The organism is Acinetobacter sp. Li1LvA2 (assembly GCF_056156705.1).
The window spans coordinates 57,672-173,014 of sequence record NZ_JBSICF010000004.1 but is presented as its reverse complement, the minus strand read 5'-3'; the positions used below and the strand labels follow the sequence as shown (position 1 = coordinate 173,014).

108 protein-coding genes (2 of these 108 cut by a window edge) are annotated in these 115,343 nt (G+C 39.9%); 64 read left to right on the top strand and 44 right to left on the bottom strand.

Going from position 1 to position 115,343, the window contains the following annotated elements; all coding sequences use genetic code 11:
- The 6 genes from ACS604_RS10345 to lgt all read right to left on the bottom strand — a co-directional run.
- On the bottom strand, positions 1-837 hold the 5' portion of the coding sequence (locus ACS604_RS10345; RefSeq protein ID WP_004794796.1) for an Lnb N-terminal periplasmic domain-containing protein. The gene continues 219 nt to the left of window position 1, outside the view; only the first 837 of its 1,056 coding nucleotides appear in the window; the start codon lies at positions 835-837; the stop codon falls past the left edge of the window.
- Positions 838-851: 14 nt separating this feature from the next.
- A complete protein-coding gene (locus tag ACS604_RS10340; RefSeq protein ID WP_004794794.1) occupies positions 852-1,361 on the bottom strand; it encodes a dihydrofolate reductase in 510 nt (169 codons plus the stop codon).
- Positions 1,362-1,405: 44 nt separating this feature from the next.
- Complete coding sequence (thyA, locus tag ACS604_RS10335; protein WP_004794791.1) at positions 1,406-2,248, bottom strand: thymidylate synthase; 843 nt, start codon at positions 2,246-2,248, stop codon at positions 1,406-1,408.
- Positions 2,249-2,413: 165 nt separating this feature from the next.
- Entirely contained in the window at positions 2,414-2,779 is a 366-nt protein-coding gene (locus tag ACS604_RS10330; RefSeq protein ID WP_474771665.1) for a hypothetical protein, read from the bottom strand.
- 11 nt (positions 2,780-2,790) lie between these two features.
- Positions 2,791-3,150, bottom strand: a complete 360-nt coding sequence (locus ACS604_RS10325) for a hypothetical protein (RefSeq protein WP_474771664.1) — start codon at positions 3,148-3,150, stop codon at positions 2,791-2,793.
- A 75-nt stretch (positions 3,151-3,225) separates the two neighbouring features.
- A complete protein-coding gene (gene lgt / locus ACS604_RS10320; protein WP_174727407.1) occupies positions 3,226-4,044 on the bottom strand; it encodes a prolipoprotein diacylglyceryl transferase in 819 nt (272 codons plus the stop codon).
- 93 nt (positions 4,045-4,137) lie between these two features.
- On the opposite strand from lgt, the gene ACS604_RS10315 reads away from it, so the two are divergent.
- Positions 4,138-4,917 carry an NRDE family protein gene (locus tag ACS604_RS10315; protein WP_174738919.1) on the top strand — a complete coding sequence of 260 codons (780 nt, stop codon included), beginning with the start codon at positions 4,138-4,140 and terminating at the stop codon, positions 4,915-4,917.
- Positions 4,918-4,964: 47 nt separating this feature from the next.
- Here ACS604_RS10315 and ACS604_RS10310 read toward each other — a convergent pair whose 3' ends face one another.
- The 5 genes from ACS604_RS10310 to ACS604_RS10290 form a co-directional block, all read right to left on the bottom strand.
- Entirely contained in the window at positions 4,965-7,157 is a 2,193-nt protein-coding gene (locus ACS604_RS10310; RefSeq protein ID WP_474771662.1) for a PhoX family protein, read from the bottom strand.
- A gap of 179 nt (positions 7,158-7,336) precedes the next feature.
- A complete protein-coding gene (locus ACS604_RS10305) occupies positions 7,337-9,517 on the bottom strand; it encodes a PhoX family protein (protein ID WP_353155574.1) in 2,181 nt (726 codons plus the stop codon).
- A 175-nt stretch (positions 9,518-9,692) separates the two neighbouring features.
- Positions 9,693-10,463 carry a twin-arginine translocase subunit TatC gene (gene tatC, locus ACS604_RS10300; protein ID WP_174738913.1) on the bottom strand — a complete coding sequence of 257 codons (771 nt, stop codon included), beginning with the start codon at positions 10,461-10,463 and terminating at the stop codon, positions 9,693-9,695.
- Positions 10,460-10,894, bottom strand: a complete 435-nt coding sequence (gene tatB, locus ACS604_RS10295) for a Sec-independent protein translocase protein TatB (protein ID WP_474771661.1) — start codon at positions 10,892-10,894, stop codon at positions 10,460-10,462. The genes tatC and tatB overlap by 4 nt, the downstream gene beginning before the upstream one ends.
- Positions 10,895-10,906: 12 nt before the next feature.
- The gene (locus ACS604_RS10290) at positions 10,907-11,125 is read right to left on the bottom strand and encodes a Sec-independent protein translocase subunit TatA (RefSeq protein WP_004794775.1); all 219 of its coding nucleotides are present in this window, start codon (positions 11,123-11,125) and stop codon (positions 10,907-10,909) included.
- Positions 11,126-11,377: 252 nt separating this feature from the next.
- Here ACS604_RS10290 and ACS604_RS10285 point away from each other — a divergent pair, with 252 nt between their 5' ends.
- A complete protein-coding gene (locus ACS604_RS10285; protein WP_199943593.1) occupies positions 11,378-12,253 on the top strand; it encodes an AEC family transporter in 876 nt (291 codons plus the stop codon).
- 190 nt (positions 12,254-12,443) lie between these two features.
- On the opposite strand, the gene rdgB is transcribed toward ACS604_RS10285, so the two are convergent.
- The 7 genes from rdgB to ACS604_RS10250 form a co-directional block, all read right to left on the bottom strand.
- Positions 12,444-13,067: an RdgB/HAM1 family non-canonical purine NTP pyrophosphatase gene (gene rdgB / locus ACS604_RS10280; RefSeq protein WP_004794770.1), complete on the bottom strand. Its 624-nt coding sequence runs from the start codon at positions 13,065-13,067 to the stop codon at positions 12,444-12,446.
- Between the two features lie 174 nt (positions 13,068-13,241).
- Positions 13,242-13,829: a tetratricopeptide repeat protein gene (locus tag ACS604_RS10275; protein ID WP_013198993.1), complete on the bottom strand. Its 588-nt coding sequence runs from the start codon at positions 13,827-13,829 to the stop codon at positions 13,242-13,244.
- Positions 13,826-14,419, bottom strand: coding sequence for a methionine biosynthesis protein MetW (gene metW, locus ACS604_RS10270; protein WP_001217230.1), 594 nt, complete (start codon positions 14,417-14,419; stop codon positions 13,826-13,828). The genes ACS604_RS10275 and metW overlap by 4 nt, the downstream gene beginning before the upstream one ends.
- A complete protein-coding gene (metX, locus tag ACS604_RS10265; RefSeq protein WP_049837917.1) occupies positions 14,419-15,579 on the bottom strand; it encodes a homoserine O-succinyltransferase MetX in 1,161 nt (386 codons plus the stop codon). The genes metW and metX overlap by 1 nt, the downstream gene beginning before the upstream one ends.
- A gap of 83 nt (positions 15,580-15,662) precedes the next feature.
- Positions 15,663-17,360, bottom strand: coding sequence for a 2-isopropylmalate synthase (gene leuA / locus ACS604_RS10260; protein WP_182003078.1), 1,698 nt, complete (start codon positions 17,358-17,360; stop codon positions 15,663-15,665).
- Between the two features lie 458 nt (positions 17,361-17,818).
- The gene (locus ACS604_RS10255) at positions 17,819-18,502 is read right to left on the bottom strand and encodes a Fe2+-dependent dioxygenase (protein WP_474771644.1); all 684 of its coding nucleotides are present in this window, start codon (positions 18,500-18,502) and stop codon (positions 17,819-17,821) included.
- Positions 18,503-18,609: 107 nt separating this feature from the next.
- Complete coding sequence (locus tag ACS604_RS10250) at positions 18,610-20,883, bottom strand: TonB-dependent receptor (RefSeq protein ID WP_474771643.1); 2,274 nt, start codon at positions 20,881-20,883, stop codon at positions 18,610-18,612.
- Positions 20,884-21,297: 414 nt separating this feature from the next.
- On the opposite strand from ACS604_RS10250, the gene tig reads away from it, so the two are divergent.
- The 4 genes from tig to ACS604_RS10230 all read left to right on the top strand — a co-directional run bounded on the left by tig (position 21,298) and on the right by ACS604_RS10230 (position 25,719).
- The gene (gene tig, locus ACS604_RS10245) at positions 21,298-22,632 is read left to right on the top strand and encodes a trigger factor (RefSeq protein WP_151821260.1); all 1,335 of its coding nucleotides are present in this window, start codon (positions 21,298-21,300) and stop codon (positions 22,630-22,632) included.
- Between the two features lie 193 nt (positions 22,633-22,825).
- On the top strand, positions 22,826-23,431 hold the full coding sequence (clpP, locus tag ACS604_RS10240; RefSeq protein ID WP_003654845.1) for an ATP-dependent Clp endopeptidase proteolytic subunit ClpP: 606 nt from the start codon (positions 22,826-22,828) through the stop codon (positions 23,429-23,431).
- Between the two features lie 105 nt (positions 23,432-23,536).
- The gene (gene clpX / locus ACS604_RS10235; RefSeq protein ID WP_474771641.1) at positions 23,537-24,850 is read left to right on the top strand and encodes an ATP-dependent Clp protease ATP-binding subunit ClpX; all 1,314 of its coding nucleotides are present in this window, start codon (positions 23,537-23,539) and stop codon (positions 24,848-24,850) included.
- Between the two features lie 152 nt (positions 24,851-25,002).
- Complete coding sequence (locus tag ACS604_RS10230; protein ID WP_174740232.1) at positions 25,003-25,719, top strand: DUF2846 domain-containing protein; 717 nt, start codon at positions 25,003-25,005, stop codon at positions 25,717-25,719.
- A gap of 24 nt (positions 25,720-25,743) precedes the next feature.
- Here the strand turns inward: ACS604_RS10230 and ACS604_RS10225 are convergent, their stop codons facing one another.
- The 5 genes from ACS604_RS10225 to ACS604_RS10205 form a co-directional block, all read right to left on the bottom strand.
- Positions 25,744-26,298 (bottom strand): DUF2059 domain-containing protein, encoded by a 555-nt coding sequence (locus tag ACS604_RS10225; protein ID WP_151964008.1) that lies wholly within the window; start codon positions 26,296-26,298, stop codon positions 25,744-25,746.
- A gap of 141 nt (positions 26,299-26,439) precedes the next feature.
- The gene (locus ACS604_RS10220; RefSeq protein WP_004794749.1) at positions 26,440-27,966 is read right to left on the bottom strand and encodes a fumarate hydratase; all 1,527 of its coding nucleotides are present in this window, start codon (positions 27,964-27,966) and stop codon (positions 26,440-26,442) included.
- A 228-nt stretch (positions 27,967-28,194) separates the two neighbouring features.
- Positions 28,195-30,339: a phosphate acetyltransferase gene (pta, locus tag ACS604_RS10215; RefSeq protein WP_474771638.1), complete on the bottom strand. Its 2,145-nt coding sequence runs from the start codon at positions 30,337-30,339 to the stop codon at positions 28,195-28,197.
- A gap of 45 nt (positions 30,340-30,384) precedes the next feature.
- Complete coding sequence (locus ACS604_RS10210; protein ID WP_174759169.1) at positions 30,385-31,587, bottom strand: acetate/propionate family kinase; 1,203 nt, start codon at positions 31,585-31,587, stop codon at positions 30,385-30,387.
- The gene (locus ACS604_RS10205) at positions 31,569-31,688 is read right to left on the bottom strand and encodes a hypothetical protein (RefSeq protein WP_353155589.1); all 120 of its coding nucleotides are present in this window, start codon (positions 31,686-31,688) and stop codon (positions 31,569-31,571) included. The genes ACS604_RS10210 and ACS604_RS10205 overlap by 19 nt, the downstream gene beginning before the upstream one ends.
- Before the next feature lie 659 nt (positions 31,689-32,347).
- Here ACS604_RS10205 and edd point away from each other — a divergent pair.
- From edd to ACS604_RS10180, 5 genes are all read left to right on the top strand, one after another.
- A complete protein-coding gene (gene edd, locus ACS604_RS10200) occupies positions 32,348-34,201 on the top strand; it encodes a phosphogluconate dehydratase (RefSeq protein ID WP_174726959.1) in 1,854 nt (617 codons plus the stop codon).
- 20 nt (positions 34,202-34,221) lie between these two features.
- A complete protein-coding gene (gene eda, locus ACS604_RS10195; protein WP_151964005.1) occupies positions 34,222-34,851 on the top strand; it encodes a bifunctional 4-hydroxy-2-oxoglutarate aldolase/2-dehydro-3-deoxy-phosphogluconate aldolase in 630 nt (209 codons plus the stop codon).
- 185 nt (positions 34,852-35,036) lie between these two features.
- Positions 35,037-36,395, top strand: a complete 1,359-nt coding sequence (locus ACS604_RS10190; protein ID WP_004794740.1) for a GntT/GntP/DsdX family permease — start codon at positions 35,037-35,039, stop codon at positions 36,393-36,395.
- A 17-nt stretch (positions 36,396-36,412) separates the two neighbouring features.
- Positions 36,413-36,925: a gluconokinase gene (locus ACS604_RS10185; RefSeq protein WP_004794739.1), complete on the top strand. Its 513-nt coding sequence runs from the start codon at positions 36,413-36,415 to the stop codon at positions 36,923-36,925.
- Between the two features lie 167 nt (positions 36,926-37,092).
- Positions 37,093-38,721, top strand: a complete 1,629-nt coding sequence (locus tag ACS604_RS10180; protein ID WP_004794737.1) for an NADP-dependent glyceraldehyde-3-phosphate dehydrogenase — start codon at positions 37,093-37,095, stop codon at positions 38,719-38,721.
- A 115-nt stretch (positions 38,722-38,836) separates the two neighbouring features.
- On the opposite strand, the gene ACS604_RS10175 is transcribed toward ACS604_RS10180, so the two are convergent.
- Positions 38,837-40,102: a glutamate-5-semialdehyde dehydrogenase gene (locus tag ACS604_RS10175; protein ID WP_004794736.1), complete on the bottom strand. Its 1,266-nt coding sequence runs from the start codon at positions 40,100-40,102 to the stop codon at positions 38,837-38,839.
- Between the two features lie 299 nt (positions 40,103-40,401).
- Between ACS604_RS10175 and ACS604_RS10170 the strand changes: the two genes are divergently transcribed.
- Complete coding sequence (locus tag ACS604_RS10170; protein ID WP_474771633.1) at positions 40,402-41,706, top strand: alpha/beta fold hydrolase; 1,305 nt, start codon at positions 40,402-40,404, stop codon at positions 41,704-41,706.
- 64 nt (positions 41,707-41,770) lie between these two features.
- On the opposite strand, the gene ACS604_RS10165 is transcribed toward ACS604_RS10170, so the two are convergent.
- Positions 41,771-42,613 (bottom strand): class I SAM-dependent methyltransferase, encoded by an 843-nt coding sequence (locus ACS604_RS10165; protein WP_474771631.1) that lies wholly within the window; start codon positions 42,611-42,613, stop codon positions 41,771-41,773.
- Between the two features lie 80 nt (positions 42,614-42,693).
- Positions 42,694-43,713, bottom strand: a complete 1,020-nt coding sequence (gene nagZ, locus ACS604_RS10160) for a beta-N-acetylhexosaminidase (protein WP_049837907.1) — start codon at positions 43,711-43,713, stop codon at positions 42,694-42,696.
- A 192-nt stretch (positions 43,714-43,905) separates the two neighbouring features.
- Between nagZ and ACS604_RS10155 the strand changes: the two genes are divergently transcribed.
- From ACS604_RS10155 to ACS604_RS09995, 33 genes are all read left to right on the top strand, one after another.
- Entirely contained in the window at positions 43,906-46,089 is a 2,184-nt protein-coding gene (locus ACS604_RS10155; RefSeq protein ID WP_004794726.1) for a carboxy terminal-processing peptidase, read from the top strand.
- 138 nt (positions 46,090-46,227) lie between these two features.
- Positions 46,228-47,517 carry a glycosyltransferase family 4 protein gene (locus ACS604_RS10150; RefSeq protein ID WP_474771818.1) on the top strand — a complete coding sequence of 430 codons (1,290 nt, stop codon included), beginning with the start codon at positions 46,228-46,230 and terminating at the stop codon, positions 47,515-47,517.
- Positions 47,518-47,541: 24 nt separating this feature from the next.
- Positions 47,542-48,093: a phosphatase PAP2 family protein gene (locus tag ACS604_RS10145; protein ID WP_289781517.1), complete on the top strand. Its 552-nt coding sequence runs from the start codon at positions 47,542-47,544 to the stop codon at positions 48,091-48,093.
- Between the two features lie 99 nt (positions 48,094-48,192).
- The gene (gene iscX / locus ACS604_RS10140) at positions 48,193-48,393 is read left to right on the top strand and encodes a Fe-S cluster assembly protein IscX (RefSeq protein ID WP_003654869.1); all 201 of its coding nucleotides are present in this window, start codon (positions 48,193-48,195) and stop codon (positions 48,391-48,393) included.
- A 113-nt stretch (positions 48,394-48,506) separates the two neighbouring features.
- The gene (ndk, locus tag ACS604_RS10135; protein ID WP_003654870.1) at positions 48,507-48,938 is read left to right on the top strand and encodes a nucleoside-diphosphate kinase; all 432 of its coding nucleotides are present in this window, start codon (positions 48,507-48,509) and stop codon (positions 48,936-48,938) included.
- Positions 48,939-49,061: 123 nt separating this feature from the next.
- Positions 49,062-50,297 (top strand): dual-specificity RNA methyltransferase RlmN, encoded by a 1,236-nt coding sequence (gene rlmN / locus ACS604_RS10130; protein WP_004794719.1) that lies wholly within the window; start codon positions 49,062-49,064, stop codon positions 50,295-50,297.
- A gap of 15 nt (positions 50,298-50,312) precedes the next feature.
- Positions 50,313-51,113 carry a type IV pilus biogenesis/stability protein PilW gene (pilW, locus tag ACS604_RS10125; RefSeq protein ID WP_312820853.1) on the top strand — a complete coding sequence of 267 codons (801 nt, stop codon included), beginning with the start codon at positions 50,313-50,315 and terminating at the stop codon, positions 51,111-51,113.
- Complete coding sequence (locus tag ACS604_RS10120) at positions 51,104-51,895, top strand: helix-turn-helix domain-containing protein (RefSeq protein ID WP_151964001.1); 792 nt, start codon at positions 51,104-51,106, stop codon at positions 51,893-51,895. Before pilW ends, ACS604_RS10120 begins: the two co-directional genes overlap by 10 nt.
- 21 nt (positions 51,896-51,916) lie before the next feature.
- Positions 51,917-53,032: a flavodoxin-dependent (E)-4-hydroxy-3-methylbut-2-enyl-diphosphate synthase gene (gene ispG, locus ACS604_RS10115; RefSeq protein ID WP_004698760.1), complete on the top strand. Its 1,116-nt coding sequence runs from the start codon at positions 51,917-51,919 to the stop codon at positions 53,030-53,032.
- Complete coding sequence (gene hisS / locus ACS604_RS10110) at positions 53,029-54,321, top strand: histidine--tRNA ligase (protein WP_004794714.1); 1,293 nt, start codon at positions 53,029-53,031, stop codon at positions 54,319-54,321. The genes ispG and hisS overlap by 4 nt, the downstream gene beginning before the upstream one ends.
- A 27-nt stretch (positions 54,322-54,348) precedes the next feature.
- Complete coding sequence (locus ACS604_RS10105; RefSeq protein WP_004794712.1) at positions 54,349-55,047, top strand: YfgM family protein; 699 nt, start codon at positions 54,349-54,351, stop codon at positions 55,045-55,047.
- Entirely contained in the window at positions 55,047-56,192 is a 1,146-nt protein-coding gene (bamB, locus tag ACS604_RS10100; RefSeq protein WP_049837905.1) for an outer membrane protein assembly factor BamB, read from the top strand. Before ACS604_RS10105 ends, bamB begins: the two co-directional genes overlap by 1 nt.
- Positions 56,193-56,379: 187 nt before the next feature.
- Complete coding sequence (der, locus tag ACS604_RS10095; protein ID WP_004794708.1) at positions 56,380-57,789, top strand: ribosome biogenesis GTPase Der; 1,410 nt, start codon at positions 56,380-56,382, stop codon at positions 57,787-57,789.
- A gap of 197 nt (positions 57,790-57,986) precedes the next feature.
- Positions 57,987-58,601 (top strand): beta-ketoacyl synthase chain length factor, encoded by a 615-nt coding sequence (locus ACS604_RS10090; protein ID WP_474771624.1) that lies wholly within the window; start codon positions 57,987-57,989, stop codon positions 58,599-58,601.
- A complete protein-coding gene (locus tag ACS604_RS10085; RefSeq protein ID WP_104075002.1) occupies positions 58,586-59,389 on the top strand; it encodes a lysophospholipid acyltransferase family protein in 804 nt (267 codons plus the stop codon). Before ACS604_RS10090 ends, ACS604_RS10085 begins: the two co-directional genes overlap by 16 nt.
- 1 nt (position 59,390) lies before the next feature.
- Positions 59,391-59,651, top strand: coding sequence for a phosphopantetheine-binding protein (locus ACS604_RS10080; protein ID WP_000067033.1), 261 nt, complete (start codon positions 59,391-59,393; stop codon positions 59,649-59,651).
- Positions 59,652-59,656: 5 nt separating this feature from the next.
- Positions 59,657-59,911 carry an acyl carrier protein gene (locus tag ACS604_RS10075; protein ID WP_080649511.1) on the top strand — a complete coding sequence of 85 codons (255 nt, stop codon included), beginning with the start codon at positions 59,657-59,659 and terminating at the stop codon, positions 59,909-59,911.
- Positions 59,908-60,462, top strand: coding sequence for a COG4648 family protein (locus tag ACS604_RS10070; protein WP_474771616.1), 555 nt, complete (start codon positions 59,908-59,910; stop codon positions 60,460-60,462). The genes ACS604_RS10075 and ACS604_RS10070 overlap by 4 nt, the downstream gene beginning before the upstream one ends.
- Positions 60,463-60,471: 9 nt before the next feature.
- Positions 60,472-62,130, top strand: coding sequence for an ApeI family dehydratase (locus ACS604_RS10065; protein ID WP_474771614.1), 1,659 nt, complete (start codon positions 60,472-60,474; stop codon positions 62,128-62,130).
- A 2-nt stretch (positions 62,131-62,132) separates the two neighbouring features.
- Complete coding sequence (locus ACS604_RS10060) at positions 62,133-62,873, top strand: glycosyltransferase family 2 protein (protein WP_474771612.1); 741 nt, start codon at positions 62,133-62,135, stop codon at positions 62,871-62,873.
- Positions 62,874-62,875: 2 nt separating this feature from the next.
- Entirely contained in the window at positions 62,876-63,802 is a 927-nt protein-coding gene (locus tag ACS604_RS10055) for an LpxL/LpxP family acyltransferase (RefSeq protein ID WP_474771610.1), read from the top strand.
- A 1-nt stretch (position 63,803) separates the two neighbouring features.
- Positions 63,804-65,339 (top strand): HAL/PAL/TAL family ammonia-lyase, encoded by a 1,536-nt coding sequence (locus ACS604_RS10050; RefSeq protein ID WP_474771608.1) that lies wholly within the window; start codon positions 63,804-63,806, stop codon positions 65,337-65,339.
- 9 nt (positions 65,340-65,348) lie between these two features.
- The gene (locus tag ACS604_RS10045) at positions 65,349-65,777 is read left to right on the top strand and encodes an acyl-CoA thioesterase (protein WP_174758247.1); all 429 of its coding nucleotides are present in this window, start codon (positions 65,349-65,351) and stop codon (positions 65,775-65,777) included.
- Positions 65,777-66,406 (top strand): LolA family protein, encoded by a 630-nt coding sequence (locus ACS604_RS10040; RefSeq protein WP_174758246.1) that lies wholly within the window; start codon positions 65,777-65,779, stop codon positions 66,404-66,406. The genes ACS604_RS10045 and ACS604_RS10040 overlap by 1 nt, the downstream gene beginning before the upstream one ends.
- Complete coding sequence (locus ACS604_RS10035; protein ID WP_474771605.1) at positions 66,381-68,696, top strand: MMPL family transporter; 2,316 nt, start codon at positions 66,381-66,383, stop codon at positions 68,694-68,696. Before ACS604_RS10040 ends, ACS604_RS10035 begins: the two co-directional genes overlap by 26 nt.
- A gap of 29 nt (positions 68,697-68,725) precedes the next feature.
- Positions 68,726-70,021, top strand: a complete 1,296-nt coding sequence (locus ACS604_RS10030; protein WP_474771603.1) for an NAD(P)/FAD-dependent oxidoreductase — start codon at positions 68,726-68,728, stop codon at positions 70,019-70,021.
- 2 nt (positions 70,022-70,023) lie between these two features.
- The gene (locus ACS604_RS10025) at positions 70,024-70,569 is read left to right on the top strand and encodes a DUF3261 domain-containing protein (protein WP_267531146.1); all 546 of its coding nucleotides are present in this window, start codon (positions 70,024-70,026) and stop codon (positions 70,567-70,569) included.
- Positions 70,566-71,768 carry a beta-ketoacyl-[acyl-carrier-protein] synthase family protein gene (locus ACS604_RS10020; protein ID WP_474771600.1) on the top strand — a complete coding sequence of 401 codons (1,203 nt, stop codon included), beginning with the start codon at positions 70,566-70,568 and terminating at the stop codon, positions 71,766-71,768. Before ACS604_RS10025 ends, ACS604_RS10020 begins: the two co-directional genes overlap by 4 nt.
- Complete coding sequence (locus tag ACS604_RS10015; RefSeq protein WP_004794678.1) at positions 71,768-72,193, top strand: hotdog family protein; 426 nt, start codon at positions 71,768-71,770, stop codon at positions 72,191-72,193. Before ACS604_RS10020 ends, ACS604_RS10015 begins: the two co-directional genes overlap by 1 nt.
- A 23-nt stretch (positions 72,194-72,216) precedes the next feature.
- Positions 72,217-72,942 (top strand): 3-ketoacyl-ACP reductase FabG2, encoded by a 726-nt coding sequence (locus ACS604_RS10010; RefSeq protein WP_004794677.1) that lies wholly within the window; start codon positions 72,217-72,219, stop codon positions 72,940-72,942.
- A complete protein-coding gene (locus ACS604_RS10005) occupies positions 72,942-74,168 on the top strand; it encodes a beta-ketoacyl-ACP synthase (RefSeq protein ID WP_474771598.1) in 1,227 nt (408 codons plus the stop codon). The genes ACS604_RS10010 and ACS604_RS10005 overlap by 1 nt, the downstream gene beginning before the upstream one ends.
- Positions 74,169-74,179: 11 nt before the next feature.
- Entirely contained in the window at positions 74,180-74,614 is a 435-nt protein-coding gene (locus ACS604_RS10000) for a hypothetical protein (protein ID WP_004794675.1), read from the top strand.
- Positions 74,615-74,638: 24 nt separating this feature from the next.
- Positions 74,639-75,295: a 4'-phosphopantetheinyl transferase family protein gene (locus tag ACS604_RS09995; protein WP_474771596.1), complete on the top strand. Its 657-nt coding sequence runs from the start codon at positions 74,639-74,641 to the stop codon at positions 75,293-75,295.
- A gap of 68 nt (positions 75,296-75,363) precedes the next feature.
- Here the strand turns inward: ACS604_RS09995 and secB are convergent, their stop codons facing one another.
- From secB to rsgA, 4 genes are all read right to left on the bottom strand, one after another.
- The gene (gene secB, locus ACS604_RS09990) at positions 75,364-75,816 is read right to left on the bottom strand and encodes a protein-export chaperone SecB (RefSeq protein ID WP_003654925.1); all 453 of its coding nucleotides are present in this window, start codon (positions 75,814-75,816) and stop codon (positions 75,364-75,366) included.
- Positions 75,817-75,843: 27 nt separating this feature from the next.
- The gene (gene grxC, locus ACS604_RS09985) at positions 75,844-76,101 is read right to left on the bottom strand and encodes a glutaredoxin 3 (protein WP_002114715.1); all 258 of its coding nucleotides are present in this window, start codon (positions 76,099-76,101) and stop codon (positions 75,844-75,846) included.
- A gap of 11 nt (positions 76,102-76,112) precedes the next feature.
- Positions 76,113-76,529 carry a rhodanese-like domain-containing protein gene (locus ACS604_RS09980; protein WP_004794673.1) on the bottom strand — a complete coding sequence of 139 codons (417 nt, stop codon included), beginning with the start codon at positions 76,527-76,529 and terminating at the stop codon, positions 76,113-76,115.
- Between the two features lie 97 nt (positions 76,530-76,626).
- Positions 76,627-77,688, bottom strand: a complete 1,062-nt coding sequence (gene rsgA, locus ACS604_RS09975; RefSeq protein ID WP_005302303.1) for a small ribosomal subunit biogenesis GTPase RsgA — start codon at positions 77,686-77,688, stop codon at positions 76,627-76,629.
- Between the two features lie 125 nt (positions 77,689-77,813).
- On the opposite strand from rsgA, the gene orn reads away from it, so the two are divergent.
- The 3 genes from orn (at position 77,814) to ACS604_RS09960 (ending at position 80,207) form a co-directional block, all read left to right on the top strand.
- Complete coding sequence (orn, locus tag ACS604_RS09970; protein ID WP_005302306.1) at positions 77,814-78,380, top strand: oligoribonuclease; 567 nt, start codon at positions 77,814-77,816, stop codon at positions 78,378-78,380.
- Between the two features lie 154 nt (positions 78,381-78,534).
- On the top strand, positions 78,535-79,266 hold the full coding sequence (locus tag ACS604_RS09965) for a Bax inhibitor-1/YccA family protein (protein ID WP_004794670.1): 732 nt from the start codon (positions 78,535-78,537) through the stop codon (positions 79,264-79,266).
- Between the two features lie 137 nt (positions 79,267-79,403).
- Positions 79,404-80,207 (top strand): enoyl-ACP reductase FabI, encoded by an 804-nt coding sequence (locus ACS604_RS09960; RefSeq protein WP_023274323.1) that lies wholly within the window; start codon positions 79,404-79,406, stop codon positions 80,205-80,207.
- 68 nt (positions 80,208-80,275) lie between these two features.
- Here ACS604_RS09960 and ACS604_RS09955 read toward each other — a convergent pair whose 3' ends face one another.
- The 7 genes from ACS604_RS09955 to ACS604_RS09925 all read right to left on the bottom strand — a co-directional run bounded on the left by ACS604_RS09955 (position 80,276) and on the right by ACS604_RS09925 (position 89,842).
- Positions 80,276-81,670: an efflux transporter outer membrane subunit gene (locus ACS604_RS09955; protein WP_174758629.1), complete on the bottom strand. Its 1,395-nt coding sequence runs from the start codon at positions 81,668-81,670 to the stop codon at positions 80,276-80,278.
- A 22-nt stretch (positions 81,671-81,692) separates the two neighbouring features.
- The gene (locus tag ACS604_RS09950; RefSeq protein WP_005302315.1) at positions 81,693-83,687 is read right to left on the bottom strand and encodes a MacB family efflux pump subunit; all 1,995 of its coding nucleotides are present in this window, start codon (positions 83,685-83,687) and stop codon (positions 81,693-81,695) included.
- Between the two features lie 2 nt (positions 83,688-83,689).
- Entirely contained in the window at positions 83,690-85,030 is a 1,341-nt protein-coding gene (locus ACS604_RS09945) for a MacA family efflux pump subunit (RefSeq protein ID WP_474771590.1), read from the bottom strand.
- A 107-nt stretch (positions 85,031-85,137) separates the two neighbouring features.
- Positions 85,138-86,127 (bottom strand): DNA polymerase III subunit delta, encoded by a 990-nt coding sequence (gene holA, locus ACS604_RS09940; protein ID WP_004794664.1) that lies wholly within the window; start codon positions 86,125-86,127, stop codon positions 85,138-85,140.
- Between the two features lie 18 nt (positions 86,128-86,145).
- On the bottom strand, positions 86,146-86,655 hold the full coding sequence (locus ACS604_RS09935; RefSeq protein WP_004794663.1) for an LPS-assembly lipoprotein LptE: 510 nt from the start codon (positions 86,653-86,655) through the stop codon (positions 86,146-86,148).
- 27 nt (positions 86,656-86,682) lie between these two features.
- Positions 86,683-89,307, bottom strand: coding sequence for a leucine--tRNA ligase (gene leuS / locus ACS604_RS09930; RefSeq protein WP_151826851.1), 2,625 nt, complete (start codon positions 89,305-89,307; stop codon positions 86,683-86,685).
- A gap of 187 nt (positions 89,308-89,494) precedes the next feature.
- Positions 89,495-89,842 carry a DUF4124 domain-containing protein gene (locus ACS604_RS09925; protein ID WP_353155635.1) on the bottom strand — a complete coding sequence of 116 codons (348 nt, stop codon included), beginning with the start codon at positions 89,840-89,842 and terminating at the stop codon, positions 89,495-89,497.
- A 504-nt stretch (positions 89,843-90,346) separates the two neighbouring features.
- Between ACS604_RS09925 and ACS604_RS09920 the strand changes: the two genes are divergently transcribed.
- The 4 genes from ACS604_RS09920 (at position 90,347) to ACS604_RS09905 (ending at position 96,001) form a co-directional block, all read left to right on the top strand.
- A complete protein-coding gene (locus ACS604_RS09920; protein WP_004794658.1) occupies positions 90,347-92,071 on the top strand; it encodes an acetolactate synthase 3 large subunit in 1,725 nt (574 codons plus the stop codon).
- Entirely contained in the window at positions 92,071-92,562 is a 492-nt protein-coding gene (ilvN, locus tag ACS604_RS09915; RefSeq protein ID WP_001215920.1) for an acetolactate synthase small subunit, read from the top strand. The genes ACS604_RS09920 and ilvN overlap by 1 nt, the downstream gene beginning before the upstream one ends.
- Before the next feature lie 32 nt (positions 92,563-92,594).
- Entirely contained in the window at positions 92,595-93,611 is a 1,017-nt protein-coding gene (ilvC, locus tag ACS604_RS09910) for a ketol-acid reductoisomerase (protein ID WP_004794656.1), read from the top strand.
- 335 nt (positions 93,612-93,946) lie between these two features.
- Positions 93,947-96,001 (top strand): bifunctional diguanylate cyclase/phosphodiesterase, encoded by a 2,055-nt coding sequence (locus tag ACS604_RS09905; RefSeq protein WP_443271180.1) that lies wholly within the window; start codon positions 93,947-93,949, stop codon positions 95,999-96,001.
- Between the two features lie 701 nt (positions 96,002-96,702).
- Here the strand turns inward: ACS604_RS09905 and ACS604_RS09900 are convergent.
- The gene (locus ACS604_RS09900) at positions 96,703-97,275 is read right to left on the bottom strand and encodes a TetR/AcrR family transcriptional regulator (protein ID WP_013198955.1); all 573 of its coding nucleotides are present in this window, start codon (positions 97,273-97,275) and stop codon (positions 96,703-96,705) included.
- Positions 97,276-97,604: 329 nt separating this feature from the next.
- Here ACS604_RS09900 and ACS604_RS09895 point away from each other — a divergent pair, with 329 nt between their 5' ends.
- The 8 genes from ACS604_RS09895 to ACS604_RS09860 all read left to right on the top strand — a co-directional run bounded on the left by ACS604_RS09895 (position 97,605) and on the right by ACS604_RS09860 (position 107,412).
- Complete coding sequence (locus ACS604_RS09895) at positions 97,605-98,468, top strand: hypothetical protein (protein WP_144734197.1); 864 nt, start codon at positions 97,605-97,607, stop codon at positions 98,466-98,468.
- A 233-nt stretch (positions 98,469-98,701) separates the two neighbouring features.
- Entirely contained in the window at positions 98,702-100,294 is a 1,593-nt protein-coding gene (locus ACS604_RS09890; RefSeq protein WP_004794650.1) for a peptide chain release factor 3, read from the top strand.
- Between the two features lie 69 nt (positions 100,295-100,363).
- Positions 100,364-101,206, top strand: coding sequence for a hypothetical protein (locus ACS604_RS09885; protein ID WP_004794647.1), 843 nt, complete (start codon positions 100,364-100,366; stop codon positions 101,204-101,206).
- A 91-nt stretch (positions 101,207-101,297) separates the two neighbouring features.
- Positions 101,298-102,239, top strand: a complete 942-nt coding sequence (locus ACS604_RS09880) for a DUF3298 and DUF4163 domain-containing protein (RefSeq protein WP_474771817.1) — start codon at positions 101,298-101,300, stop codon at positions 102,237-102,239.
- Positions 102,239-103,051 (top strand): TatD family hydrolase, encoded by an 813-nt coding sequence (locus tag ACS604_RS09875; protein WP_474771564.1) that lies wholly within the window; start codon positions 102,239-102,241, stop codon positions 103,049-103,051. The genes ACS604_RS09880 and ACS604_RS09875 overlap by 1 nt, the downstream gene beginning before the upstream one ends.
- A gap of 124 nt (positions 103,052-103,175) precedes the next feature.
- Positions 103,176-105,932, top strand: a complete 2,757-nt coding sequence (gene acnA / locus ACS604_RS09870; RefSeq protein ID WP_474771562.1) for an aconitate hydratase AcnA — start codon at positions 103,176-103,178, stop codon at positions 105,930-105,932.
- Between the two features lie 120 nt (positions 105,933-106,052).
- The gene (locus tag ACS604_RS09865) at positions 106,053-106,526 is read left to right on the top strand and encodes a RidA family protein (RefSeq protein WP_474771560.1); all 474 of its coding nucleotides are present in this window, start codon (positions 106,053-106,055) and stop codon (positions 106,524-106,526) included.
- A 124-nt stretch (positions 106,527-106,650) separates the two neighbouring features.
- Positions 106,651-107,412, top strand: coding sequence for a tRNA threonylcarbamoyladenosine dehydratase (locus ACS604_RS09860; protein WP_353155648.1), 762 nt, complete (start codon positions 106,651-106,653; stop codon positions 107,410-107,412).
- A gap of 71 nt (positions 107,413-107,483) precedes the next feature.
- Here ACS604_RS09860 and ACS604_RS09855 read toward each other — a convergent pair whose 3' ends face one another.
- Complete coding sequence (locus tag ACS604_RS09855) at positions 107,484-107,606, bottom strand: hypothetical protein (protein ID WP_353155650.1); 123 nt, start codon at positions 107,604-107,606, stop codon at positions 107,484-107,486.
- 96 nt (positions 107,607-107,702) lie between these two features.
- On the opposite strand from ACS604_RS09855, the gene ACS604_RS09850 reads away from it, so the two are divergent.
- Complete coding sequence (locus ACS604_RS09850; RefSeq protein WP_474771816.1) at positions 107,703-108,602, top strand: LysR family transcriptional regulator; 900 nt, start codon at positions 107,703-107,705, stop codon at positions 108,600-108,602.
- An 8-nt stretch (positions 108,603-108,610) separates the two neighbouring features.
- Here the strand turns inward: ACS604_RS09850 and ACS604_RS09845 are convergent, their stop codons facing one another.
- The 5 genes from ACS604_RS09845 to ACS604_RS09825 form a co-directional block, all read right to left on the bottom strand.
- On the bottom strand, positions 108,611-109,123 hold the full coding sequence (locus tag ACS604_RS09845) for a hypothetical protein (RefSeq protein ID WP_004794631.1): 513 nt from the start codon (positions 109,121-109,123) through the stop codon (positions 108,611-108,613).
- Positions 109,124-109,457: 334 nt separating this feature from the next.
- Entirely contained in the window at positions 109,458-110,462 is a 1,005-nt protein-coding gene (gene dusA / locus ACS604_RS09840) for a tRNA dihydrouridine(20/20a) synthase DusA (RefSeq protein ID WP_474771557.1), read from the bottom strand.
- Between the two features lie 141 nt (positions 110,463-110,603).
- Positions 110,604-111,794 carry an MFS transporter gene (locus ACS604_RS09835; protein ID WP_474771555.1) on the bottom strand — a complete coding sequence of 397 codons (1,191 nt, stop codon included), beginning with the start codon at positions 111,792-111,794 and terminating at the stop codon, positions 110,604-110,606.
- A 15-nt stretch (positions 111,795-111,809) separates the two neighbouring features.
- Positions 111,810-112,220 (bottom strand): RidA family protein, encoded by a 411-nt coding sequence (locus ACS604_RS09830; protein WP_474771553.1) that lies wholly within the window; start codon positions 112,218-112,220, stop codon positions 111,810-111,812.
- A gap of 67 nt (positions 112,221-112,287) precedes the next feature.
- Positions 112,288-113,214, bottom strand: coding sequence for a DMT family transporter (locus ACS604_RS09825; protein WP_004794596.1), 927 nt, complete (start codon positions 113,212-113,214; stop codon positions 112,288-112,290).
- Between the two features lie 238 nt (positions 113,215-113,452).
- Between ACS604_RS09825 and ACS604_RS09820 the strand changes: the two genes are divergently transcribed.
- The 3 genes in view from ACS604_RS09820 to ACS604_RS09810 are tightly spaced (at most 12 nt apart) and all read left to right on the top strand, a layout consistent with a single transcriptional unit that may run on beyond the window.
- Positions 113,453-114,580, top strand: a complete 1,128-nt coding sequence (locus ACS604_RS09820) for a Re/Si-specific NAD(P)(+) transhydrogenase subunit alpha (protein ID WP_004794594.1) — start codon at positions 113,453-113,455, stop codon at positions 114,578-114,580.
- A gap of 11 nt (positions 114,581-114,591) precedes the next feature.
- A complete protein-coding gene (locus tag ACS604_RS09815) occupies positions 114,592-114,906 on the top strand; it encodes a proton-translocating transhydrogenase family protein (RefSeq protein ID WP_003654992.1) in 315 nt (104 codons plus the stop codon).
- Positions 114,907-114,918: 12 nt separating this feature from the next.
- Positions 114,919-115,343: the beginning of an NAD(P)(+) transhydrogenase (Re/Si-specific) subunit beta gene (locus ACS604_RS09810; protein ID WP_004794591.1), read on the top strand. 1,030 nt of this gene lie beyond the right edge of the window; 425 of the gene's 1,455 nt are visible here — the first part of the coding sequence; it begins with the start codon at positions 114,919-114,921; the stop codon falls past the right edge of the window.

Here is a 115,343-nt window from a genome sequence, read left to right as displayed (position 1 = left end):
AATCGCTTGAACCATATCAAAAATTAGAGTTGTACAGTTACTCGTGAGCGTATTGTACCACTCTGGTTTTGTACGCAACTCATCTGATTTTTTTAGATATTCTAAAAATAAAGCTTTTTGCTCAGATCGTGGCATATTGATAGGAAAATTATAAACTTGCTCTTTGCGGATGTTGCTACGCGTATAGACAATATCTTTCTCATCAGAAGCAATTAAGCTCAGTTCATATTTTCTAAAAAAACCACCGATTGCCGAAAATTCTTCAGTTTTTTCTTTGCGAATCTCGATTGAGAAGACTAAAGGTTGTTGATGTGCAAATTCGAAGCTGACCAGTGTATGGGCAATTTGTGGTCCCATCCAGTAAGAGGCAATGATGTTTATTCCATTTAACTGGTTGAGGTCAAAAGTTCGGGTTTCCCAGCGAACATCATAGGTTCCATCAGGATGCCAATTAAAGTTACGGACATTATGCAAAGTGACTACATCGCCGTGCTTTTCATAGCTCAGCATATTGGCAACTTCAGGGTTCCAGTCACGATCTTGGCGTGCAGTAATTGAAAAATACCAAACGAGAGAGCAGGCAAATGCTAAAAGGTAAATCAGGATATCTGTACGGCGGCTAACAAGATGGCCTTCAACATATAAGCCAGCCATACTCAGCGCAAAAGCAATCCAGATGCCAATGAGTATGCGGCTGCCTAGCCAGCCAAAAGGCTGTTGAACCCAGAGCGCTACGCATACCCAAATACTAGAGAACACAATAAACAGCGTGAATAGACTATGTAACACCCCAAAAAGTAGAGCAATAATAAATTCACGTGTTCCGATATTGTGCATAGGCATCCATTGAATTATTTTTTATAAGTCGCAAACTCGAATGAAGTCCCTGATTTTTCATCAACTTGCTGTTCACTTGCAGTTTTATGAAATTCACTCGGTATTGTTGGATAATGTGCATCACCTTGCACATCTAAGTCAACATGAGTAAGTTCAAGACGGTCTGCAATTGACAGAGTTTGCTTGAATATCTCACCGCCGCCAATGATGAATAACGCTTGTTTTTCAGTATTTTTTACATCTTCTAAAGCTGCATTTAAAGCATCTTCAATTGAATAGGCAATTTTAACACCGTCAAATTGCCAGTTAATATCACGGGTAATGATCCAGTTCACACGGTTTGGTAGCGCACGGCCCATAGACTCAAGGGTTTTACGACCCATTACGACCACACCACCTTGTGTGATTTCTTTAAAATGTTTTAAGTCGGCAGAAATATGCCATGGCAACGCATTGCCTTTACCAATACAGTGGTTTTTGTCCATTGCCACAACGTGAACAACTTCTACATTTTGCCATGCCATAATCTTATTCTCTAAACCGTAACCTAATGAAATTTGAGTCGTCGTTATACTGCAACTGGTGCTTTAATTGCAGGATGCGACTCATAACCTACAATTTCAACATCTTCAAATTTGAAATCAAATAAGTCTTTTATTTCTGGATTTAGTTTCAATTGGCAGAGTGGTAAAGGCTCACGTGTCAATTGAAGTTGTGCTTGCTCAAAATGGTTGGCATACAGATGTGTATCACCACCAGTCCATACAAAATCACCGACTCCTAAACCGCACACTTGAGCAATCATATGGGTGAGTAGAGCATAGCTCGCAATGTTAAAAGGCACACCTAAGAACACGTCTGCACTACGTTGATAAAGCTGGCATGACAACTTGTTATCTTGTACGAAAAATTGAAAAAGCGTGTGGCAAGGTGGTAAGGCTACTTGTCCAGCTTCATTCGGGTTCCAACCAGAGATAATTAAACGACGTGAGTTTGGGTTGGTTTTAATTTCATTAATTAACCATTTAATCTGGTCAAAACCATCTTGGTTATAAGTGCCATCTGCCTTTTTTGTTGCGCCGAAATTACGCCATTGATGACCATAGACTGGACCAAGCTCATGCTCTGGGCGGCCAAAACGAGCAGTTTGTTCTGCTGTTGCCCATTCGTCCCAAATTGAAACTTTATTATCTTTTAGATATTGGACGTTGGTGTCGCCTTTTAAAAACCAAAGTAACTCAATCACAATAGAACGGAAGTGAACTTTTTTTGTGGTGAGTAAAGGAAAACCTTTAGAGAGATCAAAACGCATTTGATGACCAAATACCGAACGGGTTCCTGTGCCTGTACGGTCGCCTTTGTCACCGCCATTATCAAGGATATGTTGTAGTAGGTCTAAATATGCACGCATAACACTCTCGAGTTCGGATTAATTCCATAAAATAAAAGGGGGAGATAGCTCAATGATAAATAATTACGCAATAGAGCTGCTTCATCATGAACCATTGAAGATGATACCTGTTGTAGCTCAAGATGAAAATCTAAAAATAGTTCTATGACATTTCAATGAACGTAATTATTCAAATCGCTTGGCACGATTTTGATAAATTGAAACCAGAAAAAAACCAACCAGTACAAAGCCTAAAGCTTGTATCATTACGATCCAATTGTGCTGAGGTGGTAGCATCCACATCACAATACCAACAATAATAAGAGGGTAGATTCTAAGTAGAAACTGGAGTTTAGATTTAGATGAACCACGATCTGAAATTTTTGTTTGTAAATATTGCCCGAAATGAAGTCCGAAGCCTAACGCAAGGCTAAGAACAGTATAAGTCGGCGATAAAGGCTGGACTTGATTGGCTACATAAATTGCAGCACAAACCGCAATAATGAAAATGAGTTTGATATGGCGCGGAGCGTTGTACCAATAAGCCAACATGAAAACCCAACCTATTTTTTAACAAGCGATTGAGGTGAAAAAATAAAAGCAGCAAGTGCCATAAAAGCAATTCCTTGCACACCCCAGATCAGCAAGTTTGGCATCGCTTTAACAAAAATAAGGGCAAACAAAAGCGCGATAGGCACCCAAGTCAACAGACGATAAAGTAAACCAGTCGGATTTTTTTGAGCAAAATGCAATTTAAAGTAGCGGCATATTAAAAAGATAACGCCAGTTCCAGTAAACATTAAAATTGTTTCTAAGGGCAAAGGCTGGTACTGATATAGCACAATACAAATGGCCAAAGTAATAATTAAAATAACTAATTTTTTAAATGTCGGGACTTGTGTATCAAACCAGAATTCCAGCATGGCATATCTTCATTTTTGGGAGAGTAAAAACTGTAGCATAAAAAAGAGGAGCCGAAACTCCTCTGATTTATAATGTTAAGAGTTCTTTTGTGGACCCCAATCGAAAATTTTCTTTTGGTAGGCGTACCACATCATCCAAAGACCAATAAGCAACATTGGAACTGTGAGAATTTGTCCCTTGGTCATCCAGCCAAACAGAATAAAGCCTTGGTCGGCATCAGGTTGACGGAAGAATTCCATAACAAAGCGGGCAACACCATATCCCATTAAGAATAGAGCTGAAACGGCCATGCGCGGACGCGGTTTTGAACTAAACCACCATAAGATAATAAATAAGAGTAAACCTTCACAAATAGCTTGATAGATTTGTGATGGATGGCGAACTAGGTGTAATGGATCTGTTGGGAAGATCATACCGAATGGATAATTGGGGTCAGTTACCGCACGACCATATAACTCTCCACCGATAAAGTTACCAAAGCGTCCGAACATTAAGCCAGTCGGTACACAAGGGGCAATAAAGTCGAGCGTTTGAAACCATGTTTTTTGGTATTTTTTACACCAAAATAGCATAGCAACCATAACACCGAGAAAGCCGCCGTGGAAACTCATACCACCTGTCCAGACTTGAAATAGCCAAATCGGATTTTCAAGGAATTTATCAAATTCATAGAAAAAGACATAGCCGACACGACCGCCCAGAACAACACCTAGGGCACCATAAAACACTAGGTCGGAAACCATTTCTGATGTCCAGCCATCACGTTGTTTGGCACGGTAGGAAGCAAGCCCCCAAGCACATAAAAATGCCAATAAATACATGAGTCCATACCAATGAACTTGAAGAGGTCCTAGATGTATTGCGACCGGATCGATATTAGGATAGGTCAGCATTGCTGCTCCTTGATCTTACGTTTTGACAGATTGTAGCGGAATGATGTGAAAAATGTTGTACATTCAATGTGTAAAGATAGGGAATAAGAAAAGATGTGTATTGTCGCTTTAGCATGGCATGTTCTGGATAATATGCCCTTGTGTCTTATGTCAAATCGGGATGAGTTTTATCATCGGCCAACAGCTTTGTTGCATCAGTGGGAACATACTCCGATTGTTGCGGGGCAAGATTTACAGTCGGGTGGCACGTGGATGGGCATTACGCCTCAAGGTCGATGGGCTGTTTTGACTAACTTCCGTGATGGGCGGGATCAAAAGTCTTATGAGACTTCTCGGGGGCATTTGGTTCAGGCTTTTTTAGAATCTGATTTAATGCCGATTCGATTTGCTCAACAATTAGAACAGCAGCAACAGAATTTTGCTGGCTTTAACTTGTTTATGGGAAATGCTGATCAAGCGGTGTATATGAGTAACCGTGGTGAAGCTCCGCAAGTCTTGGCTAACGGTGTTTACGTGGTTTCAAATGGTTTGATGTCTGAACATTGGGAAAAAACTAAACATTTACGAACACGTTTTACGCAAGAGTTTTTGCCTATGCTTCAGCATCAGACAGAAGAGTTAACTTTGCAACATGCGGCGTGGGATATTCTGGAAGATGAGCGTAAAGTTACAACTGCTTTATTACCCAATACTGGCATTCAAGCAGAGATGGAAGAGTTGTTGTCATCTACCTTTATTCAAAGTCCTGTGTATGGTACACGCTGTTCGAATTTTCTAAGAATGACTAATAATGAATGGCTTTGGTTTGAAAAGACCCAACAAGGTGAGCACAGTGGTCAAATTGTTCAGCAGCAGATTCTTTTAAATCGATAGCAATAAAAATGCCGATCAATTGACCGGCATTTTTAATCATCTAAGAATTAACCCGCGATCACACCGCCATCTTTACGGGTAATCACCACAGTTGCTGAGCGTGGGCGTGCAGTTTTATTATTTGGATCTTTTTGAGTTGCAGGCCAGTTACTGTCTGGTGTTGCGTAACTTGCGGAATCTTCGCCAGGGTGTTGAACATTAATAAAAATAGCTTTGTGATCAGGTGTCATGGCAATGCCTGTAATTTCACATTGCTTTGGTCCAACCAAGAAACGGCGTAGTGTTGAGTCTGTAACTTTAGCACCGACTAGCGTTTGTTGGCCATTTGATGTAGTGGCAGTAGTACCATCACCAATTTGGCCCGGTAGTGCTGCGAGCATCATACAGTTAGTAACATCGGTGTAAGCACCATCATCTGTCTGAATCCAAAGTACACCACGTGGGTCAAACCACATCCCGTCTGGAGAGGACAAATCATTATTGTCGGTTAGGCCAGACAAGTTGATGTTTGAAGCCATCGATGCTTCTGCACCAAACAGATAAATATCCCACTTGAAGGTTTCGGCAGTGGTTTTGTCATCAGTTTCTTTAAAACGGATGATATGACCGTTAACGTTACCTTTCTGAGTGGTTTTTCCATCTTTAAGATCTGTGTAGTTACGCGGGTTTGCAGCATCGGTTGCGTAATCTTTACCACGGTTCGAGTTATTAGTTAGGGTGACATAGACTTCACCGTTTACTGGGTTAACCGTACACCATTCTGGGCGGTCCATTTTTGTAGCGCCGACTGCATCACCTGCCAAACGTGCAAATGTGACAACGTCTGCTTGAGATTTAAATGGGTAAGTCGAATTACTTTCATTTAAGCCATTTTTGCCATAAGCAAGCTCAATCCATTGACCTGTACCATCATTATTAAATTTGGCAACATACAATTTACCCGCATTCATATATTTGTCGCCAGCACCATAGCCACCGTTTACATCTTTGACATCCCACACTGCTCTTGAGACAAATTTATAGATGTATTCACCTTTAGAGTCATCACCCATATAAAATGCTAATGGCTGACCTGCAACTGCACGGCAAGCACTATCTTCATGTGCAAAACGGCCTAAAGATGTTCTTTTAACAGGATTCAGGCGGTTATCAAAAGGATCAATCTCGACCATCCAGCCGAATGTGTTTGGCCCATTACGGTAGTCCTGTGTCGGCTGTACGGCTTTTACATCGGCATTCCAGCGATCATACAAGTCTTGTGATTCAACTTGACCAATTGCTGTTTCCCAGCCGTAGCGTGAACCAGATCCTGCTTTTAAGCCATAGCGTTTCAGTGCAATAATTTCTTCTGGAGTACGTAACGCATCATCAGTCGTACTACGAGCAAAGTATCCAATAAAGTTTTCTTCGGTAGTTAAATATGTGCCCCAAGGCGTATAACCGTTACCGCAGTTATTATGAGTGCCCCGTGTTTGACGACCAGCAGGTGAGAAACGAGTTGCAAGCAAACTAGACCCAGCAGCAACACCTGCAAAATTCATCTCTGTTGAAGCTGTAATGCGTCGGTTAAAAATTGATTTTTTATCAATTATTACTTTTTGAGTTGCTGCATCTTTTTTGATGTGAACAATAGAAACGCCATGTGCATTAGTTTCACGAATGACTTCATCTTCAGGGCGGCGTCCATTAACTTTTGTTGGGCCTTTGGGGTGAAGGAATGTCTGGTTAATATATTCGTGATTCATGACTAACAAACCTTCAGCCGAAACACTTTCATCAAAGTTATTTTTTGACGTATTTAAACCAAAGAAATGCATACCGTCATGGCAGTCGCCTGAACGGAACTGGAAGCTTGGACCAGATGGAATATTATTGTCATCCCAGTCGCCAAAAGCAGGATTGATTGAATCACCTAAAGCGTAAATGACATTTGCTTCATAGCCTTCGGGTACAGTCACGATATCGTTGTGGTTTTTTGCAACTGCTGTAAAAGTTAATTTTTCTGGTTTTTTATTTGGATCTACAGGTGGGATTCCACCGTTGTTAGAACCTGAGTCATCATTACTATCATTACAGCCTGTTAAAGTAGAGGCTAAAGTTAAAGCTACAGCACCGCTTGCTGCTTTAGTAATTAAACTACGGCGACTTACATGTTGTTCTAAAATGTCGCGGAAGTGGATATTGTCAGAAGTATTATTGTCCAGTTCTTGATCTTCATGATATGGCGTCAGCTCTGTCATGGGAAATTCCTAAGTAAGTAAAGAAAGAAATAAAGAGATTGTTCTAAAAATCTTCATTAGCTTAGTTGGGCAATGTGACGAGGCTTTGACGTTTTGATGATAGGTTTATGAAATAATTGATCGTTTAGTCAAAAAAGAAACCTGCACAAGGCAGGTTTCTTCTATTTTGGTGAAAGAGATTATTTCTTCACAACAGATGGAGCAATTGGGTCGGCAGTGATATAGCCAACCGCCGCTGCAAATTTATTGCTGTAGTTTGTATTAATGGCTGTATCAATTTGCGAAAGTAAATCTGCACTGATACCAGTACGAACACCATTAGTTTCTTTATAGAAACGGTTCCATTCATCACCTGGATGTTGGAAGTTACTCATGATGTAAGTCCAACCGTTTACTTCATCGACTGCGTGTAGACCAGTTGATTCTGCACCTGCTGGTGTAGACAAGATACGGATGAGCTGTTTAGTGTCAACGTTGTAAGCCCATAAGAAGTTATTCAAATGGTTACCAGAGTCTTCACCGATAAATAACGTACGTAGTTTTTCAGAGAACTTCAAGTTGTCAGGGCTAGCAATCTGTTCTGGGTCAGCAGTGTTACCTAAGCTGTCAAAGCTAATGTCTTTACCTTTAATGAGAAGACTAGATTGGCTAGGTACCCATTCACTATTGATTGCGGCATTTGAGCTGTCTTTTTGGCCGCCTGTCAGTTTATGCTCCAAAATACCACCAGCCGTTATTTTCGGGAATTTAACGTTGTGCTCAGCAAGGTAACCGCTACCACCTTCAACCATTGAATCAACAATGTTAGCTAAAGCTGAATATGCGCGTTTATCTGCAATATTTACAGTTGTACCTTCATTCTTGGTCAATGCCATTGAAGCACCAACGTAAGCTGCATAGCGGTGTGTCTCAAGGAAAGCCGCTGCAAGTTTAGTTTTGTCGCTGTTATCTTTAAGCTTGAGATAAACACCAGTTTTGCTCAAATAAGTAAATTTAAAACCTTGAGCTTCTAATTCTGCTTTTTGAGTAGCTTGTTGTAGTTTTAAACGATCTTTCGCAGCTTTCGCTAAAGCTTGTTGTTCAGGCGTACCTTTATCTCCAGCATCAATAGCTTCAACTTCTGCTGTCGTTGCATCGCTTGGATATTTGGCAATTTGTAGAACCGATTCGAAAATATCAGTTCCTTTGATACCGCTCTTGATGAGGTTTTCAATCTCTACACTTGTTGCGTGACCAAGCTTGATCCATGAGATCTGACCAGTCGTTGTATCTGTAAGTACCGTTGTATATTTTGCAACGTAAAGTGTGCCGGCAGATAGGTCTTTCTCTTTATCTGCAACGAACATGAAGAGACCACCATTGGTATAGTCATCACCCATCAAAACTGTACGGTTGTCTGGGAAAACTTGTACAAGCTCATGTGAAATACGGCCTAAACAGTAGTGCTTTGTCACACGACCCGTACCATCTGCATTTACGGTAATTTCTGGTAAATGACCGTAGTTATATGGGTTAGCCGCATTTTCATCACCATACACATTTTTACTAAATGCTTTAAGTGTTGAAAGTGATTGACCTAACTTTTGGTTGAAAGCATCTGGCTCATATTCTTCACTCGATAAATGAGTTCCCCAGGGTGACAAGCTTGCACCACAAGTAATCCATAAACCATGCGCACTTGAAGTGTCTACATTGTGATATTTAATTAAAGTCAAATGACCAGTTTTCGGGTCTTGATCTAAAGTAAGCACTGCAATCGGAGATGATAATTTACCGTAAGTATCACCACCATTTTGGTCTTTTGATAAATATTCAAACTGAACCACATGGAACACTGGGTTACCAGTTACACCTAATGCTTTCTTATCTGCATCTGTGAAATCTTTGCCAGTCGCTTGTTTAAAGCTAATCAGAGAACTACCATCTGGACAGTCAGAGAAGAATTGACGTTCTTTACCTGCAACTGATTTATCAATAATGGGCTGATTATTAATATCAACATAACCGCCCGCAATAATCTTTCCGCCTTTACCATCAGGAACTTCTGTACCTGTTAAAAAGAATGGTTTGTAAGCAAGTTGATATTCAGTTTTGCTGCCATCTTCCCATGAAATAGCAAGCTTTGATGCACATGCAGTTGTTGCCATCTCTGCTACAGTAGAAGGCGCAGGCATTGACGTGAACGTTGCATTTTTAAAGTTAATTGGTTTTGATGGAGTGGTAACGTCTGAATCATCATTACTATCGTTACATCCTGCTAACGTTGCTGCCGTAGCCATCGCACCTAATGGAAGAAAAGGGATCCCCGTAAACCATTTTAAAATGTCGCGACGTGTTGGGTGGTTAGAAGCAGTTGTCATAATAAATCCGTAACTTTTGTGAGTATATTTGTTGAGTTGATTCTATGGACTGTAAATGACACTTTTCTTACATTTTTAAGTCACTTTGAAGACAGTTTATTGCTTTGTAGATTAAAAAGTGGTCTATATAAAAAAGCCTGAACTTAGAGGTTCAGGCTTTTTCTTAAATATTATTTTATTCAGCAGATTGAGTTTTTCTTTTCTCAAGAATTTTACCGAACAATAATCCAAGTTCGAAAAGCAACCACATCGGGATTGCCAACATCACCATAGAAATTGCATCTGGTGGGGTAATGAACATGGCTACAAAAAAACAGCCCACAATGATAAAACGTCTTTTTTCAGCAAGACTTTTTGTATTTACCACACCAATTAAAATCAGTAGAAGCGTCGCGATTGGAATTTCAAAAGTGACACCAAAAACTAAAAACAGCTTTAAGCAAAAGCTTAGGTAGCTATTAATATCGGTCATAGGTGCAACAGTTTCAGGCGATACACTAATAAAGAAATGTAAAATCGCAGGAAGTGTAATGTAGTATGCAAAGGCAACTCCGGCATAAAACAAAACGATACTACCGATGAGTAAGGGCAGTGCTAAATGACGTTCTTTTTGATATAACGCTGGGCGGACAAAAGTCCAGATTTCATAAAGAATAAATGGCATTGCCAGCACAAGCGCGACAAATAAATTGAGTTTAAAAGGCGCCATAAAGGTTGCTGTTACATCTGTTGCAATCATTGACGATGATGCAGGAAGTTGCAGCCTTAAAGGTTCAGATAATAGTTGGTAAGTATTATTTCGAAAGGGTAATAAGCAAAAAAATAAAAATAATGTTACCCCGACAATCCTAAATAAATGACGTCTTAAAACGACCAAATGATTCATGATTGGCATTTGGTCTAAATTTTCTTGCGTATTTATAGTCGTTGAAGGCAGTTGGTTCATACGGCAATCTTCAATTTAACGGGAGGTGTTTCTAAAGTGTCGCTTTCAGATACCAAAGGTGTAAATTTAGCAAGAAAGGGCACTTCATAATGACCCGATACAGGGGAGTACATCGTAGACTGAGATATAGTTTCAGCTACCTCAGTTTTTTCTGAGTTGTCTGAAGTAGACTGTTTTTGTATTTCTTCAAGTTGTTGTTGTACTTTGCGTTCTAGTGCTTCAATGCGGTTGAGTTCTTCTTGCATTTCTTTTCGAAATTCAGAAAGACGCAACTCTTGATCAATCTCATTTTGCAAATTGGTAATATAACGTTTTAGGCGAACATACCAGCGACCAGCAAAGCGTGCGGCTTCTGGTAGTTTATCTGGGCCTAAAACTAAAATTGCAATAATTGCAAAACAGAGTAGCTCTGTCATTCCTACATCAAGCATGGTGGAAAACCTTTAGCTTTTCACTGATGTGCTGTCAGGGGTTTTGACTTGGGCATCAATTGTACGTGGAGTATTAAGAGCAGCAGTTTCGTCTTCTTCACGAACTGATTTTTTAAAGTCTTTTACTGCACCGCCTACGTCTTTACCGATATTTTTTAATTTAGATGTACCGAATAATAAAATAACGACAATTGCAAAAATAACGACGTGCCAAATAGATAAACCGGCCATGATCTTATACCTCTTTTCAGTTTGCTTTATATCAACAGGTTGCCATGACAGGAATGTGACACTTATATGTCACTTTTAAGACAGTGAATGGGGGTAAAGCCTAAGAAGATAATTTTCATAGAGAAGTTATTTAATTATTTAATTTATAGGCAGGCCGATATCGGGCGCTTAAATTACTTGAAATGGAAAGTACATTTCACTTTGAAAAGGTGTAGCATAATAAACTGATTTTGATGGGTGAGAGGAGAAAACGTGGCGTTGTTATTGCCAATATTGGCGTTTATCACTGGACTTTTACTTGCTCAGACTTCTCTTTCAGAAACGATAAAACCTGTTCTTTCAGCTTGGCTTGCCCGCTTACTGATTCCAGTTGTGATTATTTACAACATGGTATTTTATCAGCCGGGTAGTTTGAGTTTGATGCTCTTTAGCTTCGGTTCAGCATTTCTTATTTTCTTTGCATATTTAGCTTTATTTAAAGACAGATTATTAGCGCTTTGCGTGAGTTATACCAACATGGGCTGGCTCGGTTTTCCTTTTGCCATGGCTTTATTTGGCCCTGATGCTACGGCTCCAATTGTTGCGCTATATATTGGTATGTCTCTTTTTGGAAATGCATGGGCTGTTACGGCAGTCACTACTGCGCCACAAAGTAAGCTCAGCATATTAAAAAAGGTTTTAACTTCTCCTCCGTGTATTTCAATCTTTTGCGCGCTTGTGCTCAGGTTGTTAGGTGCTCAGCATATCGAGCATCCTGCCATACATTGGGTATATGAGGTTGCCAAGTTCGCAATGACATTTGCTGGAATGTGTGTACTGGGAATGTGGTTACGTCGTACTCGAGTGCATTTAAAAGACTTAATCTACAGCACCAAAGCTCAAGCATTTAAGGTGGTGTGTGGACTTATTCTTTGTGGATTAACTTATAGATTTCTACCGATTCCAAATATAAGTCAGCAAATTGGAGTCATGTTTTTAATGTTCTGTTTGCCACCAGCAGCCAATATTGTAGCGCTAGAAACACATTATCAAGGAACAGGAAGATCTGCGGCTTATATCGCCTCAGGGACGATTGTGAGTTGTGTATGTATTGCGATTTATGCAGTGTTTTTGCATTTTCCACTATAATTTTTAAAGTTCTTTCCCCACATTTGCGTGTGAGAAGGCGGCATGGATGCCGCTAGTTAGACTGTGGCACAAGGACGTGCCATCAGTCTAACAAAAGATTTTTGCTTACTTTTCATCTTTGAAAAGTAAGGTTTGCCTATACAAAGTCGAATACTCTCTAACGTGGTATTCAAAGGCTATATGGAAAAAATTATACTAAACTTTCTCTAAATAACTGCATCGCTTGTCCACGATGACTAATCTTATTCTTGTCTTCTTTAGAAAGTTCAGCGCTAGAAACTTGTAGCTCAGGTAACCAGAACAGTGGGTCATAACCAAAGCCATTTTCACCGCGTGCAGCTTCTAAAATTTCGCCGTGCCAGATGCCTTGGAAAATTTGTGGTAAAGGGTCTTCGGCATGTGTCACTAAAGCAAGTACACATACAAACATACCTTCAATCACTTCACCATTTTTACGGTAGGGTAAAAGGTCATTTAATAATTTTGCATTATTCGCTGCATCGTCACCATGTTCTCCAGCATAGCGTGCTGAATAAATACCAGGTGCGCCGCCTAAGACTGGTACACAAATACCAGAGTCGTCAGCCATAGCAGGTTTACCTGAAATTTTAGAAGCATGACGCGCTTTAATAATAGCATTTTCAATAAAGCTTAAGCCGTCTTCGATTGCATCGGGAATATTAAGGCGACCTTGAGGAATAATTTCTACAGGTAACTTAAGCTGTTCAAAAAGTTTTTCAAACTCAGCGACTTTACCTTTGTTATTGCTGGCAAGAACTAAACTGCCCTGATCAAACCAATGTGGGGTAGACATAATAAAACCAAACTTTATAGCTAATATCGAACGTGAGTTATGTTACGTGTTTTTTAAGAGGGGATATAGAGGGAAATAAATAGAATATAAAATGGGACAACCTAAACTAAAGCCACCTTGTAGAGCATACAAGGTGGCTTTAGTCGAGTAAGGTTTTTTACGGATGAACCGTTATTATTGTGCTTGAATCCATTTATCTGCACGGTCACGCGCTGTACGGATTTGTTCTTGAGTTAAGTTCGCCGCTAGAGCAGTTTTCTTACCTTCAGATAGGCTGATCACTTTATTATCGAGCATGCCATCACGAGTTGAAAGCTCATACCACTGGTAAGCACCAACGTAGTTTTTCTTTTGCTCTTCCATCATCGCGAGGTTGTAGCTTGCACGGTTATCACCATTGCTTGCTGCTTTTTCAAAGTATTTACGAGCCATAGACTCATCTTTTCTAACACCAATACCGTCGGCGTACATACGACCCACGTTAAGTTGAGCTGGTGATAAACCTTGATCAGCTGCTGCTTTAAACCATGCGAAAGCTTGTTTTTCGTCTTTTTCTACATCTTTACCATATTGGTAGTGTGTACCAAGGTAAAATTGCGCGCCTGCTTGACCCGCTTTTGCAGCTTTCTGAAGGTCATTAACCCCCATTGTTGAAAAGCGTGCAGCCTGACTCGCAACCGATTGTGGCTGGGCGATATAATCTGCATGAGCCTGCATACTTAGCAGTCCTGCAAATAGTGTGCTAAATAATGTCTTTTTCATAGTGCACTCACTCGATAAATAGCGACTTCACCAAACAAATTAGGAACATGTTTGCTTAACAGGCTTCCCTGCTGATTTCCATTGACGGCGAGTCGATTAATAATTTGTATCTGATTTTCAGCACAGAGTGCTTCGAAATCTTTAAATGTACATAAATGAATATTGGGGGTGTTATACCACATATATGGTAAAGCATCCGATACAGGCATCATTCCTTTTAATGCAAGAAAAGAACGAGTCTTCCAATGCGCAAAGTTTGGAAAAGTAATAATTGCCTGTTTACCCACACGCACCATGTCTCTTAATAAAACATCCGGTGCATCTACGGCTTGCAAAGCCTGTGCCATAACCACATAGTCAAAAGACTGGTCGGCAAAACGGCTCAAACCGAGATTCAAATCTTGTTGAATAATATTTAACCCGCGACTGACGGCAATTGCAATCTTTTCTTGATCAATTTCTAAACCATAAGCACGAATTTGATGCTTTTGGCTCATATGAGCGAGTAATTCACCATCACCACACCCTAAATCGAGTACGCTTGAGCCGGGTTTAATCCACTTTTCTGCCAGTTGTTGATCAATACGCATTAACTTGCCTCCAGTGATGTCGATTTTAAGTGTTCTTCACCGCCTAAGAAAGCGCGCATGGTTTTGACATACAGTGGAATCGGGAATAAGAACGAGTCATGGCCTTGCTCAGCATCAATATCGAGATAACTTACAGGCTTATGATTGGTAATAAGTGCATCTACAATTTCTTGAGAGCGACTAGGGGCAAAACGCCAGTCTGTTGTAAAAGAGACAATCAAGAACTGACATTTGGTTTTACCCATCGCTTCTGTTAACGAATGATTGTATTCACGTGATGGGTCAAAATAATCTAAAGCTTTGGTCATGATGAGATAAGTATTGGCATCAAAGTTACGGCTAAACTGTTCGCCTTGATAACGGAGATAGCTTTCGACTTGAAACTCGACATCAAAACCATACATAAATTTGCCAGATTTTAAATCACGGCCAAATTTTTGTTTCATGGCTTCTTCTGAAAGATAGGTGATATGACCGACCATACGAGCCAAAATTAGGCCACGTTTCGGATAGCTATCATTTTCTAAATAACGACCATGGTGGAAGTCTGGATCAGATAAGATCGACTGACGTGCAACCTCGTTAAATGCAATATTTTGTGCTGAAAGCTTTGGTGCGCTAGCAATAATCACACACTTTTGTAAGCGGTCAGGATAATCGACAGACCATTGTAGTGCTTGCATGCCTCCTAATGATCCACCCACAACTGCATACCAAGCATCTACACCCAACAGGTCAGAAAGCATGGCTTGAGTTTTGACCCAGTCACGTACCGTTACTAACGGGAAATCTGGTCCATAAGGGCGATTATCATTTTCAGGATTTGGTGACGTTGGGCCAGTTGAGCCGCTACATCCACCAATATTATTGAGCGAAACTACAAAGAACTTATTCGTGTCGATTGCTTTACCCGGGCCAATACAGCTATCCCACCATCCAGCTTTTTTATCATCTTCATGGTGATAACCCGCTGCATGATGATGTCCGGAAAGAGCATGACAGATTAAAATGGCATTTGATTTATCTGCATTTAAAGTGCCGTAAGTTTCAACCATTAATTCAAAACGTGGCAAAACACGCCCACATTCAAGATGTAATGGTTCTTCAAATTGGAACTTTTGCGGAGTGACTAACCCCACTGAATCAGCTGGAAAAGACACGGGAACATTTCGCCTTTTAAATCTTTCAGGAATAAAAAGAAAGGATACCAAGCTAGGTATCCTTTCAAAAGAGTTTTTTTAAATTAAACAGCGGCGGCAACCACCTGATCTGTACTTAAAACACCTTGATCAATCAAACGGTTGGTACATGCGATAATTGCTTCAATGGATGAGGTGACTGTATTGTCATGAACACCGGCACCAAATGAACCTTTACCTGTACCTTTTACTTGAAGCTCAATTAAGGTTAATGCTTTCGCATTTGCACCTGAACTAATACTACGTTCTTCATAGTTCAATACGTCAATTGGTAATTGAAGTGCATTTAAGAACGCAGAGATTGGTCCATTACCTTCACCACGAAGTTGTTGTGTTTCACCTTCGACATCCACATCAAGTTCGATAATCTGAGTACCGTTAATATCAGATAACTTGTAGTTCTTGACTGTGTAATGATGGTTTTTCACATCAACATAAGTGTCTTTAAATAATGTCCAGATTTCTTTGGCATTAATTTCAGTACCGTTCTCATCAGCATATTGTTGAACAACTTGGCTGAATTCGATTTGTAAACGACGCGGCAATACAACGTTGTAGTTCGATTCTAATAAGTATGCAATACCACCTTTACCAGACTGGCTGTTTACACGAATTACAGCATCATAGTCGCGGCCCAAATCTTTCGGGTCGATTGGTAAGTAAGGCATATCCCAGACTTCTTCGTTTTTCTGATACTCGAAGCCTTTTTTGATTGCATCCTGATGTGAACCAGAGAATGCAGTAAATACCAAGTCACCTGCATATGGATGACGAGGGTGTACCGGTAAGCCAGTACATTCTTCAACCGTTGCAATTACTTCATTAATGTTAGAGAAATCTAACTCTGGCGCTACGCCTTGGGTGTACATGTTCAATGCAATCGCTGCAACGTCAACGTTACCTGTACGTTCACCATTACCGAACACACAACCTTCAACACGGTCAGCACCCGCCATAATCGCAAGTTCTGATGCAGCAATACCACAGCCGCGGTCATTGTGACAGTGAACAGAAATGATCACGCCATCGCGACGTGCCAAATTACGATGCATCCATTCAATTTGGTCTGCATAAACATTTGGTGTAGAAACTTCTACAGTCGCGGGTAAGTTTAAAATCACTTTATGGTCTGGACGTGCATCCCAAATTTCTGTGACGGCATCACAGACATCTTTAGCGACTTCTAATTCAGTTGCAGAGAAACACTCTGGGCTGTACTGGAAAATCCAGTCAGTTTGAGGATATTGTGCTGCATACTCTTTAACTTTTTGAGCAGCATTAATTGCTAATTGTTTTGCGCCATTAACATCTACATTCAACACCTTTTGACGGAAGGTTGGAGAGTTAGAGTTATAAATATGCACAATTGCGCGTTTAGCACCTGCCAAAGATTCAAAAGTACGTTCAATTAAATGATCACGTGCTTGAACTAAAACCTCAATGTATACGTCATCAGGAATATGATTTTCTTCGATCAACATGCGAGTAAAATCGAAGTCAATTTGAGACGCAGAAGGGAAGCCGATTTCAATATGTTTAAAACCGATTTTCACAAGCATTTTGAACATTTTGAATTTTTGTTCCATATTCATCGGTTCAAAAATTGCTTGGTTACCGTCACGTAAATCGGTACTCATCCAGATTGGCGCTTTTGTAATTTCTTTATTCGGCCATTGGCGATCTGGTAAATCCACACGTTGGTACATACGGCGGTATTTTTTGCTAGGGTCAGCCAACATCATGAGAAAACTCCTTGTCTCGTAGCGCGGTTGCTCTGGATATATTTAAAAGGCAACGTCTCTACTTAATATATGGTATCTAATTCAGAAAAATTAAAGGTAATTTTGAAGTGCTGCTTTAAAAAGCAGACAAAATTTTTATACGCGCGCGTGGCGCAGCATCAGGAGTTGCAGATGATGTCTTGCTTGAGTAGGCTGGGCAAACAAGTAATTCGTTTTCATCTCTAGACCGTAGAATAATAAGTTTGATGGTTTGCGGGTAATCTTGATATTTAGATATATCACATCTAAACAATGATTACACCTTGTGCAAAATTCTTATTATAATTTTAGTTAAGTTGTTTAGAAAATAATTTTCTAATTTTGCGCTGTTTTATTTTTTATGGAAAATTATTTTCATATTTTTGCCTTTTTAAGGTAAAAAAGATTATTAAGTCTTAAAAAGGCAAAAATAAATAGTGTTACAGTTCTGACCACATACGAATTAAATTATGATAAATGTTGGTGAGCTTCATGACTTCTGGGTAGTTATCGCCGTGTGATTTACGTAATTCTCGAATGCTCTCATCAAGATTAAATAAAAGATGGCGTTTACTATCGTCGCGTACCAAACTTTGTACCCAGAAAAAAGAAGCAAAACGAGTACCTGAAGTAATGCTACTGACTTCATGCAGGCTAGTAGACGGGTAGAGCACCACATCACCTGCTGGTAATTTGACTTCGTGATAACCATAAGTATCTTCAATAACAAGGTCACCACCTTCATATTCTTCGGGTTCACTTAAAAATAGCGTACAAGATAAATCGGTACGGAGCTGCTCAGAAGTGCCACGGATAAGACGAATTGAGTTGTCCACGTGAAAACCGAAGCTTTCATGTTTATCATAACGATTAAAAAGCGGTGGAATAATTTTGTGGGGTAGGGCCGCAGCCTGAAACACTGGATTTTGCCAAATTGCTTTGATGACAATATCACTCAAATGATGAGTAAGCGGGTCTTGTTCCGAGAGTTGCTGATTTCTTTTAACAGAAGCAGATAAGGTTCCAGCCGTCACTTTTCCACCTACCCAATTGGCTTCTTCCATAAGTTTCCGAAACTCGGCAACTTGCTCTTTGCTTAAAACATTGGGGATATGATGAATCACAGCAAACACCTTTTAATATAGATACTTCATTTGTAAAAATAGCCTCGTGACGAGGCTATTTTATATGAACTTTAATTAATTCCATAAATAAATTATGGAATTTAAACTTAGTACTTAAAGTTAATCGCTAAGACAGCATTACGGCCCATACCTTCAAACGCATAGTGAGCAGGGTGAGCACTTGTGAAATAACGTTTGTCAGAGATATTGTTAACATTAAGCTGTAAGTTTACGTTCTTGTTAACGTCGTATTTAGCCATAGCATTGTAAAGGGTATAGGTTGGTAAATACTTGTCTTCAAGCATAGTTGTGCCCGTATTTGTATTCGTAAATACTTTGTCACGGTACTCCGCACCTGCACCAACAGTTAATTTAGGCAAGATTCTATAAGTAGACCACAATGTTGCGCTATTTTTAGCTACGAAAGGAAGAGGCTTACCTTCTTGAGCAACTGCGTTATAAGCTGCTTTGGTAAGTTCACTGTCTAAGTAACTATAACCAGCTGAAACTTCCCATTTATCAGTTACCTTGCCGTTGAAACCAACTTCAAAGCCGTCAACTTTGCTTTCGCCCGCATTAGTTGAAGTGTTGGCGTCTATAGCGATACGAGTATTTTGCTTCTCTGTGCGGAAGATTGCAGCAGTTAAGTTTGCACGGTTATTAAATAGGTCCCATTTTGTGCCTATTTCGAAAGTACGTGCTTTTTCTGGGTCTAAATCATTTGCTTGTTGCGAAGATGTAGAGAGTGCATCTGCGCCGTCACCTTGGTCTACGCCAACTGGGTTAGCAGAAGTTGCAAAGCTTGCATAGATACTGCCATTTTCAGTTGGTTTATAGACTAGACCAGCTTGATAAGAGAAATAATCACTGTCGTTTTCAAATTTCTGACCAGCTGCAATGCTTACATCATTTGAGTAATTGCCGTTAGCTCCACCCACTGTTTTATAAATATTTTTATTATATTTACGTTCAGTTTCGAATTTATCCCAACGTATGCCCAAATTTAAAAGCCATTGAGGGTTAAATTCGATGCTATCCAACGCATATAAAGAAACGGTACGACTGCGGGTTGTATATTGATTGGTAATGCTACCTAAAGTATCGGTAAATGCTCCATTCATTGGATTATTTACTGATGTACACCAACCATTCGAAAGAGCACTGCTCGCAGGGCAGCTTGTATTATGTACAGTTGAGGTTGTACCAGAGTCATTTGTAAAAGTATAAACACCTTGGCTTGATTCCTGATAGCTCCACTCAGCACCTGTATTAAAAGAGTGCTTAAGTGCGCCAGTATTGAATTTCCCTTTTAATGCAAGCTGATCACTATAAGCATCAGTATCTACAATACGACTTAAAGCACGTCGAGAAATTGTCCCGTTTTTCGTTACATTACCTTTTGAGTCATCTGCATTTGTATAGATGTAATCTGATTTAGATTTTGTATACGACATCGTATTTGACAAAGTTAAATCATCAGCAAGATCTTGCTCTAATTTAAATGTACCAATATGGTTTTCACGTTTATCAAAATCACGCTCTTTCCAGCCGTAGTATGTCCCTTGTTTTACGTCAATTGGTTTTCCACCAACAGGAAGAAATGGAATACCTGCATCTGGTTCATCATTACTACGTAAATAGTAGTAGCTCAGTGTTCCACGAGTTGCAGTATCTAGGCCAAATGCAAGACTTGATGCAATACCGGCACGAGCATATTCAGCACCATTATTTGCACCAGCTTTTTCGTTTTCATGGCCCATAACCACAACACGACCAGCAACTCCGTTACCAAAATCTTTGTTAGCATCGAGCTGGATATGACGATAGTTGTCAGTACCACCTTGAACGCTACCTTGGTAAACGTCACCTTCATGAGCAACTTTAGGGATTAAATTAATACTTCCGCCTACACCGCCGCCGCCGCCAAGAGCAGAAGAAGAGCCTTTAATGACCTCAACTTGTTCGATGGCAAACATATCGCGATTTTGAGAAGTAGAATTACGAACACCATCAACGTAGACAGATGATTGAGCACTATAACCACGGATGTAGGGCATATCTGTAAACGGTGTACCACCTTCACCTGCACCTAACGTAATACCAGGTTCATAGCGTAAAGCTTCGAGTAGAGTATTAGAGTTTGTATCTTTAATTAATTTTTGAGAAAGAATAGAAACGGATTTTGGAGTATCTAAAAGGGGAGCAACTAATTTTGAATTTGCCGACTCATCTACTTTTAAAGATTCTTCGTGAGTTGCTTGAGTGTGAATGGTTGGTAATTGTGAAATTACTTCTTGTGCCATGGCTGTTGTTGCAATCATAGAAAGAGATGATGCGATTGCAGATGAAACAATTTTTTTACGTGTTCTAATCAATGACATGACATTCAGGACTTAAATATAAAACGTTATGCGAATAATAATAATTCTTATTTATATGTACAGTTTGTGTTAATTGGATTTGCCAATTGAATTGTGAAGACAAAGTGAATGATTAAATAGTAAAGTGTACTTTTATTTAGCTAATCTACTGATTCTTAGTAATTGTTTGTAAAAACGATTAAATTTAGATTTTGATTGTAATTTTAGATTTATGAAGAATAACTAAAAAATTAGTTTTACTTAAGGTCTTTTGAAAAATATTTAAAGAATCATAAAATTACTGTGAAATTTACGAGAATAATGACGCTAACTTAAATGAAGTGATCGGTTAATTTTGTATATCTTGAAAGTTGTCATATAATACAGCACTTTTAAAAAAACTGTTCCTACTCACTAATTTTTATCGAGGAAGCCATGCAAGTAACGACTGAAGCGGTTTCGGGCGTTGCCCGTCGTTTAAATGTGTCTGTACCGACGAGCCGTATTAACGAGCAATTTGAAGCTCGTTTGAAACGCACTGCCAAAACTGTGAAGATCAACGGCTTCCGTCCAGGTAAAGTACCTGAAAACGTTGTTCGCCGCGAATACGGTGCAAGCATTTATCAAGAAGTTGTAAATGACATCATTCGTGATAGCGTTTTTGAAGCAATTCAACAAGAAAAAATCAATGCGGTAGGTATGCCGAACATTGATAAAGTTGAACATAAAGAAGATGCTTTAGTTTTTGAAGCGACTGTAGAAGTTTATCCAGAAGTTGCAGTACAAGCATTCGACGGTTTAGAAGTTGAACGTAAAACAGCTGAAATTAAAGATGCTGACGTTGATGCTATGATCGAAAACTTGCAAAAACAACGTCAAACTTGGGCTGTTACCAAGGGTATGGCGAAAAAAGACATGCAAGTGACTTTTGACTTTGAAGGCACTATCGACGGTGAAAAGTTTGAAGGCGGTTCTGCTGAAGACTTTAAACTCGTATTAGGTTCAGGTCGTATGATTCCTGGGTTTGAAGACGGCATCGTTGGTATGAAAGCTGGTGAAGAGAAAGTAATTGATGTTACTTTCCCAGAAGACTACCAAGCTGAAAACTTGGCTGGTAAAGCAGCTCAGTTCAAAATCACTGTGAAGCAAGTTGAAAAATCAAAACTTCCAGAAATTGATGCTGAATTCTTGAAAATCTTCGGTGTAACTGAAGAAGAAGGCGTTGAGAAATTAAAAGCTGACGTTCGTAAGAATATGGAACGTGAAGTTCGCAATGGTTTACGTAACCAAGTTAAACAAGCTGCTTTTGATGCACTTGTTGCTGCGAACGAAGTTGAAGTTCCAACTGCAATGGTTGCTCAAGAAATTGATCGTCAACGTCAACAAATGGTTCAGCAGTTCACTCAACAGTTCGGTGGTGCAGGCGCGCAATCTTTTGACAAGAGCATGCTTCCTGACGAATTGTTCAAAGAACAAGCAGAGCGTTCTGTTAAGCTTGGCGTATTGGTAAGCAAAGTTTTAGCTGACGCTAAACTTGAAGTTGACCAAGCTCGCGTTGATGCTTACATCGACGACATGGCTTCTTCTTACGAAGATCCAACGGAAGTGATTGAATACTTCAAGAATGATGCTCAACAACGTGCTCAAATCGAAGCAGTTGTATTAGAAGATCAAGTTGTTGATCACATCTTAGCTGGTGCTAAAGTGACTGACAAAGCTGTATCTTATGATGACTTATTGAAAGAACAACAAGCTCGCCGTATGGGCTAATCTTTTAAGAAGTCAGAAAAAGGCGCTTTAGGCGCCTTTTTTGTTTTTCTTTATATGGTCAATTTGAGTGCGACATTAAGTACTTAGGTATAAATAATATAATATTTCAGTGCGAACCTTTTGCAATTTGAGAAATTATCCCGCATATTGTTGCCATAGGTTAAGTCACAAAAAATTTAGGAATAAATAACGTATGTATGTTCCAACAATTGAAAATGCTTTAGTTCCTGTTGTGGTTGAACAATCTTCTCGCGGCGAACGTTCTTTTGATATTTATTCACGACTTTTACGTGAGCGCGTCATTTTTTTAACAGGTGAAGTTGAAGACAACATGGCAAATCTAATTGTTGCCCAAATGTTGTTTTTAGAAGCTGAAAACCCTGATAAAGATATCCACCTTTATATCAACTCTCCAGGTGGATCTGTGACAGCGGGCATGGCTATTTATGACACGATGCAGTTTATTAAACCTGATGTCGTAACATATTGTATGGGCCAAGCTGCTTCAATGGGTGCATTCTTATTAAATGCTGGTGCTAAAGGCAAACGCTATTGCCTAGAAAATGCCCGTGTCATGATTCACCAACCATTAGGTGGTTTCCGCGGTCAAGCATCGGATATTGAAATTCATGCGCGTGAAATTCTATTTATTAAAGAACGTTTAAACCGCTTAATGGCAGAGCATAGTGGTCAAGACTACGAAACTGTTGCTCGTGATACTGACCGTGATAACTTTATGACAGCACAGTCTGCTAAAGAATATGGTTTGGTTGATCAGGTGTTAAGTAAGCGTCCATAAGGACCTTCTTATATAAATAACTTGAGATGTTGAAAAAGATCTCCATTTAGTTATTTATGCAGTGCATCTTGCCCTAATATTTAAGATTCTATTTGTGGAGTGAATATGTCCGAACATCCTCAAGGACAAAAACATTGTTCATTTTGCGGTAAAACGCAGTCTGAAGTCGGGAAACTGATTGCAGGTGAGGACGCATATATTTGTAATGAGTGTGTGGATGTCTGCTTAGACCTTGTACAAACCAGCCAGCAGGTTGAAGCAGGGGACTGGGCGAGTAAGGCATTGCCAAAACCACATGAAATACGTGCTGCGCTTGATCAATATGTAATTGGTCAAGATCTTGCCAAAAAGACATTATCTGTTGCGGTTTATAACCATTATAAACGCCTAAAAGTTGGTCATAATGGACATGTGTCTAAAGAAGTAGAAATTGCTAAAAGTAACATTCTATTAATTGGACCTACAGGTTCGGGTAAAACTTTACTTGCGCAAACATTGGCTCGCCTATTAGACGTTCCATTTGCAATGGCAGATGCAACGACATTAACCGAAGCTGGTTATGTCGGCGAAGATGTTGAAAATATTGTACAAAAGCTTTTGCAAAAAGCGGACTACGATGTAGAGAAAGCTCAGAAGGGCATTATCTATATTGACGAGATTGACAAGATTACTCGTAAATCTGAAAACCCGTCAATTACGCGTGATGTTTCTGGTGAAGGTGTACAACAAGCATTATTAAAAATGATTGAAGGTACAGTGGCTTCTATTCCTCCGCAAGGTGGACGTAAGCATCCGCAGCAAGAGTTTATCCAAATTGACACTTCGAATATCTTGTTTATTTGTGGTGGTGCATTTTCTGGTTTGGAAAAAATTGTACAGCAGCGTCAAGAGAAAGGCGGTATTGGTTTTACAGCTGATGTTAAAAACAAAGATGAAACCAAAAAACTTGCTGAATTGTTCCGTCAGGTTGAGCCAACCGACTTAGTGAAATTTGGTTTAATTCCAGAATTCATTGGTCGTTTACCAGTGATTGCGACACTTGAAGAGTTGGATGAAGAAGCATTAATGCAAATTTTGACTGAGCCAAAAAATGCATTAACTCGCCAGTATCAATATCTTTTCACTATGGAAAATGTTGATCTGATCTTTGAAGTTTCTGCATTGCGTGCTATCGCGAAGAAAGCACTTGAACGCAATACGGGTGCGCGTGGTTTACGTTCTATTATGGAGAACGTGCTGCTTGAAACCATGTACGATTTACCAAGTCGTACTGACGTTGGGACAGTCATTATTAATGAAGCAGTCATTAATGGTGAAGCAGAACCTGTTTATAAAGCAGAGCGTCAACCTAAAGAAGCTACAACACATGAAAGTGTTGTTAAGGCAGATTTAAAGGTTATTGATTCGAAGTCTGCATAGATTTCATTCATCTAAAAAGCATGAATCGCGTGAGTGATTCATGCTTTTTTTGTTTTCAATTTATGTGCGCGGTGTTAATCTTAAAAATACAAAATACGCATAGTTTTGCGTTGTAAAAAATAAATCAAAAACAAAACGCTTTGAGGGATGCCATGCGTTATTTAATCGTATCTTTGTGCTGTGCCGGATTGTTTGTGGGCTGTCAAAATTCATCTCATTTAGAAAAAAATACGGGTGAATTGACTGCAACCTTACCTAAAGTTGATGTTGAAAAAGAACCTGGTTTGTTTGATCAATATCATGTGGGTGGTTTTGCTGTAGGTGGTTGGGTTAACCAAAAGTTGGGTCAGACTTTTGCTCCAGTCAAACCACAAAATCAGCAAGCTGCTGTAGTTTATCTTTATCGACCAGACACGAAATGGAATCGTCAGGAAATTGCGGCGATAAATCTCTTTGTGAATGGCAAGCGTATTCCGAGTCTATTACATAATCATTATTACTGGATTGAATTGCCAGCAGGCACTTATCGTCTTTCTGCAAGCCGCCCTTTACTTGGTATTCATTTTCAAGAACCGAAATATATTGATATCACTGTTGAGGCGGGAACGTCTTATTATTTGAAATATGATGAAGAGAACAAAATGGACCGTGGTGAACACACTGGCCCATTTATGTTAATGCAAGACAATATAGGACGTAGAGAGATAGCATTTACCGAGCTTAAATCTTCTAGCTACAACTTTGTGGCTGAAGAAGCTTCAGGAAAGATTCGACATAAACCACAAGAATTAAAGCCAGCCAAATATGATGAAAAATCAGATGTACATCTGATTAAGCCATTTAAATTATGGAATCCTTTAACTTGGTAATGGACTGCAAAAGATAAAGAAAAATTAAGACTTTTCTTTATCTTTCATGAGTGGGGCAATAATTTTAAGCATCTCTTCTTGCATATGATCTCGTGCTTTAGGGTCATTAAATGTTTGCTGTCCCAACTCCATCATATATTCTGAAATTTGCCCCATAATCTGCACGTTCTTACGTGTAATTGATTGGCCTTCTGGGGTTTTTAAAAATTTCAGATTAGCCTGAATTTCTTCTTCAGTATAAGTCTTAAGATAAATATCTTGTAAGGCTTGAGTGGTTTTTGGATTGCTAATGAGCTGATTGCTCGAATCTTTCAAAAGTAAACCTAACTTTTTCGCGGCCTCTTTTTCTTTTGGACCTAAAGTTTTGATACCCGTGATATTACTAACGATCTGTTCTGCCTGTTGATCATAGTAAGGTGTTAATTCATTAATTGATTCTTTAAGTAGGTAATCAATTTGGCTCATTTGCATGAGTTCTTTGACTGAACTTAACTTAGCAGGAGACGCAAATAAGCTTGTTGTAATACAGCTTAAGCAGAGGCTGATTGAAAGGTTTTTAAGAATAGGGCGAATAGTCATGAAATGACCTATATTCAATATATGGCGAGAGAGTGCATTTATTAATAGCACAGATTGAAGAAGTAATTGTTACAATTCTTTTCAGATTTTAAAATAAAAAAAGAATGCAAAAAAAAGCACCGGATTCGGTGCTTTTCTTGATTAGCCAGCTGCTGCATCGACTACTGGAATTTTTCCAATTTTCGCTTGCCAGATTTTTGGAGCTACTGCGTGAATTGAAGTACCGTTTACATCAACTGCAACAGAAACAGGCATATCTTCAACGACGAATTTGTAGATGGCTTCCATACCTAAGTCTGCAAACGCAACAACTTCAGCTTCACGAACAGCTTTAGATACGAGATAAGCCGCACCACCAACTGCCATTAAGTAAGTTGCTTTGTTGTCTTTGATTGCTTCAATTGCTGTAGGACCACGTTCAGCTTTACCGATCATGCCGAACATGCCAGTGTGCTCAAGTACTTTACGTGTGAATTTGTCCATACGGGTTGCAGTTGTTGGACCTGCTGAACCGACTACTTCATCACGAACTGGATCGACTGGACCTACGTAGTAAATGAACTTACCTTTAAGATCAACTGGTAATTCTTCACCATTGTCGATCATTTCAACCATACGTTTGTGTGCAGCATCACGACCTGTGTACATTGTTCCGCTAAGAAGTAATGTGTCGCCTGGTTTCCAAGAATCCATTTCTTCTTGAGTAATGGTATCAAGGTTTACGCGTTTAGACTGTGAAGCATCCCAAGTTACTGAAGGGTAGTCTTCAAGTTTTGGTGCTTGAATATGAGCTACGCCTGTACCATCAAGCTGGAAGTGAGCATGACGAGTAGCAGCACAGTTAGGAATCATACCAACTGGTTTACCAGCAGCATGACATGGGTAATCTTTAATTTTAATATCAAGGACAGTCGTTAAACCACCAAGACCTTGAGCACCAATACCAAGTGCGTTTACTTTTTCAAAGATTTCGATACGAAGTTCTTCGATTTTGTTCTCTGGTCCACGGCGAAGTAATTCGTCCATGTTGATTTCTTCCATGAGCGCCTCTTTAGCAAGCATCATGGCTTTTTCAGCAGTACCACCAATACCAATACCGAGCATACCTGGAGGACACCAGCCTGCACCCATAGTTGGAACAGTTTTAAGTACCCAGTCAACAATCGAGTCAGATGGGTTAAGCATTGCAAGTTTAGATTTGTTTTCTGAACCGCCACCTTTAGCAGCAACAGTAATATCTACTTTATTACCCGGAACGAGTTTATAGTGAATTACAGCAGGGGTATTATCTTTTGTATTTTTACGACCAAATGCAGGATCAGCAAGTACAGATGCACGAAGAACATTGCTGTTTTCAAGGTAACCTTGGCGAACACCTTCGTTTACCGCATCGTCTAAGCTCATTGTTAAATCAAATTTAACATCTAAGCCCACTTCAAGGAAAACGTTAACAATACCAGTGTCTTGGCAAATTGGACGATGACCTTCCGCACACATGCGAGAGTTAATTAGAATCTGTGCAATTGCATCCTTTGCGGCTTTGTTTTCTTCGCGATCATAAGCACGGCTCATCGCTTGGATAAAGTCTTGCGGGTGATAGTACGAAATAAACTGTAGGGCGTCCTTGATCGATGTAATCAAGTCATCTTGTTTGATAATCGTTGTCATACCAGAAAATCTCTTGAGCGGGCTGTTAGCTAGCGGGCTAAATTATATGACAAAAAGATAGTGTTGTGGGAGATTGGTTGATCTTTTGACCGAAAGTCGCATAAGAAGATATTGAAGTGATTTAAATGCCAGGAATCGGAAAATTAATTATTTTTGAATGACTAAAATAAAAAAAGCCATTTGAGCGGACATCAAATGGCGAGAGGTAGTAAAGGTGAATTATATTAATTATTTGGCAGCGGCTTGCTGTTCTGCCTGAATTGCTGTTAATGCAATGGTAAAGACGATGTCATCTACCAATGCTCCACGAGACAAGTCATTAACAGGCTTGTTTAGGCCTTGCAGCATTGGTCCAACGCTCACAACATTTGCAGCACGCTGTACTGCTTTGTAAGTGGTATTACCCGTATTTAAATCTGGGAAAATAAATACATTTGCACGGCCAGCAACGCGTGAGTCTGGTGCCTTTTGACGGCCTACACTTTCAACTGAAGCTGCATCGTATTGAAGTGGACCATCAATCAGTAAATCAGGACGACGTTGCTGAGCAATTTGAGTTGCTTGCTGTACTTTTTCAACATCTGCGCCAGTTCCAGAAGTGCCTGTTGAGTAGCTGATCATGGCAATACGCGGGTCAATTCCAAATGCTTTCGCTGAGTCAGCAGACTGAATCGCAATTTCAGCCAATTGTTCTGCTGTAGGGTCTGGGTTAATCGCACAGTCACCGTAGACATAGACTTCATCTGGTAAAAGCATAAAGAATATTGATGAAACTAATGAATATTCAGGGGCTGTCTTGATGAGCTGGAATGCGGGGCGAACTGTATTTGCTGTGGTGTGTACCGCACCTGAAACCAAACCATCCACATGGTCTAGGGCCAACATCATAGTGCCAAGCACTACAGTGTCTTGTAATTGATCTTTAGCTTGTAATTCGTTGAGTTTACCTTTACGTAGCTCAACCATTGGTGCAACGTATTGGTTGCGAATACTATCAGGATCGACAATTGCCAATTCGGCAGGTAATTCAATACCACGTGCTTTTGCAACATCGTGCACAGCATCTGGTTTAGCTAACAAAATACAGTCAGCAATACCACGTGCCTGACAAATTGCTGCAGCTTGAATAGTGCGTGGTTCATCACCTTCAGGTAGTACAATCCGTTTTTTCGCTGCAATCGATTTTTGCACCAGTTCATGACGGAAAGCCGATGGCGATAGGCGAGGGGTAGCAGCATTGTTACTGTGCTGCTTAAGCCATTCAACATCAATATGACTTGAAACAAATCGGGTCACTTGCTCAGCACGTTCGATATCGTCTGTTGGAATTTCATTGCCAAAATTAGACAGGCGCTGTGCAGTTTCCAATGTATTTAAACGGGTATGTAAAATCGGCAATCCTTGTTTAATCGCACTTTGACAAAACTCTAAAAGCTCAGGTGCTGGCGCTTCTCGTTCTGTAAGTACTAAACCAGCCAGAGGAATACCATTGCTAGTTGCTAAACTGCTTGCAAGTAAAACATCTGTACGCTCAGATGCGCTAATGATTAATTCGCCTGCAATAAACTTATTCAGTTCATATTCAATGCTTGAAGCAATTAGACTCGAATGCAAAATACGACGTGTTTTGGCTTCCCCTTGATGTACCCATTGCCCATCAATGACATTTGCAATATCGAGAGTCCTTGGTACGCTCAGTGTATTACTAAAAGGAACAAGTCCAATAATTGGTAAGTCACTAGAGCCGAAATAACGATTATATTTTTGCAGTTCGCTCGTAAATTTTGTGATTTCTTCAGTCGGTCGTAATGATGGATCAAATGCAACAGGAATTTGTGCTGTTTCTTCAGTTAATCCACGAGTACGCATAAAGAGTACACCAGCAGTACGATTTGACGCTGCACCGCCAAATTGACGTAAATGAGCATCTACTTTTTCTGCTGTTTTTTTCGGATTTTGAATATCTGCTGTACTGACCAAGACAACTTCCGCATCAAGTGCTTGTGCAAGACTTGCATTGAGTTCACTGGCAAAGTGGTCTTGTCCGTTAGGTAATAAGCCTTCCACAATAATGACATCATGGTCTGCTGCAACGCTACGGTGGAGGCTAACCGCTTCTTCAAGTAATTCATCTACTTCTCCAGCGGCAATAAGCTGGGTTAATTTTTCATGCGAAATAGATTGAACAGTTTTACTTTGAAATAAATGACCAAATAATGAAGTGGTTCGGTCAAGAGGTTCTTGGTCTTCTTGAGAAAATGGTTTTAAAAAGCCTGCTTTAATCCCGTTACAATCAAGTGCGTAAATCATGCCTAAGCAGGCAGAGGTTAAACCAACCCCTTCGCCTGTAGGAATCAATAAAATTGTATTCATATAAACCTATAAATAAACGAATATCGAGTTTTCGCTGAGCTCTAATTAAGCCAGGCTTGCTACAGATGCTGTATTTTCTGCCGCTTCTACAACTTGACGAGTTTCTTTGGCAATACGACCTTCTTCATCTGTAGGAATGACCCAAATTTGAGGACCAGTTCCATTGTCGATTCGGCCTTCAGTACCACGTTTTAGGTTATTGTTTTGGTCTTTATTTAGCTGTAAACCAAAATGAGGTAAATAAGCTAAGGTTTTTTCACGAATATAAGCTGAGTTCTCACCAATACCACCTGTGAAAATTAAACCGTCTAAAGTTGGTAAACCACAGCTTAATGCAGCAAGTGATTTTGCAAGGCGATAGCTAAAGACTTCAATTGCAAGACAAGCATCTTCGTTGCCATTTTCAGCCGCTTCAATCACTGTGCGCATGTCATTAGAGAGTTGAGATAAGCCTAATAAGCCACTTTCGTTATTTAAAACTTTATCAATTTTTGCTAAGTCCCAACCGAGGTTTTTCGCAAGGAAGCTATGTAAGCTTGGATCAACATCACCACTACGCGTTCCCATCACTACGCCTTCAAGTGGAGTGAGACCCATAGAGGTATCAACACTTTGTCCATTCCATACTGCGCAAGTTGAACTGCCATTTCCTAGATGCGCTGTTAACCATCCACCTTTTTTCAGATTGCCTGCAAGCTCACTTGCTTTATCAGACACATAGGCGTGGCTTGTCCCATGGAAACCATAACGGCGGACGTTGTGGTCAGTATATAAAAATTTAGGAATTGCATAACGATATGCATGCGGTGGCATGGTTTGATGGAATGCAGTGTCGAATACGGCAACTTGAGGTAATTCAGGGAATAGGCGTACGGTTGCATCAATACCAATTAAATGTGCTGGGTTATGAAGTGGAGCTAAAGGCGTCGCAGCACGAATACGTTCAATAATTTCAGGAGTGAGTAATTCTGCTTTGGTAAGGCTTCCACCATGTACAACACGGTGACCGATCGCTTGCGGTTTGTAGTTGGCAAGACGTGCAAGTAAAGTTTCTAAAGCTTTGGCGTGGTCAGCATAAGGAATTGAAAGTTCAAGTGGTTCGCCACCTACTGTAACTCCCTTAATACGAGCGTCAGCTGCCCCCAAGTTTTCTGCTAAACCGTAAATACGGTCTTCACGACGCTCTGAAACCAGTGCGTATTTAATAGATGAAGAGCCGCAATTGATAACTAATACTGATATAGCCACGTTGAAATACCCAAGTCCTGATTTAAAGTAGTTTTCCTAACTTCCTGTTCAAGATGTATTATTTTCCGATACAAATTGAACGGGTTGTCATGTTTTATCATGTGTTGTTTTTCTGTCCAAGATAGACTTTAGCCCATTAGACTTAAGCACTATCGACCATCAAATTATTTCTAACTAATATCTGTCCAGTATAAAGCTTAACCACTGTATTCCTTGTTTTTTTATATGCCTAGAAAAGAGTTTTTTGTATATATTTATGAAAAAATAAAACTGAATGAAAAACGTATTTTAAATCTTAAAGATTGATTCTTTATTGAATAGGTATCTCATGTCTTTAAATTAAATTTTAAGCATATATTACAAATAATATACGTAAGTTAAATTAAGTTTTAATAGCATTCGAGAGAATTAAAAAGAACCAAATATAGTTTTATTAATACTAAAAATTAGAATGAAAAGAACATCATTTATATATTGTTAATTATATTTCATTACATTGATATTGCGATAATTTTACCGTATTTTTTAAGGTTTATTTTAGGTTTAAATATACCTCATTATTAATAAGAATTTTGTCTAAAATATAAACTTACTATGCCTTTAAAGCTTGTGCTGAGGCCATTACAGCAGCATTGACTGGGGTTGCATGTCGCTTTTTGCCTGAATAATATTGTTCATCCTTTTTCAAATGATTATAAGAAATATATCATTTGGTCTATTTTTATATTCCGGCTTATCCGGTTGTACAGGAGCGTCCAGCATGGACTTGCCGAACCCTATATTGGCAAAAGTTACCGAGCGTGTAATCGCACGTAGTCAAAAAACTCGTTCTGCATATTTACAACGTATTGAACATGCACAAGGCAAATTTCCTGCTCGTGGAGCACTTTCATGTGCCAATCTGGCTCATGGTTTCGCCAGCATGGAAGATAATGAAAAGTTAATTATTAAAGTAGGTCGTGAGCCAAATATTGGCATCGTATCTTCATATAACGAAATGCTTTCGGCCCATGCACCTTATAAAACATTTCCAGATTTAATTAAAACAGCCGCTCGTGAGAATGGTGGCGTAGCACAGTTTGCAGGTGGTGTTCCTGCGATGTGTGACGGTATTACCCAAGGTAATGCTGGCATGGAACTATCTTTGTTCTCTCGCGAAACCATTGCGATGAGCACAGCGATTGCATTGTCTCATAACATGTTTGACGCAGCTTTATGTCTGGGTGTTTGCGACAAGATTGTGCCAGGCTTACTGATTGGTGCTTTGCAGTTTGGTTATTTGCCTACTATTTTTGTGCCAGCTGGCCCAATGACCAGTGGGTTATCTAACGATGAGAAAGCTAAGATCCGTCAGCAATTTGCAACGGGTCAGGTTGGCCGAGATGCTTTGTTAGAAGCTGAGTCAGCTGCTTATCACGGACAAGGGACTTGTACTTTTTACGGTACAGCCAACAGTAACCAGATGCTGATGGAAGTTATGGGCTTGCATTTGCCAAGTGCGGCTTTTGTTCATCCTCACACACCATTACGTGATGCACTTACTGCAGAAGCGGCAATTCGTGTACTGGATTTAACAGTTGAGCGCGGAAACTACACGCCGATTGGTCATGTGATTGATGAAAAAGCCATTATCAATGGCATCGTGGCATTGCTCGCGACAGGTGGTTCAACCAATCATACTTTGCACCTTATTGCGATTGCTCGTGCCGCAGGCATCTTAATTGACTGGGATGACTTTGATGAGTTGTCTGCTGTCGTTCCATTGCTCGCAAAAATCTATCCAAATGGTAAAGCCGATGTAAACCATTTCCAAGCTGCGGGTGGGGTTGCTTTCCTCATTCGTAACTTACTTGAGGCTGGTTTATTGCATAACGACGTAATCACAGTGGCTGGTAAAGGCTTGCACCATTACACCAAAGAACCAAAACTGATTGATGGCAAACTGACTTGGGTTGATGGTGTGGTTCAGAGTCTTGATGACAAAGTTTTACGTAGTATTGATGCGCCGTTTCAACCAGATGGTGGCTTGCGTTTAATGCAGGGTCGCCTTGGCCGTGGTGTCATCAAGATTTCTGCTGTTGCACCAGAACATCGCAAAGTTAAAGCTCCGGCAATCGTGTTTGATTCTCAAGAAGCAGTGCAAGCTGCGTTTGATCGTGGTGAATTACACCGAGACTTTATTGCGGTTGTTCGTTTCCAAGGTGCTCGTGCTAACGGTATGCCTGAATTGCATCGTTTAACGCCTGTGTTGGGTGTTTTACAAGATCAAGGTTTCCACGTTGCTTTAGTGACTGATGGCCGTATGTCTGGTGCTTCAGGCAAAGTTCCTGCGGTGATTCACTTATCTCCAGAAGCCTTACTAAATGGGCCGATTGCTAAAGTGCAAACAGGCGATATGTTGATTATTGATGCTGAGGCAGGCGTACTCGATGTTGAAATAGATGAACAGACTTGGCAGTCGCGTCCCGTTGCACAGCCAGAACATCAGGCAGAAAACGAAGTTGGCTTTGGCCGCGAATTATTTGGTGTTTTCCGTGCTGCTGCTGCGCCAGCTGAACATGGAGCATCTGTATTTGGTGCATTAGTTGGTGAAACTTCACCAGAGCAGATTTGAGTCAAAGGAACTGAAAAATAATGATTAAAATTGAAGATATCGTCAAATTAGGTCCAGTCATTCCCGTATTGGCATTTGATTCTGCCGAGCAAGGTGAAGATGTATCACGTGCTTTACATGCTGGCGGTGTAAAAGTCCTTGAAATTACGTTGCGTACTGCTGCGGGTCTTGCTGCTATTGAGCGTGCTAGCCAATTGGCAGATGACATTGTGGTCGGTGTAGGTACGATTACCAAGCCAGAACATTGTGCTCAAGCTAAAAAAGCAGGTGCTCAATTTGGTGTATCTCCCGGTTTGACTAAAGATCTGCATTTGGCTGCACAAGATGCCGGCTTGCCTTTATTGCCTGGTGTGATGACACCAAGTGACCTGATTCAGGCAATTGAATTAGGTTATGACATTGTAAAGTTCTTCCCAGCTCAACAGGCAGGTGGAGTTGAGATGCTAAAAGCATTTTATGGTCCATTTCCAAACTTACGTTTTTGCCCGACTGGCGGAATTACGGCAGAGTCAGCACCGGATTTCTTAAAGCAACCTAACGTGGTTTGTGTAGGTGGTTCATGGTTAACACCTAAAGCTACTGTAGCTGCACAAGAATGGGCTGAAATTACTCGCTTGGCACAAATTGCGAGTCAGTTGAGAGCACCGTAGATGTAGTCGATATTTATAAAAAATGAAGTGCATTTTGTGTGCTTTAAAGGCTGTATTGATGTGACCAGTTTGTGCTGGTCACACCTAAATATAAAAATTTAATGTCTTAACAGTAGGAATTACTGTGGTTGAAGACCTTTGTTTAGGCAGTGTGCCTAAATAATTATTCCAAGGAGAAGTGTCCCATGGAGACGGTTCAGGGTGGCATGTTACTGATCTACACTGTAATCGCGATTATTGCTTTAGTGGTCATGATCGCGAAGTTTAGAATTTATCCATTTCTGGTTCTCATTATTGTTTCACTTGGTTTAGCTTTAGCTGTTGGCATGCCAATGGGCGATATTGTTAAGTCATATGAAGCTGGTACTGGTAAAACCCTAGGCCACCTTGCGATTGTAATCGCATTAGGAACAATGCTCGGCAAAATGATGGCTGAGTCGGGTGGCGCAGAGCGAATAGCAATTACTTTAATTAAGTGGTTTGGTGAGAAAAATATTCACTGGGCCATGATGTTTATTGCCCTTATTGTTGGGCTTCCCGTATTTTTCGAAGTAGGTTTCGTTCTACTCATTCCAATTGCGTTCAACATTGCGAAGCGAACAGGCAAATCCTTACTGGTTGTAGGCTTGCCAATGGTTGCTGGTTTGTCGGTTGTGCATGGCTTAATTCCACCACATCCAGCAGCGTTGTTAGCAGTACAGGCTTATCATGCTGATATTGGTAAAACAATTGCTTATAGTCTGATAGTGGGTGTGCCAACAGCTATTGTTGCTGGACCATTGTATGCACTTTGGATCAATAAATACGTCAAATTGCCTGAAAATAACCCGTTAGCGAAGCAGTTTATTGAAGCAGATACGAATAGAACTCGCGAGCTACCAAGCTTTGGGATTACCTTATTTACCATCATGCTGCCAGTTGTATTGATGTTAATCGGCAGTTGGGCAGATCTTTTCTTTGCACCACAAACTTTTGCAAACGACTTACTACGTTTTATTGGTACTTCTGATATCGCATTACTCATCGCAGTATTGGTCAGCTTTATTACTTTCGGTACGATGCAGGGCTTTAACCGTGAACAAATTGAAAAATTCTGTGGCGGATGTTTAGCTTCTATTGCTGGGATTATGTTGATTGTAGGTGCTGGCGGTGGTTTTGGTGGCATTTTGCGTGACACCGGTATTTCTAATGAGATTGTTTCTACAGCTTTAAAGGCAAATTTATCGCCGTTATTGTTGGGCTGGTTTGTTGCAGCATTAATTCGTTTGGCAACAGGATCGGCAACGGTTGCCATGGCTACAGCTTGTAGCATTGTGGCTCCAATTGCAGCCACAGCGGGAGTTGCGGTTAGACCAGAACTTTTGGTACTTGCCACAGGTTCAGGTTCATTAGTTTTCTCACATGTAAATGACGCAGGATTCTGGTTAATCAAAGAATATTTTGGTATGACAGTAGGACAGACACTCAAGACTTGGTCAGTATTAGAAACGATCATTTCGGTGTTGGGTTTATCTTTCACGCTACTGCTTAGCACTATTTTATAATTAAAGGTGAGTAATCCATGATTGTGATTGCAATGGGTGTCTGTGGAACAGGTAAAACCCTAATTGGTGAATTGTTATCAGAGCGTTTGGCTTGTGAGTTCCTTGATGGCGATACGCTTCATTCAGCTGCAAATAAAAGTAAGATGAGTCAGGGCATTCCCTTAACAGATGAAGACCGCTTGCCATGGTTGCAAGCAATTCGTCAGGTCATTGAAACCAAACAGAGAGATGGTGAAACGGCTGTATTTACATGCTCATCTTTAAAGCGCATGTATCGCGATATTTTAAGAGGGCAGGACCAGAATATTAAGTTTGTCTACTTAAAAGGTTCTTATGAATTATTGCAGCAACGACTTGCAGAAAGATCAGGTCATTTTTTTGACCCAGCGTTGCTACAAACACAGCTAGACACATTAGAGGAACCTGATGTGAATGAAGCAATTGCTATTGATATTGCTCTCACACCAGAACAGATCATTGAACAAGTCATCCAGAAGCTAGGGGTGACTGATAGTGTGTGTCGGGGGTAGATTCAGCTAGAAAGGTTATCAACGCTTTAAAATATTCACCTTGTGGTTAACGGTTCAAGCAAGGTGAGTACGGATAATAATAGTGATATTGACCCGAATAAATCCTAATTAGAATGGAAAGTTCGGGAATATATAAAAGACATACGAATAATAAGGTATTAAGAAGAATGAATCAGTTAAATAATCTACAACATAAATTCCCAGTAGTGGACAGTATTCCTGAAAGTGTGCGTTTACCCTCCCAAATTCATCAGCGTGTCTCACTGGTAGATGGTGAATTGAAGTTATGGGCTGGTGCAACCAAGAAAACATTATCTCCAATCTGGATTCAGCAGCCTGACGGTAGCCTACAGCAAGTTGAACTTGGTAGTTATCCAGTCATGGGTGAAAAAGAAAGCGATGAAGCACTAGAGGCAGCGGTACGGGCTTACAATAATGGTCGCGGCGAATGGCCAATGATGAAGGTGAGTGAGCGCATTGCCTGCATGCAAAAATTTATTCAGCGCATGGTGGAACAGCGAGATCTGATTATTAAGTTGATCATGTGGGAAATTGGCAAAAGCTTGGCGGATTCAGAAAAAGAGTTTGACCGTACAATTACCTACATGCGTCAAACGATTGATGCTCTGAAAGATTTGGATAATGCCAATTCCCGCTTTGTAATTGCCGAAGGTACGATTGGTCAAATCCGTCGTACTCCACTAGGTGTCGTGTTGTGTATGGGACCATACAACTACCCGCTGAACGAAACCTTTGCGACTCTGATCCCAGCCATGCTGATGGGTAATACCATTATTTTTAAACCACCTCAATTTGGTACCTTATTGTTTGAACCGTTACTAGAAGCGTTCCGTGATTCATTTCCAAAAGGTGTGATCAATACCATTTATGCACCAGGCTCTCTAGTGGTACCCCATCTACTGGCATCTGGGCAAATTAATGTATTGGCACTGATTGGTTCTAGTAAAGTAGCTGATCACTTGAAGAAGCAACATCCTAAATCTCACCGTCTGCGTGCGATTTTGGGGCTAGATGCGAAGAATGCAGCCATTATTCTGCCGGATGCCGACCTAGATCTAACAGTGAAAGAGTGCCTGCTGGGTGCATTGTCGTTTAATGGTCAGCGTTGTACAGCACTTAAAATGCTGATGGTACATAGCTCAATAGCCGATGAGTTCGTTAACCGCTTAACGGCTGAACTGGCCAAACTTAAAGTGGGGATGCCTTGGGAAAAAGGTGTGTTTATTACTCCGTTACCAGGTATGCACCGTACGACCTACATGACTGAAGTCATTGAGGATGCCATGGCTAAAGGGGCAAAAGTGGTTAATCTGGAAGGCGGTGAATTCTGCAAAACGATGTTCTATCCAGCTGTAGTTTATCCAGTGACTGAGGGGATGAGGCTGTATCGCGAAGAACAGTTTGGTCCAGTGATACCAGTCTCTGTTTATGATGACATTGAAACTGTGCTGGACTATGTCACTACTTCTGATCATGGTCAGCAGGTGAGTATTTTTGGTAGTGACCCTGAGCAAATTGGCCACTTGGTTGATCCGCTGGTTCATCAGGTCTGTCGTGTGAACATCAACTGTCAATGTCAGCGCGGCCCTGATGTGTTCCCATTTGGTGGACGTAAAGATTCTGCGGAAGGTACATTGTCTGTGCATGATGCGCTTCGTGCATTCTCGATCCGTTCTATGATTGCTGCTAAACAGACAGATGACAGCAAAGGCATGTTGGCCTCTATGGTGTCTGAACACTACTCTAAATTTGTGAATACCGACTTTATTTTCTAATAAATATACGATTAAGAAAAACCAGCCTTCGGGTTGGTTTTTTATAGTGACTCATAACTTGAGTAATAAAAAACGCCTGATATTGATCAGGCGTTTTTTTGAAGTGTTAAATCTGTTATTGGCGAATTTGTCCGTCACCTAACACAATCCATTTTTGTGAAGTTAAGCCTTCTAAACCCACTGGGCCGCGGGCATGGATTTTATCGGTGGAGATACCAATTTCAGCACCTAAGCCATATTCAAAACCATCAGCAAAACGAGTTGATGCATTAATTACGACTGAGCTTGAATCTACACGAGCCAAGAACTGACGAGCTAAAGTGTAGTTTTCAGTCACAATTGCATCGGTATGATGTGAACCATATTTGTTGATATGGTCAATTGCTTCATCAATCCCGCTCACCACTTTAACTGCGAGAATTGGCCCTAAATATTCGGTGTACCAATCTTCTTCTGTCGCTGGTTTTACGGAAGCACCCAAAATGCGACGTGTTTCTGGACAACCACGGAGCTCAACTTGTTTCTCAGCATAGAGTTCAGCAATGTGCGGTAAGAAAACATCTGCAATTTTTTCATCAACGAGCAGAGTTTCCATCGCATTACAAACGCCATAACGATGTGTTTTTGCATTTAATGTAATTGGTAAAGCTTTTTGCAAGTCGGCTTGTGCTTCAACAAATACATGGCAGTTACCATCAAGATGCTTAATGACAGGAATGCGCGCTTCGTTAGTTACACGCTCAATTAAGCTTTTGCCACCACGTGGAACAATTACATCTACATATTCAGCCATGGTAATAAGATGACCAACAGCCGCACGGTCAGAAGTGTTAATCACTTGAACTGAATCTTCAGGTAAGCCAGCAACTTTTAAGCCATGCTTAATCGCTTCAGCGATCGCTTTATTTGACTCGAGTGCTTCTGAACCACCACGTAAAATAATGGCATTGCCCGATTTAATCGCTAAAGATGCAGCTTCAAGGGTTACGTTTGGACGTGATTCGTAAATCATCCCAACAACACCTAAAGGCACACGCATTTTTCCAATTTGAATGCCTGTGGGGCGATATGCAAGATCAGTAATTTCCCCAATTGGATCGACAAGTGCTATCACATCTTTTAGACCTTGCAACATTCCTTTAAAGCGTGTGGGCGTAAGTTCAAGACGATCAAGCAATGCGCTGTCGAGCTGATTGCTACGACCTTTATCCATGTCGATTTGATTCGCTGCCAAGATTTCTGCCTGATTATTTTCTAAAGCAGTATAAATAGCAGAGAGTGCATGATTTTTTAGTGAGGTAGAAGCACTTGTTAGGACACGAGATGCCTGACGTGCTTGTTGCCCGACTTTTTGCATATATTGTTCAATTGAGTCTTGCATAGCATTTTTTAATCATTTACCAATGAGTAAGATAGTAGCAGTCAAATGCGGAACAATGAATGGCTTTTTTTGAAAAATGTGACTGCCATAAAAAAACATTTAAATATTTTGCAAACTATTAGCGACTTAAACAAGATGAGCGGTCATTTGAGCGATTGCGTATATTTCACACAATTGTTTAGAATGTTATTGTGCAATACAAACTAATACAAATTTAAAAGTTTTGTGCATAAAAGATTACGTGTTCAAGAAGGAACTCTTGCAGCATAAAAAAATTACAGCAAGGAGGAAGCAAGGATATGAATTCCATTATTCAAATGGATTCGGAGATCAACCAAGCTTATGCCGGTTTTGGCTTTTTCGATATCTACCATAGAGATAGTTTTAAACAACCTGCTCGTACAACATGGATTGACGGTTGGAAAATTGAATATATGGCAATTGCCGATCCAAAATCGATTCACAATACGCCAATTGTGATTGTGGGCGGTGCTTTCCAGAATTTTAATTCTTATAAATATTGTGTTGAACAATTGTTTGAAAGTGGTCCAGTCATTTTAATCGATTTGCCTTCTATGGGGGCAAATCAGCAAATTACTAATCGGGATACTGGCGTATCTGCGGGTACTTTAGAGTTGCCTGATTTATCAAAAATGTTGGGACGCTGGTTAGATATTGTGGGTCTACAAAAAGTTTCCGTTATGGGAATGTCTTTAGGGTCTGTAATCGCATCTTGCTTTGCTTATCATCGTCCAGAATTAATGGATCGCATGATTTTGATGGGGGTTATGCAAAAGACCCGAAAAAGTTGGCGAATGATTTTGGAAGAATCGCTCAAGCTCATGCAAGAAAACCGCATGGAAGAGTTTGGGCAAGCTGTAATTTTATATTTAGTTAATCATGCAAAATTAGATAAAACCCGCATGTCACCAACAGCCAAGAAGTTATTTTTTAGACAAATGGCTGAGTTTACGGGTACTGAGCGAGAGCGTTATGAAATTAACTGTAATCGTCTTTTGCGGTTAACGGATGTACCTATTCCAGAGTGCAAAACGTTGGTTGCAGCAGGGCAGTACGATAGTTTTACTCTGCCTCATGAAAATGCGAACTTTGCGTTGCAATGCCCAGATATGGAATTTGCATTGATCGCAAACGCAGATCATGTACCGCAGCTCCAGCGTCGTAAAGAAACCATGAGTTTGTTCACATCATTCTTAAAAGGTGAATCTATCCAAAATTTGGATGGCATTATTCCTATGACACGTGAACAAATGCAAAACATGGAACGCCGTGGTGAAGAGCGAGTTCGAGTTTTGCAATCAAAAACTCAACTTACTCACCGAGAGTCTGATGTGCAGGTTTCTGTAACGATCGTTGATGTCACTTTCTTCGGTATGTATTTAAAAATGGATGATGTTTCGCAGCTTGATTTTGTGAATGACCATCCACGTGACTTGGCACTGCATTTAGAAGATGAAGAGGGTAGCTTTGCAATTGAGTGCTTAATTTTTGAGAGTACAGAGCAGGGTATTCGAGCTTTATTTAAACATGGTAGTTTCGAACTTGCTGATCGTTTAAGCCGTTTTATTGCCCATCAAAAATAAGCAGTTTAATAATATAGTTATAGATGGAAGCTCGTTTATTTCGAGCTTCCATTTTTTATATTGGTTATTTTATTTGTGCGTGAATAGTCCAGACCAAGTCACCTAAATGTTGCTCATGACTGTCTTGAGAAGCTTGTCCAAAGAAAATTTGTGGTTGTTCCACGCGAACTTGACCGAACTCGGTATCTTTAAAAAAGTCTTCAACTTCTTTGGGACTTTTGAAGTGAAAACTAAACGAGCTTCGAGACATTAATTTCAATAATTTACTACTATTCCAGATAATACTGGCAAGTTTGTTTTTTACTGGTTCAGGGTAGAGGTCAGTTAAATAATGGAACTTTTTAAAAGAAGTGCCATAGTGAGCAATCGATTGAATCAGCTGTTTTAATAAATCTTTATCAAAGTAGTTAATTAAACCTTCACTAATCACAACTAGTGGGCGGTTCGGGTCAAATACTTCAAATGCTTGTGCAAAAGCTTCGGTAAATAAATCAACTGATAAAACTTCAGGTGCATTTTTTTCAATTTGTTGTAACGCATTTTGTTTGGTTTGTGCCATATCGGGTAAATCAAGCTCCCGATAGGTAATCGAAGGGTAATGCTGTCTAAACCACCAGCCACGTGGAGACAGGCCACATGCTATTTCTAGAACTTGTAAATCAGGACTTTCTTGAATGAGTTGTTCTAAGTGATGATCAAGCATGGTGTGGCGTTGTTTGAGCGTCGTGCGCATGCTACCGCCCACATATTTCTCAGCCCAAGATTCTATTGGATGAACCAAATATGCTAGTGATTTGCCTTTGGTTGTAGCAAGTGCTTCATGAGAGATCCCCATTTGATACCAGATATAGCCTGTATAGTGGGCTGTAAAAGAGATGTGGCGGTGTTTTGAAAGTTGTTGTGTCATTCGTCCTGAGCTCGATTTATTGTTTTTGTGTGGTTTGACTGATGATCGAGACCATCAGTCAAATATACGTTTAACTCAATTTAGATCGAATTTTTAAACTCTTCAATGGCTGTTTTGACAGCTTGCCACTCGTCGCCAAGCGATAAGGTTTCACCAATCTGAATTTGTGGAATTTGACCACGCATGCGTTCAAGGCGTTCTTGATTTGGTAGCTCTAGGTTTGCAATACCTTCAAGTGCTGTACATGCCGCACTACGGTCATTACACACGAGTCCCATATCACAACCAGCAGTTAAAGCAGCTTGAATACGTGCATCTGCGCCACCTGCTACACATGCGGCTTGCATGCTTAAGTCATCAGAGAAAAGTACACCATCAAACTTCAAACGGTTGCGTAGAACTTCTTGAATCCAGAAAGGTGAAAAACCGGCTGGATTTGGGTCGATCTGATCATAAATCACATGTGCTGGCATGAGCGCATCAAGCTGAGGCATAAGCTTAATGAAGCTTTGCATGTCATGGTTGTAAATTTCGTCATAGCTACGGCTATCGATTGCAGCTGCAACATGAGAGTCGGCTTTCACTGAACCGTGGCCCGGGAAGTGTTTGCCCGTGTTTGCCATTCCAGCTTTTTTCATGCCTTGCATAAATGCACCAGCAAGCGGGGCAATATCCTCAATATTTTTAGAGAAGCCACGATCACCGATCACATCACTAATTGCATTAAGGTCTAAAACGGGTGCAAAACTAAAATCGATACCTACAGCCAAGACTTCAGTTGCCATGAGCCAGCCGCACTGTTCCGCCAGTTCAAGTGCTTTTTGAGGTTGAGTAATATAGAGCTCACCGAAACGACCCATGGCCGGTAATAAGGTAAAACCTGATCTTAGGCGCTGAACTCGGCCGCCTTCTTGGTCGACAGCAATTAAAATATCTGGACGAATTTGACGCATATGGTCCGTTAAGGCACGGACTTGTTGTGGAGATTCAATATTTCGTGCAAATAAAATCATGCCACCGACTTGCGGAGCGCGTAATAGTTCAATATCTTCTTGAGTAAGTTCTGTGCCGGCGATGTCCAGCATCAATGCGCCAATCATATTGGTTCCATTTGAATTTTGATTGAAAAACAATAAGCGAATTTTGCAATGTTTTGCTACATTTTGTCAGTACAGAATATGATAAAACTACACGGTATAAACAATTTAGTTGGTTAAGATTTTGAATCTGCTTAGTTCATATCGAAAACAGAGCGTGTAAGATAGGAACACCCAAGGAAGTATTAAAAATTTATGAAACTTCAAACTATAGCTTGTGCAGTAGCGATCGCGACTGGCGGTTTATTCTTCACTCATACGATGAATGAAGCGAGAGCAGCAACCAATACTGCTGTGGTTTCTCAATCGATCCAGCCAACGCAAGAACAGGCTTTGGTGGCTCGCCAACTGGCAACTTTAGTTGATCGCCAACATTATTTAAATATGCGTCTGGATGCGACGACATCAAATCGTATTCTCGATATGTATTTAGATAGTCTTGATCCAGATCACTCACTATTTTTAGACGCTGAAGTTCAAAATTATAAAAAACTATATGGTTCAAATTTTGGTGCTTCTTTAAAAGCGGGGAATTTGACTGGACCATTTGCAATTCATCAGCAATATCGTGAACGCTTAAAACAATTTTATGAGTTCATGTTAGCCGAGCTGAAACAGCAGCAAAATTTGAAACAGCCAAATAGTTATATTGAAGTTGATCGTGAAAAAGCGCCGTATTTTAAAACATCGGCTGAGCAACAAAATCACTGGCGTAAAATGTTGGTTTCGCAGTTAATCAACTTAACGATTAGCCGTGAAGAAGAGCAGGCGAAACAAAAAGCGCTTAAAGAAAATCCATCACTTGCTGATGGTCAAGATTTAACTGGTCCAGAAGATTTAACACCAGCTCAGACCTTAACTAAACGTTATACGCGTCAGCTTGAAAGAATTAGTCGTGTGAAAAGCGATGATGTGTTGGATAAAACATTGAACGCCATGTTGGCGACTTATGATCCACACAGTAACTATTACCCGCCAATCGATGCGATAGAATTGAATCGCCAAACCACCTTGCAGCTTGAAGGTATTGGTGTATCGATTCGTCCAGAGCGTGGCAATGAAGATTACACCAAGATTGAAACCATTGTAGAAGGTGGTCCTGCAAGTAAGTCTGGTCAAGTGAAATCAGGAGATCGAATCGTTGGTGTCGCCCAAGAAGGCGAGAAAATGATTGATGTGGTTGGTTGGACAAGTTCTGAAATTGTTGGACTCATTCGTGGTAAGCGCGGAACTAAAGTTACGTTAAAACTTCTTGGTGCTGGCGCATCAATGAGTCAAGCACGTAATGTGACCTTAGTGCGTGATGTGATTCAAGAAGAAGATGCTGGTGTTCGTTCACGTACAGTTGAAGTGACACGTGATGGTAAAAAGCATGTGTTGGGCGTAATTGAAATTCCATCATTCTATTTTGACTATCGTTCACGTCGTGCGGGTCAACAATACCGTTCAGTTTCTGAAGATACTGCCAATGCTTTTGAAGCGTTAAAAGCGAAGAAAGTAGAAGGTATTATTATCGACTTGCGTAATGACCCAGGTGGTTCATTAGAAGAAGTTGCACGTATGCTGGGTCAAGTGATTAAGTCAGGTCCAGTGGTTCAAATTCGTGATGGCAATGGCAACGTAAGTGTTTTTGAAGACAACGATGGTGGTCAGCAAGTTTACACAGGTCCACTCGCTGTAATGGTGAACTTGGCATCGGCATCTGCAAGTGAGATTTACTCTGCTGCAATCCAAGACTATGAGCGCGGTATTATTATTGGTAGCACAACGACTGGTAAGGGTACAGCTCAGGTGCAACTTGATACTCTGGCATACGGTCAAGCGACTTTAACTCAGCGTAAGTTCTACCGTATTACAGGTGGTAGTACACAAAATAAAGGTGTAGTGCCAGACATTAAACTCGTCGATATCTATAACGAAGAGTTTGGTGAGCGTAAATCGAAGAATGCGTTGAAGTGGGACACAATTCCTACTGCACCATTTAAGCGCGAAGGCTCTGTTCAACCTTATGTGGCAAAGTTGTCTCAATTCTCTGAACAACGTGTTGCTAATGATGCCCAGTTTAAATATCTAAATAAACGTACCGCGATTGCCAAAGTTACGAGTGATCAGAAACAAGTGGTACTTGATATTGATAAACGCCGTGCAGAATTACTTGGTTTAGAGAAACAAACTTTAGATGCAGAAAATGAACGCCGTGCTGCAACTGGTCAAAAGCCTTTTGCAAACTGGGAAAGCTATCAAGCTTCATTAGATGCTCTAGCTGAATCTCGCGCTAAAATGAAAGCATCTCAACGCCCTGCATTGCCAGAAGAAGAAACTTTTGTGACTGAAGCTGCAAATGTACTCATGGATTATGCAAAATTGCAGAATCGCTAAATATTACTAGGTCTTAAGAGGAAAGCATGCTGTTATCAGCGTGCTTTTTTTATTTTTCATGTCAGTAAACTGTCACGCATTTATCATCAAAATGTCAAAAAAGCTGCTTAATATTTAAGCATGAAAATAAATACATTGATGGATGGCGCTATGCAAAGCTCATACGCGACAGCACTATTAAAACAACAGCAACTTCCTGAAAGCTTCCAATTCTTTTTTAAACAAAAGCAGCAGCTATCTAATACGCATTCATTGCATGATTTGGTGCGCCCACGTTTAAAAATTGCGATTGTTACCGAAACTTGGCCACCTGAAATTAATGGCGTGGCACTTTCATTATTACAACTATGCCAAGGTTTACAAAAACAGGGGCATAAGATTTTACTGATTCGTCCAGAGCAAAAGGCAAAATGCCATGACTTTACGCCAGAGCAAGAATGTCTGGTGATGTCGCAGGCGATTCCCAAATATCCGACTTTGCAGTTTGGTTGGCCACAATATCTAAAAGTATCGAAAGCTTTTGAAAAGTTTGTGCCCGATGTGGTCCATATTGTGACCGAAGGGCCGTTAGGTTTAACCGCCATGCAGGCTGCTAAGGCAAAAGCTATTCCAGTTTCTAGTGGCTTTCATTCGCCATTTCAAGACTTTAGTCGATTCTTCGATTTGGCTTTTTTGGTTAAACCGATTCAAAAATACCTGTGCTGGTTTCACAACAATACTCAAGTGACTTGTGTGCCAAGTAAAGATACCCAAGAAGCATTACGCGGTTTTGGTATTACTTGTCCGTTGGTTGTTGTTGGGCGTGGCGTAGACACAACAAGATTTTCACTAAAGCACCGCTCTGAAAATTTACGAAAGCAATGGGATGCCGATGAGAATACTCGCGTTATGCTTTATGTAGGGCGTTTGTCTCCTGAAAAAGAAGTGCAAGTGCTCATTGATAGTTATGCCAACTTACAAACTGTCCAGCCCCATAAAACGAAATTGGTTATTGTGGGAGATGGCCCAGATTTTGCTCGTTTAAAGTCATTACCTGAAGCGAAGGGTGTTATCTTTACCGGAAGTTTGAGAGGTCAAGATTTGGCGGCTGCCTACGCGAGTGCAGATGTATTCGTATTTGCGAGTCAAGTTGAAACGTTTGGTAACGTAGTTTTAGAGGCAATGGCAAGCGGTTTGCCAGTTATCGCGTATGATTATGCATGTGCACATCAATACTTAACACATGGTGTGAATGGCTGGTTAAGCCCACTTGGACAAAAAAGCCACTTTATACAACAAATTTATCAGCTTCCTTCAGTACAACAACTTAGAGAAATGGGCGTACAAGCCTGTCATAAAGTACAGCAAAGCGGTTGGCAACTTCCGGTTCAGCAATTGGAGCAGGCATTTTATCAGGTAGTGAAGGAGCCCTCGGTGGACTTCACCTAAGTATCCTAAAATAGGAGAATGACCATGAAATTTAAGAATGCAAAAATAAAAATACTCGATTTAGATTTAAGAGGCTGTTTATATCTTAACAATTTCTCTCACTCACAGCGTGTTGCCCTTTTCTTCAAAATCATCAGTCGTGTGGGTGACGGCCCATTTTGGTATCTAATGCTGGCAATCGTGTGGGGGATGCAAGGCATCACCTATAGCCTGCAAATCATCTACTTGTTATTAGGTGGTTCTATTGGAACCGCGATCTATAAATTTTTAAAACACAAGACAACACGACCCCGTCCTTATCAAGTGCATCAAGTGATTGTGCTCGGTGAAAGACCACTTGATCATTTTAGTTTTCCATCGGGTCATACACTTCATGCTGTGATGGTGACAATTGTGTTGGGTTATATCCAGCCAGCTTTACTTGCGGCGATGTTTCCTTTCATGGTGCTTGTAGCATTGTCTCGTATGGTACTTGGTCTTCATTACCCAAGTGATGTGATTGTCGGTGCACTCATTGGTGCAGCAGTCGCGAGTATGATTATCTTTATGGCTCCACTATTGAATATCGCTTTATAAGCATCGGTAATTTTTATCAGCTTAAGCTATCGATTAGGTTTGTGGATTTGCTAAAGTACACAGTTCGTGATTTAGCAGATTAAACAGATAGGAGCCGCTATGGGCTTACGTTGGACAGATACGATTGATATTGCCATTGAATTGTCAGAAGCACATCCAGAAGTTGATCCGCAATGGATTCGTTTTACCGATTTACATGCATGGGTGTGCGCATTGCCAGACTTCAATGATGACCCAAATAAATCGACAGAAGGATTGCTAGAAGGGATTCAAATGGCCTGGATAGACGAAGTTCGCTAAAAACAGTAGAAAAAATCGCAACTTTTACACATTCAAAGCTGATTATTGCCTATGACATCGGTATAATGCGGCAAATTTTTTAATGTTTAAATTTTAAAATAAAGGAGCCACTCATGGCTATTGAACGTACTTTGTCTATCGTAAAACCTGATGCAGTTTCTAAAAACCACATCGGTGATATTTTTGCTCGTTTTGAAAAAGCGGGTTTAAAAATTGTTGCGACTAAAATGAAACACCTTTCTCAAGCTGATGCTGAAGGTTTCTATGCTGAGCATAAAGAACGTGGTTTCTTTGGTGACTTAGTTGCATTCATGACTTCTGGTCCAGTTGTAGTATCTGTTCTTGAAGGCGAAAATGCAGTTCTTGCACACCGTGAAATCTTAGGCGCTACAAACCCTAAAGAAGCTGCTCCTGGCACTATCCGTGCTGACTTTGCTGTAAGCATCGACGAAAACGCTGCTCACGGTTCTGACTCAGTTGCTTCTGCAGAGCGTGAAATTGCTTACTTCTTTGCTGACAACGAGATCTGCCCACGCACTCGTTAATCGAAAGCATTCAAACCAGATAAGTGGTATACTACTTATCTGGTTTTTTTATTCTCTCAAGAGAATATTGTTTGATTCTTGAACAATATCTTCAGTTTTTTGACATGGTTTAGGTAAATACACATGAGTTCTGCAGAGGTCGTTTCATCTGAAAATCTTGATGGACAGCAGCAATCTTCGTCCACGCTGGTCATTCCTGCTGCCGAAAATAAAGTGAATTTACTCGGCATGTCTCGTACTGAATTAGAAAAATTCTTTGAAGATATTGGTGAGAAAAAGTTTCGTGCCGGTCAGGTGATGAAATGGATACATCAATACTTCATTACTGATTTTGCTGAAATGACCAATATTTCAGGGAAATTGCGTGCGAAGCTTGAACAGATTTGTGAAATCAAAGCTCCTGAAGTAGTTCACCGTCATTATTCAAAAGATGGTACACGTAAGTGGGTTTTTCGTGTGGGCGATGGTGCAGGTTCTTTAGTTGAAACTGTATTAATTCCTGCCGAAGATAAAACAGGCTTGCGTAAGACTTTGTGTATTTCGTCACAAGTCGGTTGTGCATTAGATTGCTCATTTTGTTCAACAGGAAAACAAGGTTTCCAACGTGATTTAACGCCAGATGAAATCATTGGACAACTTTGGATGGCAAACTATTCCTATATGGAAGAAGTGCCGGTTGCCGAGCGCGAGCGTTCAGTGACCAATGTCGTGATGATGGGTATGGGTGAACCATTGCTCAACTATGATGCCGTATTAAGCTCAATGCAGATTATGCTTGATGACTTTGCTTATGGCATGTCTAAGCGTCGTGTGACTTTATCAACATCAGGTGTTGTACCTAAAATTGATCAACTTGCAAAAGACATTGATGTTGCTTTAGCAATTTCTTTACATGCACCAAATGATGAATTACGTAATGAACTAGTGCCAATTAATAAAAAATATCCATTGGCTCAGTTGATTGCAGCATGTCAGCGTTATATTGCCAAAGATGGTAATGAAAGTACGCGTAAACATGTGACTATTGAATATGTGATGTTAGAGGGTGTAAATGATCAGCCTGAACATGCACAGCAAATGATTAAATTATTAAAAAACTTACCAAGTAAAATTAATTTAATTCCATTTAACCCGTTCCCACATGCACCATATGGCCGCTCAAGCCGAAATCGAATTATCTCGTTCCAAAAAACTTTGTCTGATGCTGGATTTGTGTGTACGATTCGTCAAACACGTGGTGATGATATTGATGCTGCATGTGGACAGTTAGTCGGTCAAGTGGCCGATAGAACTCGTCGTGCTGAACAGTGGCAGAAGAAAGTCACACAGCGTCAAGAGATTTTGCGTACACAGGGATAAAATTGAGGGCAGGCTTTGAGTACTCCAAAGTTAAAAACGGTATTATGGATGGGGGTTGCAGTTGCATTTCTGGTAAGTGGTTGCCAGACAACGCATATGCAAAAGAAAGACCCAGAAAAAGCGGTAAAAGTGCGTACACAACTTGCTGCTGAACATATCCGTTCTGGTGACTTGGATTCGGCAAAGCGAGTTCTTGATCAAGCTTTAAGTGTAGATAACCGCGATGCAATGGCAAATATGATGATGGGCATTTTGCTACAGCAAGAAGGTAGCAAGCCGAACTTAGAAAAAGCAGAACATTACTTTAAACGAGCAATTTCATCTGAACCAGATAATGCTCAAGCACATAATAACTATGGTACTTATTTATACCAAATGGAACGCTATAATGATGCGATCGAGCAATTTCGTATTGCTGGTACAACATTAGGTTATGACCAACGCTATCAGGCGTTAGAAAATCTAGGGCGTATTTATTTAAAATTGGGTGATGTTGCGAATGCTGAAAAAACATTCAAACAAGCACTCCTTGCTAACCGCGACTCTTATATTTCAATGTTAGAGTTAGCGGAAATTTTTTATTTGCAGCAGCAGATTCCGGCTGCTACACAAATGTATGAACAATACGTTCATACAGTGGGGCAGAAAAATCAGGGTGCAAGAGCACTTTGGATTGGTGTAAGAGTGGCTCGAGCCAATGCGGATAAAATGGGAATGCAAGTGTTAGTAAACCAGTTACGTGCTTTGTTCCCGGAAAGTCCAGAATATCAACGTTATTTGCAATTACAGTATAGTACTGAGGCCGTATGGAAATAAATCCTAATTCACAGCAGCCAACTGGCTCAAGCTTACCGACTTCTGCTTTAGGAAATATTCAACGTCCTGGTGAGTATTTACGTCAAATTCGAGTTGCTCAGAATAAAGAGTTAGGGCAAGTTTCTTCAGATTTAAACATGCCGGTTAAGACTCTAACAGCTTTAGAGCAAGATGATTACAAGTCATTGCCAGAAGCTACTTTTATCAAGGGCTATTACCGTTCATATGCAAAATATTTAAATACAGATGCGACGGCAATTATTCAGCGCTTTGATGAAATTTATGCAAATGATACCGGGCTTTTACCAAACCATGCCTTAAATAATTCACCGATTAAAATCATGGGTAAACTCCCTGGTTCTAATAGTGACCGTAATAAGAAATGGTTGAAGCGAGCACTTCTTGCAGTCGTGATTATTGCCGTTGTGTCATTGATTGTCATGGGTATTCAAAAATGGACTTCTAAGAAAGAAGATGCTGATTTACCTAAAGTAAATCAGTCTAGTGTTGAAGTTTTACCTATGAAAGGAAATGCCACATCAACAGTGGGTGATCAATTGGTGCTAAACTTTAACCGTCCAACGTCTGTTCATATTGTTGATGCAACAGGTAAAGTTTTGGCGACAGGCCGTCAGTCATCAACTTTAAACTTAAATGGCGAGTCTCCATTTCAGATTCGTCTTGATGATGCAACTGCCGTGTCATTAAGTTTAAACCAAGAACAGATTTCATTGTCTCCATATACGGTAAACGGTAAAGCTGAATTCCGTTTATCCCGCTAATACCATGAGTTGAGCGATACAATGATAGAGAACCCAATTAAACGTCGACCAACACGCAAAATTCGTGTTGGGTCGGTGTATGTCGGTGGCGATGCACCTATTAGTGTGCAAAGTATGACAAATACCGAAACTTGCGATGTGGATGCAACCGTTGCTCAGATTGAGCGTTGCGTTGATGCAGGTGCTGATATTATGCGTGTTTCGGTCCCATCTATGGAGGCTGCTGAGGCATTTGGCGCAATTCGTAAGCGCGTTTCAGTACCATTAGTTGCCGATATTCATTTTGACCATAGAATTGCCTTAGCAGTTGCAGATTATGGTGCAGACTGTTTGCGTATTAATCCAGGTAATATCGGGTCAGACCAGAAAGTTCGCGAGGTCGTTGCTGCGGCACGTCATCACGGTATTTCAATGCGTATTGGTGTGAATGCGGGTTCTCTAGAAAAAGATTTACAGAAAAAATATGGCGAGCCTACTGGGCAAGCACTTCTTGAATCAGCTTTACGTCACATTGATATTTTAGACCGCCTCGATTTCCATGAGTTTAAAGTTAGTGTAAAAGCCTCAAATGTGTTTTTAACCATGGATGCTTACCGCTTGCTTTCTCAGCAAATTGATAATCCATTACACCTTGGTGTTACCGAAGCGGGTATTTACCGTACGGGTACTGTGAAATCAGCGATTGCCCTTGGCGGATTATTGATGGAAGGTATTGGCGATACAATGCGTATTTCGCTTGCTGCCGAACCAGAAGATGAAATCAAGATTGGTTTTGATATCTTAAAATCGCTTGGTCTGCGCTCTAACGGGATTAACTTTATTGCTTGTCCGAGTTGTTCGCGCCAAGAATTTAACGTTATTCAAGTGATGCAAGCTTTGGAAGAACGTTTAGAAGATATTCGTACTCCAATGGATGTGTCAGTGATTGGTTGTAAGGTAAATGGCCCGGGTGAAGCAAAAGAAGCTGATATCGGGGTTGTTGGGGCTGCGCCTCGCTCACTGGTTTATCGTAATGGTGAGAAAAGCCATTTAATCGATACCGATCAATTGGTTGATGAAATCGAAACAATGGTTCGTCAACGTGTCCAAGAGCTTGAAGAAGCTAAATCTAAAGAAATTATTCGTAGTTCATCATGAGTTCAATTGTCGCAATCAAAGGTTTTAATGACGTCTTGCCAACGCAAACAGTAGCGTGGAGACGTCTTGAGCAACATTTAGCATCTTTAATGGATGCTTATGGGTATCAGCAAATTCGTTTACCAATCGTTGAGCAAACGGGCTTGTTTAAACGTGCTATTGGTGATGCCACTGATATTGTTGAAAAAGAAATGTACACCTTTTTCGACAAAGGTAACCCACCAGAGTCATTAACCTTACGTCCGGAAGGTACAGCTGGCTGTGTTCGTGCGTTGGTTGAACATAATTTGTTGCGCGGCGCTACGCCACGCGTGTGGTATATGGGACCTATGTTCCGTTATGAAAAACCACAAAAAGGGCGTTACCGTCAGTTCCATCAGTTTGGTGTGGAAACTTTTGGTGTTGCGACTCCTGACATTGATGCTGAATTGATTATGTTGACAGCTCGCTTATGGAAACGTATGGGCGTTGCTGATAAGGTTCAGCTTGAGTTGAATACTTTAGGCGAAACTGATGAGCGTACAGAGTATCGCAATGCATTAGTTGCTTTTTTAAATGAGCATAAAGATGCGTTGGATGAAGATTCGCAGCGTCGCTTAACAACAAATCCATTACGCATTTTAGATTCTAAAATTGAATCTACTCAGAAAATTCTGGAAAATGCGCCGAAATTGCATGATTTCTTAAAAGAAGATAGTTTGGATCATTTTAAGCAGTTACAAGATTATTTGACTGCTGCTGGTATCCAGTTTGTAATTAACCAGAAGTTGGTGCGTGGTCTAGACTATTACAACAAGACTGTTTTTGAATGGACGACTACAGCACTTGGTTCGCAAGGCACAGTATGTGCTGGTGGGCGCTACGACGGTTTAGTTGGCCAATTAAAAGGTAAGCCAGATCAATCTGTACCAGCTGTTGGTTTTGCAATGGGTATGGAGCGTTTATTGCTTCTGCTTGAGCAAGTTGAACAAGCTGAAGTTATTCGTGATTGTGAAGTTTTCTTGGTTGCAGAACCTGCTTATCAAACGAATGCTTTGATTTTAGCGGAACAATTACGTGACCAGTTAGAAGCTGCAAATAGCAGTATTCGCATCAAAACAGGTTCACAAGGCAGCATGAAGAGCCAGATGAAAAAAGCTGATCAGGCTGGAGCAATCTTTGCTTTGATTTTAGGGGAACGAGAGTGGGAAGCACAGCAGCTTGCTATTAAAGAGTTAGCAACAGCTGAACAGTCACAAGTCGCAATTGCTGACCTCGTACCATTTTTAATCCAAAAATTTACAAAATAAACTGAACATCTGGAAAAGGACAATCACATGAGCTTAAGTGATGAAGAACAATTCGACAGCTTAAAGTCGTTCGCCAAAAAATATGGTTCTGCCATGATTAGCGGAATTCTCATTGCGTTGATTGCCTTTTTTGGGTGGACATACTGGCAAAAAAAGAATTTGGCAACTAGTCAGGTAGAAACTGCAAAAGTACAGCAGTTAATGGATGAGGCAAATGCGAGTGCCGATAATCCAAATGCTTTAAGTTCAGTAACTGCATCAGCAGATAAAATTGTAAAAGATGATATCGACTCTGTTCAGGCCATACAGACTCAGTTTGTATTAGCAAAATTAGCCTATGAAAAACAGGATTATGCTGCTGCTGAAAAAGCCTTAAAGAAAGTTGAAAATTCAAAAGTTAAAGATGAAGGTTTGATTCAGGTTGTAAAATTGCGTTTAGCAGATGCACAATTGGCGCAAAACAAATATGATGAAGCACTAAAAACTCTGTCTGGTAACGTCGATCCTGCATTTAAAGCAACGGTAGAAGAGTTACGTGGTGATATCTTTGTTGCTAAGAAAGATGTTGATTCTGCTAAAAAAGCGTATCAGGCAGCTTGGAATTCGTTACTAGAACGTAAACAAGAGCGACAAATTTTACAAATTAAACTCGAAAGTGTTGGCGTTTTAGTTGAAGATCCACAGATTGAGCGCCCAATTTTGGAAACACAGGTGGAAGAGTCTTAATGAATCAGAAATTCAAACTGCCTTTGGCAATTGCAATCGCATCGGCTGTACTGGTGGGATGTTCTAGTAATAAAGTAAAAGAAGTTAAACCTAATCCTCTACCGAAATTGACCGAGTCGAAAAAGACCTTAACGCCAGTGTTTTCGCGTAGTGTTTCTTCTACTGATAAAGCTGATCCATTACGTTTGCAACTTGATGCAAATGATGGTGTGGTTTTCACTCTTGATCCAAAAGGTGAAGTAGCTGCATATCGTGGTAAACAACGCATTTGGGAAAAGAAAGTCAGCAAATTAGGCTTGAGTTCTGGTGTTGAAGCTGCTGAAGGAATTGTTGTTGTTGGTAACAGTAAAGGTCAACTCTTTGCACTAGATCAGGCAACAGGCGAACAGAAGTGGACTGCACAGTTATCTGGCGCATTGTTAAGCCCGTCATTGGTTCAATCTGGACGTGTTATTACCATTGCGAATGATGGTACTGTATTTGCGCATGATGCTACTTCAGGCCAACAAGTTTGGGCTTATAAGTTACCGAATGTCCAATTTAGTTTGCGTGGTCAGGCATCACCAGTGAGCCTTGATCCTCGTACTGTATTAATTGCTTCTGCGAATGCATATGTTTATGCAATTGATACCATTAGTGGTATTCCGCGTTTCCAACGTCGTGTTGCGGTAAGTGAAGGTCGTTCTGATATTCAACGTTTAATTGATATCGATGGTGATCCTACTGTAGCTGGACAGTTTATGGTAACGACCAGTTTCCAAGGTCAAGTGACTGTAACCGATCTTGCTTCTCAACGTGTCGTTTGGAGTGAAGATTCGAGCAGTACTAAACGTCCAGAAGTTTATGACAATAAAGTATTTGTCTCTTCAACAGATGGTAAGTTAACAGCTTACGATTTAGCATCTGGTGAAAAAATCTGGGAAAATGATAGTTTGTTAAACCGTCATTTAAGTAATCCAGTTGTGCTAGGACAAGATCTTGTTGTAGGTGATTTAGATGGCGTATTACATCTTGTTGAACCAACAACAGGTAAGTTAATTGGTCGTTCAAAAACAAGTGGTGAAGTTAATACATTACGTGTTATCGAAAACCAACTTTATGTTTCGACCCGAAAAGGCGATTTAAGTATTTGGCAGAATCGTTAATTTTGTTCGCTTGTGCTAAAATAAGCGCTTAACAAATTATGCTGTTAAAAATATCGGGGTGTTTGAATTAAATCAGTTCAAAGCCCCGTCTTTTATTATGGTCATCTCTGACCTTAAAATATATCTCCTGTACTGTTTTTAATGCTCATGCCATGAGATATGGCTGGTCTTGAATTAAGGTTATTGTATGAAACCCGTTATTGCGCTCATTGGTCGTCCGAATGTCGGAAAATCAACGTTATTTAACCAGATTACCAAGAGTCGTGATGCACTTGTAGCCGACTTCGCGGGCCTGACTCGTGACCGTAAATATGGTGATGCGACTTATCAGAATAAGTCTTTTATTGTCGTTGATACTGGCGGTATTGGTGAAAATGAGGGCGGTATTGATAACTACATGGCCGAGCAGTCAAAAACGGCAATTAATGAAGCAGACATCATTATTTTTGTGGTTGATGCTCGTGCTGGTTTATTGGCTTCAGATGAGCAAATTGCCCGTGAACTACGTACTTTGGGCAAGAAAATTTATCTTGTTGCAAACAAAGTAGATGGCGTTCATGCAGAAGCGGCTTTGGTTGAATTCTACAAGCTTGGTATGGGTGAACCTTTACAAGTTGCTGCCAGCCATGGTCGTGGTGTGCAGCAAATGCTTGAAGATGTTCTTGAGAATGTTCCTGAAGACGAAAGTGAAGAAGAACATGACAAAGCAACAGGTTTACGTTTAGCCATTATTGGCCGTCCAAACGTTGGTAAATCTACCTTGGTCAATCGATTACTTGGCGAAGATCGTGTAGTAGCATTTGACCAACCTGGTACAACCCGCGATTCGATTTATATTCCTTTTGAACGTGATGGTCGTCAATACACATTAATTGACACAGCTGGTGTGCGTCGTAAGGGTAAAGTAGAAGAAATGATTGAGAAATTCTCAATTGTGAAAACGCTACAAGCCATTAAAGATGCACATGTGGTTGTTGTGGTTCTCGATGCTCGTGAAGGAGTTGTTGAGCAAGATTTGCATTTAATTGGTTACGCACTTGAAGCTGGGCGTGCCATGATGATCGCTATTAATAAATGGGATAACATGACCGAATATGATCGCAAACAATGTAAATTGGATGTTGATCGTCGTTTTGACTTTATTCCATGGGCGAAAGTACACCTTATTTCTGCATTGCATGGTACGGGTGTAGGGGATATGTATCCAACTATTCACCGTGCTTATGATTCATCGCATTTAAAAGTTTCACCTGCGAAATTAACCCAAATCTTGAATGATGCTACAGATGCACATCAACCGCCAATGGTGAGTGGAAAACGTATTAAAATGCGTTACGCGCATATGGGTGGACAGAACCCACCAACGATTGTGATCCATGGTAATAAGGTTGATAAGACTCCTGCGGATTATCGTCGTTACTTAGAAAACGTGTTCCGTAAAGTATATAAACTTGAAGGTACACCAGTTCGTATTGACTTTAAAACTTCTGAAAACCCGTTTGAAGGTCGTAAGAGTCAAATTGATGAACGTACTGCTGCGCGTCGTCGTCGCTACATTCAGAAATTTAAAAAAGCAGAGAAAAAATTTAATCGTTAAGCTTTTTAACGTTCAAAAACCCAAAGTTTTCTTTGGGTTTTTTATTGCAAATAAATGAGCAAGTGCCAAGAGTTATGAAAAAGTGTGAGTAATAAACGTAATTTTTTGTAAATTTTATAACGAATGCTATAATCAGCATCTTTATAAAATAATTTATATTTCGACAGAATAACGTGGCTTAGGGTTCTTTTTTTAGCATGGTAACATTACATCTTGCTCAGCTTATATTTACACATGCTCAGCCCTCGTACGCAGCTCTCGACTGCATCCCTGCGATGCAGCGTAGACGGTTATCGGCCTTAGCTAAACTTGCTTTAAATAGCGCGATCGGTGCATTAGATGGTAATAAAGCCGATTATATTGTTTGGGTGTCAAAATATGGTGATGAGGCCAAAACTTTAAATATCTTAAAAGATGTTTTAAATGAGCAAACTCCATCGCCTACACAATTTTCAACGTCTGTTCATAATGCAATTTCCGGGCTTTATTCTATTTTATGTCAGGATGATACTCCCTCTACAAGCTTAAGCTGTTCATGGACTGAAAGTTTGATTGAGGCATATGCACTTTTAAAGTCAATGACTGATATCAAGCGGGTTCTAGTCGTTGCTTATGATGAGCCATTACCTAATATTTATGATGAGGCAGTCGATTTTTCTGCCTATGCGATGGCTGCTGTCGTTACTCTAGAGCAACCTAATTTACAAATTACTGCGTGGATGCATACAGATGAAGCAGATGCTCCTGCTTTTGCTCATTTTTGGCAGGATGCTGACCAGTTAACATCTGCATTTGGGTGGAACAAATGCTAAATCTTAAAAACCTCAAGCAAAAAAGTAATTATTGCTGGCGTGTGGCTGCTACTGGGTTTAGTTTTGCCAGCTTTGGGCTGGGTGGTATGGCAATTGCCTCAGTGATTGCACCAGTACTAAATGCGACAACCTCTGATTCTGAAGAGCGTCAGCAGCGTGCACAAAATGTGATTAAACATAGTTTTAAAGGCTTTACCGAAATGATGGTCAAACTTGGCATCATGACTTATTCGGTAGAAGGATTGGAAAAGCTACAAAATAGTCGTCAAGAGTTGGTGATTGCCAATCATCCGACTTTGATTGATGTTGTAGTACTAATTGGTATGATGCAGCAGGCTAATTGTGTCGTGAAGCAGTCTCTTTGGTCGAACCCATTTACTAAAGGACCCGTACAAAGCGCAGGCTATATTTTAAATGCAGGTTCTCAGCAGTTTGTTGAAGACTGTGTAAAGCGTCTAAAAGAAAACAATGCGGCTTCTCTTTTAATTTTTCCGGAAGGAACGCGCACTGAAAAAGGGATGACCCTCAACGAATTTCAGCGAGGCGCAGCCAATATTGCCATTCGCGCAAATGTACCAATTCGTCCAGTAATTATTACCTGCACACCATCTACATTAACCAAGAATGAAAAATGGTATCACGTACCATCTCAACCATTTCATATCGAGGTTAAGGTTTTAGATGCGGTACAGGTATCAGATTTGTTAGACGATTTAACCGTAGGGCCTAAACAAGTTCGTCAGTTAAGTCGTAGTTTTTATAAAATTTTTGATGAAGAGTTATCTTGAAATGAGCAATCTTGCTGATGAACTAAAGCAAATGATTATTGATGTTTTGGCACTTGAAGATATCACTATTGCGGATATTGATACAGAAGCGCCACTATTTGGAGAAGGTTTAGGATTAGACTCGATTGATGCACTTGAGTTGGGACTAGCTTTGAAAAAGCGTTACAACATTCATTTAAATGCAGAGTCGGATGAAACCAAACAGCATTTTAAATCAATCCAGAGTTTGGTTGCTTTAGTTGAAGCACAACAGAAGTCATAAGGAGCGTGATGATGTTATCTCAAGAGCAAGTATTAACTAAACTCCGTGAATGGATGGAAGATTTGTTTGAAATTGAACCGGAGTCTGTTCAACTCGATTCGAATCTTTATTCAGACCTTGATGTCGACAGTATTGACGCGGTTGATTTAGTTGTAAAAATTAAAGAGTTAACGGGCAAACAAGTAAAGCCTGAAGACTTTAAAAATGTGAGAACCGTACTGGATGTTGTGACGGTTATTCAGAACATGACTGCTGAATGAAGTTTATTCTTAAAGGGATAATAGCAGCACTTTTTGTGCTGTATCCCTTTATTGTGGGTTGGAGTTTGACACATGGTCAATTCATTTGGGTAAGCCTATTACTCATCGGGTTGGGTGTCGTCAGACTTTTTGGTAAAGGTAACTCTTTATTATGGCCTTTAACCGGTTTTGCTATTGTTTGTGGCAGTCTGAGCTTATTGTCACATAATCATGCGTGGTTAAAGTTATATCCAGTAGGTATGAGTTTAGGTGCATTAATTATTTTTGCCCTGACACTGATTAAGCCGCCATCTATGATTGAACGATTTGCCCGACTTGTTGAACCTGATTTACCTGATTCTGGGGTGCAGTGGACCAGACAGGTGACTAAAGTTTGGTGTGTTTTCTTTTTTTGTAATGCACTGATTGCTTTAAGCACTGTGCTTTTTACCTCAACTCAGGTTTGGGTCATTTATAATGGCTTTATTTCTTATGTGCTGATGGGCATTTTGTTCCTTGGTGAATTTATTTTGCGTAAGCGACATCAGCGTTTACATTCTTCAAATCATTAATTAAAAACTATGTATTGCCATTTTCAGAAATTCATCGATTCAGCTCAGCCACTTTGTATAGACGGTGCTCTGCACTCGACCAGTTTTAATTACTTTTGGCAGGATGTGGCCTTACAAGCTGCTGGAATTGCTCAAATGGAAAATCTAACTTGGGCTTTATGGGAAGCAGATAGCTATGAATTTCTGGTTTTATTCTTTGCTGCTTTGCTAGCAAAAAAACAAGTACTTTTACCACCAAATCGAGTACGTGAACTAGAGCAAGATTTTGCAGCACAGCAGATTTATTTTTTAAAGCGCCAAAATACTGAAAAAGTTGTTCCTTTACCTTTAACATTAGACGATGTTTTTTTAGAGCAGGCTCAACTCTATTTTTATACATCAGGTTCAACTGGTGAACCTAAAAAAATCCCAAGAACACTCAAACAATTACTCAATGAAGTTCAAGGGTTGAGTCAGAGCTTTAGTTTTGATGAAAATGCAATTGCGATTGCAACTGTTAGTCATCAACATATTTATGGATTACTGTTTAAATTACTGCTACCACTTGCTACTGGTCGAAGTTTTTATGCGCCTCAAATGGCATTCCCAGAAGATGTGGTACAAGCTCAAAAACAATTAGAAACGTTGGGATTAAGCAATTATTTGATCTCAAGTCCTGCATTATTAAAACGTTGGACAACTGATGTCATTTTGCAACATTGTCAAATGATCTTTAGTTCTGGTGGCAAGCTAGAAAGTGGTGTTCGCCCTTTCTTAAACCGTCCGATTATTGAAGTTTTGGGGAGTTCGGAAACGGGTGGTATTGCCCATCGTGCTAAAGATGAAGATGCTTGGACTGCGTTTAGTAATGTGGCTATTCGTATTGAAGACCAACAGCTCATCGTAAAAAGTAACCATGCCTTTGAGAATGACTGGATTATTACAGGTGATGGCGCCGCATGGACAGATGCAACATGTCAGACCTTTAAGTTGATGGGGCGTACAGATCGAATTGTAAAACTTGAAGAAAAGCGCTTGAGTCTAGACGCGATTGAGCAAAGTATTCAGGCTCTAGATGTCGTAAAACACTGTCATGTATTGGTACTTGAACATGAGCAACGTCAAATATTGGGTTGTATTGTTGTTCTGACAGAACAAACTCGTGAGCAGTTAGAACAGCAAGGTAAGTCCGCTTTTGTCAGCCATTTAAAACAACAATTAAAAGACAGCTTGGAAACGATCGCGATTCCTCGTCAATGGCGTTTCCTCAGTCAGCTACCACAAAACACTCAGTCCAAACTCAATAAAAACTATTTGAAAACTCTATTTAAGCCTATGTTACAACCCGTGGTGATGTCACAGTCTCAAAATTCAGATGACTACATTTGGGAGTTGGAATTTCCACCCGAGTTAGCTTGTTTTAAAGGGCATTTCCCAACACAACCGATTTATCCTGGAGTTGGGCAGATCGGTTTTTTACAACATTTTGCTAAATCAATTTGGTCTGATTTGAGCTGGTGTCAGGGGTATGAGCAGTTAAAATTTCAAAACCTGATTCGTCCGTATGCTGTGGTACAACTCAAGCTTGCTCGAAAAGAGCATAAAGTGAGTTTTGAACTACGTGATTCAGAACAGATTCTAGCTTCAGGGCGATTATTATTTGCTTTGCAAACGGAAGTAGAGGGTTAAAAATGCAGACCAATTACGGCTTTGTTGTTCCGGTTTATAACCATCCACATTATTTAGCAGATTTAATTTCTTATCTGGACAGATTTCATCTACCGATTGTGTTGGTCAATGATGGAAGTGATGATGCTTGTAGCCAAATTATAAAAGCATTGGCAGAGCAATATTCTCAAATTCATCTTATTGAGCATGATGTGAATAAGGGTAAGGGACAAGCCGTAATAACTGGTTTACGTGTAGCCTATGAGCTTGGTTTAAGCCATGCATTACAACTCGATTCAGATGGTCAACACTGCTGGGATGATATTCCAAAATTTATTGAGCAGTCTCGACAAAATCCAGATGCAATGGTAATTGGTCAGCCATATTTTGATGCCTCTATTCCTAAAAAGCGCTTATATGGTCGTTACATTACTCATTTTTGGGTGTGGTTAAATAGTTTATCTTTTGAAATTAAAGACAGCATGTGCGGATTTCGCGTGTATCCACTTGAGAGCACGATAAAGGTGTTAAATAGTGCTAAATTTCAACCACGTATGGGTTTTGATAGTGAGATTTTGGTACGTTTAAAATGGGAAAATACCCCTTTTATTAATGTTCCAACACCTGTGGTTTATCCAGAGCAGGGTATTTCTCATTTTCATGCTTGGCGAGATAACTTAGGTCTAAGCAAAGCGCATGCAACTTTGTTTATGGGCATGTTGATTCGCTTACCGAAGCTATTAAAACAAAAGCTGCAAGGTTAATTATGACAGATTCAGCTTCACCAAAATGGAATGACATTAAAGAGCGAGGTGGCATGTTGCCCCTTATGCTGATGTTGTGGTTTTACCGTTTTGGTGGACGTTGGTTATGCAAGTTGGTGATGTACTTCGTTATTATGTGGTACTGGTTATTTGCTACCACAGCAAGACAGGCTTCCTTACTTTATTTACAAAAACTGCATCATTTTGCTGGATCACAGTCGCCGTTTAACCACCAACCAAATTGGACAAATAGCTATGCGCATTTCATGCAATTTGGCGAATGTATTTTAGATAAGATTGAGGGCTGGTTAGGTAATATTCCCGAGCAGGAACTGCAAGTTTTTGGACATGAAAACTTCTCGCAGCATTATCAAAAAGGTACTCTGATTATTGTCTCTCATTTTGGCAATATTGAGTTGCTTCGCGCCATTAAGTCAGAGCATCCGCAGAAAATTAATGTGCTGGTTTACCAAAAGCACGCGACCAAATTTAATGAGTTTTTGAAAAAAATAAATGATAAGGCAGATGTCTGTCTTTTATCAGTTGATGAGCTGGGTATTGAAACTGCAATGTTGCTGCAAGACAAAATGCAGCAAGGCGAGTGGGTCATTGTGGCGGCAGATCGAGTGCCTGTGCAGTCAGATCGTGTACAGCATGTTGATTTTTTAGGGGAGTCAGCAGCTTTCCCACAAGGTGCATGGATTTTAGCAAATTTACTCAAAGTGCCTGTTATTGCAGTGTTTTGCTATCGAGTACAACAGCAGTTTCAAGTGCATATTCATTCAATTGCTGAACAGATCAATTTACCCCGTGCTAACCGTATTGAAAGTATGCAAACCATCACTAAAACGTACGTTGCCGTTCTAGAACAGCATTGTCTGCGTGCCCCTTATCAATGGTTTAATTTTTATAATTTTTGGACGAAATAACATGCGTGTGTTAACCGTAGGTGAACAACCACTGAGTATTGAAGATGTCGTTTCTGTAGCCAGAGGCGAATGTCAGGTTGCTTTACCTGAAACGTCTGAGTGGCGTGAACTGATTCAAAAAGGCGCTGATTTTCTCGATCAGCTTCTTGAAGAAGAAGGGGTTATCTACGGTGTGACTACGGGTTATGGCGACTCATGTTTGGTTGAAGTGCCGTTGCATCAGGTTAATGAACTACCGCTGCATCTTTCACGTTTTCATGGTTGTGGTTTAGGTGAAAATTTAGATGTCATCACCGCACGTGCAGTAGTTGTGACTCGGTTATGCTCATTAGCTCGCGGTTATTCAGGTGTATCGATAGCACTACTTGAGCGTCTGGTGTGGCTACTCAACGAAAATGTAATTCCAGTCATTCCATCTGAAGGTTCAGTCGGGGCAAGTGGTGACTTAACGCCGTTGTCTTACATTGCGGGAACATTAGTCGGTGAGCGTGATGTCTATGTTGATGGACAAATTGTTCCTGTTGCTCAAGTCTATGCTGAAAAGAGTATGCAGCCTTTAACGCTCAGACCTAAAGAAGGTTTGGCACTCATGAATGGCACAGCGGTGATGACAGCGATTGCTTGTTTGAACTATAAAAAAGCAGAGCAGATTGCACTGGCAAGTACTTTAATTACCGCCCTGAATGTATTGGCGCTAGAGGGCAATCCTAGTCATTTTGATGAAGTCTTGTTTGAACAAAAACCTCATCCAGGGCAGCAGCAAATTGCCAAGCAATTACGTGATTGGCTGAACAGTGAAGTACAAACAGCACATCAAAGTCCACGCTTGCAAGACCGTTATTCGTTGCGCTGTGCACCACACATCATTGGTGTTTTTGAAGACTCAAAAGTATGGTTGCGTCAGTTTATTGAAAATGAACTGAATTCAAGTAACGACAATCCATTGATTGATCCAGTCGGTATGCGTGTATTGCATGGCGGTCATTTTTACGGTGGACACATTGCACAGGCAATGGATAGCTTAAAAATTATGATTGCCAATATTGCTGACCTGATGGATAGACAGATTGCACAGCTAGTCGATCATAAAATGAATCATGGCTTACCACGTAATTTAACAGGTGCAACGGCTGAACGTTTACCATTGAATCATGGCTTTAAAGCGGTACAAATTGGAGTGTCGGCGTGGACGGCTGAAGCCTTAAAAAACACTTTGGCAGCTTCAATTTTTTCACGTTCAACCGAATGTCATAACCAAGACAAAGTCAGCATGGGAACCATTGCTGCACGTGATGCGAGCCGCGTAATTACCTTAACACAGCAAGTCATTGCAGCTCTTTGCTGTGCGAGTGTGCAGGCGATTCATCTGAAAGGTTTAACCACACAGTTAAGTCCAACATTGCAGGCATTTATGCAATGGACCTTACAAAGCTTTGCATTTGTCGAAGAAGACCGACCATTACAAACCGAATTACAACAGATTGTTGATCGTTTAGACCAACTTGAATTGTTTAATCAACCAGAATTTATGGGATAAGGTGAGCCAATGCATGCAGATGTAATCATTGAAATTCCATTTCATGATGTCGATACCATGAATGTGGTTTGGCATGGACACTATTTAAAATATTTTGAGATTGCGCGCTGTAAATTGCTCGATCAATTTCATTACAACTATATGCAGATGAAAGAATCAGGCTATGCATGGCCTGTGATTGAAAGCCATGTTCGCTATGCATACGGTATTGAGTTTGAACAAAAGATTCGGGTTCGGGCCATTTTGAGAGAATGGGAAAACCGCTTAAAAATTGATTATTTGATTTTTGATGCTGAGTCAGGGAAACGTTTAACCAAAGGTTATACCACACAGGTGGCGGTGAATATTGAAGCTCGTGAAATGTGTTTTCAATCGCCACAGGTTTTGTTTGATCGCTTGAATGCATGGTCTGAGTTTCAACCGAAGAGGAATGCGTGATGTCTCAATTCATCAAAACTTTAGGTTTAGGTGCTGCTGTTTGGATAAGCAGTTTAAGTGCGGTCTATGCAGCGCCAACACAGATCACTCAAATTTTTCAGCAACTATCACAGTCTCCTACGGTTCGTGCTGATTTCGAACAGCAAAAAAAATTGCCATCGTTGAATAAAACTTTTGTATCGAACGGCTCTTTGTTGTTCTCAAAATCTTATGGTGTAGCGTGGCAAATCAAGCGACCTGTGCAAGCAGATTTGATTGTTACCCCAACCAAATTGGTACAGAAAACTCAGCGTACATTTAGCCAAATACAAGTTGATCAATCGCCATATAGTTCGGTCGCGACTTTATTCTTACAGCTCATGTCTGGTAATGAACAGGCTTTGGCAAAGAATTTTAATGTAGTAAGTGCGAATTATAGTCCAGCGGGTTGGAGCATGAGCTTAACTCCGAAAAGTAGCTTGTTTAAAAAGTTATTTGTGCGTGTTGATGCTCAAGGGCAACAGTACGTCAACCAAATCGTGATTACCGAGAAAGCGAATAATTTAACGACCATCCGCTTTAGTCACCAGACTTCTCAACCGACGACTCTAACGGCTGCTGAGCATGCGATTTTCCAACTGGCAAAATAAGTTCACCGCGCTTTGGTTAATTGCTCTGCTACTGATTGCGGTGGGGCTTGGCGTGACTTGGCTGAATAAAGATATTCATATTCAAACTAATATTTTTGCGTTATTGCCTAAAGTGCAGCAAGACCCAGCACTTGCACGTACTCAGCAGTACATGAATGAGCAACTCAACAATAAAGTATTTGTGGTGGTAGATGCCAAAGATGAAGCTGCGATACAACAAGCGACTCATTTCTTAACAGCGCAGGCCAAGCAAAGCCAGTTGTGGCAACCGTTGAAGCCCCAACTCGATTTTGATCAATTTGCAAAACAGTTGTATCAACATCGCGCAGGCTTGTTGAGTGCTCAAGATCAAACCTTATTGCAAAAAAAGGACTATGCTGCGCTGACTGAACAAAGTCTGATGCAGATGATGAGTCCAGGCATGCCTGTCACTGCTGAGTCACTGAAGCAAGATCCGCTATTATTGTTCCCTCGTTATGCCATGCAGTTGGTAACCCCGTCACAACAAGATATTGAAATGGAGCAGGGCTTTGCAACGATTCATCATGAGCAAGGTATCTCTCGGCTTTTCGTATTACAGTTGACGCAAAGCCCATACAATATTGATTATCAAGAACAGACCTCTACTTGGATTGAGCAGACTAAGCAAAAGCTAGCGGCAATGGGATTAAAATCTCATTGGACTGGAACTATTTTATTTTCAAATTTTGGGACACAATCTGCTAAACAGGAAATTTCAACCATTGGTGTTGGCTCGACATTAGGCTTAATTTTTCTGGTTTGGTTCGGCTTTCGCTCACTGCGACCTTTGGCGACTGAGTTTATTGCGGTTTCGACCGGAAGCTTTGTAGCATTTGCGGTCACACATTGGGTGTTTGGTGAAATTCACCTGATGACATTGGTTTTTGGTGCGAGTCTAATTGGTGTCTGTGTCGACTTTTCATTTTATTTTATGGCGATGCAATCGCAGCATAGAAAGCTTGGTGGTTTTCAAATTTTAAAACCGCTATTACCAAGTTTGTTTATGGGCTTAATGACCACGTTGGTTGCTTACATCTTTTTGAGTTTTACTCCGTTTCCTGGGTTCAAGCAGATTGCAGTCTTTTCAATTGTAGGATTAACTGCGGCGTGGATCAGTAGTGTTCTACTATTACCAAGATTACCTGCACTCAATGCCCAGCCAGCTATACGAGCCCTGTCGTGGATTGGACAAGCACGGTTATGGTTTCAGCAACGAACCACAGTCCGTTATAGCTTGATTGCAATCATTTTAGCAGTAGGTACGGTGAGTCTTTTCTATCTTAAAAGTAACGATGATATTCGTAATTTACAAGGTATGGACGCGAGTTTAAAGCAGCAGGACCAAGCGGTTCGTGAGCAATTTGGCCAGCAACAAAGTAGTGATTATTTTGTGGTGCGTGCAGCATCGGCAAATGAAATGCAGCAACAAGAGCAGCAACTGATTGGACATTTGCAACAGTTACAATCACAAGGGAAAATTAGTGCATTTCAAGCTTTGGGACAATGGATTCCACCATTGGCAGAGCAGCAAAATAATCTACAACTTTTAAAAAATATTCCAAAAGCGACTTTGCAGCAATATGCTCAAAGTATGGGGCTAAATGTCACTGATGTTTTACAGTGGCAACAGCAACTGACAGCACAACCGTTATTAGATTTTACTGTATTTAAAGATCACCCGTTAGCTTTTCTACAACCTCAAGCCAATGAACGATTAGTGATGGTGACAGGGGCGAAACAGCCTGACGTGTTAAAGCAGCTTCAGAATAATCATATACATTTCCAACAACCGATTAGCGAAATGTCGCAAATGTTTGCTGAACATCGAGTGCAGGCTCAACATCTTCTGATTTATGCCTTAATTGGTTTGGCGGTTGGTTTAGCGCTTATTTATGGACTAAGTTCGATTGTGCCATTGGTCCTGCCAGTCAGCTTGGCATTACTGAGCACTTTTGCTATTCAGGCATGGTTAGGCGTTGAAATAAATTTGTTTAGTATTATGGCCACTTTCCTGATTATTGGGATTGGTGTCGACTATGCAATTTTCTACCGACATGGACATGATCACCCACAAGTAGTTGGAATGGCATTATTTTTATGTATGATGTCGACCTTACTTGGCTTTGGATTACTTTCATTTAGCCATACTTATGCAATTCATTGCTTTGGTTTAACGGTTTTATTCGGGGTTATTTTCTCGTTTATCTATGCGACTTTGTTAACCCCCGCAGATGAAAAACATATTGTAAATTTACAAGACCATTCATAATTTGAATAAATTAAAAAGGAAGTTGTGCTATGAGCACTATAGAAAAAATTGACGTCGTGATTATTGGGGCTGGGCCATCAGGTAGTTCTGCTGCTGCACTTCTTCGAAAAAAGGGCTATACCGTTACAGTCATCGAAAAACAGCATTTTCCTCGTTTTTCGATTGGTGAATCATTGCTACCGCAGTCTATGGGATTTTTAGAAGAGGCTGGTTTATTAGAAACAGTCCGTGAGCATGTTGAACAATATGCTTTTCAATTTAAAAATGGGGCAGCTTTTCTACGTGGCAAACAGCGTAGTTTTTATGACTTTACAGAAAAATTTACCGATGGTCCGGGGACGACTTGGCAAGTTCGCCGTGCAGATTTCGACAATTTGCTAGCAAGGCAGGCTCAAGCTTATGATGCTGATATACGCTTTGGACATGAGGTTTTAGATGTTGATGTTGCATCTGAACAGCCTTTAATTACAGTAATCGATGAAGAACAACGGCGTTATCAGATTCAAACTAAATTCTTATTAGATGCGAGTGGCTTTGGGCGAATTTTGCCAAAGTTATTAGATTTAGAGAGCCCATCAAATTTTCCGGTACGACGTGCACTGTTTACCCATATTGAAGATGGAATTACAGATGATCCTGAATTTGACCGTAATAAAATTTTAATTACGGTGCATGAAAAAGATCATCGCGCATGGTATTGGCTGATTCCATTTGCAGATGGACGGGCTTCTTTTGGTATCGTTGCAGAACAAGACTTTTTTGATAAATACACAGTTGAAAATGCTTTGGATAATGAACCTGAAGCAATGTTCAAACGCATTTTAGCCGATGAACCAAGCTTGTCACATGTCTTGCGCCATGCAAAGTTTGATACACCAGTGCGTACTTTGGTGGGCTACTCAGCGAATGTAAAACACTTGGCAGACCGCAACTATGCGCTATTAGGTAATGCGGGTGAATTTCTTGATCCGGTCTTTTCATCAGGTGTGACGATTGCTCTTAAATCTTCAAGTTTGGCGGTTCCTTTGGTTGAACGAGTTTTACAAGGTGAGCAAGTCGACTGGTTAGAAGAATATGAAAAACCATTACGCCGCGGCATTCAGGTATTTCGTGCCTATGTTGAGTCATGGTACGAAGGCGAGTTCCAAGATGTGGTGTTCTCGCAAAATCAAAATGAAGGTATTCGCCGTATGATTTCTTCATTATTGGCTGGTTATGCGTGGGATGAAAAAAATCCGATTCATAAAAATGCCAAACGTAGACTCAGCACCTTGGCAGAATATTGTCGTGAAGGCTTGGCGCAAGAACAGGTACTTGAGGGATAACCATGCAACGCAAATGGGCAACGATATTACTCAGTAGCTTTATATTTTTAAATGGTTGTCAGGTCATGCCACATGCCAAAGGATTGCAAAGTCCACTATGGCAAGCTCAGACTTATCAACGGCAAGATCAGGTTGAAGTTCAGTGGAAGCAGCAAAGTTTTAGCTTCTTGTTATATCAACAGCAAAAGGGTGCTGTACTGGATATGGTCGCTTTGAGCTTGACAGGGCAGCAATTATTTCAGTTACAGTTTGATGGGCATCGGGTTCATGTTGAACAGCGTATTGATCAAATGCGTTTATTGCCTTTTGAGTTTGTAGTGCGTGACCTTTTGTTTGCGACATACCCTCAGTTTTCGCATTTAGGGCAGCAAGCTGTAGAGATGAAACAACAAGCAGACAAGCAGGTTGTTTATATTGAAAAGCAACCTGTATTGCAGCTTAAACAGGGACAAGGAAGCATTGAATTGATTAATGAACAAGTCCCTTATACCATGACGCTGAGTTCGATTGAGAACACCTTGCAGACAGAAGAAAGTTCTACGCCATGAAACATTTACCTTCAGCAAATGCAGCTCCAATGGTAGTAGGCATACAATTTAGTGTTGGTTTATCTGCATTAGGCTGCGAACTTAATCAAATTAAACAGGCATTACAACAGCCGCAGCAAACCTTGAGTTTGCGAGATGATTTAATCGCTGATCGTGATGTTTGGGTGGGACAATATACATATCCATTATGTTCGAGCGTACCTGATGCTTTACAGTCTGTAGATTCACGTAATCTACGTTTTGCATTAACCGCATTATCCGAAATTGAAACAGAGTTAAAAGCTTATACGGCATCCTTTGAAAATAAACGTTTGGCCATTGTGGTGGGCACATCTACTTCTGGTATTGCAGATAATGAATTGTTACTTAAGCAATATTTTCAAGGGAAAACCGATCTATCGATATCTCATTATCCTCAAGAAATGAGTTGTTTAGCGAAAGCATTGCAGCAGTACTTAGGATGGGAAGGGCCAGCCTATACGATTTCAACAGCTTGTTCTTCAAGTGCTAAAGCATTAGCTGCAGGGCAGAGATTACTTCACGCAGATTTAGCTGATGTTGTGCTAGTCGGTGGCGTCGATACCTTGTGTAAGTTGACTCTAAATGGATTTAATAGTCTAGAGAGTTTATCTGAACATATTTGCCAACCCTGCGGTCTAAACCGTGATGGTATTAATATTGGTGAAGCCGCTGCGTTTTTTGTACTAAGTAAAGAACAAGCCCCTGTCATGTTAATGGGAGCGGGTGAATCTATGGATGCATGGCACATTTCGGCCCCGCACCCTGAAGGTAAAGGTGCTGCTTTAGCTATGCAACGTGCATTAGATATGGCACATATTTCCGCTCAAGAGGTGGGTTATATCAACTTGCATGGAACAGCAACTCCACAAAATGACGCAATGGAAATTAAGGCTGTAAGGCAAGTTTTTGGTGATTACCAAGTTGCTTTGAGTAGTACCAAACATAAAACTGGACATTGCCTCGGTGCAGCGGGTGCCATCGAAGCTTTTATTTGTGAGCAAGTTTTAAAAGATCAAAGTTGGTTGCCTTTACATCAAAGTGGTGAGGTTGATCCAGATTTGGCTGACCAAAACTATGTGCAAGAATCCGAGTTAACACAGCCCATTCGCTATGTCATGAGTAATTCTTTCGCTTTTGGGGGAAGTAATATTAGTCTTGTTTTTGGAGTGAAACCCTAATGAAACTGGATGCAATTCAATATATTCCTCATGAGCAACCGATGGTATTTATTGACCATTTAATCGAGGTTGCAGAAGGGCGGGCGCAAGCAGAACTCACGATTACGCCAGAGCTGATGTTTTGTGAAGCAGAAGGTTTGCCGACATGGGCAAGCATTGAAATTATGGCACAAACGATTAGTGCTTATTCAGGCTGGCAAGGTCAGCAGTCAAAACAAGCACCAAAAGTCGGTTTTTTATTGGGAACGCGTAAGTTAAATTTACCGATTCCTTATTTCGCCTTGGGTTCTCGATTGATCATTCAAATAGAACAACAATATTTTCATGAAGGACTTGGGCAATTTTCCTGTGAAATTCAATATGCTGAGCACTGCATTCAGGCAACGTTAAGTGTATTTGAGCCAACAGAATCACCATTTGAATAACCACAAAGAATTAGGAATATATTGTGACAAGACGAATTTTAGTAACAGGTTCAAGTCGAGGAATTGGGAAAGCGATTGCATTACAACTTGCCAAGGCTGGTTTTGATGTGACTGTGCATGCACGTTCGCGTCAGGCAGAGGCTGAGCAAGTCGTACAAGAGATTCAAGCGTTGGGACAAAATAGCCATTATCTAATGTTTGATGTAAATGAACGCCAAACTGTTCAACAGATTTTAGAACAAGATGTAGAACAGCATGGCGGATTCTATGGCGTTGTATTGAATGCAGGTCTTACTCATGATGGAGCTTTTCCTGCACTCACCGATCAAGATTGGGATGAAGTTATTTCGACTTCCCTAGACGGTTTTTATAACGTATTAAAACCATTAGTTATGCCAATGATTCATTTACGTAAAGGTGGCCGTATTGTCACCTTATCTTCGGTTTCTGGGATTATGGGTAACCGTGGTCAGGTTAACTATAGTGCTGCAAAAGCAGGTCTGATTGGTGCGACCAAAGCTTTGGCACTCGAATTGGCGAAGCGAAAAATTACTGTGAACTGTGTTGCACCAGGATTGATCGAAACTGAAATGGTGACAGATGAAGTCAAAGAACATGCGCTTAAAATGATTCCGTTGCAACGCATGGGACAGGTCGATGAAGTGGCGAGTGTAGTAAAATTCTTGTGTTCAGATGAAGCTTCTTATGTAACTCGACAGGTTATTTCTGTGAATGGAGGACTCATCTGATGAAGCGTGTGGTTGTGACAGGAATGGCTGGAATTACCTCTTTAGGTGAAACTGCCGATGACATCTTTGCTCGATTTGACGCTGCCAAAAGCGGTATACGCTACATGCCAGAGTGGGAGCAATATGTTGATCTTCGGACCAAGCTTGCTGGGCCTGTTGAAACATTCCATGTTCCAAAACATTTTAACCGTAAGGTTACCCGCGGGATGGGGCGTGTAGCCCTTATGTCTGTGGTTTGTGCCGAAACTGCTTTACAAAATGCTGGTTTGCTTGGGCATGAAATTTTGTCTAGTGGCGAAGCAGGTGTTGCTTTTGGTTCTTCTGCGGGTAGCGTAGAGGCCGTGGGTGAGTTTGCTAGCATGTTGCTTCATCAGAGCATGAGTAAGATCAACGCAACTACTTATATTCGTATGATGGCCCACACCAGTGCCGTGAACATGACCGTATATTTTGGTCTTAAAGGCTTAACTTTACCTACCTCAAGTGCCTGTACCTCTGGTTCTATGGCCATTGGGCAAGCCTATGAAGCGATTAAATATGGCAAACAACAGGTCATGATTGCAGGTGGTGCTGAGGAACTTAGTGCAGCAGGTGCAGCCGTTTTTGATGTATTGTTCGCGACCAGTGGCATGAATGATCAACCCGAAAAAACACCGCGTCCATTTGATGCTAAGCGAGATGGATTGGTGATTGGTGAAGGGGCAGGTTGTTTAATTTTAGAAGAATATGAACATGCTAAAGCTCGAGGTGCTCATATCTATGCAGAGGTGATTGGCTACGGTAGCAATACTGATGGTCAACATGTAACTAAACCAGACGCCGAGATGATGGGGCGCTGTATGCAATTAGCACTTAAAGATGCATCTGTAGAGGCTAAAGACATCGCTTATGTGAATGCGCACGGCACCTCAACAGATCAGGGGGATGTGGCTGAAAGTCAGGCGACAGCAACAGTTTTAGGATGTAAACCGATCAGTTCTTTAAAAAGCTACTTTGGACATACGCTGGGGGCGTGCGGAGCTATTGAAGCTTGGCTGAGCATTGAAATGATGAATCGTGGCCGCTTTATTCCAACTTTAAACCTAGATGAAATCGACCCATTGTGTGGTGATCTGGATTATATCATTCAGCAGCCGAGAAATTTGGATGCTGACATTATTATGAGCAATAACTTTGCTTTTGGCGGAATTAATACTTCGCTTATTTTTAAACGTGTTAAACAATAAGGAACACAACAATGTTAAATAAAAAACTTTTATTTGTAGCAATGCTAAGTGCGGGTTTTACTGCCACTGTTCAGGCTGGAGATGAAGTACATCAGTTAAATTTTAAAGAAGCTGTTGACCGTGCAGTTGCAGATGGGACTTTAGATGGTTCAGTAAAGTTTTATTTAAAGGGTACAAAGTCTGGCGGTAAAATCATTCAAAAAGATGCGGTAACCAATAAAAAAACCAATGGTTTTGGTAAGTCAGCAGCAACGTCTTGTGACTGGGTTTTACGTTCAGCACTGATCCAAATGCAAAATAATGCTAAAGCACAAGGTGCAAATGCAGTTACCAATATTGTGAGCTATTTTAAAGCCAATGAAACTACAAGTACGACAACTTACGATTGCTATAAAGGTGCCATGATGGCGGGTGTTACCTTAAAAGGCGACGTGGTTAAATTCTAATTAATTTTAAATAAGGTCGGGATAATGTCTAAACGTAATATTGAAGTCTACACACAGACATTGTCCCAGCTTCTTTTAAAATCTAAACAAGATTTTCCAGACTTTCGTACATTTAATCATTATAAAAAACAGCAAATATATAATATTAGAAACGAGCTCATAGCACAGAAATTACAAATTAAAATAACGAATTTGGAGTTTGCAAAACATGAGCATGGCAAGCCATATTTGTTGAACAACCATTTAGACTTTAATCACTCTCATAGCCAACAATACTATGCTTTAGCGATGAGTCAGCATGTTAAAGATATCGGTATAGACGTTGAAGAGTTAGACCGTAAAGTACGTTTGGAAGCTCTAGCGCAGCATGCATTTCATCCCGATGAATATGCAACATGGCAAAGTCTAGAACAAGACAGAGAATATTGGTTTAAAGTCTGGACGACTAAAGAAGCCGTTCTAAAAGCATCAGGCCTTGGTATACGTTTAGATTTAAATACTTTAAACACCCAAGCACATCCTACAGACCGTGGCGGAATATGTTCTCATCCACTGATCGGGACATTTGCTTATCAAAACTTCATTGTGGGTAATATGATTTTAACAGTGGCATGGCGCTCAGAATTATCTTGCCGTGGTTTTCAGTTTCCTACAGTTCAGCTTCATTCACTTGATACTTAATAAGCGAATAGAAGACATAAAAAAACCGCGAATTACGCGGTTTTTTTAGTTTAGAGCAAGCTATAAAATTAAGCTTGACCTTCAACAGCTTGAGCACGTTGCATATTCGCTTCGAACTCTGCATCAAAGTTGATTGGTGTAAGAAGTAACTGTGGGAAGCTACCTTTAGTCACTAAATCATTTACCGCTTCACGTAAGAACGGGAACAAAATATTTGGGCAATAAGCACCTAAAATATACGGTAAGCGATCTTCTTCAATGTTATCAATTAAGAAAATACCTGATTGAGTGATATCTACAATGAACGCTGTTTCGTTGTCGTTATCAGCTTGTACCACAACTTTTAAAGAAACTTCAAAATGAGTTGGATCAATTTTTTCTGCAGCAGAAGAAAGATTGATATTGAGTTCAGGTTGCCATTGTTTAGTAAAAACCTGCGCCCCAGGAACCTCAAAAGAAATATCTTTTGTATAAATACGCTCTAAAGCTAATTGTGGTTGAACTTGTTGTTCTTCGCTCATTGTTTTTTCCTTAATATGGATGCGAGATTAAGCCAATAATTCGTCGAGTTTACCTTCACGCTCTAAAGCATAAAGTTGGTCAAAACCACCAATAAACTGATCGTTAATAAAAATTTGTGGGACAGTACGATGATTAGTGCGTTGCATTAATTCAACACGTACTTCCGGTGCTTCAACAGAAAGATTTACTTCTTTATAAGCAACACCTTTACGCTCAAGTAACTGTTTAGCACGAACGCAATACGGACATACAGAAGTTGAGTAAACAATGACATTTGCAGCCATAATAATTCTCCTTAAGCTTTTGGTTTGCTTTTAACAAGAGGTAAGCCTTGTGCTTTCCAGTTACTAATACCACCATCAAGACGATAGCTGTCATGGTGAGCAACTTTTTGCAAAGCACTACCAGCGACTTGCCCGAGGTTGCAAATAAATACCAATGGACGGTCACTTGCTTTTAATTCATCAGCATGACTTGCAATTTGACTGAAAGGAATATTGCGGCTACCACTAATATGACCTTCACGGAAGTCTTTACTATCGCGCAAGTCGATGAGTATGGCATTTTTCGCTTTCACTAAAATACCAAGCGACTGTGGTGAAATTTTACGACCGTTACGTTGACCTTCAAAAATGAAGAACAACACGACCAAGACTCCGAGCGTACCAAACAAAATGGGGTGATTCCCCATAAACTCTAACCAGCGTTCCACAAGTCACCTAAAAAAATTAAAAACAAAATTGACCTAGAGTATAGCGTATATAGATGGTGATCAAAATCACCACTTCAAGGGCAAAGCGGACAGAAAATTAGTTTTTTTGCTGTGCTTCTTGAATCTCATCATTTAAACGCAAAAAGCTATCTAGGCGCCGTGGTAAAATTTCACCAGATTCTACAGCGTGTTTTAACCCACAGTTCTTTTCATGAGTATGGGTACAGTTACGGAATTGGCAAGAACCCAAATGTGCTTCAATTTCTGGAAAGCCCATACGAATTTTTTCTAAATCAAGATGCCAAAGCCCAAATTCACGAATTCCCGGTGAGTCGATTAACGCGCCATTTTTACCGAAATTCATTAAACGTGTAGAGGTTGTTGTGTGCTGACCAAGTGCAGAGTTTTCAGAAATAATATTTGTTTTTTGCTCTGCTTCTGGAATGAGCACATTAATTAAAGAACTTTTTCCTACACCCGATTGGCCAACGAAAGCGACTGTTTCGCCATCTAAACGTTCAGATAAAGCAGAGATATCACCCTTTTTAGACTGACAAATCATCACCTCATAACCCAAAGTTTTATATTCTTCTAATAGGGTGAGAATTGGGTCATTTTCGGTTAACAAATCAGACTTATTTAGGACTAAAAGAGCAGGAATATTAGCATCTGCACAAGCAACTAAATAACGGTCAATTAACGTTGGCGCAGGTTCAGGAAGAGGTGAAAATACAATCACAATCAAACTGATATTTGCTGCCACAGGTTTAACTTTGTGATAACGGTCTGGACGGGTAAGTAAAGAGGTACGAGGGTGAATGGCTGTAATAATACCTAAACCCGTGTTTGGGTCAGCTTGCCATTTAACTCGGTCACCAGTCACAAGTAATTCTAAGTTTGTGCGAGTATGACAGCGCCATACGCTTTTGAGCTCGATAGGTTTCCAGAAAGGTTCTGGCTCTCCTTCGGCAACTTGAGGTTTTTCTGGGTGATGCTCAGGTACAGAGAGTGCTTGTACTTCAAGTTGGCGGCCATAATGTTGTACAACGAGTCCGTCCAGATCTTGTGAGGTATCGGCCTCTTCTTGGCGAGTTTTGTGCTGTTTTTCAATACGACGTTGCTGTTGTTCAGTTAAACGACGCTTACGAATTAAAGCCATTCATATCCCAAAAAAACCACTGTTTGAAGATGGCAAAAATAGCATGAAGCGGCTATAGAATTACAGCGCAGATGCAAGAAATTTGCTACTATTGATGTTTTTACGGCATTTTAGAACGTACATACATGAGCAGTACTTTAAATACACGATTAATTTGGATTGATCTGGAAATGACCGGATTAGATACCGATAATGACCAAATTATTGAAATCGCAACAATTATTACAGATGATCATTTAAATGTACTTGCCGAAGGTCCGGTTTTAGCCGTTCACCAGCCTGACCGTATTTTAAATGCAATGGATGAGTGGAATACCCGCCAACATGGGCAGTCTGGTCTGATTGAACGAGTTCGTCGCAGCAAATTAACAGCTCGTGATGCTGAGTTACAAACTTTAGAATTCCTAAAAAAATGGGTGAATCCAAAAGTTTCACCGATGTGTGGTAACTCGATCTGTCAGGATCGCCGTTTCTTACACCGTCTTATGCCTGAACTAGAGCAGTATTTCCACTATCGTAATCTTGATGTATCTACGGTCAAAGAACTCTCAAAACGCTGGCGCCCTGAAATCATGAGCGGTCTGAAAAAGAATGCATCGCATTTGGCAATGGATGATATTCGTGACTCGATTTCCGAGTTGAAATATTACCGTGAATATTTCTTTATCATGAACACTGACGGTAAAGATTAATAACTTTCCCCAAGTGATATGAAAGGGAGGCTATTGCCTCCTTTTTTATTGTTTAAAGGGGATTGTTACAATAATGCCGATCGCCTGATTTGGCTTTCATATTCATTTTGCTTAAAATGATGTTTTAAATTTTTATTATAAAAAGAGAGCATTTATGCAAAGTAATAACCCGATACTGACCCGTGTTGAAACGGTCAGTGACTATAGTCAACCGATGACTGTGCAAGGTGCGATTCAAAAATCTGTAATGTTGACAGTCATTGCTGCTGCGGTGGGTGTCGCTTTATTTTTCTATGCAGCCTTTACTGCAAATGTTGGCATTGCTTACGCGGCTTCAATTGTGGGTGCAATTGGTGGCTTGGTTTTAGCTTTAATTACAACGTTTAAACCAACGACCGCACCAACATTGGCAATTCCATATGCCTTATTTGAAGGGGCTTTTTTAGGTGGTATTTCTTTTACTTTCCAGTTGAAATACCCAGGTGTTCCTCTTCAGGCTTTATTAGCGACTTTCGTTACGACTTTGGTGATGTTTGGTCTATATAAATTCCAAATTATTCGCGCAACTGAAAAGTTCAAGTCAGTTGTAATTTCTGCATCTTTGGCGATCTTTATTGTATTTATCGTACAGATGGTCATGCGTTTAGCATTTGGTTCAAGCGTTCCTTATATTTTTGAAAGTAACTGGTTAGGTATTGGCTTTGCTGCATTTGTTGCAGTGATTGCTTCACTTAACCTGATTTTAGATTTTGATTTAATTGAAACTAATGCAGCATATCGTGCACCAAAATTCATGGAATGGTTGTGTGGTATCGCATTACTTGCAACTTTAGTGTGGATGTATATTTCTTTCTTACGCTTACTTGGCTTATTGTCTGACGACTAAGATTAAATTCATCGAGAAGTCGCTCCTCATCAGGAGCGATTTTTTTTCGTGCGATTTTTGAAAAAAGATGCATTATGCAATTTCGAAAACCGCTGAATATTGGCATTATGCTTGAAATTGTTTTGAGTGAGATCGGCATGACACAAGGACTTTTAGCAGGTAAGCGCTTTTTGATTGCAGGCGTTGCTAGTAAATTATCAATTGCTTTTGGTATTGCACAAGCATTACACCGTGAGGGTGCAGAGCTTGCGTTTACTTATCCAAACGAAAAATTAAAAAAACGTGTGGATGAATTTGCTGAGCAATTCGGTTCTAAGCTTGTGTTTCCATGTGATGTTGCTGTTGATGCTGAAATTGATAATGCATTTGCAGAACTTGCAAAACATTGGGACGGCGTAGACGGTGTTGTGCACTCAATTGGCTTTGCACCTGCACACACACTTGATGGTGACTTCACTGACGTAACTGACCGTGACGGTTTTAAAGTTGCTCATGACATCAGTGCATACAGCTTTATTGCAATGGCTCGTGCTGCAAAACCTTTATTACAAGCTCGCCAAGGTTGTTTATTGACTTTGACTTATCAAGGTTCTGAGCGCGTTATGCCTAACTATAACGTAATGGGTATGGCAAAAGCTTCTTTAGAAGCTGGTGTTCGCTACTTAGCATCAAGCTTGGGTGTTGACGGTATTCGTGTAAATGCGATTTCTGCGGGTCCAATCCGTACTTTGGCTGCTTCTGGTATTAAGTCTTTCCGTAAAATGTTAGATGCCAATGAAAAAGTTGCGCCGTTAAAACGTAATGTAACGATTGAAGAGGTAGGTAATGCAGCGTTGTTCCTATGCTCACCTTGGGCTTCTGGTATTACTGGTGAAATTCTATATGTAGATGCTGGTTTCAATACTGTAGGTATGAGCCAATCTATGATGGATGATGAATAAGTTTTAAAACTTATTTAGCTATAAAAAAGCCGTAGTTGAAGGACTACGGCTTTTTTAATTGGTACAAGTTACTGAGGAAGTTCTTTTACAGGTGAACCACCTAAAGCTTGCATGAGGGTGACATACGCGTTGTATTGGCTTTGCTTGGTTTCAACGAGGCTTAAACGTGCAGTACGTGTAGTTTGCTGAGCATCAAGAAGTGTTTTTAATGCGACAGCACCATAACGGTAACGGACTTCGGTTAAACGTTCAGTTTTTTCTGCAAGTTCAACATTACGTTCTTGTAACGCTACTTGTTTGTCGAGTTCGGTACGACTCGATAAAGCGTTTTCTACATCAGCAAAAGCCTGATAAAGCGTTTGACGATATTGAATAATCGCTTTTTCATAATCCAGATTGCTAATTGCGATATCTTTCTTCATATCGTTATATTGCAAAAATGGTAAGCTCAAACTCGCCCCAAGTGTGAGGGCAGGGTTACGTAACAGTTCTGTCAACGATGTGCTGGTTGAACCTAAACTGCTAGTTAAGCTAATCGATGGATAGTAGCTCGCCTTAGTAGCATCTTTAGTGGCTAATGCTTTTCTTAAGCGTAGCTCACTTGCTTGCAAATCAGGGCGACGCGATAAAATATCGGCAGGTAAACCAGCACCAATTGAAGGTAGAGCAGTGCGTGGTAAACGCTTTGGTTCTTGAATGTTTAATTGTTGCAATGGCTCATGCAATAGCACTGCAATAGCCGTACGTGTTTCAACCAATTGTTGTTCAATCTGGCTTAAACTCGCTTTCTGGCTTTGTACAGATTGTTCTGCTTGAGTCAGATCTACACCTGAAACTGCGCCAGCTTTATATTGAATTTGTACCAAGTCATAAAGCTTTTGAGAGGTTGCGAGACTTTGCTGGGCAGTTGTGTAGCGCTCATTTAAATAACCGAGTTGCCAATAGAGTTTGGCAGTGGTTGCAATTAAACTTTGCCCAGTGGCTTGTAAGTCTTGTTCGGTCGCTAAGGCTTCCCATTTACTTGCCTCAGTTTGGCGTGCAAGCTTGCCAAACAAGTCAAGCTCATAGCTTACACCCGCACTCATTGATAGGCCTTTAGAGCTGTCATCTCCCGAATTTAAATCGAAAGAATGTCCTGTAGAAACACTAGAACTGGTACGCAAGCCTTGTTGGTTTGCAGTTAGATCAGCTTGTAAACGAGCTTGCTTTAAGGCAATACCTGCAACTGCTAAATCACTGTTACGTTCTAATACATTGCTTACCAGCTGATTAAGCTGTGCATCATTGAAAAGCGTCCACCAACGATCAGAGTATTGATCGGCAGACATGTTTTTTGCTTTTGCTGTGTCATATTGAAAACTACCCGGAACTTGTACTGCAGGCGTTTCATAAGGTGTTTTTACTACAGCTGCACATCCTACAAGAGAACCTGTGAGAAGGAGTGCTGTGCTGAGTTTAGTCATAGAGAAAGACATGCAATTTTCCTTATTCTCGAGATAGTGCGGCAACAGGGTCAAGTTTCGCGGCATTCTTAGCAGGCAAGAAACCGAATACGACACCAATCAGTGTTGAACAGACAAATGCTGCAATAATAGAAGTGCTTGAATAAGCCACGCTAAAGTTACCGCCAGCAAATTTATTAATAAGTTGTCCAAGGCCAAGCGATAGTAAGACGCCAAGCACACCACCAATTAAACACACCAAAATTGCTTCAATTAGGAATTGCTGCAAAATATCACTTTGACGAGCACCTACGGCCATACGTACACCAATTTCCTGAGTACGTTCAGTCACAGAAACCAACATAATATTCATTACCCCGATACCACCAACCACCAGTGAAATTACGGCAATTGCTGAAACTAGAAGCGTCATTGTGCTGGTTGTTTTCTCAATAGTTTGACGGATACTGTCACTGTTCATGGTGAAAATATCTTGTGCACCATGGCGCTGGGTTAATAAATTTACAATCGCATTTTCTGCGGCAGCAGTTGAATATTTGTCATTAATACGAACCACGATATTACGTACATTAGATTGACCTAACATACGGCTCATTACGGTTGTATAAGGCATATAGACATTTAACGTATCATCTGAGCCCATGCCGCTTGTCTGCGGTTCTACAATTCCGATAATACGTGCTGGTACACTACCGAGCAGTACGACTTGGCCAATTGGATTGCTACCATCTCCAAAGAATTGTTTTTGTGTATTGGTATCAATGACAACATCTTGTGAACGATCACGCACACTACGTTGGTCAAAAGTTTGCCCATCTTTAAAGACTAAACCTTTTACATCGAAATAATCGTTACTCACACCATTAATGGTCGCATTTGCTTCATTCTGCTGGTAACGCATGGTTTTGGATGTACTGACGATTGGGCTGACTGCGCTGACATAAGGTTGAGTCATTAACGCATCAGCATCGGCAGGAACCAAAGTTTTAAAGTTTGCAGTTTTGGAGTTATCACCAAAACCACGGCCCTGAAACACCGTAATCGTATTTGTTCCCAAGCTGCTAATATTGCTTAAAATTTGTTGTTGAGAACCTTTACCTAGCGCGACCACTGTAACAACAGATGCAATACCAATAATAATCCCAAGCATGGTTAAAAAAGTACGCATGCGGTGGGCATTCATCGACAGTAAAGCCATTTGAAAAGCTTCTGACAAACGATCTAAAGTAGAACGCCATGCGGAAATACTTTTGCCTTTCTTCTGTTTGCCTTGCAAAGCAGGAGCGGCATCTGGATCAGAATTGCCTGGTTCAGCTGCTTGATCAGGAACATTAGGACGGTCACTAATAATTTCTCCGTCACTAATTTCGATAATACGCGTCGCATTTTTGGCAACTTGCATATCGTGGGTGACTAAAATAATAGTGTGACCAGCGGCATTGAGTTCACGCAAAATACGCATCACCTCAACACCACTATGAGAGTCGAGTGCCCCTGTCGGTTCATCGGCCAGAATAACGTCACCGCCATTCATAAGGGCACGGGCAATAGAAACACGTTGCTGTTGACCACCAGAGAGCTGGCTTGGTCTATTAAGTGTTTTAGTACCTAAACCTAATTCAGTCAGTAAAGCCGTTGCACGTTGTTTACGCTCAGAAGGCGTAACACCTGCATAGACAGCTGGAACTTCAACGTTACCCTCAGCAGATAAGTCACCCAGTAAATGGTAGCGCTGGAAAATAAAACCAAAATATTCACGACGTAGTCGAGCGAGTTGATCTGGTTCGAGTTTACCGGTCTCTTGTCCACTAACCTTGTAACTACCACTCGTAGGGCGGTCTAAACAGCCCAAAATATTCATGAGTGTTGATTTGCCAGAACCAGACTGACCGACAATGGCAACCAGTTCACCTTCGTAAATGGTAAGGTCAATGCCTTTTAAAATTTGTATCGTGCTTTCGCCAGCAGGGAATTCCCGGACTAGATTGCTGACTTCAAGCAAAGCTTGTTTTGTCATGCTTACATTCCCATTGGGCCACTACGGCGACGGTTATTACTACTATTAGCTGATGCAGCAGAAGTATCTGCGCTATCGGCAATGACAACTTGATCACCTTGTTTTAAGCCCGCAAGAACTTGTGCATTTACACGGTTGTTAATGCCAACCAAAATTTGAGTTGGTTTAGTTGTGCCATCAGCTTGTAATACACGTACAACACTTAACGTTAATTTACCTTGTTCAATTAACTGTTTTTGCTCAGCAGTCAGGTTAAGACGCTCCAAACGAGCTCCATTTCCTTGAGATTTTTTAGCAGCTTCAGGTGTAGAGCTTGCTTTATCAGATGATTGGCCTGATTTTCTTTGACCTGAAAATTGTTTAGAGCTCAGTGCTGATGATGGAACGAGCAGGGCATTTTTAGCTGAGTTTAATACGATATAAACTTGTGCAGTCATATCAATACGCAATTTACCGTCGGTATTTGGCACATCGAATAAGGCATTATAGTAAACAGCTGAACTCGTTGTTGAGCTTGTCGTACTTGTTGATTCGCTAGAAATAGAATCTGGAGCAGGTTCAATCTGGCGTAAAGTTGCGTAACGTTTAGTATCTTCACCTAAGGTAGTGAAATAAACTTGTTGTCCTTTCTCAACTTTCATAATGTCAGCTTCACTGACTTGAGCCTTGATCGTCATGTTTTGTAGTTTTGCAATTTTGACAATTGTTGGCGCACTTTGATTGGCGTTTACTGTTTGACCTTCTTCGGTCACAATCGCAACAACCGTACCATCTGTTGGAGCAACAATACGCGTATAACCAATATTGGTTTGCGCCGTAGATTTTGTGACTTTTGCAGATTCGATTTGTGCATCTAATGCTTTGATTTGTGCTTGAGCTGTTTTATAGCTTGCCTCAGCCGATTCTAAATCCGCACGTGGTGTTGCATCTTGTGCATACATTTGTTGCTGACGGCGGTATTCAAGTTGTTTTTCATTCAAAGAAGCAACTTGCTGAAGGCGCTGCGCTTCTAAATTTTTAATATTTGCATCAGAGGTTTTTAAACTATTTTCTTGGGTGGTTGAATCAATCTGTGCAATGAGTTGGCCTTGCTTAACCTGATCGCCAAGTTGCACATACATCTTTTTAACCTGACCAGATACCTGCGCACCGACACTAATCAGTTTAGTTGCATCAAGTGTACCCGTTGCAAGTACATTATTTTCAATATCCCCGCGTGTTACCTCAGCAGTAATATATTGTGGCTGCTGCTGTTTTGGCTTGAAAAACTTCCAGGCTAATAGAGCAATAATGGCTATACAGATGATGATAATAACAAGTTTGATTGGCTTTATTTTTGGCATGGCGAGAGGTCGAAAAGTTTAAAATTTAATTTAGTATAAAAGCGAAATGAGGATAAAACGTGAATTTTTATGATATTTCAGGAATGAAGAAAAATGATTCAGGCGAATTACTGTATAAATAATGTTTTTCCACATAACTCAGCAATCGCTTGCTGCATTAAATGTTCTGCATTTTCGTTCGACATTCCTTTAATTGCTGCATCAATTTGCAATAGAAGGGTAGACCAGCCTAAAAACTGTTGTGGATTTAGTCTTCTTAATGCTTGTTGATATAAGCTGACTTTTGTTTTCCATATACCGAGCTGTAAGGCATTATGGGGTTGTTCAAACAATTGCATCAACAAACGCATTTCTTTACTTAAAGTCCATAAAATCAGACTATCGGGTTCGCCTGCTGCAATTAAATATTGAAAAATCTTGATAGATTGGCCAAGGTTGCCTTCTAATAATGCATCACTTAAATCATAGGTGGTATAGCGTGATTGATCTTGTAGGCACGCATATAATTGTTCAATTTGAATCAGTTGTTGGTCTGGAAAAGTGTCTCTTACACGCATCAAGCTATTTTTAGCTGCAAGCAAATTGTGCTCATGATGTTGCATTAGCCACTGCCAAGCATCATTGTCGAGTTGAATTTCAAGTTTCTCTGCTTCAGCAGATAAAATTCTTTGGCGATCTTGTGGGTAATTTGCCGTGAGGGCAACTACAACCCCATTTGCTTCAACAACTTGGAAAAAAGCAGATTTTAAGCTGCTACTATCTTGTTTGGGTAAAACAATTAATAGCAGGTTATGTTCATTATGTTGTATATAGCTTTTGAGCTGTTTTAAGCCATTCGCATCAGGTTTTATATTGCCGTGTACTTCAATAGCAAGCTGCTGAGAAAATAAAGACAAGCTATTAAGTGCGTTAAAGACATTTTTCCAGTCACTTACACTACTAATATCATAGCGCTGTCTTTCAACTTCTTGTTGTTGCCAGCTTTTTCGAAAGGCATCTAATAAATTTTGTTCTAATAAAGGCTCTTGCCCATGCAAAATCCACGCACCCCGAGCTTCCGGAGTACGTTTTAAGGCTTGTAAATAATCAATTTTCATTGCTAGTAAAAATACAGATTAAGGCTGAGCTTTTGGTAAGCGATTTGCTGAAATCTGACGAGTAATTTGCTGTGCAATATCATCAATTACAATACGTTGTAAGTAACTTTCTTGCTGATTTTCAGTGTTGACTGTTGCCAAGTCATATTGATAACTACGAGATGCAGTTAATGAGCGTGGCTCAGTAATTTTATTACCTTGACGGTCTTCAATCTGGAAGGTTACGGTCAAACGTAATAATACTTCAGTTAGTTTTCCATTTAAAAGCTGACGACGTGGTGTGTACTCTAAAACACGAAGTACGTAGGCATCATTATCATTGCTGAGTTGAACACCATTTGCGGCTAAATAAACTTTTAACTGCGTTTCCAAATCATCAGTTTTAGCTGGTAACTCAAGGCTTAACTTTTTATAAACAAGCGGAGTCGCAGTCGGGTTGGTTCCTTTTAAATGAAATCCACACCCGACTAAGCCTGCACTAAGGCCTAAGGTTAAAACAACAGCGGCTAAACGTTTGGCTAAGTGCATGCTTGATCCTCTCATTAATAACTTTAATTAAACCACGAGGTTAACTAATTTATTTGGAACCACAATTTCTTTTTTTGTTGGTCCGGTTAAGAATTGTTGAACTTCTGGTAGAGCTTTAGCTTGAGCTAATAGATCTTCCTTAGAAATATCAACAGAAACTTCAAGTTTACCGCGAAGTTTACCATTAACCTGTACAACAATCGTTTGTGTATTGCGTGTTAACGCAGAAGCATCAACTTCAGGGAATGTTGCCGCCGTAACATCTGTACCAAATTGAGCCAATAAAGTTTGGCTTAAATGCGGTGCAAACGGTTCAAGTAAAGTTAATAGTGTTGTGATTGCTTCACGTTCTACAGCAATGTCATTGTCATCTTTTGCTTCAAACTTGTTGCTTGCATTTAACAACTCCATTAAAGCAGCAATCGCAGTATTGAATGCATGACGACGTTCAATATCATCACTTACTTTTTGAATCGTTTCGTGTGTTTTACGACGTAAGTCTTGAGCGTCTTTAGATAAATTAGCTGTATCGATTGTAGAAGCTGAGTTGCCTTTTTCAAGGAAGCCAGCTACAAGGCGCCATACACGTTTCAAGAAACGATTTGCACCTTCAACACCTGCATCAGACCATTCTAAAGATTGATCTGGTGGAGCAGCAAACATCATGAATACACGAGCTGTATCTGCACCGTATTGATCAATAATCGCTTGTGGGTCAATACCGTTATTTTTCGACTTAGACATTTTTTCTTGTCCGCCGATCACAACTTCTTGGCCATCACCTGAATATTTTGCAGAAAGAATACGACCTTTCTCATCGCGTTCTAATTCAATATCAGCTGGGTTGAACCAAGTTTTCTTGCCATTTTCTGCTTCACGATAGAACGTATCTGCAAGTACCATGCCTTGAGTTAGCAAGTTGGTAAATGGCTCATTACCTTGTACAACGCCTTCATCACGCATTAATTTGTGGAAGAAACGTGCATAAAGTAAGTGAAGAATCGCGTGTTCAACACCACCAATGTATTGGTTTACAGGAAGCCAGTTTTGAGCTGCTTCAGGTTTAACCATACCACCAGTAAAGTCTGGAGATGCATAGCGTGCATAGTACCAAGATGACTCTACGAAGGTATCTAAAGTATCTGTTTCACGACGAGCATCGCCACCACAACAAGGACATTTAGTTTCATAGAATTCAGGCATTTTGTTAAGCGGGTTACCTGAACCATCTGGAACAACGTCTGTTGGTAATACAACTGGAAGCTGGTCTTCTGGAACTGTGACTTGACCACAAGTATCACAGTTAATCATTGGAATTGGACAACCCCAGTAACGTTGACGAGAAACACCCCAGTCACGTAAACGGAATTGAACTTTAGAGTTTGCTAAAGCTTGTGGTTCTAATTTTGCAAGGAATGCGTCAAACGCAGCTTGGAATTCTAAACCGTCAAACTCACCAGAGTTAACAAGTTTACCCTCTTTAGAACCGTACCATTCTTGCCACTCAGTTGCAGAGTAATCTGCATCGTCAGCGCCTTTCGCATCGATTACTTGCTTAATTGACAAGTTAAACTTGTTAGCAAATTCAAAATCACGTTCGTCATGCGCTGGTACAGCCATTACTGCGCCAGAACCATAAGACATTAATACGTAGTTTGCGATCCAGACAGGAAGCTCTTCACCAGTTACAGGATGTTTTACAAACAAGCCTGTTGCCATGCCTTTTTTCTCGGCTGTTGCCAAGTCCGCTTCTGCAACTGAACCCATGCGGCACTCTTCAATGAATGCAGCCAATTCTGGGTTGTTTTCAGCAGCTTTAAGCGCGAGAGGGTGTTCTGCTGCAACAGCCACATATGTCACACCCATTAGCGTGTCGGCACGTGTTGTATAAACAGTTAAGCCATCAGCATAGATTTCAGTATTGGCTGAAGGGAAAGTAATTTCCATGCCTGTAGAGCGACCAATCCAGTTACGTTGCATGGTCAACACTTGTTGAGGCCAGCCGTCTTGTAAAGTGTCAAGATCGTCTAATAATTCTTGTGCATAGTCCGTAATACGGAAGTAGTACATTGGAATATCACGTTTTTCAACCAATGCACCTGAGCGCCAGCCACGACCATTTTCAACTTGCTCGTTTGCTAAAACTGTTTGGTCAACTGGATCCCAGTTTACTGTTGAAAGTTTACGGTAGATTAGACCTTTTTTATAAAGCTGAACAAATAACCATTGTTCCCAGTGATAATACTCTGGTGTACAAGTCGCGAATTCGCGATCCCAGTCTACAGACAGGCCTAATTTTTTTAATTGGTCACGCATGTAAGCGATGTTTTCAAATGTCCATTTTGCTGGAGCAACTTTATGGGCAATTGCTGCATTTTCAGCAGGTAAACCGAATGCATCCCAACCCATAGGTTGTAATACAGTTTCACCTTTTAAACGGTAAAAACGGCTAATTACATCGCCAATTGTATAGTTACGCACATGCCCCATATGCAGCTTGCCGCTTGGGTAAGGAAACATTGACAGGATGTAGCGATGTTTACCTTCGACAGTGTCGGCAACTTTAAAGACTTTACGATTTTCCCAATCTTGTTGAACTGATGGTTCAATCGTGTTTGCTTGATATTCGGGGTCAATGTGAGAAATAGTCATAGACGTAAGCTATACAACGAAAATTGAAATGAAAGATTGCTGCACAGCATAGCGCAAAATAACAGGAAATGTCAGTTTTTAGATCAGGATTTTATCTTTTAATATGAGCAATAAACATTTCTCAATCTATTCTTCTTTATTTTAAATAATAGAGGAGTGATGAAAATATTCACCACTCTCATTTTACTTATCGTGCTGTTGTAGTGGGTGGGGTAGGTACCGCAGGTGGAACAGCTACTGCGGGTGCATTTTTTTCCTGTGCGACGTTAGTTGCCTCTTGCACTACTTTATCTGTTTTATCTTGAGATTGTTGTTCTGGGGAAGGTGTCGAATTTTTTACGGATGATTGGCTGCCGTAAGTTGAAACTTTGTTCAAATGTTTTGCACTCTTAGGTGGTGGAGTCGTGGTGTAGTGGGTGGAGCCATTTTTATCCATCCATTTGTAATATTGCTGTGCCTGACTTTGGCTTGAGTAAACTAAAATCGCTGTTGCAACAGCTGTATATAAGCTTGTTTTTAAATAAGATAAATTCATATCAAATATTCCCCAAAGAAAGCTGGCTATATTTAAATAAAGTTCATAAATAAGCAATTTACAATGCATGGTTTTATATAAAAAGAATAATTATTTTTAATAAATAGAGGGTAGAACTACCAAATTTAAGATTTAAATTTAGATTAAAAAAGAAGCAGCTAAAACTTTTTATGGAAAAACCTTTTCTTTAATCTTGACTTTAGTGAATTAAACAACAAAAATGCTTCCTTTAGTTTTATATGCGATTATTTGATCACCCTTCGAATAACCGTCATGTTTTGTAATAGACATTCTCTCTAGCCGAGAGATTGATTTTACTTAAAGTATGTATATCCAGACATGCTTTATTAATGTTAAAAAAGCTTATACGGCTGAAAAACAGAAATTTTTCTATTGCAACGAAAACTAGACAATATGTGTGCTATAACAGTGCAGACAATTCAATGAATGAAACACTATTTGTGCCTTCCATAAATAGTGATAAAGATTTTAGGGTGAATCACGTTGGAACTTTTATCTGGTGGTGAAATGCTCGTTCGTGCTCTTGCGGACGAAGGCGTTGAACATGTTTTTGGTTATCCAGGCGGCGCTGTATTACATATTTATGATGCGCTATTTCAACAAGACAAAATTAATCATTACCTCGTACGTCATGAACAAGCTGCTGGTCATATGGCAGATGCTTACTCGCGTGCTACAGGTAAGACTGGCGTAGTACTGGTCACTTCTGGACCTGGCGCAACTAATACTGTGACTCCAATTGCAACAGCTTATATGGACTCAATCCCAATGGTGATTTTGTCTGGCCAGGTTGCATCACATCTTATTGGTGAAGACGCTTTCCAAGAAACTGACATGGTGGGTATTTCACGTCCGATCGTGAAACATAGCTTCCAAGTTCGTCACGCAAGCGAAATTCCTGCAATTATCAAAAAAGCATTTTATATCGCTTCAAGTGGTCGCCCTGGCCCTGTTGTAGTCGATATTCCTAAAGATGCGACAAATCCTGCAGAAAAATTTGCATACGAATATCCTGAAAAAGTGAAGATGCGTTCTTATCAGCCACCTTCACGTGGTCATTCTGGTCAAATTCGTAAAGCGATTGATGAGCTTTTAAGTGCAAAACGCCCTGTAATTTATACAGGTGGTGGTGTTGTTCAAGGTAATGCATCAGCATTATTGACTGAGTTGGCTCATTTGTTGGGCTATCCAGTGACAAATACACTTATGGGTCTTGGTGGTTTCCCTGGTAATGATCCACAGTTCGTGGGCATGTTGGGAATGCACGGTACTTATGAAGCAAATATGGCGATGCATAATGCTGACGTCATTCTTGCAATTGGTGCGCGCTTTGATGACCGAGTAACCAATAACCCTGCAAAATTCTGTGTGAATGCAAAAGTTATTCATGTTGATATTGATCCGGCGAGCATTTCAAAAACGATCATGGCGCACATTCCGATTGTAGGGGCGGTTGAGCCTGTACTTCAGGAAATGTTGACGCAATTGAAACAATTGAATGTGTCTAAGCCTAACCCAGAAGCAATTGCTGCATGGTGGGATCAAATTAATGAATGGCGTAAAGTTCATGGCTTGAAGTATGAAACACCTGCTGATGGCACGATGAAGCCACAGCAAGTTGTTGAAGCTTTATATAAAGCGACTAATGGCGATGCCATTATTACTTCGGATGTGGGTCAACACCAAATGTTTGGCGCGTTGTATTACAAGTACAAACGTCCACGTCAATGGATTAACTCAGGCGGATTAGGCACCATGGGCGTAGGTTTACCTTATGCAATGGCAGCTAAGTTAGCTTTCCCAGATCAACAGGTAGTTTGTATTACCGGTGAAGCTTCAATTCAGATGTGTATTCAAGAGCTTTCAACTTGTAAGCAATACGGTATGAATGTGAAGATCTTGTGCTTGAATAACCGTGCTTTAGGTATGGTTAAACAATGGCAAGATATGAACTATGAAGGTCGTCATTCAAGCTCATACGTTGAATCATTACCTGATTTTGGCAAATTGATGGAAGCTTATGGTCATGTGGGTATTCAGATTGATCATGCTGATGAACTAGAGTCAAAGCTTGCTGAAGCAATGGCGATTAATGATAAATGTGTATTCATTAATGTCATGGTTGATCGTACAGAACATGTTTATCCAATGCTGATCGCAGGTCAGTCAATGAAGGATATGTGGTTAGGGAAAGGAGAGCGTACATAATGAGACATATTATTTCTGTACTCGTTGAAAACGAAGCTGGTGCGCTTTCTCGTTTGGTAGGTTTATTCAGTCAACGTAACTATAACATTGAGACGTTGAATGTAGCCCCGACCGAAGACCCAACTTTATCGCGTTTGACGTTAACCACTTATGGTGATGATCATAAGATTGAACAGATTACAAAGCAGCTCAACAAGCTTGTTGAAGTTGTAAAAGTAGTAGATTTATCAGAAGGTTCACACATTGAGCGTGAACTGATGTTGATTAAAGTAAAAGCGTTGGGTGCTTCACGTGCTGAAATTAAGCGAACAGCGGATATTTTCCGTGCGCAAATTGTCGACGTGACACCAACTACCTATACCATTCAAATAGCAGGGACAACTGAAAAATTAGATGGTTTTATCGATGCGCTTGCAGAAAACACTATTCTAGAAGTCGTTCGTTCAGGTGTATCTGGTATCGCCCGTGGCGAAAAAGTATTAGCCATTTAATTTTTTAAAAAGTATTTTAGCGGAGAACACAAATGCAAATTTTTTACGATAAAGACTGTGACTTATCAATCATCCAAGGCAAGAAAGTAGCGATTGTTGGTTACGGTTCTCAAGGTCATGCTCATGCACTTAACCTTAAAGACTCTGGCGTAGACGTAACTGTAGGTTTACGTGCTGGTTCAGCTTCTTGGAAGAAAGCTGAAAACGCTGGTCTTAAAGTTGCAGAAGTGCCTGCTGCTGTTAAGCAAGCTGACCTCGTAATGATTTTGACTCCAGATGAATTCCAATCACAACTTTACCGTGACGTGATTGAGCCGAACATCAAAGAAGGTGCAACTCTTGCATTTGCTCATGGTTTCTCAATTCTTTATAACCAAGTTGTTCCACGTAAAGATTTAGATGTAATCATGGTGGCTCCTAAAGCACCTGGTCACACAGTTCGTTCTGAATACCAACGTGGTTCAGGTGTTCCTGACCTAATCGCAATTCACCAAGATGCTTCTGGTAATGCACGTAACGTTGCTCTTTCTTATGCTTCAGGCGTAGGTGGCGGCCGTACTGGTATTATCGAAACTTCATTCCGTGAAGAAACTGAAACTGACTTATTCGGTGAGCAAGCAGTTCTTTGTGGTGGTGCAGTTGAACTCGTGAAAATGGGCTTCGAAACTTTAGTTGAAGCTGGTTATGCTCCAGAAATGGCTTACTTCGAATGTTTACACGAACTTAAATTGATTGTTGACTTGATGTTTGAAGGCGGTATCGCTGACATGAACTACTCAGTATCTAACAATGCTGAGTATGGTGAATATGTAACTGGTACTGAAGTAATTAACGAACAGTCTCGTGAAGCTATGCGTAATGCGTTGAAACGTATTCAATCTGGTGAATACGCGAAGATGTTCATTCAAGAGGGTGCATTAAACTACCCATCTATGACTGCTCGTCGTCGTCAAAATGCTGCACATGGTATTGAAGTAACTGGTAATAAGTTACGTGCGATGATGCCTTGGATTCAAGCGAACAAAATCGTAGACAAAGAAAAGAACTAATTTTCTTTTTCTAAAGCTTCAAAAGAACCCTGCTACTAAGCAGGGTTCTTTTTTATACTGTTTTTATTTGAATGTGAAAAAGTGCGATTAGGTCAACTTGACCAGATTAAAGAAATTCTATATTTTTCATATAATTGGCTGCTTAATTTTTAGTTACTCTATTGATTTATAAAGTAAAAAATACTTGACCAAAATATAGATAATGTTATTGTTTATAACTGACTAAAAACGTCAAATTTACTAAAATTTTTTTAACATGTTTAATTTTTAATTGTATTTTGGGCAATGAGTTGAACAAAATAAAAAAAAGTATTGAATAATCATGGAAGTCCACTATGGGTCATGTTGATTACGATAGCACATTGATCGTCGGCTCTTTTTTTGCAGCTGGCTTCATTTGCTATCTTGTGATTTCCATGGAGCAATTAATATTCAAGCAAGTCTATAAAAAATTTGAGTCCTTAATTCTATTTATCAATGGCTTATTGCTCGCATCAGCAATTAGTATTGTTCATATTATTGGTATACAAGCTTATCATCTGTCTGAAACAGTTAACTCAAATATTCCTTTGATTACTGTTTCATTTGCCATTAGTGCTTTGCTATCGTGCATTGCCTTGTGGTTGACTTCGCGTTTTACGCTCCCTTTATTCCGGCTCATTTTAAGTTCTATTATTATGGGAATTGGAATTTCAGCTTCATATTACATAAGTATGTTGGGCTGGAGTATTAATATCTATAAAAAAGATTACACCTCTTTCTTGCTATTATTTTCTATATTAATTGCGATGAGTGGCTCAGGGCTGGCATTTTTATTAGCTTATAAATTAAAAGATAATGAACGTTACCGCCTAACTTTAAAAATCGTATTTTCGGTTATGATGACCTTAAGTATTATGGGAATGCACTATACGGCGCTCATTGCGACGAATATCACTGATAAATTTATTAGCCAATATCAGGCAGAACATGACTTATTATTATTTACGATTATTTTGGTCACGTGTCTGGTACTCGTAGCAAGTTTTATTGTCGCGATGTTAGAGCAACGGCTCACCCAACAAAATTTAGAGTTACGTAAGGCGAATAAAGAATTAGCTAACTTATCTATACTGGATAATTTAACCAAACTACCTAATCGTCTTTATTTGGTTGATTATGCAGAGGTATTGCTCTCAGATCATCGATATAAAGATCAGAAAATTGCTTTTTTATATATCGATTTAGACCGTTTTAAATCGGTGAATGATGCGTTTGGGCATCATGTGGGTGATCAATTACTTATTCAGATGGCAAACCGTTTACATTGGCAACTCAATGAAAAATGTAAATTGCTTAGAATCGGTGGCGATGAATTTTTGCTTATTGCAGAAAATACAAATGCAGATGAAGCTGTGATTTTGGCTGAGAAGGTTTTACAGCTGATTCAGGAAAGCTATCAAATCTCTGGCAAAGAAATTAATATTTCTGCAAGTTTGGGCGTGGCACTCTTTCCCGAGCATGGACAAAATGTTCAGGACTTACTCATGAATGCGGATGCCGCCATGCTCATGTCTAAAGAACAAGGTCGGAATACATATACAATCTTTAGTTACTCAACCCATCAGCAAGAAACAAGAAGTCAGTCAAAACTGATCAATGATCTTTATAAAGCCGTAGAAGAAAAACAGTTCATTTTATATTACCAACCAAAATTTAATACGAATCTTGAAGTCTGTGGAGTTGAAGCCTTAATCCGCTGGAATCACCCAGCCTTAGGAATACTTACTCCGCATATGTTCATTGAAGGTGCGGAAAAAACGGGGTTAATCATTCCAATGGGGTATTGGGCACTGGAGCAAGCTTGCCTACAAATTCAAGCGTGGGAACGCAGTAATACACCGTTTTATCCAGTTGCAGTGAACCTATCGGCATTACAGTTTGAAAATAAAAAGTTATTTAGTACGCTCGAAGCATTGTTAAAAAAATATCAAATTCAACCTCATCACTTAATTGTTGAAATTACAGAATCTACGGCAATGCGTCATATTGACTTGAGTATCCGAGCCTGTGAGCGGTTACGTGATATGGGAATTCGTGTTGCTATTGATGATTTTGGAACAGGGCATTCGAGCTTCTTATATTTAAAAGATTTGCCTGTAGACGAATTGAAAATTGACCGTGGCTTTATTGTTGATTTAAAACCAGGTTCAAAAGAAGAAGTTATCCTGGAAAGTATTATTCATTTAGCTAAAAAGCTAGGTTTAACAGTAACGGCAGAAGGAGTGGAAACCCAGCAGCAGGTTGAGATTTTGACCCGTTTAGGATGTCAGCAATTTCAGGGTTATCTATTGGGAATGCCTGTTCAGGTTGATCAACTCATTGAGTCTCAAGGGGCTAATTTCGTTTAACCTTTTATATATTAATTTTCTTTAATTTATTTTGTTAATTTTTCAAACTTTCCTACTAAAAAGTGGCTGATCAACCTAGGTCTAATCTTTAAAAATGATACGCTTAAAGAGAATACGTGCCTATTCAGTTGCAAAGAAAAGGTTAAGCATAAATATATAGTTTAACAGAGAGTATCTTGTTACATGTTCATTTAGATGGGATTGCATAGTTAATAATTTTTGAAATTGAAAAAGCTTTAGCCCAAAGCCCAGCAAGTTATAGTGTGCTATTGGAAGTGTTTGTTAGTGAAATTTATATAATAATTTTAATAACTTATATAAAATATTTGAAATGGATGTGTTAACTTTTCATTTATTATAGAGAATAAAATACTTTGGATATAATAATTTATTAGTATATTTAAATAAAATATATATCATTACTTAATAATTACTTTAATGAATAGATAGCTCGAGCTAAAAAGGATTATAAAATTTTCTTATTGATTTTATTAAGTTTATAAAGTAATTAGACTTAAAAGAGAGGTTGTTGATTAAGGTTGAAGTGAAATGCTTGTTTTAAAAATAAGATCATTAAATTTATAGGATTGTAGAAAATGAGTGAATTGGTATTAACTTGGTGGAGTAGGAGTTTATGCTCCACCAAAATTAAGATTGTTGTTTATTTTTGTTAAATTATAAAAAGTTAATTAATTTATATATTAAATAGTTGCACACTCTCGAACCTTCTCAAAATTAATGATTTTATTTATATAAGACCATGTTTTCTCTGAGTTGATTTTTGATTTATTTATAGTGCCATCAATAATGATGCCATCGACAATATTAAGAAAGAGTCCTGTAAGGATTTGTTTATTCTCAACTTCTAGTTCTGAAAAGGTTGAAAAAACTAATTTGTAAATCCAATCTCGATATTTATTAATTTGATATTTAATAGATGGATACAATTGCATGACTTCAATCGTCGCTTTCTTAAATAAGCAGCCATTAAAATCATCTGTATTGATCCAGTCGACATACCAGTTGAAAATACTTTTAAGTTTAATTAATGGATCATCAATATCATTAACTTTATCAAATAAAGAAGTTTGGACTTCTAAATTTCTTCGATGAAGACATTCTTCAATTAAGGCTTCTTTAGAAGAAAAATATTTATAAAAAGTCATTTTTGCCACGTTTGCTTCAGCAATAATACGATCAACCCCAATAGAGGTATAGCTTTTTTGGTTAAAGAGGGTAGTGGCTGTTGTTATAATTGTTTCTCTTTTTGACATCGGTTTTCTCGTCATAAAATATTTTTGATTAACTTTGCTATTGTAAAGTATGAAAGCTTAAATAAATCTTATTTTATGATATTTAAAAAATTATATTTATTCAATAGGTTGATTTGTTATTGAAAATAATAAAAATTACTTCTAATTGGCAGTAATTTACTTTTTTTAAATATTATTAATTAATTCGTTGATTTGTTGAGTTAATAAACATAATATAAAATTGTTAAGTTTTGGTTTGTGGAATTTATTTTAGCAATTGAATGCAAAATTGGAATAAAAATAAGGCCCTATAACTTAACTATAAGAAAAACTTTTTACTGAGAATGATTATGTCAAAAAAATTTGAAGACTTTAATAATCCAAGACAAAAAGCATTGCAAGGGATGAGAAATAGCATTCCTGCAAAACAGTGGGAAGAGAATTTACAATTTCTTAAAGAGTTAAGAAGTAAAATTGCAAAATTACCAGTTTCAAGACATCCTGCAATTGAAGTATTAAATAACGGATATCTCGATAAGAAGAGTTTGACCCATATTCATTTAGAATATCGTCATGCAATTGTACAAATTTTTACAGATGCTTTATTAAAGGCTCAGTTTCTGACAAAACAACTGGAACCTAAACTCCATTCAGGAGCTAAAATGTTTCCAAGAGTATTATTAAGTTTAAATATACTTGATGAGTTTGGTTTTCGTCCTGGTTTAGGTAAAGATAATTATTATTTGGGGAATCCTGAATATGCTCATTATCCGTTATATGAAGATTTACTTAATGATTATGGTTTAACAGAGCTTGATCGTCGTAACTTTAAGCCATCAAAAATTTCAGATCAGGTTAGATCATTTTTAGAATCTTCTTATGATAGTTATATCAATGTAGTCGCGTTACTAGCTGTTGCAGAGGAAGAGGTTATTCTTTTTAGTCCTCCATTACGTCAAGCGACCAAATTTGTGAATATTGATGTTGAAGGTGGTGGGTATTACCATGTGCATGGTGTATCTACTGATGAGACATCTGAAGCTGCTGATGATGACCATCAAGATGATCTTTGGTTCACTTTAGCGCAAGCAATTACTAAAGATGATTATGAAGGCTTAACGAAGCTATGTATTGAATATTGTGCGTTATGGAATGAGTTCTGGGATGCACAAATTGCCGATGTTCAGTTTATTGAAGAAAAGAAACTGGCATAAGATATTCTGCTAAACCCGAAGAAAGCCCATCTAAGATTGTATGGGCTTTTTTTAATTATAAAATTTCTAAGATGCTAAGCTACATTCTCAAAAAATATCTAAAAAGCTTATGAGTAGCTCATGGCTTATCAACAATCATTAAACACTTCTATAAATCTGCTACAATTACGCCAATTTTTATTTTGATCGACTTTAGGTCTTTGGCACTGCAATCTCCGCAGTAGGTGTATTTCATGAGTTTTAAAGATGAGTTAGCGGCACAGGTTGCTCAACGCCGCACATTTGCCATCATTTCCCACCCCGATGCCGGTAAAACCACCATGACAGAAAAATTACTGTTATGGGGTAAAGCAATTCAGGTTGCAGGGATGGTAAAAAGCCGTAAATCTGACCGCGCAGCTACATCTGACTGGATGGAAATGGAAAAAGAGCGTGGTATTTCGATTACCACGTCTGTTATGCAGTTCCCTTATAAAGGTCATACGATTAACTTACTCGATACACCGGGGCATGAAGACTTCTCGGAAGATACTTATCGTACCCTAACCGCAGTTGACTCTGCGTTAATGGTAATTGATGGTGCAAAAGGTGTCGAAGAACGTACCATCAAATTGATGGAAGTTTGTCGTATGCGCGACACTCCTATTATTTCATTTGTAAACAAGATGGACCGTGAGATTCGTGAGCCGCTTGAGTTACTTGATGAAATTGAAAATGTCCTCAATATCCGTTGTGTACCAATTACATGGCCATTAGGGATGGGACGTGATTTTGCTGGTGTATACAACATTATTGAAAATAAATTGTATGTCTACAAAGCGGGCTTTGGCTCAACCATTACAGATATTGAAGTCCGTGATGGATATGATCATGCGGATATTCGCGAAAAAGTAGGTGAGTTGGCTTGGGCATCTTTTGAAGAGTCGCTTGAACTTGTGCAAATGGCGAATGAGCCATTAGACCGCGAATTATTTTTACAAGGTAAACAAACTCCGGTTCTATTTGGTACGGCATTAGGTAACTTTGGGGTTGACCACGTATTAGATGCTTTCATGGGCTGGGCACCTGAACCTAAAGCGCATCCTACACAAGAGCGTGTGGTTGAGGCGAAAGAGGAAGGTTTCTCTGGTTTTGTATTTAAAATTCAAGCCAACATGGATCCGAAACACCGTGACCGTATTGCCTTCATGCGTATTTGCTCTGGTAAATATGAAAAAGGCTTAAAGATGAACCACGTGCGTCTTGGTAAAGATGTCCGTATTAGTGATGCTTTGACATTCCTTGCTGGTGAGCGTGAACATTTAGAAGAAGCATGGCCAGGCGATATTATTGGTTTACATAACCATGGCACAATTCAAATTGGTGATACTTTTACCAGTGGTGAAAATTTGCATTTCACAGGTATTCCTCACTTTGCGCCAGAGATGTTCCGTCGTGTGCGTTTAAAAGATCCATTGAAGTCAAAACAATTGCAAAAAGGTTTGAAAGAGTTGTCGGAAGAAGGGGCGACTCAGGTATTTATGCCACAAATCAGCAATGACCTGATTGTGGGTGCGGTAGGTGTGCTTCAGTTCGATGTGGTTGCTTATCGTTTGAAAGAAGAATATAAGGTTGACTGTGTTTATGAGCCTGTAAGTGTTAACACAGTTCGTTGGATTCACTGTGATGACGAAAAAACTCTGAATGAGTTTAAGAAGAAAGCACATGATCAACTTTCTATCGATGGCGGCGGACACTTAACCTATCTTGCGCCAAGCCGAGTGAACTTGCAGATTATGCAAGAGCGTTGGCCTGATATTCAGTTCCGTAACACACGTGAACACTGATCATTTTAATGTGACGAACAGCTTCGAATAGAAGCTGTTTTGTTTTGAAAAATAAGAAAGGATGATGAAATGAATTTGAATAGAAAGACAGTTATTGCGCTTGTAGTTGCAGTACTCATATTAATTTTGGCAATTTGTCTTTTTGTCTGGAAAAGAACTCAGCCTTCATCATCTTCTCAAACAAAACTAGCATCTACCCAAACTCAACATATAGAAAAGGCTGAAGTACTGCCATTTCTTAACTTACAACAAGTAAAAGCGGATTATGCTTTGCCATTTTGTGAGAAGAAAAACTGTATTGATGTCGATATTCAAACGATAAAGACCCAAGATGCATGGCTAAATGAATGGATTGCCAAAAGCCAGGCTAAAGTGATCCAAGACCAAATTGATTTGAAAAAAGACTTAACCTTGCAGCAAGCCATTAATGCCTATGTTAAAAAGTCTGATGAATGGCAAGATAAATATTCAAAGAATCGGGCTTACGAATTACATCTTCATACGCGTATTGCATCACAGCGTAACCAATATGTTTTATTGCAATTAGGGCTTGATACCAAGCAAGAAGAGCTCACGATTAAAGACCGTTATTACTTTTTTGTGGCTGACCGAAAACTGCATAAGAGCTTAGCTTTATTAGATGTTTTACAAAAAGATCAACAAACAGCTGTACATCAAATGGTGCAGGTGGCCTATCAAGACTGGCTAAAAAAGCAGACTGCTGACATCAAGAAAGAAGCACCCAAAACTTTATATTGGGGGCAGGCAGATTGGTTCTTTGATGGTGAAGGTGTTGGCTTACATTATCAGGCAAACCAGATCACTAAAGAAGCTCCACAGCTCGATATTTATTTATCTAAAGAACAAACCAAAAAAATATTACAACCCGAGGTTTATGAACAAATGTTTTAAGATGGTAGCAGAATTTGCAACCTCTATTTATATGCGCTAATTTCTTAGAAAAGGCACTGTGCAATCTCCTTAGAATAAAAGGCAAAATATGATGTTATCTTCTAAAGCTTCACTGCGATTAACTTTGCTTGCTTCTGCTATATTTTTGGTAGCATGCCAACCTAAAGCTGATCCTAAGGACTCTCAAGAACAGCAGAAACCAGCAGTCGAGGAACAAAAGCCAGTAGAGCTGACTTTGAAGGGTGAAACAGTTCCTACTAAGGTTGCTTTACCTGATTGTGATGGTAAAACTTGTCCCGAATTCACAGTTGAACGTTTGCAGAGTAATTTTCCATTTATTGACAAAATTCTAGATCAGCAAATCTTAAAGACTCTAGGTCAAATTTTAGAGATTGCTGAACCAGATGCTAAAGTGAAGCAATCAGATCAAAAAACAGAAGCTTCAGGAGTTGCGAGTGCAGAGCAAAAAAATAGTTTTGATGCACAGGTTCAACGTTACGCCAATTCATTTATTGGTTTGGACAATGAGTTAAAAGCTTTAAGTAGTAATCATCAGATAAATCTTTTGGTGAAACCTAAAATCTTGCAGGCTCAAGGTAAAGTCGTAACCGTGGTACTGAATAGTAGTAGCTATTTAGGCGGAGCACATGGTTCTGCTGCACAGCATTATTATAATTTTGATTTAAAAGAACAAAAGCAGATCAAGCTTGAAGATTTGTTACGCCCACAGCAAAAAACTGCATTAGAAAAGTTAGCCCATGAAGCCTTTAAGACTTGGGTTACGGACTCGAAATTGGCTGATAATGTAGGTGAATATGAGCAAGCTTGGCCATTTAAGTTATCTGATAACTTCTTATTGGGTGAGCAAGGTTTAATTCTTCAATATGGTGAATATGAAATTGGACCATATGTGGTGGGATTACCTCGATTAGTCATTCCATATGACCAATTACAAGAAGTGTTGAAACAAGAGTATTTGCCACAGCCTAAAGCTAAACCAGCTTCAGCACCAGTTGCAAAAAGTGCTGGCTAATGCATTTGTTTGATACCCATACCCATTTTGATGTTGCCGATTTTGATGAAGATCGGCAACAGTTAGCGCTTAATGCCAAAAAAGTGGGCGTAGATGCATTAGTCTTAATTGGTTTTGTGCAGTCACGCTTTGACGAATTGGTGCAAATTCATCATCAGTTAAAGAGCTGGGAAAATGTGCCCACTTCATATTTAGCACCAGGCTTACACCCGTTTTATATTGAGGAGCATCACCCAGAACATCTTTCTCACCTTGAACACATCTTGCGGCAACAGGACTGTGTGGCGGTAGGTGAAATTGGCCTAGATACTTTCTTAAAAGAACATAAGCAGCCCGATATATATGATAAGCAAAAACAATATTTTGCAGATCAGTTAGAGCTTGCAACCCAATATCAAAAACCAGTATTACTCCACATTCGAAAAGCGCATGGTGATGTGCTCGCTATATTAAAAGCTCAAAAATTTAAATTGGGTGGCATTGCTCATGCATTTAGTGGTGGGGTAGAAGAGGCAAAAGGCCTTATTAAGCTTGGTTTTAAAATTGGTGTGACGGGGCAGATCACCAACCCAAACGCAAAAAAACTTCATACGGTTGTGCAGGCTATAGGTGCAGAGCATTTGGTGATTGAAACAGATTGTCCAGATATGACACCGCTTTGCTGTCAAACTTCAACAGAACAGCGGACTCGTAATACCCCTGTTAATTTGCCTTATGTATTACAAAGTTTAGCTGAAAATTTAAATATGCCAGAGTCAGATTTGGCTGAGGTGCTGTGGAAAAACTCTCTCACTGCATTGAAATTATCGTAATAAAAATCAAAGATTAAAAATATTAACTAAAACAAAACACAGCGATTAAAAAAGAAGCTTAAAGTAAGAAAACAACATGTAAAAACGTGAAAAATAACATTGCCAGACATGGGAGGATAACCCAATGGCTAAGTATAGCAATATCAATAGTTTTAATGCTTTACAGACGCTAACAGTAGGTTCCAGCAATTATCAGATTTTTAGCTTAGCCCAAGCAGAGAAAACGCTAGGGGATATTGCCAAACTGCCGAAATCTTTAAAGGTATTATTGGAAAACTTATTACGATTTGAAGATCAGCACAGCGTTAAAACTGAACATATCCATGCTTTAGCAGAATGGCTAAAAACCCGTAGCTCAGATCAGGAAATTCAATATCGTCCTGCGCGGGTTTTAATGCAAGATTTTACGGGTGTGCCAGCAGTGGTTGATTTAGCTGCAATGCGAGCAGCGATGGCACAAGCGGGCGGCGACCCTGAAAAAATTAACCCCTTATCTCCCGTTGATTTGGTGATTGACCACTCTGTAATGGTTGATTATTTTGCCGATGATCAGGCATTTGAAGAAAACGTACAAATCGAGATGCAACGTAATGGTGAGCGATATCAATTTTTACGTTGGGGGCAATCTGCATTTAATAATTTTAGTGTAGTGCCACCGGGCACAGGTATTTGCCATCAGGTCAATTTAGAGTATTTGGCTCAAGCGGTGTGGCTAGGTGAAGATAACGGTCAGACTTTTGCTTTTCCAGATACTTTAGTGGGTACAGATTCACATACCACCATGATTAATGGTTTAGGTGTATTGGGTTGGGGTGTAGGGGGAATTGAGGCCGAAGCAGCTATGCTGGGCCAACCGATTTCTATGCTGATTCCTGAAGTCGTTGGTTTTAAGCTCACAGGCAAACTACCAGAAGGAATTACTGCAACTGACTTGGTGTTGACTATTACTCAAATGCTTCGTCAAAAAGGTGTTGTGGGTAAATTTGTAGAGTTCTATGGAGACGGCTTAGCTGATTTACCACTTGCTGACCGTGCAACTATTGCCAACATGGCACCAGAGTATGGTGCGACTTGTGGTTTCTTCCCAATTGATGAAGTGACATTGGGATATTTGAAACTAACCGGTCGTCAAAGTGATCGTATTGAACTGGTTGAAGCGTATAGCAAAGCACAGGGCTTATGGCGAAATGCAGGTGATGAACCTGTTTTTACAGACACTTTAAGTCTTGATATGAGTACGGTTCAGGCAAGTCTAGCAGGTCCAAAACGTCCACAAGACCGTGTGCTTTTATCAGAAGTACCAAAAACGTTTAATGCGCTGATGGAGTTAACTTTAAAACCAGCCAAGGAAGCCAAAGAACGTTTAGAAAATGAAGGCGGTGGCGGTACTGCGGTCGAGGCAAAGAAAGCAAATATTCAACATGAAAGCCCTTCTTGTGTGATTGAAGGGCAAACTTATCCATTAAATCATGGTGATGTTGTTATTTCAGCCATCACATCTTGTACCAATACTTCTAACCCAAGTGTAATGCTGGCAGCAGGTCTGCTTGCTAAAAAAGCGATTGAAAAAGGTTTGCAGCGTAAACCGTGGGTGAAAAGCTCTCTTGCACCAGGCTCTAAAGTCGTGACTGACTATTTGCTAGCTGCTGGGCTTACGCCGTATTTAGATGAGTTGGGCTATAACTTGGTGGGATATGGTTGTACAACCTGTATTGGTAACTCAGGCCCCTTACCTGAACCAGTTGAAGACGCAATTCAATGTCATGATTTGAATGTTGCATCAGTACTTTCTGGTAACCGTAACTTTGAAGGACGCGTACACCCATTAGTTAAAACAAACTGGCTTGCTTCGCCACCTTTGGTAGTCGCTTACGGTTTAGTTGGTAATATTCGTACCGATTTGACTACGCAACCTATTGGGCAAGGTAAAGATGGGCAACCTGTTTATTTAAAAGATATCTGGCCAAGTCAGGCAGAAATTGATGTCGTTTTACAGAAAGTAAATACCGACATGTTCCATAAAGAATATGCTGCGGTATTTGATGGTGATGCAAGCTGGCAATCAATTCAGATTCCAAAAAGTAAAACTTATGAATGGGCTGATGATTCGACATATATCCGTCATCCGCCATTCTTTGAGGGCATTGGCGAACCACCAAAACCAATTAAAAATATTGAACAAGCAAATATCTTGGCAGTACTTGGTGACTCGGTAACGACTGACCATATTTCACCAGCAGGTAATATCAAAAAAGACAGTCCGGCAGGTCGATATTTACAAGAGCAAGGTGTTGAGCCAAAAGACTTTAACTCCTACGGTTCTCGACGCGGTAATCATGAAGTTATGATGCGCGGGACTTTTGCCAATATTCGTATTAAAAACGAGATGCTTGGTGGTGAAGAAGGTGGTAACACCATTCATGTGCCAAGTGGTGAAAAGCTTGCTATTTATGATGCGGCGATGCGTTACCAACAAGAACATACACCGCTTGTGATTATTGCTGGTAAAGAATACGGAACAGGTTCTTCACGTGACTGGGCGGCCAAAGGAACGAACTTGTTAGGTGTCAAAGCTGTCATTGCCGAAAGTTTTGAGCGTATTCATCGTTCAAACTTGGTGGGTATGGGTGTGTTGCCACTACAGTTTGTTGATGGGCAAACTCGACAGTCACTCAACTTAACTGGTCATGAGGTGATATCAATTCGAGGTTTGTCTGATGGTGTTCAGCCTCATCAAATTCTTGAGGTTGATGTAAAAGGGCCAAATGGAGTCGCTAGCCACTTTAATGTGTTATGTCGAATTGATACGTTAAATGAGGTTGAGTACTTTAAGGCGGGTGGTATTTTGCATTATGTATTACGGAATTTGATTGCGGAATAAAAACCTATCTTTCATGAGTTCCACAAAAAAGTCTCATATTTATGGGGCTTTTTTGTTGTCTTTGATTGTTGGATGAGCTAAATATAAATGAAATAATTTTTGTTATAAGAAGAAGCATTTATGGATAGAGATACAGTATTTTTAAACGTGGAATCTCGATTAGCCTTTGATTTTTCAGGAGATATAAAAATAGGAGGTAAATATACCTCACTCATTGAACATGCTGGACTTGTATTTATTAGTGGTCAAATTCCAAGAGTGGGCGATACAGTACAGACTTGTGGAAAAGTTGGATTAGATGTTGATTTATCAGATGCACAGCTTGCTGCAAGTATTAGCACCATGAGAGCTTTAGCAATTTTAAAACAGCACTATGGGACTTTAGATGTTATCGGAAAAGTTTTACAAATGAATGTATTTGTTCATTCAACGTCAGCTTTTACACAACAAAGTGAAGTTGCTGATGGGGCATCTGAAATTCTGTATGAAATTTTGGGTTTAGAAACGGGGCGGCATACACGTACTTCAGTCAGCGTGTACCAACTTCCCAAGAATGCATCGGTTGAAATCAATTTCATTTTCGCCTTGAAATAAAAGTAAGTCGGGATCATCCAATTCTTTCAATTTCATTGGCTATTTTTATTTGTAAGAACGGCAAGACGTTGTACATAAAAATCAGTAAAATATGTGGTTTGATTTTTAAGAGAAAGCTAGTTTCATGACCGATCTCCAACAAGATGAATATGACCGCCGTTTTGCAGGTGTAGCCAAAGTTTATGGTGATTCATCGTTCCAGCACTATGAAAAAAGTCATGTGATGGTGATTGGTATTGGTGGTGTCGGTAGTTGGGCGGTAGAAGCTTTGGCACGTACAGGTGTTGGCGAGATCACGTTAGTCGATATGGACGTGGTTGCAGCATCAAATGTGAACCGTCAGTTACCTGCAATGACATCAACTCTAGGTTGTGAAAAAGTTGAGATCATGGCGGAACGTTGTCGCCAAATTAACCCACGTATTAAAGTAAATATTATTGATGACTTCTTAACACCTGAGAATGTCACCGAGCTTTTAAATCCTGTACCCGATATTATCTTGGACTGTATTGATGACGTTAAAGCAAAGTTGGCTTTAATGCTCCATTGCCGTTTTAATAAAATTCCGTTGATTGTGTCGGGTGGAGCTGGTGGTAAGCTTGATCCGCTTAAAATCCGTGTGGCTGATTTATCAAAAACAGAACAAGACCCAATGTTAGCGAAGCTACGTAGTCAACTTCGTGCTCGTGGGATCTGTAAAAAGCCGAAAGAGAAATTTGGTATTACTTGTGTTTATTCAATCGATAATCCATTTTCGAGTGCAGATGTTTGCCCATCGGCTGGCCTACGTTGTGGTGGATATGGTTCGGCGGTAGTGGTGACGTCAAGCTTTGCAATGATTGCTGTAGCGGAAGTTTTGAAGAAACTCGATTTAAAGAAAGCGTAATTTAAATCTTAAAAAGGCAGGCACTTATGTGAGTGCATGCCTTTTGTTTTTTGAGTAAAGTTAAAATTGACTTAATCATATAACTCTATGTTGTCGTGTTGGGGCTGTGTTGGGAGCTGTTGATCATAAAATTTAAAGCACCATAAAATTAGAACAATAACGGTGAAGATGGCTAAACCTTTTAAATACTTCATGAATAATTCAATCAAGTGAATGGTCTTGATAAAATTCTAGCGAAGGTAATCTATCTAATCTAATATAGAAAATAGACCTAATGATCTAATTTTGAGATAGAAATGCTCACGTTAAAACAATTCCAATATTTTATAAAAATCGTTGAAGAAGGAAGCTTTACTGCGGCTTCTGAAAAGCTATTCATAGCTCAGTCTGCTTTAAGTCGGCAAATTAAATTACTAGAAGAAGAAATTGATTTTCAGTTATTTGATCGTACTGATAAGAAAGTGAAACTGACAACAGCGGGAGAAGTCTTCTATAAAAAAATAAAAGATAATATGCATTATTTAAATGAGATCATTGGAGTTTCTAAGAATATTGCAGAAGGAAAAAATCGCCAGATTAAAATTGCTCACTCGAGCAGTATTGTCATGGATAATAAAAAGGTTCAAATATTAAAAGAAATTAGCTTAGTCAAATATATAAATTTTGAGATAAACACCTTGTCATCTGAGCAGCAAATCTTAGCTTTAATGAACGGTGAAATTGATATTGGTTTTATTAGACCTCCTGTTCGGCACACACTAGATGACGTCAATATTATTAAATTATATGAAGAACCTTTAATGGTGGCTGTACATATTGATCATGCTAAATTTGCAAATAAAGAGAAGTTGGAAGTCAAAGATTTAAAAGAAGAATACTTTGTTTCTACACCACATTCTAAAAGAGGTGGATTAAGCTATTTAGTTTCAAATCTATGTTTAGCCGCAGGATTTACCCCACAAAAAGCTCCAATCCAGTCACGTAAGATTTCACAGTTACACCTTGTGGCTGCAAATTTAGGTGTAAGTATTGTGCCTAAAGAATTTCAGCAAATTTTGCCTAACCAAGTAAAGTTATTACCTTTGGCAGATCATTTGTCACTTTCAGAAGTTTTGCTGGTCTATAGAAAAGATCATGATGAATTGATTCAGCATTGTGCTGAACTCATTTATCAAACCTTTCAATCTTAGAAAAATGATTAAGTGGCTAATCTATAGTAAGTGTAAGTAACGCTATCATCTTTATAGACATCATAACTATTTTGTTTGAAATCAGAGACCCATTCACTTCCTGTATATCCAGCAATATGTCCATAAACATGGTTACGGGTTCTGTGAATGATATAGATGTCACCTTCTTGTGGTTCATCAAAGGCTGGATTAATTTCTTTATAGCCAATCTTTTTTAAGGTATCTCCCCAATCTGAAGCTGCAATTGGGTGATTTTCGACATTGGCACCAGCAGATTCTAGTGCAAGGCGGATACTACGTGCGCAACGAGCTTTACTGCGTCTAGAGGTAACACTTTCTAATTTTTCTACAAATTTATCAATATCTATAGCGGGAGTATTGGAAGTTTCTGTCTGATGATTATTGGGTTTCATGGTGAAAGGATAAGGAAGGCTTGGGGTGCTGTGGGATACAACAATGGCTGCCTGATTTGAATCCTGATACATGTAATTATCAGCTACTTGTCCGTCATAAATAATCATCGTGAAATCTCTACCGTGCTACTCATATCCATATTAAAAAAATCACCACCTACCTGTGGCGTTCAGAGATACTAATCGGCGTACCTTAAAAGTTTTGTTTATGTTATGTAATAACGTATCTTTTTTCCAGAGAGGTCTGCTTTAGAGTAAAAAGATGCTCATCAAAAGAGTGATTAAAAATAGTGAAATTTAAATTATTGATATCATTATAAATAAATAATTAACCAGAGCTTAAATTTGAATATTTTGCTTCAACATTTGCGAATATACTCAAAATCTAAGTCTCTGATTTAAAATGCCACATTTTCTTACAATTTAAGAAGTGATCACAGACTTAAGCTTGCTGTTCTTTTAAATATTCCTCGGTACGAATTAGAGCTGCTTGCATGTTGCTAATAGCCTGTTCTACATCACCTAAAGTTTTCGCATTTCCGCCACTTAGCGCCTGACGCCACTTTCGAGCACCTGGCAAGTTTTGGAATAAACCTAAGATATGACGAGTAATGATTGAAAGCGGAGCACCCTCAGCCATACGTTGTTCAATATATGGCAGCATTTGTTCCATAATATCGAATCGATTTGGTGCCTCTAAATTCCAAAGCTGACCCATTTCCGCAAGTAAGTAGGGATTGTGGTAGGCTTCACGGCCAATCATGACACCATCAACATGCTGTAAATGTGCTTGAGTTTCAGCAAACGTTTTAATTCCGCCGTTAATTTCAATGGTGAGATGTGGGCGCTCTTGTTTTAAACGATAAACATCTTCATAGCGCAAAGGTGGAACTTCACGGTTTTCTTTCGGAGATAGACCTTTCAAAATAGCGATACGAGCATGCACAACGAAGTAAGTACAACCTGTTGCCGCAACAGTATCTACGAAATGAAGCATCTCTTCGTAAGATTGCATGTCATCGATACCAATACGGTGTTTCACTGTTACAGGAATCTTTACTGCCTTTTGCATGGTATGAATGCATTCAGCAACTAACTCTGGTTCTGCCATTAAGCAAGCACCGATTTTATTGTTCTGTACCCGGTCACTTGGGCAGCCTACATTGAGGTTGACTTCATCGTAACCCCAGTCTTCGGCCATTTTTGTGCAGGTCGCAAGCTCTTGCGGATTTGAGCCACCAAGTTGTAATACGATAGGGTGCTCTTGTGCGCTGTAGTCCAAATGACGTTTTGCATCGCCAAAAAGAATCGCACCTGTAGTTACCATTTCTGTATAGAGCACAACATTTGGGTTAAACAAGCGTGCAAAGAATCGATAATCCTTTGTAGTCCAGTCCATCATGGGTGCGACAGAAATACGAGGTTGTAACGATTGAAGTGATTGCATAACCAATAGCCCAAAAGTCGCTAAATTAATGAAAGGGCAGCATTATACGAGGTTTATGCTTGAATCGACAGGGGCATTTAACCGAGTAATTTATAACCACCCTTGTGTTGAATATAGAAAGATGATTTATAACAAGTTACCTTATTGGGAAGCCATTTTCTTTTTTTGTAAGATCGTATCGAGCATACTAAATAAAATACAAAGAACAACTAGCCCAATCCCTGCAAGGCAAGTCATGGTCCATCCACCACGGTTCCATGCAAAAATTCCTAATGCTGAACCACCTGCACCACCAATAAAGTAAGTGGTCATATAAATGGCATTAATACGAGATTTAGCATCTGGTCGTAAACGGAAAATAATGCTCTGGTTACTGGTGTGTACGAGCGCGAGTGCTAACTGAATTAAAGCAAAGCCAATAACATAAGTAGAAAGTAAAGTTTGTCCAAAGTAGAAACAAACCCAACTTACTAAGAACAGCCCGCAGCCCATCCATGTCAGTAAGCCAGTATGGCCTTGATCTGCATATTTACCAATGTAGCGTGTTGATAAAGCACCGAAGATACCCACTAAAGGCACTAGTCCAATAAAGAGATCAGGTAAATGATGTGCTGAGGTAAGGAGTAAGGCGATAGTGGAATACAAGATACTTACTGCTGCAAAGGCGAAAGCACCTGTAAGCGCTCTTAATAATAATCGCTTTTCCTGCTTTAAAAGTTGAGCCATGGAAACAAAGATTTGCCCATAGTTCATTTTCATACGTAAGACATAAGGCAAGCGGCTTTTTAAGGTAAATGCTAGCAGGAGTATTAATACTCCACTTACGACATAGACTACTTTCCAGTGGAAAAGGTTCGAAAATAAGCCTGCCAGACTGGTAGAAAGTAAAATTCCGACCAATAAACCACTCATTAAAAAGCCAATGATCTCGCCAGTTTTTTCGGGTTTTACAGTCATTGTGGCAAGTGGAATAAGCACTTGAGCTGCAACCGAAAACAAACCCGCTAAAATTGTACCGATCCATAGCATGGGTAAGTTAACAGCAAAAGCAGAAGTAAATAGGCCAATTGCACAAAGTACCATTAAAAACGGAATAGCCTTGGCTTTATTGACGATATCACCCATTGGAACAATAAAGAGTAAACCGAGGGCATAAGACACCTGAGCAAATGTCACGGTTAATGCTGCTTGTGCTTGAGTTACAGCAAACTCTTGTTGAATCGAGTGAATTAGGGGCTGACAATAATAATTCACACCTGCACATAAGCCACATGCTGCTGCCATCAACCAAAGCAAAGGTTTATTCTGACTGATATCTTCAGGGGTAGACATGATGTCCTCTCGATTTTATTGGGTGTATGCGGTTGCTTCGACTTCAATAAGCATGTGTTCTAGCGCAAGGCGTGGTACAGGAATGAGTGTACAGGCTGGAAAAGGATGATTTTTCCATAAATTCTGCATAATTTTAATTAAAATTTGATGTTTTTCGACCGAATGGTCAACAACTAAAACTCTTAACACCGCAATATTACTAAGCTCCGCATTGGCAGCTTTTAAAGCATGTTGAATGTTATTAATGGCTTGGATAACTTGTTCTTCAAAATTTGGGCTTAATTCACCTTTTGAATTTTCGCCACCTTGACCTGCAATATGAATAATCTTTTTAAAATTTTCTACCACAGCCACATGGCTATAAGCATTTGGGGTAGGGTCATATAAAGTTGATGGATTTATGATTTTAAAAGTTTCTTTACTCATGGAACTCAACCGTTCATTAAAATTTAGATGAGTATCCAACCTCAACTTAAGTTGAGGTCAAGAGAATTTAATGTTTTAGCCTTTTCTTTCTTAATGTAATCATCATCACACCAATAATATTGAGAAGGCAACCGACCCATTGCCACATATTTAAATGTTCATTTAAAAAAGCAACAGCAAGCAAAATTGTTAAAACCGGTCCAATCGAAGCAATCATTGCAGATTGAGAGGCACCTAATCGTTCAATACTTTGCATGAGCATAACGGTAGGTAAGACGGTGACTAAGAAGCCAAGACCGATTCCATACCAAATCACACTAGAGGGGAGTTGTAATAGAAGTTGAATCGGGTGGGGTGTGCTGAGTGCATAGTGCGTTAATGTACCGATACAAGCCACAGTTAATGCTAACCCTGTGAAATTCCAAGAACCAAATTTCTTAATTAATGGTGGGGTTAGTAATAAATAGCCTGCAAAAGCCACCGCACTTGCAAATACTAAACTTGTACCTAGCCAGAAGTTGCCCTGAATTGGTGCGTTGTTGTGCTCTTGCAGCATGACCAACACGGTTCCACCATAACTAAGAAAAATGGCAAATAAACTTTTTGCATCTAATTTTTGTTTGTAGAGTAAGCTTGAGACGATGACTGTAAGCGTGGGATACAAAAATAAAATAATTCGTTCTAGAGAGGCACTAATAAACATGAGACCCATAAAATCGAGCCAACTGGCAAAGTAGTAGCCTAATAGACCGGCAAAAATTAAAATTAGCCAATCCTTCTTTTTTATGCCCTGATTATGATGCCTGTTAAACCAACAAATAAGTAGAAAGAACGGTAAAGCGCTTAACATGCGTAAAGCCATCAGGACTGTAGCATCTACTAATGGAGAAAGGGCATAAGTCTGTTTAATAAAGATTGCTTTTGTACTAAATAGAAAAGCAGAGCAAAGAGCAAAAAAAGATCCGATTTGAAACGAAGAAAACGAAATTTTCATATACAAGACTGTATAAGAGAGACTATTGTCTGCAAAAAAATAAAAATCTTCCTATATTACACCTCAAATCAAATATCGTGAATCATCAGTTCAAAATATGGGTATTTATTAAATAAATATTGGGTGGTATTTTAAAAAAGTTCAATTAGAATCCAAATTCTGTACAAAGAATACACATGGGGGAAACATTGCAGCTTGCAATGTTTTTGACAATGAGAAATTAGCTTGAGGAACGCTCATGCAGATCGGAATCCCAACCGAAACTGTCGTCGGTGAAAATCGTGTAGCTGCTACGCCAGAGACAGTAAAGAAGTTGATTAGCGCTGGTCATAGCGTTGTGATTGAACGTGGTGCTGGTGTAAAGGCCGCGTACATTGACAGTGCTTATGAACAGGTCGGTGCAACCATTACGGATGATGCCTATACGGGTAGTCAAATTATTTTGAAAGTTCGCGCGCCACAAGGCGGGGAAATTCAAAAACTTGCAGCAAATACTGCTGTTGTAGCAATGTTTGATCCTTATCGTAATACCGAGCTAGATCAGTTTGCGAATCAGCAAGTTTCTGCTTTTGCTCTGGAATTGCTTCCTCGTACGCTTTCTCGTGCGCAGAATATGGACGTATTGTCTTCTCAGGCAAACCTTTCTGGTTATAAATCAGTTTTGCTTGCTGCTGCTGAATATCAGCGCATGTTCCCAATGCTTATGACTGCTGCTGGTACTGTAAAACCTGCTCGTGTTGTGATTATGGGTGTGGGCGTTGCAGGTCTTCAGGCAATTGCAACTGCAAAACGTTTAGGTGCAATTGTTGAAGCTACAGATTTACGTCCTACAGCAAAAGATCAGGTTGAGTCTTTGGGTGGTAAGTGGTTAGACGTACCAATGTCTGAAGAAGAGCAACAACGTGCAGCGGATGCCGCTAAAAATGGTTATGGATGGATGCCGGGTGAGCAATACATCAAAGACCAAGCCGCGATTGTTGATAAGGCTGTTTCTAACGCTGACATCGTGATTACTACTGCGCTCTTGCCGGGTCGTGATGCACCACGTCTGATTAAGGCTGAAACTGTTGCCAAGATGAAACCGGGTTCTGTCATTTTAGATATGGCTGTTGAAACTGGCGGTAACGTTGAAGGCTCTAAAGTGGGCGAGACTGTTTTTACAGAAAATGGCGTGAAAATTTTGGGTATTCCAAATATTCCGGCAACTGTAGCGACAGAAGCTTCAGCGCTATATGCACGTAACGTTTTTAATTTCGTAGAGACTTTATTCGACAAAGAGAAAAACTTTGCGATTAATCAAGAAGACGAAATCCAAAAAGCCCTATTGGTCACTCATGGCGGTCAAGTACTGCTTAAGCGTGGTTAAGGAGATTTCTCATGGTTGAAACTATTACAATTTTCGTCCTTGCCATCTTCGTAGGTTATTACGTAGTTTGGGGTGTTACACCAGCTTTACATACGCCGCTTATGGCTGTAACCAATGCGTTGTCATCTATTATTGTAGTGGGTGCGATGTTGCAAACTGTGGGTCTACCTATTTTGGGTGTAGATGCTAACGTTGCATTTCAAAGTGTAAATGTGGTGAGCGTACTTGGTGCGATTGCAGTATTTTTGGCAAGCATTAATATTTTCGGTGGCTTTGCAGTAACTGCACGCATGCTGGAAATGTTCAAGCCTAAGCAAAAGAAATAAGAGGGCTTTGACATGGAATTTATTCAAGCAAACGCAAACTGGTTGTACCTTGTTGGCGCAATCCTCTTTATCTTGACGCTTCGTGGCTTGTCTGGCCCTAAAACAGCAATTCAAGGTAACCGTTACGGTATGATCGCGATGGCGATTGCAGTTGTAACGACTTTCTTTGTTGCGAATAATCCAGTGATCTGGATGATTGTTGGTGCAATGGTGCTCGGCGCAATCGTAGGTATTGCACGTGCTCGTACTGTACCAATGACGCAAATGCCGGAAACGGTTGCACTTATGCACTCTTTAGTTGGTTTGGCTGCTGTTTTAATTGCAATTGCTGCGATTTTACATAACAACCAATTAACTGAATTGTTTGCTCAAAATGAAGCGGCTTTAACGGCAGCTGGTGTGCAACATGTGCACATGAGCAAAGTTCATTTATTTGA

Bases quoted from the DNA above. Each gene is read 5' to 3' on its own strand.
- ACS604_RS10340 (WP_004794794.1), bottom strand. From the start codon at position 1,361: ATGGCATGGCAAAATGTAGAAGTTGTTCACGTTGTGGCAATGGACAAA.
- thyA (WP_004794791.1), bottom strand. From the start codon at position 2,248: ATGCGTGCATATTTAGACCTACTACAACATATCCTTGATAATGGCGGT.
- ACS604_RS10330 (WP_474771665.1), bottom strand. From the start codon at position 2,779: ATGTTGGCTTATTGGTACAACGCTCCGCGCCATATCAAACTCATTTTC.
- ACS604_RS10325 (WP_474771664.1), bottom strand. From the start codon at position 3,150: ATGCTGGAATTCTGGTTTGATACACAAGTCCCGACATTTAAAAAATTA.
- lgt (WP_174727407.1), bottom strand. From the start codon at position 4,044: ATGCTGACCTATCCTAATATCGATCCGGTCGCAATACATCTAGGACCT.
- ACS604_RS10315 (WP_174738919.1), top strand. From the start codon at position 4,138: ATGTGTATTGTCGCTTTAGCATGGCATGTTCTGGATAATATGCCCTTG.
- ACS604_RS10310 (WP_474771662.1), bottom strand. From the start codon at position 7,157: ATGACAGAGCTGACGCCATATCATGAAGATCAAGAACTGGACAATAAT.
- ACS604_RS10305 (WP_353155574.1), bottom strand. From the start codon at position 9,517: ATGACAACTGCTTCTAACCACCCAACACGTCGCGACATTTTAAAATGG.
- tatC (WP_174738913.1), bottom strand. From the start codon at position 10,463: ATGAACCAACTGCCTTCAACGACTATAAATACGCAAGAAAATTTAGAC.
- tatB (WP_474771661.1), bottom strand. From the start codon at position 10,894: ATGCTTGATGTAGGAATGACAGAGCTACTCTGTTTTGCAATTATTGCA.
- ACS604_RS10290 (WP_004794775.1), bottom strand. From the start codon at position 11,125: ATGGCCGGTTTATCTATTTGGCACGTCGTTATTTTTGCAATTGTCGTT.
- rdgB (WP_004794770.1), bottom strand. From the start codon at position 13,067: ATGTCTACCCCACATTGGTTTGATCAGGGCAGTTTAGTTCTTGCCAGC.
- ACS604_RS10275 (WP_013198993.1), bottom strand. From the start codon at position 13,829: ATGAAAAAGACATTATTTAGCACACTATTTGCAGGACTGCTAAGTATG.
- metW (WP_001217230.1), bottom strand. From the start codon at position 14,419: ATGCGTATTGATCAACAACTGGCAGAAAAGTGGATTAAACCCGGCTCA.
- leuA (WP_182003078.1), bottom strand. From the start codon at position 17,360: ATGATGTTGGCTGACCCTAGCAAAAAATACCGCCGTATGTACCAACGT.
- ACS604_RS10250 (WP_474771643.1), bottom strand. From the start codon at position 20,883: ATGTCATTGATTAGAACACGTAAAAAAATTGTTTCATCTGCAATCGCA.
- tig (WP_151821260.1), top strand. From the start codon at position 21,298: ATGCAAGTAACGACTGAAGCGGTTTCGGGCGTTGCCCGTCGTTTAAAT.
- clpP (WP_003654845.1), top strand. From the start codon at position 22,826: ATGTATGTTCCAACAATTGAAAATGCTTTAGTTCCTGTTGTGGTTGAA.
- clpX (WP_474771641.1), top strand. From the start codon at position 23,537: ATGTCCGAACATCCTCAAGGACAAAAACATTGTTCATTTTGCGGTAAA.
- ACS604_RS10230 (WP_174740232.1), top strand. From the start codon at position 25,003: ATGCGTTATTTAATCGTATCTTTGTGCTGTGCCGGATTGTTTGTGGGC.
- ACS604_RS10225 (WP_151964008.1), bottom strand. From the start codon at position 26,298: ATGACTATTCGCCCTATTCTTAAAAACCTTTCAATCAGCCTCTGCTTA.
- ACS604_RS10220 (WP_004794749.1), bottom strand. From the start codon at position 27,966: ATGACAACGATTATCAAACAAGATGACTTGATTACATCGATCAAGGAC.
- pta (WP_474771638.1), bottom strand. From the start codon at position 30,339: ATGAATACAATTTTATTGATTCCTACAGGCGAAGGGGTTGGTTTAACC.
- ACS604_RS10205 (WP_353155589.1), bottom strand. From the start codon at position 31,688: ATGATAAAACATGACAACCCGTTCAATTTGTATCGGAAAATAATACAT.
- edd (WP_174726959.1), top strand. From the start codon at position 32,348: ATGGACTTGCCGAACCCTATATTGGCAAAAGTTACCGAGCGTGTAATC.
- eda (WP_151964005.1), top strand. From the start codon at position 34,222: ATGATTAAAATTGAAGATATCGTCAAATTAGGTCCAGTCATTCCCGTA.
- ACS604_RS10190 (WP_004794740.1), top strand. From the start codon at position 35,037: ATGGAGACGGTTCAGGGTGGCATGTTACTGATCTACACTGTAATCGCG.
- ACS604_RS10185 (WP_004794739.1), top strand. From the start codon at position 36,413: ATGATTGTGATTGCAATGGGTGTCTGTGGAACAGGTAAAACCCTAATT.
- ACS604_RS10180 (WP_004794737.1), top strand. From the start codon at position 37,093: ATGAATCAGTTAAATAATCTACAACATAAATTCCCAGTAGTGGACAGT.
- ACS604_RS10175 (WP_004794736.1), bottom strand. From the start codon at position 40,102: ATGCAAGACTCAATTGAACAATATATGCAAAAAGTCGGGCAACAAGCA.
- ACS604_RS10170 (WP_474771633.1), top strand. From the start codon at position 40,402: ATGAATTCCATTATTCAAATGGATTCGGAGATCAACCAAGCTTATGCC.
- ACS604_RS10165 (WP_474771631.1), bottom strand. From the start codon at position 42,613: ATGACACAACAACTTTCAAAACACCGCCACATCTCTTTTACAGCCCAC.
- nagZ (WP_049837907.1), bottom strand. From the start codon at position 43,713: ATGATTGGCGCATTGATGCTGGACATCGCCGGCACAGAACTTACTCAA.
- ACS604_RS10155 (WP_004794726.1), top strand. From the start codon at position 43,906: ATGAAACTTCAAACTATAGCTTGTGCAGTAGCGATCGCGACTGGCGGT.
- ACS604_RS10150 (WP_474771818.1), top strand. From the start codon at position 46,228: ATGGATGGCGCTATGCAAAGCTCATACGCGACAGCACTATTAAAACAA.
- ACS604_RS10145 (WP_289781517.1), top strand. From the start codon at position 47,542: ATGAAATTTAAGAATGCAAAAATAAAAATACTCGATTTAGATTTAAGA.
- iscX (WP_003654869.1), top strand. From the start codon at position 48,193: ATGGGCTTACGTTGGACAGATACGATTGATATTGCCATTGAATTGTCA.
- ndk (WP_003654870.1), top strand. From the start codon at position 48,507: ATGGCTATTGAACGTACTTTGTCTATCGTAAAACCTGATGCAGTTTCT.
- rlmN (WP_004794719.1), top strand. From the start codon at position 49,062: ATGAGTTCTGCAGAGGTCGTTTCATCTGAAAATCTTGATGGACAGCAG.
- ACS604_RS10120 (WP_151964001.1), top strand. From the start codon at position 51,104: ATGGAAATAAATCCTAATTCACAGCAGCCAACTGGCTCAAGCTTACCG.
- ispG (WP_004698760.1), top strand. From the start codon at position 51,917: ATGATAGAGAACCCAATTAAACGTCGACCAACACGCAAAATTCGTGTT.
- hisS (WP_004794714.1), top strand. From the start codon at position 53,029: ATGAGTTCAATTGTCGCAATCAAAGGTTTTAATGACGTCTTGCCAACG.
- ACS604_RS10105 (WP_004794712.1), top strand. From the start codon at position 54,349: ATGAGCTTAAGTGATGAAGAACAATTCGACAGCTTAAAGTCGTTCGCC.
- bamB (WP_049837905.1), top strand. From the start codon at position 55,047: ATGAATCAGAAATTCAAACTGCCTTTGGCAATTGCAATCGCATCGGCT.
- der (WP_004794708.1), top strand. From the start codon at position 56,380: ATGAAACCCGTTATTGCGCTCATTGGTCGTCCGAATGTCGGAAAATCA.
- ACS604_RS10090 (WP_474771624.1), top strand. From the start codon at position 57,987: ATGGTAACATTACATCTTGCTCAGCTTATATTTACACATGCTCAGCCC.
- ACS604_RS10080 (WP_000067033.1), top strand. From the start codon at position 59,391: ATGAGCAATCTTGCTGATGAACTAAAGCAAATGATTATTGATGTTTTG.
- ACS604_RS10070 (WP_474771616.1), top strand. From the start codon at position 59,908: ATGAAGTTTATTCTTAAAGGGATAATAGCAGCACTTTTTGTGCTGTAT.
- ACS604_RS10065 (WP_474771614.1), top strand. From the start codon at position 60,472: ATGTATTGCCATTTTCAGAAATTCATCGATTCAGCTCAGCCACTTTGT.
- ACS604_RS10060 (WP_474771612.1), top strand. From the start codon at position 62,133: ATGCAGACCAATTACGGCTTTGTTGTTCCGGTTTATAACCATCCACAT.
- ACS604_RS10055 (WP_474771610.1), top strand. From the start codon at position 62,876: ATGACAGATTCAGCTTCACCAAAATGGAATGACATTAAAGAGCGAGGT.
- ACS604_RS10050 (WP_474771608.1), top strand. From the start codon at position 63,804: ATGCGTGTGTTAACCGTAGGTGAACAACCACTGAGTATTGAAGATGTC.
- ACS604_RS10045 (WP_174758247.1), top strand. From the start codon at position 65,349: ATGCATGCAGATGTAATCATTGAAATTCCATTTCATGATGTCGATACC.
- ACS604_RS10040 (WP_174758246.1), top strand. From the start codon at position 65,777: ATGTCTCAATTCATCAAAACTTTAGGTTTAGGTGCTGCTGTTTGGATA.
- ACS604_RS10035 (WP_474771605.1), top strand. From the start codon at position 66,381: ATGCGATTTTCCAACTGGCAAAATAAGTTCACCGCGCTTTGGTTAATT.
- ACS604_RS10030 (WP_474771603.1), top strand. From the start codon at position 68,726: ATGAGCACTATAGAAAAAATTGACGTCGTGATTATTGGGGCTGGGCCA.
- ACS604_RS10025 (WP_267531146.1), top strand. From the start codon at position 70,024: ATGCAACGCAAATGGGCAACGATATTACTCAGTAGCTTTATATTTTTA.
- ACS604_RS10020 (WP_474771600.1), top strand. From the start codon at position 70,566: ATGAAACATTTACCTTCAGCAAATGCAGCTCCAATGGTAGTAGGCATA.
- ACS604_RS10015 (WP_004794678.1), top strand. From the start codon at position 71,768: ATGAAACTGGATGCAATTCAATATATTCCTCATGAGCAACCGATGGTA.
- ACS604_RS10005 (WP_474771598.1), top strand. From the start codon at position 72,942: ATGAAGCGTGTGGTTGTGACAGGAATGGCTGGAATTACCTCTTTAGGT.
- ACS604_RS10000 (WP_004794675.1), top strand. From the start codon at position 74,180: ATGTTAAATAAAAAACTTTTATTTGTAGCAATGCTAAGTGCGGGTTTT.
- ACS604_RS09995 (WP_474771596.1), top strand. From the start codon at position 74,639: ATGTCTAAACGTAATATTGAAGTCTACACACAGACATTGTCCCAGCTT.
- secB (WP_003654925.1), bottom strand. From the start codon at position 75,816: ATGAGCGAAGAACAACAAGTTCAACCACAATTAGCTTTAGAGCGTATT.
- grxC (WP_002114715.1), bottom strand. From the start codon at position 76,101: ATGGCTGCAAATGTCATTGTTTACTCAACTTCTGTATGTCCGTATTGC.
- rsgA (WP_005302303.1), bottom strand. From the start codon at position 77,688: ATGGCTTTAATTCGTAAGCGTCGTTTAACTGAACAACAGCAACGTCGT.
- orn (WP_005302306.1), top strand. From the start codon at position 77,814: ATGAGCAGTACTTTAAATACACGATTAATTTGGATTGATCTGGAAATG.
- ACS604_RS09965 (WP_004794670.1), top strand. From the start codon at position 78,535: ATGCAAAGTAATAACCCGATACTGACCCGTGTTGAAACGGTCAGTGAC.
- ACS604_RS09960 (WP_023274323.1), top strand. From the start codon at position 79,404: ATGACACAAGGACTTTTAGCAGGTAAGCGCTTTTTGATTGCAGGCGTT.
- ACS604_RS09955 (WP_174758629.1), bottom strand. From the start codon at position 81,670: ATGACTAAACTCAGCACAGCACTCCTTCTCACAGGTTCTCTTGTAGGA.
- ACS604_RS09950 (WP_005302315.1), bottom strand. From the start codon at position 83,687: ATGACAAAACAAGCTTTGCTTGAAGTCAGCAATCTAGTCCGGGAATTC.
- ACS604_RS09945 (WP_474771590.1), bottom strand. From the start codon at position 85,030: ATGCCAAAAATAAAGCCAATCAAACTTGTTATTATCATCATCTGTATA.
- holA (WP_004794664.1), bottom strand. From the start codon at position 86,127: ATGAAAATTGATTATTTACAAGCCTTAAAACGTACTCCGGAAGCTCGG.
- ACS604_RS09935 (WP_004794663.1), bottom strand. From the start codon at position 86,655: ATGCACTTAGCCAAACGTTTAGCCGCTGTTGTTTTAACCTTAGGCCTT.
- leuS (WP_151826851.1), bottom strand. From the start codon at position 89,307: ATGACTATTTCTCACATTGACCCCGAATATCAAGCAAACACGATTGAA.
- ACS604_RS09925 (WP_353155635.1), bottom strand. From the start codon at position 89,842: ATGAATTTATCTTATTTAAAAACAAGCTTATATACAGCTGTTGCAACA.
- ilvN (WP_001215920.1), top strand. From the start codon at position 92,071: ATGAGACATATTATTTCTGTACTCGTTGAAAACGAAGCTGGTGCGCTT.
- ilvC (WP_004794656.1), top strand. From the start codon at position 92,595: ATGCAAATTTTTTACGATAAAGACTGTGACTTATCAATCATCCAAGGC.
- ACS604_RS09905 (WP_443271180.1), top strand. From the start codon at position 93,947: ATGGGTCATGTTGATTACGATAGCACATTGATCGTCGGCTCTTTTTTT.
- ACS604_RS09900 (WP_013198955.1), bottom strand. From the start codon at position 97,275: ATGTCAAAAAGAGAAACAATTATAACAACAGCCACTACCCTCTTTAAC.
- ACS604_RS09895 (WP_144734197.1), top strand. From the start codon at position 97,605: ATGTCAAAAAAATTTGAAGACTTTAATAATCCAAGACAAAAAGCATTG.
- ACS604_RS09890 (WP_004794650.1), top strand. From the start codon at position 98,702: ATGAGTTTTAAAGATGAGTTAGCGGCACAGGTTGCTCAACGCCGCACA.
- ACS604_RS09885 (WP_004794647.1), top strand. From the start codon at position 100,364: ATGAATTTGAATAGAAAGACAGTTATTGCGCTTGTAGTTGCAGTACTC.
- ACS604_RS09880 (WP_474771817.1), top strand. From the start codon at position 101,298: ATGTTATCTTCTAAAGCTTCACTGCGATTAACTTTGCTTGCTTCTGCT.
- ACS604_RS09875 (WP_474771564.1), top strand. From the start codon at position 102,239: ATGCATTTGTTTGATACCCATACCCATTTTGATGTTGCCGATTTTGAT.
- acnA (WP_474771562.1), top strand. From the start codon at position 103,176: ATGGCTAAGTATAGCAATATCAATAGTTTTAATGCTTTACAGACGCTA.
- ACS604_RS09865 (WP_474771560.1), top strand. From the start codon at position 106,053: ATGGATAGAGATACAGTATTTTTAAACGTGGAATCTCGATTAGCCTTT.
- ACS604_RS09860 (WP_353155648.1), top strand. From the start codon at position 106,651: ATGACCGATCTCCAACAAGATGAATATGACCGCCGTTTTGCAGGTGTA.
- ACS604_RS09855 (WP_353155650.1), bottom strand. From the start codon at position 107,606: ATGAAGTATTTAAAAGGTTTAGCCATCTTCACCGTTATTGTTCTAATT.
- ACS604_RS09845 (WP_004794631.1), bottom strand. From the start codon at position 109,123: ATGATTATTTATGACGGACAAGTAGCTGATAATTACATGTATCAGGAT.
- dusA (WP_474771557.1), bottom strand. From the start codon at position 110,462: ATGCAATCACTTCAATCGTTACAACCTCGTATTTCTGTCGCACCCATG.
- ACS604_RS09835 (WP_474771555.1), bottom strand. From the start codon at position 111,794: ATGTCTACCCCTGAAGATATCAGTCAGAATAAACCTTTGCTTTGGTTG.
- ACS604_RS09830 (WP_474771553.1), bottom strand. From the start codon at position 112,220: ATGAGTAAAGAAACTTTTAAAATCATAAATCCATCAACTTTATATGAC.
- ACS604_RS09825 (WP_004794596.1), bottom strand. From the start codon at position 113,214: ATGAAAATTTCGTTTTCTTCGTTTCAAATCGGATCTTTTTTTGCTCTT.
- ACS604_RS09820 (WP_004794594.1), top strand. From the start codon at position 113,453: ATGCAGATCGGAATCCCAACCGAAACTGTCGTCGGTGAAAATCGTGTA.
- ACS604_RS09815 (WP_003654992.1), top strand. From the start codon at position 114,592: ATGGTTGAAACTATTACAATTTTCGTCCTTGCCATCTTCGTAGGTTAT.